118 protein-coding genes, 4 tRNA genes and 1 pseudogene are annotated in these 111,176 nt (G+C 70.7%); 101 read left to right on the top strand and 22 right to left on the bottom strand.

The features are described from left to right. Positions 1 to 256 precede the first annotated feature (256 nt). The 14 genes from ACFYS8_RS24600 to ACFYS8_RS24665 all read left to right on the top strand — a co-directional run bounded on the left by ACFYS8_RS24600 (position 257) and on the right by ACFYS8_RS24665 (position 13,609). The gene (locus ACFYS8_RS24600; protein WP_387644311.1) at positions 257 to 571 is read left to right on the top strand and encodes a hypothetical protein; all 315 of its coding nucleotides are present in this window, start codon (positions 257 to 259) and stop codon (positions 569 to 571) included. After that, positions 568 to 1,527 (top strand): NADH-quinone oxidoreductase subunit NuoH, encoded by a 960-nt coding sequence (gene nuoH, locus ACFYS8_RS24605; protein ID WP_387644314.1) that lies wholly within the window; start codon positions 568 to 570, stop codon positions 1,525 to 1,527. The genes ACFYS8_RS24600 and nuoH overlap by 4 nt, the downstream gene beginning before the upstream one ends. After that, positions 1,527 to 2,096, top strand: a complete 570-nt coding sequence (locus ACFYS8_RS24610; protein ID WP_387644317.1) for a NuoI/complex I 23 kDa subunit family protein — start codon at positions 1,527 to 1,529, stop codon at positions 2,094 to 2,096. The genes nuoH and ACFYS8_RS24610 overlap by 1 nt, the downstream gene beginning before the upstream one ends. Next, positions 2,093 to 2,710 (top strand): NADH-quinone oxidoreductase subunit J, encoded by a 618-nt coding sequence (locus tag ACFYS8_RS24615; protein WP_387644319.1) that lies wholly within the window; start codon positions 2,093 to 2,095, stop codon positions 2,708 to 2,710. The genes ACFYS8_RS24610 and ACFYS8_RS24615 overlap by 4 nt, the downstream gene beginning before the upstream one ends. Positions 2,711 to 2,712: 2 nt before the next feature. After that, positions 2,713 to 3,081, top strand: a complete 369-nt coding sequence (gene nuoK / locus ACFYS8_RS24620) for an NADH-quinone oxidoreductase subunit NuoK (protein WP_387644322.1) — start codon at positions 2,713 to 2,715, stop codon at positions 3,079 to 3,081. Continuing rightward, a complete protein-coding gene (locus tag ACFYS8_RS24625) occupies positions 3,078 to 5,042 on the top strand; it encodes an NADH-quinone oxidoreductase subunit L (protein WP_387644324.1) in 1,965 nt (654 codons plus the stop codon). The genes nuoK and ACFYS8_RS24625 overlap by 4 nt, the downstream gene beginning before the upstream one ends. Positions 5,043 to 5,085: 43 nt before the next feature. Further along, positions 5,086 to 6,612, top strand: a complete 1,527-nt coding sequence (locus tag ACFYS8_RS24630; protein WP_387644327.1) for a NuoM family protein — start codon at positions 5,086 to 5,088, stop codon at positions 6,610 to 6,612. 32 nt (positions 6,613 to 6,644) lie between these two features. Beyond that, positions 6,645 to 8,147 carry an NADH-quinone oxidoreductase subunit N gene (locus ACFYS8_RS24635; protein WP_387644987.1) on the top strand — a complete coding sequence of 501 codons (1,503 nt, stop codon included), beginning with the start codon at positions 6,645 to 6,647 and terminating at the stop codon, positions 8,145 to 8,147. Between the two features lie 105 nt (positions 8,148 to 8,252). Then, positions 8,253 to 9,110, top strand: a complete 858-nt coding sequence (gene htpX, locus ACFYS8_RS24640) for a zinc metalloprotease HtpX (RefSeq protein WP_387644330.1) — start codon at positions 8,253 to 8,255, stop codon at positions 9,108 to 9,110. A 127-nt stretch (positions 9,111 to 9,237) separates the two neighbouring features. Beyond that, the gene (gene ctaD / locus ACFYS8_RS24645; RefSeq protein WP_387644990.1) at positions 9,238 to 10,953 is read left to right on the top strand and encodes a cytochrome c oxidase subunit I; all 1,716 of its coding nucleotides are present in this window, start codon (positions 9,238 to 9,240) and stop codon (positions 10,951 to 10,953) included. A gap of 105 nt (positions 10,954 to 11,058) precedes the next feature. Further along, on the top strand, positions 11,059 to 11,475 hold the full coding sequence (locus ACFYS8_RS24650) for an SHOCT domain-containing protein (protein ID WP_387644333.1): 417 nt from the start codon (positions 11,059 to 11,061) through the stop codon (positions 11,473 to 11,475). Between the two features lie 365 nt (positions 11,476 to 11,840). Next, the gene (locus ACFYS8_RS24655; RefSeq protein WP_387644336.1) at positions 11,841 to 12,029 is read left to right on the top strand and encodes a hypothetical protein; all 189 of its coding nucleotides are present in this window, start codon (positions 11,841 to 11,843) and stop codon (positions 12,027 to 12,029) included. Between the two features lie 131 nt (positions 12,030 to 12,160). Next, positions 12,161 to 12,619 (top strand): hypothetical protein, encoded by a 459-nt coding sequence (locus tag ACFYS8_RS24660; protein ID WP_387644339.1) that lies wholly within the window; start codon positions 12,161 to 12,163, stop codon positions 12,617 to 12,619. A gap of 180 nt (positions 12,620 to 12,799) precedes the next feature. Continuing rightward, the gene (locus tag ACFYS8_RS24665) at positions 12,800 to 13,609 is read left to right on the top strand and encodes an SAM-dependent methyltransferase (protein ID WP_387644342.1); all 810 of its coding nucleotides are present in this window, start codon (positions 12,800 to 12,802) and stop codon (positions 13,607 to 13,609) included. Positions 13,610 to 13,618: 9 nt separating this feature from the next. Here the strand turns inward: ACFYS8_RS24665 and ACFYS8_RS24670 are convergent, their stop codons facing one another. Further along, complete coding sequence (locus ACFYS8_RS24670; RefSeq protein WP_387644345.1) at positions 13,619 to 14,590, bottom strand: Scr1 family TA system antitoxin-like transcriptional regulator; 972 nt, start codon at positions 14,588 to 14,590, stop codon at positions 13,619 to 13,621. 112 nt (positions 14,591 to 14,702) lie between these two features. Next, positions 14,703 to 14,942, bottom strand: coding sequence for a DUF397 domain-containing protein (locus ACFYS8_RS24675; RefSeq protein ID WP_387644348.1), 240 nt, complete (start codon positions 14,940 to 14,942; stop codon positions 14,703 to 14,705). 358 nt (positions 14,943 to 15,300) lie between these two features. Here ACFYS8_RS24675 and ACFYS8_RS24680 point away from each other — a divergent pair, with 358 nt between their 5' ends. Together ACFYS8_RS24680 and ACFYS8_RS24685 are read left to right on the top strand one after the other, a co-directional pair. Continuing rightward, entirely contained in the window at positions 15,301 to 15,702 is a 402-nt protein-coding gene (locus ACFYS8_RS24680; RefSeq protein WP_387644351.1) for a YccF domain-containing protein, read from the top strand. A 77-nt stretch (positions 15,703 to 15,779) separates the two neighbouring features. Beyond that, positions 15,780 to 16,550 (top strand): phosphotransferase, encoded by a 771-nt coding sequence (locus tag ACFYS8_RS24685; protein WP_387644354.1) that lies wholly within the window; start codon positions 15,780 to 15,782, stop codon positions 16,548 to 16,550. Here ACFYS8_RS24685 and mug read toward each other — a convergent pair. After that, a complete protein-coding gene (gene mug, locus ACFYS8_RS24690; RefSeq protein WP_387644356.1) occupies positions 16,536 to 17,108 on the bottom strand; it encodes a G/U mismatch-specific DNA glycosylase in 573 nt (190 codons plus the stop codon). The two genes, ACFYS8_RS24685 and mug, sit on opposite strands and share 15 nt — an antisense overlap. A 127-nt stretch (positions 17,109 to 17,235) precedes the next feature. On the opposite strand from mug, the gene ACFYS8_RS24695 reads away from it, so the two are divergent. Next, complete coding sequence (locus ACFYS8_RS24695) at positions 17,236 to 17,691, top strand: hypothetical protein (protein ID WP_387644359.1); 456 nt, start codon at positions 17,236 to 17,238, stop codon at positions 17,689 to 17,691. Positions 17,692 to 17,794: 103 nt separating this feature from the next. Further along, entirely contained in the window at positions 17,795 to 20,998 is a 3,204-nt protein-coding gene (locus ACFYS8_RS24700) for a BTAD domain-containing putative transcriptional regulator (RefSeq protein WP_387644362.1), read from the top strand. Positions 20,999 to 21,084: 86 nt separating this feature from the next. Here the strand turns inward: ACFYS8_RS24700 and ACFYS8_RS24705 are convergent, their stop codons facing one another. Then, a complete protein-coding gene (locus tag ACFYS8_RS24705) occupies positions 21,085 to 22,626 on the bottom strand; it encodes an alpha/beta hydrolase (protein WP_387644365.1) in 1,542 nt (513 codons plus the stop codon). Positions 22,627 to 22,872: 246 nt separating this feature from the next. Continuing rightward, positions 22,873 to 23,361, bottom strand: a complete 489-nt coding sequence (locus ACFYS8_RS24710) for a YajQ family cyclic di-GMP-binding protein (RefSeq protein WP_387644368.1) — start codon at positions 23,359 to 23,361, stop codon at positions 22,873 to 22,875. Positions 23,362 to 23,576: 215 nt separating this feature from the next. Between ACFYS8_RS24710 and ACFYS8_RS24715 the strand changes: the two genes are divergently transcribed. Further along, a tRNA-Tyr gene (locus tag ACFYS8_RS24715) sits at positions 23,577 to 23,657 on the top strand. Between the two features lie 92 nt (positions 23,658 to 23,749). Next, the gene (locus tag ACFYS8_RS24720) at positions 23,750 to 23,935 is read left to right on the top strand and encodes a hypothetical protein (RefSeq protein WP_387644371.1); all 186 of its coding nucleotides are present in this window, start codon (positions 23,750 to 23,752) and stop codon (positions 23,933 to 23,935) included. Here the strand turns inward: ACFYS8_RS24720 and ACFYS8_RS24725 are convergent. Next, on the bottom strand, positions 23,932 to 25,185 hold the full coding sequence (locus tag ACFYS8_RS24725; RefSeq protein ID WP_387644374.1) for a hydrolase: 1,254 nt from the start codon (positions 25,183 to 25,185) through the stop codon (positions 23,932 to 23,934). The two genes, ACFYS8_RS24720 and ACFYS8_RS24725, sit on opposite strands and share 4 nt — an antisense overlap. A 305-nt stretch (positions 25,186 to 25,490) precedes the next feature. Here ACFYS8_RS24725 and ACFYS8_RS24730 point away from each other — a divergent pair. From ACFYS8_RS24730 to ACFYS8_RS24760, 7 genes and pseudogenes are all read left to right on the top strand, one after another. After that, positions 25,491 to 25,563 (top strand) — tRNA-Thr (locus ACFYS8_RS24730). A gap of 42 nt (positions 25,564 to 25,605) precedes the next feature. Next, positions 25,606 to 25,678, top strand: a tRNA-Met gene (locus ACFYS8_RS24735). Between the two features lie 84 nt (positions 25,679 to 25,762). Continuing rightward, positions 25,763 to 25,927 carry a 50S ribosomal protein L33 gene (rpmG, locus tag ACFYS8_RS24740; protein WP_006604855.1) on the top strand — a complete coding sequence of 55 codons (165 nt, stop codon included), beginning with the start codon at positions 25,763 to 25,765 and terminating at the stop codon, positions 25,925 to 25,927. Between the two features lie 110 nt (positions 25,928 to 26,037). Further along, a complete protein-coding gene (locus ACFYS8_RS24745; RefSeq protein WP_387644376.1) occupies positions 26,038 to 26,499 on the top strand; it encodes a MaoC family dehydratase N-terminal domain-containing protein in 462 nt (153 codons plus the stop codon). Continuing rightward, on the top strand, positions 26,496 to 26,924 hold the full coding sequence (locus ACFYS8_RS24750; RefSeq protein WP_387644379.1) for a MaoC family dehydratase: 429 nt from the start codon (positions 26,496 to 26,498) through the stop codon (positions 26,922 to 26,924). The genes ACFYS8_RS24745 and ACFYS8_RS24750 overlap by 4 nt, the downstream gene beginning before the upstream one ends. Positions 26,925 to 26,969: 45 nt before the next feature. Beyond that, positions 26,970 to 27,326: pseudogene (locus tag ACFYS8_RS24755) on the top strand (MFS transporter); the annotation flags it as partial. Between the two features lie 33 nt (positions 27,327 to 27,359). After that, complete coding sequence (locus tag ACFYS8_RS24760; protein WP_387644381.1) at positions 27,360 to 28,400, top strand: UDP-N-acetylmuramate dehydrogenase; 1,041 nt, start codon at positions 27,360 to 27,362, stop codon at positions 28,398 to 28,400. Here ACFYS8_RS24760 and ACFYS8_RS24765 read toward each other — a convergent pair. Continuing rightward, a complete protein-coding gene (locus ACFYS8_RS24765; RefSeq protein WP_387644383.1) occupies positions 28,397 to 29,452 on the bottom strand; it encodes an adenosine deaminase in 1,056 nt (351 codons plus the stop codon). The genes ACFYS8_RS24760 and ACFYS8_RS24765 overlap by 4 nt on opposite strands. A gap of 96 nt (positions 29,453 to 29,548) precedes the next feature. Beyond that, positions 29,549 to 30,787, bottom strand: a complete 1,239-nt coding sequence (locus ACFYS8_RS24770) for a pyridoxal phosphate-dependent aminotransferase (protein ID WP_387644386.1) — start codon at positions 30,785 to 30,787, stop codon at positions 29,549 to 29,551. 281 nt (positions 30,788 to 31,068) lie between these two features. Here ACFYS8_RS24770 and ACFYS8_RS24775 point away from each other — a divergent pair. The 19 genes from ACFYS8_RS24775 to ACFYS8_RS24865 all read left to right on the top strand — a co-directional run bounded on the left by ACFYS8_RS24775 (position 31,069) and on the right by ACFYS8_RS24865 (position 53,685). After that, positions 31,069 to 31,141: transfer RNA gene (locus tag ACFYS8_RS24775), tRNA-Trp, on the top strand. Positions 31,142 to 31,283: 142 nt separating this feature from the next. Continuing rightward, positions 31,284 to 31,640: a preprotein translocase subunit SecE gene (gene secE / locus ACFYS8_RS24780; protein ID WP_387644389.1), complete on the top strand. Its 357-nt coding sequence runs from the start codon at positions 31,284 to 31,286 to the stop codon at positions 31,638 to 31,640. A gap of 179 nt (positions 31,641 to 31,819) precedes the next feature. Further along, complete coding sequence (nusG, locus tag ACFYS8_RS24785; protein ID WP_387644392.1) at positions 31,820 to 32,686, top strand: transcription termination/antitermination protein NusG; 867 nt, start codon at positions 31,820 to 31,822, stop codon at positions 32,684 to 32,686. Positions 32,687 to 32,853: 167 nt separating this feature from the next. After that, positions 32,854 to 33,288, top strand: a complete 435-nt coding sequence (gene rplK, locus ACFYS8_RS24790) for a 50S ribosomal protein L11 (protein ID WP_387644395.1) — start codon at positions 32,854 to 32,856, stop codon at positions 33,286 to 33,288. A gap of 77 nt (positions 33,289 to 33,365) precedes the next feature. Next, a complete protein-coding gene (gene rplA, locus ACFYS8_RS24795; RefSeq protein ID WP_043914633.1) occupies positions 33,366 to 34,088 on the top strand; it encodes a 50S ribosomal protein L1 in 723 nt (240 codons plus the stop codon). Positions 34,089 to 34,243: 155 nt separating this feature from the next. Further along, complete coding sequence (locus ACFYS8_RS24800) at positions 34,244 to 35,077, top strand: hypothetical protein (protein WP_387644397.1); 834 nt, start codon at positions 34,244 to 34,246, stop codon at positions 35,075 to 35,077. Positions 35,078 to 35,172: 95 nt separating this feature from the next. Beyond that, positions 35,173 to 35,976: a hypothetical protein gene (locus ACFYS8_RS24805; RefSeq protein ID WP_387644400.1), complete on the top strand. Its 804-nt coding sequence runs from the start codon at positions 35,173 to 35,175 to the stop codon at positions 35,974 to 35,976. Positions 35,977 to 36,288: 312 nt separating this feature from the next. Beyond that, positions 36,289 to 36,843, top strand: a complete 555-nt coding sequence (gene rplJ, locus ACFYS8_RS24810) for a 50S ribosomal protein L10 (RefSeq protein WP_073807895.1) — start codon at positions 36,289 to 36,291, stop codon at positions 36,841 to 36,843. A gap of 84 nt (positions 36,844 to 36,927) precedes the next feature. Next, positions 36,928 to 37,308, top strand: coding sequence for a 50S ribosomal protein L7/L12 (rplL, locus tag ACFYS8_RS24815; protein ID WP_387644403.1), 381 nt, complete (start codon positions 36,928 to 36,930; stop codon positions 37,306 to 37,308). Between the two features lie 600 nt (positions 37,309 to 37,908). Beyond that, positions 37,909 to 41,382 (top strand): DNA-directed RNA polymerase subunit beta, encoded by a 3,474-nt coding sequence (gene rpoB / locus ACFYS8_RS24820; protein ID WP_043914627.1) that lies wholly within the window; start codon positions 37,909 to 37,911, stop codon positions 41,380 to 41,382. A gap of 115 nt (positions 41,383 to 41,497) precedes the next feature. After that, a complete protein-coding gene (locus ACFYS8_RS24825; RefSeq protein WP_387644405.1) occupies positions 41,498 to 45,391 on the top strand; it encodes a DNA-directed RNA polymerase subunit beta' in 3,894 nt (1,297 codons plus the stop codon). A gap of 189 nt (positions 45,392 to 45,580) precedes the next feature. After that, positions 45,581 to 46,252, top strand: coding sequence for a DUF4097 family beta strand repeat-containing protein (locus ACFYS8_RS24830; protein WP_387644408.1), 672 nt, complete (start codon positions 45,581 to 45,583; stop codon positions 46,250 to 46,252). A 107-nt stretch (positions 46,253 to 46,359) separates the two neighbouring features. Then, positions 46,360 to 47,811 (top strand): WGR domain-containing protein, encoded by a 1,452-nt coding sequence (locus ACFYS8_RS24835; protein ID WP_387644410.1) that lies wholly within the window; start codon positions 46,360 to 46,362, stop codon positions 47,809 to 47,811. A gap of 103 nt (positions 47,812 to 47,914) precedes the next feature. Then, positions 47,915 to 49,075, top strand: coding sequence for a sensor histidine kinase (locus ACFYS8_RS24840; RefSeq protein WP_387644413.1), 1,161 nt, complete (start codon positions 47,915 to 47,917; stop codon positions 49,073 to 49,075). Between the two features lie 22 nt (positions 49,076 to 49,097). Beyond that, positions 49,098 to 49,772 (top strand): response regulator, encoded by a 675-nt coding sequence (locus ACFYS8_RS24845; RefSeq protein ID WP_387644415.1) that lies wholly within the window; start codon positions 49,098 to 49,100, stop codon positions 49,770 to 49,772. A gap of 305 nt (positions 49,773 to 50,077) precedes the next feature. After that, entirely contained in the window at positions 50,078 to 50,659 is a 582-nt protein-coding gene (locus ACFYS8_RS24850) for a hypothetical protein (RefSeq protein WP_387644417.1), read from the top strand. Continuing rightward, complete coding sequence (locus ACFYS8_RS24855; RefSeq protein WP_387644419.1) at positions 50,656 to 51,405, top strand: NAD-dependent deacetylase; 750 nt, start codon at positions 50,656 to 50,658, stop codon at positions 51,403 to 51,405. Before ACFYS8_RS24850 ends, ACFYS8_RS24855 begins: the two co-directional genes overlap by 4 nt. 60 nt (positions 51,406 to 51,465) lie before the next feature. Beyond that, the gene (locus ACFYS8_RS24860) at positions 51,466 to 52,677 is read left to right on the top strand and encodes a cytochrome P450 (protein WP_387644421.1); all 1,212 of its coding nucleotides are present in this window, start codon (positions 51,466 to 51,468) and stop codon (positions 52,675 to 52,677) included. 33 nt (positions 52,678 to 52,710) lie between these two features. After that, the gene (locus ACFYS8_RS24865; protein ID WP_387644424.1) at positions 52,711 to 53,685 is read left to right on the top strand and encodes an ADP-ribosylglycohydrolase family protein; all 975 of its coding nucleotides are present in this window, start codon (positions 52,711 to 52,713) and stop codon (positions 53,683 to 53,685) included. 19 nt (positions 53,686 to 53,704) lie between these two features. Here ACFYS8_RS24865 and ACFYS8_RS24870 read toward each other — a convergent pair whose 3' ends face one another. The 7 genes from ACFYS8_RS24870 to ACFYS8_RS24900 all read right to left on the bottom strand — a co-directional run bounded on the left by ACFYS8_RS24870 (position 53,705) and on the right by ACFYS8_RS24900 (position 61,625). Next, a complete protein-coding gene (locus ACFYS8_RS24870; protein WP_387644427.1) occupies positions 53,705 to 53,905 on the bottom strand; it encodes a hypothetical protein in 201 nt (66 codons plus the stop codon). 70 nt (positions 53,906 to 53,975) lie between these two features. Then, positions 53,976 to 54,698 (bottom strand): VWA domain-containing protein, encoded by a 723-nt coding sequence (locus ACFYS8_RS24875; RefSeq protein WP_387644430.1) that lies wholly within the window; start codon positions 54,696 to 54,698, stop codon positions 53,976 to 53,978. 4 nt (positions 54,699 to 54,702) lie between these two features. Beyond that, the gene (locus ACFYS8_RS24880; protein WP_387644432.1) at positions 54,703 to 55,728 is read right to left on the bottom strand and encodes an ADP-ribosylglycohydrolase family protein; all 1,026 of its coding nucleotides are present in this window, start codon (positions 55,726 to 55,728) and stop codon (positions 54,703 to 54,705) included. 37 nt (positions 55,729 to 55,765) lie between these two features. Next, positions 55,766 to 57,064, bottom strand: coding sequence for a DUF2786 domain-containing protein (locus ACFYS8_RS24885; RefSeq protein ID WP_387644435.1), 1,299 nt, complete (start codon positions 57,062 to 57,064; stop codon positions 55,766 to 55,768). Between the two features lie 74 nt (positions 57,065 to 57,138). Further along, a complete protein-coding gene (locus ACFYS8_RS24890; protein WP_387644437.1) occupies positions 57,139 to 59,121 on the bottom strand; it encodes a serine/threonine-protein kinase in 1,983 nt (660 codons plus the stop codon). Between the two features lie 81 nt (positions 59,122 to 59,202). Beyond that, complete coding sequence (locus ACFYS8_RS24895; protein ID WP_387644440.1) at positions 59,203 to 60,849, bottom strand: transporter; 1,647 nt, start codon at positions 60,847 to 60,849, stop codon at positions 59,203 to 59,205. After that, the gene (locus tag ACFYS8_RS24900; protein WP_387644442.1) at positions 60,846 to 61,625 is read right to left on the bottom strand and encodes an ABC transporter ATP-binding protein; all 780 of its coding nucleotides are present in this window, start codon (positions 61,623 to 61,625) and stop codon (positions 60,846 to 60,848) included. Before ACFYS8_RS24900 ends, ACFYS8_RS24895 begins: the two co-directional genes overlap by 4 nt. Positions 61,626 to 61,903: 278 nt before the next feature. Between ACFYS8_RS24900 and ACFYS8_RS24905 the strand changes: the two genes are divergently transcribed. From ACFYS8_RS24905 to ACFYS8_RS25115, 43 genes are all read left to right on the top strand, one after another. Continuing rightward, the gene (locus ACFYS8_RS24905) at positions 61,904 to 62,389 is read left to right on the top strand and encodes a DUF1707 and DUF4190 domain-containing protein (RefSeq protein WP_387644992.1); all 486 of its coding nucleotides are present in this window, start codon (positions 61,904 to 61,906) and stop codon (positions 62,387 to 62,389) included. A 313-nt stretch (positions 62,390 to 62,702) separates the two neighbouring features. Beyond that, on the top strand, positions 62,703 to 63,074 hold the full coding sequence (gene rpsL, locus ACFYS8_RS24910) for a 30S ribosomal protein S12 (protein ID WP_014144289.1): 372 nt from the start codon (positions 62,703 to 62,705) through the stop codon (positions 63,072 to 63,074). Positions 63,075 to 63,076: 2 nt separating this feature from the next. Next, positions 63,077 to 63,547 carry a 30S ribosomal protein S7 gene (gene rpsG / locus ACFYS8_RS24915; protein ID WP_030457432.1) on the top strand — a complete coding sequence of 157 codons (471 nt, stop codon included), beginning with the start codon at positions 63,077 to 63,079 and terminating at the stop codon, positions 63,545 to 63,547. 39 nt (positions 63,548 to 63,586) lie between these two features. Continuing rightward, complete coding sequence (fusA, locus tag ACFYS8_RS24920; RefSeq protein WP_387644446.1) at positions 63,587 to 65,692, top strand: elongation factor G; 2,106 nt, start codon at positions 63,587 to 63,589, stop codon at positions 65,690 to 65,692. A gap of 199 nt (positions 65,693 to 65,891) precedes the next feature. Continuing rightward, complete coding sequence (gene tuf, locus ACFYS8_RS24925) at positions 65,892 to 67,085, top strand: elongation factor Tu (protein WP_030457430.1); 1,194 nt, start codon at positions 65,892 to 65,894, stop codon at positions 67,083 to 67,085. A gap of 506 nt (positions 67,086 to 67,591) precedes the next feature. Next, entirely contained in the window at positions 67,592 to 67,900 is a 309-nt protein-coding gene (gene rpsJ / locus ACFYS8_RS24930) for a 30S ribosomal protein S10 (protein WP_012785157.1), read from the top strand. A 14-nt stretch (positions 67,901 to 67,914) separates the two neighbouring features. Continuing rightward, positions 67,915 to 68,562 carry a 50S ribosomal protein L3 gene (gene rplC, locus ACFYS8_RS24935; protein WP_100587175.1) on the top strand — a complete coding sequence of 216 codons (648 nt, stop codon included), beginning with the start codon at positions 67,915 to 67,917 and terminating at the stop codon, positions 68,560 to 68,562. Positions 68,563 to 68,567: 5 nt separating this feature from the next. Then, positions 68,568 to 69,245 carry a 50S ribosomal protein L4 gene (rplD, locus tag ACFYS8_RS24940; protein ID WP_387644451.1) on the top strand — a complete coding sequence of 226 codons (678 nt, stop codon included), beginning with the start codon at positions 68,568 to 68,570 and terminating at the stop codon, positions 69,243 to 69,245. After that, positions 69,245 to 69,562, top strand: a complete 318-nt coding sequence (gene rplW / locus ACFYS8_RS24945) for a 50S ribosomal protein L23 (protein ID WP_100587177.1) — start codon at positions 69,245 to 69,247, stop codon at positions 69,560 to 69,562. Before rplD ends, rplW begins: the two co-directional genes overlap by 1 nt. 44 nt (positions 69,563 to 69,606) lie before the next feature. Next, complete coding sequence (gene rplB, locus ACFYS8_RS24950; RefSeq protein ID WP_043914588.1) at positions 69,607 to 70,443, top strand: 50S ribosomal protein L2; 837 nt, start codon at positions 69,607 to 69,609, stop codon at positions 70,441 to 70,443. Between the two features lie 11 nt (positions 70,444 to 70,454). Beyond that, positions 70,455 to 70,736, top strand: coding sequence for a 30S ribosomal protein S19 (gene rpsS / locus ACFYS8_RS24955; protein WP_043914586.1), 282 nt, complete (start codon positions 70,455 to 70,457; stop codon positions 70,734 to 70,736). A 59-nt stretch (positions 70,737 to 70,795) separates the two neighbouring features. Further along, positions 70,796 to 71,143, top strand: coding sequence for a 50S ribosomal protein L22 (gene rplV / locus ACFYS8_RS24960; protein WP_014136282.1), 348 nt, complete (start codon positions 70,796 to 70,798; stop codon positions 71,141 to 71,143). Then, positions 71,143 to 71,976: a 30S ribosomal protein S3 gene (rpsC, locus tag ACFYS8_RS24965; RefSeq protein ID WP_387644456.1), complete on the top strand. Its 834-nt coding sequence runs from the start codon at positions 71,143 to 71,145 to the stop codon at positions 71,974 to 71,976. The genes rplV and rpsC overlap by 1 nt, the downstream gene beginning before the upstream one ends. Before the next feature lie 5 nt (positions 71,977 to 71,981). After that, a complete protein-coding gene (gene rplP, locus ACFYS8_RS24970; protein ID WP_030457415.1) occupies positions 71,982 to 72,401 on the top strand; it encodes a 50S ribosomal protein L16 in 420 nt (139 codons plus the stop codon). Then, a complete protein-coding gene (gene rpmC / locus ACFYS8_RS24975) occupies positions 72,401 to 72,625 on the top strand; it encodes a 50S ribosomal protein L29 (protein WP_030457414.1) in 225 nt (74 codons plus the stop codon). Before rplP ends, rpmC begins: the two co-directional genes overlap by 1 nt. Beyond that, a complete protein-coding gene (gene rpsQ / locus ACFYS8_RS24980) occupies positions 72,625 to 72,897 on the top strand; it encodes a 30S ribosomal protein S17 (protein WP_014136278.1) in 273 nt (90 codons plus the stop codon). The genes rpmC and rpsQ overlap by 1 nt, the downstream gene beginning before the upstream one ends. Positions 72,898 to 72,999: 102 nt before the next feature. Further along, positions 73,000 to 73,371, top strand: a complete 372-nt coding sequence (rplN, locus tag ACFYS8_RS24985) for a 50S ribosomal protein L14 (RefSeq protein WP_030300391.1) — start codon at positions 73,000 to 73,002, stop codon at positions 73,369 to 73,371. A 15-nt stretch (positions 73,372 to 73,386) separates the two neighbouring features. Then, on the top strand, positions 73,387 to 73,698 hold the full coding sequence (gene rplX, locus ACFYS8_RS24990; protein WP_035872243.1) for a 50S ribosomal protein L24: 312 nt from the start codon (positions 73,387 to 73,389) through the stop codon (positions 73,696 to 73,698). Next, positions 73,698 to 74,267: a 50S ribosomal protein L5 gene (gene rplE, locus ACFYS8_RS24995; RefSeq protein ID WP_387644459.1), complete on the top strand. Its 570-nt coding sequence runs from the start codon at positions 73,698 to 73,700 to the stop codon at positions 74,265 to 74,267. The genes rplX and rplE overlap by 1 nt, the downstream gene beginning before the upstream one ends. A gap of 3 nt (positions 74,268 to 74,270) precedes the next feature. After that, positions 74,271 to 74,456, top strand: a complete 186-nt coding sequence (locus ACFYS8_RS25000) for a type Z 30S ribosomal protein S14 (RefSeq protein ID WP_008747480.1) — start codon at positions 74,271 to 74,273, stop codon at positions 74,454 to 74,456. Positions 74,457 to 74,725: 269 nt separating this feature from the next. Beyond that, on the top strand, positions 74,726 to 75,133 hold the full coding sequence (gene rpsH, locus ACFYS8_RS25005; protein WP_043914570.1) for a 30S ribosomal protein S8: 408 nt from the start codon (positions 74,726 to 74,728) through the stop codon (positions 75,131 to 75,133). A gap of 22 nt (positions 75,134 to 75,155) precedes the next feature. Continuing rightward, a complete protein-coding gene (gene rplF, locus ACFYS8_RS25010; RefSeq protein ID WP_387644464.1) occupies positions 75,156 to 75,695 on the top strand; it encodes a 50S ribosomal protein L6 in 540 nt (179 codons plus the stop codon). 3 nt (positions 75,696 to 75,698) lie between these two features. After that, positions 75,699 to 76,082 carry a 50S ribosomal protein L18 gene (gene rplR / locus ACFYS8_RS25015; protein ID WP_387644467.1) on the top strand — a complete coding sequence of 128 codons (384 nt, stop codon included), beginning with the start codon at positions 75,699 to 75,701 and terminating at the stop codon, positions 76,080 to 76,082. Positions 76,083 to 76,130: 48 nt separating this feature from the next. After that, the gene (gene rpsE / locus ACFYS8_RS25020; protein ID WP_043914567.1) at positions 76,131 to 76,751 is read left to right on the top strand and encodes a 30S ribosomal protein S5; all 621 of its coding nucleotides are present in this window, start codon (positions 76,131 to 76,133) and stop codon (positions 76,749 to 76,751) included. Next, a complete protein-coding gene (gene rpmD / locus ACFYS8_RS25025) occupies positions 76,751 to 76,933 on the top strand; it encodes a 50S ribosomal protein L30 (protein WP_014136270.1) in 183 nt (60 codons plus the stop codon). Before rpsE ends, rpmD begins: the two co-directional genes overlap by 1 nt. Position 76,934: 1 nt before the next feature. Further along, positions 76,935 to 77,390, top strand: coding sequence for a 50S ribosomal protein L15 (gene rplO / locus ACFYS8_RS25030; RefSeq protein WP_387644470.1), 456 nt, complete (start codon positions 76,935 to 76,937; stop codon positions 77,388 to 77,390). Between the two features lie 261 nt (positions 77,391 to 77,651). Further along, on the top strand, positions 77,652 to 78,959 hold the full coding sequence (secY, locus tag ACFYS8_RS25035) for a preprotein translocase subunit SecY (RefSeq protein ID WP_387644473.1): 1,308 nt from the start codon (positions 77,652 to 77,654) through the stop codon (positions 78,957 to 78,959). Next, positions 78,959 to 79,618: an adenylate kinase gene (locus ACFYS8_RS25040; RefSeq protein ID WP_387644474.1), complete on the top strand. Its 660-nt coding sequence runs from the start codon at positions 78,959 to 78,961 to the stop codon at positions 79,616 to 79,618. Before secY ends, ACFYS8_RS25040 begins: the two co-directional genes overlap by 1 nt. A 109-nt stretch (positions 79,619 to 79,727) precedes the next feature. Further along, positions 79,728 to 80,564 (top strand): type I methionyl aminopeptidase, encoded by an 837-nt coding sequence (map, locus tag ACFYS8_RS25045; protein ID WP_387644476.1) that lies wholly within the window; start codon positions 79,728 to 79,730, stop codon positions 80,562 to 80,564. Between the two features lie 144 nt (positions 80,565 to 80,708). Then, on the top strand, positions 80,709 to 81,143 hold the full coding sequence (mscL, locus tag ACFYS8_RS25050) for a large conductance mechanosensitive channel protein MscL (RefSeq protein WP_387644479.1): 435 nt from the start codon (positions 80,709 to 80,711) through the stop codon (positions 81,141 to 81,143). A gap of 168 nt (positions 81,144 to 81,311) precedes the next feature. Continuing rightward, entirely contained in the window at positions 81,312 to 81,533 is a 222-nt protein-coding gene (infA, locus tag ACFYS8_RS25055) for a translation initiation factor IF-1 (protein WP_003956442.1), read from the top strand. Positions 81,534 to 81,592: 59 nt separating this feature from the next. Further along, positions 81,593 to 81,706, top strand: a complete 114-nt coding sequence (gene rpmJ, locus ACFYS8_RS25060; RefSeq protein WP_003956441.1) for a 50S ribosomal protein L36 — start codon at positions 81,593 to 81,595, stop codon at positions 81,704 to 81,706. 177 nt (positions 81,707 to 81,883) lie between these two features. Next, a complete protein-coding gene (rpsM, locus tag ACFYS8_RS25065) occupies positions 81,884 to 82,264 on the top strand; it encodes a 30S ribosomal protein S13 (RefSeq protein ID WP_387644481.1) in 381 nt (126 codons plus the stop codon). Positions 82,265 to 82,337: 73 nt separating this feature from the next. Continuing rightward, positions 82,338 to 82,745: a 30S ribosomal protein S11 gene (gene rpsK / locus ACFYS8_RS25070; protein ID WP_014136257.1), complete on the top strand. Its 408-nt coding sequence runs from the start codon at positions 82,338 to 82,340 to the stop codon at positions 82,743 to 82,745. Between the two features lie 129 nt (positions 82,746 to 82,874). Then, entirely contained in the window at positions 82,875 to 83,897 is a 1,023-nt protein-coding gene (locus tag ACFYS8_RS25075) for a DNA-directed RNA polymerase subunit alpha (RefSeq protein ID WP_030457404.1), read from the top strand. A gap of 126 nt (positions 83,898 to 84,023) precedes the next feature. Then, positions 84,024 to 84,494, top strand: coding sequence for a 50S ribosomal protein L17 (rplQ, locus tag ACFYS8_RS25080; RefSeq protein WP_387644484.1), 471 nt, complete (start codon positions 84,024 to 84,026; stop codon positions 84,492 to 84,494). A 118-nt stretch (positions 84,495 to 84,612) separates the two neighbouring features. Then, positions 84,613 to 85,521 (top strand): tRNA pseudouridine(38-40) synthase TruA, encoded by a 909-nt coding sequence (gene truA, locus ACFYS8_RS25085; RefSeq protein WP_387644995.1) that lies wholly within the window; start codon positions 84,613 to 84,615, stop codon positions 85,519 to 85,521. Positions 85,522 to 85,634: 113 nt separating this feature from the next. Continuing rightward, entirely contained in the window at positions 85,635 to 87,293 is a 1,659-nt protein-coding gene (locus ACFYS8_RS25090; protein WP_387644487.1) for an ABC-F family ATP-binding cassette domain-containing protein, read from the top strand. Between the two features lie 235 nt (positions 87,294 to 87,528). Then, a complete protein-coding gene (rplM, locus tag ACFYS8_RS25095; protein WP_035863497.1) occupies positions 87,529 to 87,972 on the top strand; it encodes a 50S ribosomal protein L13 in 444 nt (147 codons plus the stop codon). Positions 87,973 to 88,019: 47 nt separating this feature from the next. Then, positions 88,020 to 88,526: a 30S ribosomal protein S9 gene (rpsI, locus tag ACFYS8_RS25100; RefSeq protein ID WP_387644491.1), complete on the top strand. Its 507-nt coding sequence runs from the start codon at positions 88,020 to 88,022 to the stop codon at positions 88,524 to 88,526. Positions 88,527 to 88,661: 135 nt separating this feature from the next. Then, positions 88,662 to 90,026 (top strand): phosphoglucosamine mutase, encoded by a 1,365-nt coding sequence (gene glmM, locus ACFYS8_RS25105; RefSeq protein ID WP_387644493.1) that lies wholly within the window; start codon positions 88,662 to 88,664, stop codon positions 90,024 to 90,026. Between the two features lie 135 nt (positions 90,027 to 90,161). Further along, positions 90,162 to 91,346 (top strand): hypothetical protein, encoded by a 1,185-nt coding sequence (locus ACFYS8_RS25110; protein ID WP_387644495.1) that lies wholly within the window; start codon positions 90,162 to 90,164, stop codon positions 91,344 to 91,346. A 19-nt stretch (positions 91,347 to 91,365) separates the two neighbouring features. Then, positions 91,366 to 92,490 (top strand): glycoside hydrolase family 26 protein, encoded by a 1,125-nt coding sequence (locus ACFYS8_RS25115; RefSeq protein ID WP_387644498.1) that lies wholly within the window; start codon positions 91,366 to 91,368, stop codon positions 92,488 to 92,490. 19 nt (positions 92,491 to 92,509) lie between these two features. On the opposite strand, the gene ACFYS8_RS25120 is transcribed toward ACFYS8_RS25115, so the two are convergent. The 4 genes from ACFYS8_RS25120 to coaA all read right to left on the bottom strand — a co-directional run bounded on the left by ACFYS8_RS25120 (position 92,510) and on the right by coaA (position 97,759). Then, positions 92,510 to 94,114 carry a hypothetical protein gene (locus ACFYS8_RS25120; protein ID WP_387644501.1) on the bottom strand — a complete coding sequence of 535 codons (1,605 nt, stop codon included), beginning with the start codon at positions 94,112 to 94,114 and terminating at the stop codon, positions 92,510 to 92,512. Between the two features lie 13 nt (positions 94,115 to 94,127). After that, complete coding sequence (locus tag ACFYS8_RS25125; RefSeq protein WP_387644504.1) at positions 94,128 to 95,264, bottom strand: glycoside hydrolase family 26 protein; 1,137 nt, start codon at positions 95,262 to 95,264, stop codon at positions 94,128 to 94,130. Further along, entirely contained in the window at positions 95,257 to 96,576 is a 1,320-nt protein-coding gene (locus ACFYS8_RS25130) for a glycosyltransferase family 2 protein (RefSeq protein ID WP_387644507.1), read from the bottom strand. Before ACFYS8_RS25130 ends, ACFYS8_RS25125 begins: the two co-directional genes overlap by 8 nt. A gap of 190 nt (positions 96,577 to 96,766) precedes the next feature. Further along, on the bottom strand, positions 96,767 to 97,759 hold the full coding sequence (gene coaA, locus ACFYS8_RS25135) for a type I pantothenate kinase (RefSeq protein WP_387644509.1): 993 nt from the start codon (positions 97,757 to 97,759) through the stop codon (positions 96,767 to 96,769). Positions 97,760 to 97,858: 99 nt separating this feature from the next. On the opposite strand from coaA, the gene glmS reads away from it, so the two are divergent. From glmS to ACFYS8_RS25170, 7 genes are all read left to right on the top strand, one after another. After that, a complete protein-coding gene (gene glmS / locus ACFYS8_RS25140) occupies positions 97,859 to 99,715 on the top strand; it encodes a glutamine--fructose-6-phosphate transaminase (isomerizing) (RefSeq protein WP_387644512.1) in 1,857 nt (618 codons plus the stop codon). 38 nt (positions 99,716 to 99,753) lie between these two features. After that, positions 99,754 to 100,140, top strand: coding sequence for a holo-ACP synthase (locus ACFYS8_RS25145; RefSeq protein WP_387644515.1), 387 nt, complete (start codon positions 99,754 to 99,756; stop codon positions 100,138 to 100,140). Between the two features lie 101 nt (positions 100,141 to 100,241). Then, positions 100,242 to 101,681, top strand: a complete 1,440-nt coding sequence (locus ACFYS8_RS25150; protein WP_387644517.1) for an NAD(P)H-hydrate dehydratase — start codon at positions 100,242 to 100,244, stop codon at positions 101,679 to 101,681. A gap of 207 nt (positions 101,682 to 101,888) precedes the next feature. After that, entirely contained in the window at positions 101,889 to 103,070 is a 1,182-nt protein-coding gene (gene alr / locus ACFYS8_RS25155; RefSeq protein WP_387644519.1) for an alanine racemase, read from the top strand. A gap of 168 nt (positions 103,071 to 103,238) precedes the next feature. Then, a complete protein-coding gene (locus tag ACFYS8_RS25160; protein WP_387644522.1) occupies positions 103,239 to 104,381 on the top strand; it encodes an alpha/beta fold hydrolase in 1,143 nt (380 codons plus the stop codon). Between the two features lie 56 nt (positions 104,382 to 104,437). Then, positions 104,438 to 104,947, top strand: coding sequence for a tRNA (adenosine(37)-N6)-threonylcarbamoyltransferase complex ATPase subunit type 1 TsaE (gene tsaE, locus ACFYS8_RS25165; RefSeq protein WP_387644524.1), 510 nt, complete (start codon positions 104,438 to 104,440; stop codon positions 104,945 to 104,947). 102 nt (positions 104,948 to 105,049) lie between these two features. Continuing rightward, positions 105,050 to 105,235: a hypothetical protein gene (locus ACFYS8_RS25170; protein ID WP_387644527.1), complete on the top strand. Its 186-nt coding sequence runs from the start codon at positions 105,050 to 105,052 to the stop codon at positions 105,233 to 105,235. 15 nt (positions 105,236 to 105,250) lie between these two features. On the opposite strand, the gene ACFYS8_RS25175 is transcribed toward ACFYS8_RS25170, so the two are convergent. Then, positions 105,251 to 105,826 carry a L,D-transpeptidase gene (locus ACFYS8_RS25175; protein WP_387644530.1) on the bottom strand — a complete coding sequence of 192 codons (576 nt, stop codon included), beginning with the start codon at positions 105,824 to 105,826 and terminating at the stop codon, positions 105,251 to 105,253. Between the two features lie 132 nt (positions 105,827 to 105,958). Here ACFYS8_RS25175 and tsaB point away from each other — a divergent pair, with 132 nt between their 5' ends. From tsaB to ACFYS8_RS25200, 5 genes are all read left to right on the top strand, one after another. Continuing rightward, on the top strand, positions 105,959 to 106,606 hold the full coding sequence (gene tsaB, locus ACFYS8_RS25180; protein ID WP_387644532.1) for a tRNA (adenosine(37)-N6)-threonylcarbamoyltransferase complex dimerization subunit type 1 TsaB: 648 nt from the start codon (positions 105,959 to 105,961) through the stop codon (positions 106,604 to 106,606). A gap of 45 nt (positions 106,607 to 106,651) precedes the next feature. Continuing rightward, a complete protein-coding gene (rimI, locus tag ACFYS8_RS25185) occupies positions 106,652 to 107,131 on the top strand; it encodes a ribosomal protein S18-alanine N-acetyltransferase (RefSeq protein ID WP_387644998.1) in 480 nt (159 codons plus the stop codon). After that, positions 107,124 to 108,203: a tRNA (adenosine(37)-N6)-threonylcarbamoyltransferase complex transferase subunit TsaD gene (gene tsaD, locus ACFYS8_RS25190; protein ID WP_387644535.1), complete on the top strand. Its 1,080-nt coding sequence runs from the start codon at positions 107,124 to 107,126 to the stop codon at positions 108,201 to 108,203. Before rimI ends, tsaD begins: the two co-directional genes overlap by 8 nt. Positions 108,204 to 108,214: 11 nt before the next feature. After that, positions 108,215 to 108,460, top strand: a complete 246-nt coding sequence (locus ACFYS8_RS25195) for a hypothetical protein (RefSeq protein ID WP_387644537.1) — start codon at positions 108,215 to 108,217, stop codon at positions 108,458 to 108,460. Positions 108,461 to 108,530: 70 nt separating this feature from the next. Then, positions 108,531 to 109,409, top strand: coding sequence for a polysaccharide deacetylase family protein (locus ACFYS8_RS25200; protein WP_387644540.1), 879 nt, complete (start codon positions 108,531 to 108,533; stop codon positions 109,407 to 109,409). On the opposite strand, the gene ACFYS8_RS25205 is transcribed toward ACFYS8_RS25200, so the two are convergent. Beyond that, positions 109,385 to 110,563, bottom strand: coding sequence for a methyltransferase domain-containing protein (locus tag ACFYS8_RS25205; RefSeq protein ID WP_387644543.1), 1,179 nt, complete (start codon positions 110,561 to 110,563; stop codon positions 109,385 to 109,387). The two genes, ACFYS8_RS25200 and ACFYS8_RS25205, sit on opposite strands and share 25 nt — an antisense overlap. Positions 110,564 to 110,738: 175 nt before the next feature. Then, positions 110,739 to 111,074, bottom strand: coding sequence for a hypothetical protein (locus ACFYS8_RS25210; protein ID WP_387644546.1), 336 nt, complete (start codon positions 111,072 to 111,074; stop codon positions 110,739 to 110,741). Positions 111,075 to 111,176: the final 102 nt, after the last annotated feature.

Consider the following 111,176-nt stretch of genomic DNA (forward strand, 5'->3'; position numbering starts at 1 on the left):
CGGGCCCGCGAGGTCCGCCGACGCGAAGCCTGAGCCCGCGAAGGCCGCCGAGGCACAGCCGGAGGCCGTGCAGGCCGAGCCTGCGGCCGCTGAGCCTGCGAAGCCTGGGGCCGTGCAGCCCGGGCCCGCGAGGTCCGCCGACGCGAAGCCTGAGCCCGCGAAGGCCGCCGAGGCACAGCCGGAGGCCGTGCAGGCCGAGCCTGCGGCCGCTGAGCCCGCGAAGCCTGCGGCCGCTGAGCCCGCGAAGCCTGCGGCCGTGGAGTCCGGGGGCGAGGAGGCGAAGCCCGTGCAGGCCGAGCCTGCGGCGACCGGGCCCGCGAAGCCTGGGGCCGTGCGGCCCGGGCCCGCGAGGTCCGCCGACGCGAAGCCTGAGCCCGCGAAGGCCGCCGAGCCACAGCCCGAGCCCGCGCAGCCCGAGCCCGCGAAGCCTGAGCCTGCGAAGGCCGCCGAGGTGCAGCCGGAGGCCGGGCACCCCGAGCCCCCCGCGCAGCCCGAGCCCGGGCCCGAGTCCGAGCAGTCCGAATCCGACCAGCAACCCGAACAGCCCGAGCAGAACGGAGACGGCGCGTGAACCTCCTCGACACGCTGCTGCGCTGCGTCGGCACGCTGGTGGTGTTCCTGGTGCTGCCGCTGGTGGTCGGTCAGGCCGAGCACAAGGTGATGGCGCACATGCAGGGCCGGCTCGGCCCGATGTACGCGGGTGGGTTCCACGGCTGGGCGCAGCTGGTCGCCGACGGCGTGAAGTTCGCGCAGAAGGAGGACATCGTCCCGGCCGACGCGGACCGGCGGATCTTCCGGCTGGCGCCGGCGGTCGCGCTGCTGCCGTACCTGCTGGTGCTGCTGGTGATCCCGATCGGCCCGAACGGGCTGGTCGGGGAGGCGGTGGACGCGGGCATCTTCTTCGTGCTGGCGGTCATGGGCATCGGCGTGCTGGGTTCGCTGATGGGCGGCTGGGCGTCGGCGAACAAGTTCTCGCTGCTGGGTGCGTTGCGTACGGCCGCGCAGCTGATGTCGTACGAGCTGCCGATGCTGCTCGCGGCGGCGTCGGTGGCGATGGCGGCGGGCACCGTGTCGCTGCCGGGGATCGTGGACGCCTTCCACTGGTGGTGGGTGCCGTGGCAGCTGATCGGTGCGTTCGTGTTCTTCACGGCGGGCCTGGCGGAGCTTCAGCGTCCGCCGTTCGACATGCCGGTGGCCGATTCGGAGATCATCTTCGGCGCGTACACCGAGTACACCGGTCTGCGTTTCGCGCTGTTCCTGCTCTCCGAGTACGCGGGCATCGTGGTGCTCTGCGGACTGACCACGGTGCTGTTCTTCGGTGGTTGGCACGGCCCGTTCTCCGACAGCCTGGGCTGGCTGTGGACGCTGGTGAAGACCTTCGCGCTGGCGTTCGTGGTGCTCTGGCTGCGGGTCACCTACCCGCGGCTGCGCGAGGACCAGCTGATGCGCTTCGCGTGGACGGTGCTGATCCCGCTGGCCCTGGCCCAGCTCGCCCTCACCGGCATCGTCAAGGTGGCGATCTCCTGATGAAGTTTCCCGGCTCCGGCCTGGCCAAGGGCCTGGCCGTCACCATGCGCACGATGACGCGCAGGACCGTCACGGCGCAGTACCCCGACGTGCAGCCCGATCTGCCGCCGCGTTCGCGCGGGGTTATCGCACTGCTGGAGGAGAACTGCACGGTCTGCATGCTGTGCGCCCGCGAGTGCCCGGACTGGTGCATCTACATCGACTCCCACAAGGAGACGCTGCCCGCCGCCGACCCGAACGCCCGCGCCCGCACCCGCAACGTGCTGGACCGCTTCGCCATCGACTTCTCGCTCTGCATGTACTGCGGTATCTGCATCGAGGTGTGCCCGTTCGACGCGCTGTTCTGGTCCCCGGAGTTCGAGTACGCGGAGACCGACATCCGTGAGCTCACCCACGAGCGCGACCGGCTGCGCGAGTGGATGTGGACCGTCCCGCCGCCGCCCGCGCACGACGCCGCGGCGGAGGAGCCCAAGGAGATCGCCATGGCCCGCAAGGCCGCCGACAAGCTGGCCGCGGCCGCTGCCGCCGCCGAAGCCGCTGCCGCCGCCGAGGAGGGTGAGCAGAGTTGAGCACCCTGCTGGCCGCGGCGGGCTCGCTGGAGCCCGCCGCGCGCTCGTACCTCTCGCCGACCGGGCAGGAAATAGTCTTCCTGCTGGTCGGTGTGCTGGTGCTCGGCGCGGCCGTCGTCTCGGTGACCACCCGCCAGCTGGTGCACGCCGCGCTGTGGCTGGTGGTCGCGCTGGGCGGGCTGGCGGTCGAGTTCCTGCTGCTGACGGCCGAGTTCGTGGCCTGGGTGCAGGTGCTGGTGTACCTGGGCTCGGTGGTCGTGCTGGTGCTGTTCGGCCTGATGCTGACCCGCGCCCCGATCGGCCGCTCCCCGGACGCCGACTCCGGCAACCGCCCGGCGGCGCTGGCCGTCGGCGTGGCCTCCGCCGCGACCCTGGTGACGCTGGTGGTGGACGCGTTCCGCTCGTCCTGGATCGAGCTGTCGGGACCGGTCGGCACCACCCGGCTCACCGGCGAGTTCCTGTTCTCGCACTGGGTGCTGCCGTTCGAGGCGCTGTCGGTGCTGCTGCTGGCCGCCCTGGTCGGCGCGATCGTGCTGTCCCGCGGCAAGGGCGACCGGCCGAAGCCGCGGCCCGGGAACCTGCGCACCGCCCTGACGAAGACGAAGGAGCGCTGAGCGTGCACCTCGCCTACCCGGCCGTCCTCGCCGTGCTGCTGTTCAGCGTCGGCGTGTACGGCGTGCTCGCCCGGCGCAACGTCGTCCTGGTGCTGATGTCGGTCGAGCTGATGCTCAACGCCGTCAACCTCAACCTGGTCGCCTTCGACGTCTGGCTGCGCGACACCCTGCACGCCGGCCAGGCGCTCACCCTGTTCACCATCACCGTCGCCGCCGCCGAGATCGGCCTCGGCCTGGCCATCGTGCTGCTGGTGTACCGCACCCGCGGCACCGCCGCCGTCGACCGGGTCACCGCGCTCGGCGACCGCCACGAGGCGGACGCCCTGGCCGACGATACGGCCGACGACGCGAAGGAGCAGGCCGCCGCATGAACCTCGCGCTGCCGATTCTCGTCCCCGTCCTGCCCGCGCTCGGCGCCGCCGCCGGCCTGGCCACCGGACGCCGCTACCCCGCCCTGGCCCGCCCGCTCGCGGTGCTGCCGGTCGCGGTGTCCGCCGTGCTCGCCCTGGTGGTGGCCCTCCAGCTGGGCACCGGCGCCACCCTGGACGCCGCCACCCGGCTCGCCCCCACCGGCGGCCCGGAGATCTCGCTGGCCCTGCACCTGGACGGCTTCAGCTCGCTGATCTCGGTGCTGGTCGGCCTGGTCGCCACTTGCGTGCAGATCTACTCCACCGCCTACCTGAAGGACGACCCGCGCTACCCGTCGTACGCGGCGCTGGTCTCGCTGTTCACCGCGGCGATGTTCCTGGTCGTCTACTCGGGCGACCTGATCGTGCTGCTGGTCGGCTGGGAAGTGATGGGCATCTGCTCGTACTTCCTGATCGGCCACCACTGGGAGACCGCCGACGCCCGGGCCGCCTCGCTGAAGGCCTTCCTGGTCACCAAGCTCGGCGACGTGCCGTTCCTGTTCGGCCTGTTCCTGCTCGGCGCGGACGCCGGGAGCTTCCGGATCAGCGAGGTGCTGAAGGCCGCCGGCAGCGGACAGCTGCACCACCCCACGCTGATCGCGCTGCTGCTGCTGGCCGGCGTGGCCGGCAAGAGCGCCCAGTTCCCGCTGCACACCTGGCTCCCGGACGCGATGGCCGGCCCGACGCCGGTGTCCGCGCTGATCCACGCCGCCACCATGGTCGCGGCCGGCGTCTACCTGGTGGCCCGGCTGCTGCCGGTGTTCCTGCAGTCCTCCGCCGCGCTGGTGGTGCTGGCCGTGATGGCCGCCGTCACCATGATCGGCTCCGCGCTGTGCGCACTCGCCCAGGACGACCTGAAGCGCGTGCTCGCCTACTCGACGGTCGGCCAGCTCGGCTACATGACCGGCGCGCTGGCCTCCGGCGACCGGCAGGCCGCGGTGTTCCACCTGGTCTCGCACGGCGCGTTCAAGGCCCTGCTGTTCCTGGGCGCCGGCGTGGTCATCCACGCCGCGCACACCAACTCGCTCAGCGCGATGGCCCGGATGGACGGCCTGCGCCACCGCATCCCCGACGCCTGGTGGACCATGGGCATCGGCCTGGTCGCCCTGGTCGGCCTGCCGCCGTTCGCCGGCTTCTTCTCCAAGGAGTCGGTGCTCACCGCCGCCGAGCACGCCGCCCACGGCGAGGCCCTCACCGGCAACCTCGGCCCCGCGTCCGCCGTACCCACCGCCGTCGGCTGGACGGTGCTGGTGGCCGGCCTGCTCACCGCGCTGCTCACCGCCGCCTACGCCGCCCGGCTGTGGCTGGCCGTCTTCTACGGCCGCTCGACGGACGGCACGAGCCTCGCCCCCCAGCCCGGCGCCCCGTACTCCCCGGAGGTCGACGAGGCCGACCCGGCGCACGCCGAACCGGCCGCGATGCGCCTGGTCCTGTGGGTCCTGGCGGTGCCCGCGCTGGCCTTCGGCGTGACCGGGCTGCGCACCGACTGGCTGCCCGCGCTGCTCGACGGCGAATCGCTGCGCCCGTCCCTCGCCACCGGCGTGCTCGGCACCGGCATCGCCGTCGCGGGCCTGCTGATCGGCTGGGCCGCCTGGCGCACCGTCACCGCCCGCACCGCCGCCGGACAGCCCGCCGGCGACCCCGGACGCCTGCTGCTCGGCCCGCTGTACCGGCCTGCTCAGCACGGCTTTGGCGTCGACCGGCTGTACAGCACGCTGTTCGTCCGGCCCACCGAGGCCGCCGCCAAGCTGGTCCGGTTCCTGGACCGTGCCGTCGTGGAGACCTACGTCCGCGGCGCGGGCGCCGCGCCCGGCTGGCTCGGCCGCGCCGTGCGCTTCACCCAGACCGGCAACGCCCAGGGATACCTGAGCGCGCTGCTCGCCGGGGTCGTCCTGCTCGTCGTCCTGGTGGCGGTGGGATCGTGACGCACCCCCAGTCCTTCAATACGGCACGTCCTAGGAGCCACCGATGAACGCGGTCCTCATCGCCCTCCTGGTGCTGCCGCTGCTCGGCGCCGCCCTGATGCTCGCCCCGATCGGCGACAAGCGGGCACTGCGCCTGGGCACCACCCTCACCGGTGCCACGCTGCTGCTGGCGATCGCCCTCGCCGCCGGCTTCGACCACGGCGCGCCGAGCCGGATGCAGGCCGTCACCGACGTCGCCTGGATCCCCGCGCTGGACGTGCGCCTGCACCTCGGCGTGGACGGCATCTCGCTGCCGCTGCTGGTGCTCACCGCGCTGCTCACCTTCCTGTGCGCCGTGTACTCGGTGAAGAAGCTCCCCGCCGGCCCCGGCGGCCGCGCCTTCACCGGGCTGCTGCTCCTGCTGGAGACCGGCATGCTGGCCACCTTCGCGGTGCTCGACCTGGTGCTGTTCTTCCTGGCCTTCGAGATCGTGCTGATCCCGATGTACTTCCTGATCTCCCGCTGGGGCAGCGGGCAGAAGGTCCGGGCCGCCAACCGGTTCATCCTCTACACCCTGCTCGGCTCCGCCGTGATGCTGCTCGGCTTCCTGCTGATCGGCGTCAAGGCCGGCACCTTCGACATGGTGAAGCTCGCCGACGCGCACGGCGCCGGCCTGTCCCACACCACCCAGCTGATCGCCGCGCTGGCGATCCTGGTCGGCCTGGCCGTGAAGGCCCCCGCCTGGCCGCTGCACTCCTGGCTGCCCGACGCGCACACCGCCGCGCCGACCGCCGGCTCGGTGCTGCTGGCCGGCGTGCTGCTGAAGATGGGCACCTACGGCATGGTCCGGGTGCTGCTGCCGATCGTCCCCGACGGCACCGCCACCTACGCCCCGTACCTGGGCGCGTTCGCCGCCGTCGGCATCGTCTACGGTTCGCTGGCCTGCCTGGCGCTGTCCCGGACCGGAGCCAAGGGCGACCTGAAGCGGCTGATCGCGTACTCCTCGGTCGGCCACATGGGATTCGTGCTGCTCGGCATCGCCTCGCTCACCCCGACCGGCGTGAACGGCGCGCTGTTCGCCAACATCGCGCACGGCCTGATCACCGGCCTGCTGTTCTTCCTGGTCGGCGCCGTCAAGGACCGCTACGGCACCGCCGACCTGGACACCCTCGCCGGGGCCACCGGCGCCGCGCTGTACGGCCGCGCCCCCCGGATCGGCGGGCTGCTGGCGTTCGCCGCCGTCGCCAGCCTCGGCCTGCCCGGCCTGGCCGGCTTCTGGGGCGAACTGCTCGCCATGTACGGCGCGTTCGACCCGGCCGCGGGCCTGTCGCGGCCCGCCTTCGTCACCTACATGGTGCTGGCCGGCCTCGGCACCCTGCTGACCGCCGCCTACCTGCTGGTCGTGGTCCGGCGGGTCTGCATGGGCGACCCGAAGCAGCCCGCCCCGGTCGCCGACCTGCCCGACCTGCAGGGCTACGAGGCTGCCAGCTGGACGCCGCTCGCCGTGCTCACCCTGGTGGCGGGCCTGTGGCCGGCGCTGCTGCTCGGCCTCTCCGACCCGGCCGTCAAGCACCTCCTCGGGAGCGGCTGATGACCACCACTCACGACCTGGGGCAGCCCGTCATGACTCCGCTCGCCGTCGCCGACCCGGGCGGCCTGATCCAGTCCGTCGACTGGGTGGCCGTCGCGCCGCCGCTGATCGCCGCGCTCGCCGCCCTCGCCGTGCTGGTCACCGACCTGTTCCTGCCCCCGGCCCGCAAGCGCCTGCTCGGGTGGCTGAGCGCCGCCGGTCTGCTCGCCGCGCTGGCCATGCTGCTGCCGCTGGTGCTCGGCGACACCCGCTCCACCTTCTGCTTCACCAGCGGTGGCTGCTCCTACACCGCCGACCACTTCGCGCTGGCCTTCCAGCTGCTGGTCCTCGGCGGCGCGCTGCTCACGGTGCTGCTCTCCCTGCACACCGTCGACGAGGAGAAGCTCCCCGGCGGCGAGTACTGGTTCCTGCTCCTCTCCTCCGCCTGCGGCGCCGCGCTGCTGCCCGCCGCCCGCGACCTCGCCACCCTGGTGATCGCCCTGGAGGTCGCCACCCTGCCCGCGTTCGCCCTGGTCGCGCTGCGCCGGGACGGCCGGGGCGCGGAGAGCGCGCTCAAGTTCTTCCTCTCCTCCGTCACCGCGACCGCCGTGATGCTGCTCGGCGTCAGCTTCGTCTACGCGGCTGCCGGAACGATCCAGCTCCAGGGCATCGCCGACGGCCTGGCGCACGCCCCCGGCCAGCTGAAGCCGCTGGCCGAGGCCGGCGCGGTGCTCACCCTGGTCGGCTTCGCGTTCAAGACCGCCGCCGTCCCGTTCCACTTCTGGGTCCCGGACACCTACGTCGGCGCGCCGCTCCCGGTGGCCGGCTACCTGTCGGTGGTCGGCAAGGCCGCGGGCCTCTCCGGCCTGGCGCTGGTGACGACGCTGGCGTTCCGCCCGTACGGCCACACCTGGGGCCTGGTGCTGGCGGTGCTGGCCGCGCTGACCATGACGGTCGGCAACGCGGCGGCGCTGCGCCAGCGCGCCGACACCCCGTACGGCTCGGTGCGGCTGCTCGCCTGGTCCTCGGTCGGTCAGGCCGGCTACCTGCTGGTGCCGCTGGCCGCCGCCGGGTACGCGGACTCCGCCGAGCCGCTGGGTGCGACGGTGGCGTACGCGCTGATCTACGGCCTGGTGAACCTGGGCGCGTTCGGTGTGGTCGCGCTGGTCGGCGGCTCGGGCCGGCTGGAGTCGTTCCGCGGTCTGGCCGAACGCAACCGCTGGGCGGCGTTCGCGATGGCGTTCTTCCTGCTCTGCCTGGCCGGTCTGCCGCCGGGCGTGGTCGGCCTGTTCGGCAAGGTCGTGGTGTTCCGGTCGGCCGTGGACGCGGGCCTGGGCTGGCTGGCCGTGGTGATGGCGGTGAACGTGGTGATCGCGCTCGCCTACTACCTGAAGTGGACCGCCCTGCTGTTCGCCCCGTCCACCGAGCAGGTCGTCGCGCCGCGCCGCGTTCCGGCCTCGCTGGCCACCGCGCTCGGCCTCGCGGCGAGCGCCGCCGTGGTGCTGTCGGTGGCCCCGCAACTGGTGCTTCAGGTGGTGTCGGGCAGCCTGTTCTGACCTGTGGTCGAATGCCGAAGGGAACGATCGGGCCAGCTCGGCGCGTTGATCCCGGCAGAAGGAAGCTGCTCCACCCGCTTCCCCGGCACCACAGGAGGGCCCGCAGTGCACCGCCACCACAACGGATTGCGGACGGCCGTCCTGCTCGGCGGCCTGTCCGCACTGATCCTGATCATCGGCAGTTTCTTCGGCCGCACCGGCCTGCTGGTGGCGCTGCTGATCGCGCTCGGCACCAACGCCTACGCGTACTGGAACAGCGACAAGCTGGCGCTGCGCGCGATGCGGGCCCGGCCGGTCAGCGAGATCGAGGCCCCGCAGCTGTACCGGATCGTCCGTGAACTCTCCACCGCCGCCCGGCAGCCGATGCCCCGGCTGTACATCTCGCCCACGCCGGCGCCGAATGCTTTCGCCACCGGCCGCAACCCGCGCAACGCGGCGGTCTGCTGCACCGACGGCATCCTCCAGCTGCTGGACGAGCGCGAGCTGCGCGGGGTGCTCGGCCACGAGCTCAGCCACGTCTACAACCGGGACATCCTGATCTCCTCGGTAGCCGGCGCGCTGGCCTCGGTGGTGATGTTCCTGGTCAACTTCGCCTGGCTGATCCCGTTCGGCCGCTCCGACGACGACGAGGGCCCGGGCCTGTTCGGCATGCTGCTGATCATGATCCTGGGGCCGATCGCGGCGAGCCTGATCCAACTGGCCGTCAGCCGCTCCCGCGAGTACCAGGCGGACGCCGACGGAGCCCGGATCACCGGCGACCCGCTCGCCCTGGCCAGCGCGCTGCGCAAGCTGGACGCCGGCACCCAGCGCCTCCCGCTGCCGCCCGAGCCGCAGTTGCAGACCGCCAGCCACATGATGATCGCCAACCCGTTCCGGCCCGGGGAGGTCGGCGCGAAGCTGTTCTCCACCCACCCGCCGATGCGCGAGCGGATCGACCGCCTGGAGCGGATGGCCGGGCGCTGACGAGGCCGGGTTCCCGCGGCTGACTCCTTCGGGCGACGGCCCGGCGAGCGTCCGTCCGGGCGATCGGCCCCGCTGGTAGTGCTGGACGCACTCCCAGACCCGAGGCCGGAGGTGCGGTGCGGTGACGATGCTGCCGAGCGATACCGAACTGGGCGTGACCGGCCCACCCGTCGAGCGGGCACCGCGCCGCCGCTTCGGCCGGGCCACCCGTCCGCACCGGGGCCGCCGGTTGGTGACGTGGCTGACCACCACCGACCACAAGCAGATCGGCACCCTCTACCTGGTCACCTCGTTCGCGTTCTTCCTGGTCGGCGGGGTGATGGCGCTGCTGATGCGGGCCGAGCTGGCCCGGCCGGGGACGCAGTTCCTTTCGAACGAGCAGTTCAACCAGCTGTTCACCATCCACGGCACGATCATGCTGCTGATGTTCGCCACCCCGCTGTTCGCGGGCTTCGCGAACTGGTTCATGCCGATCCAGATCGGCGCCCCCGACGTCGCCTTCCCCCGGCTGAACGCCTTCGCGTACTGGCTGTACCTGTTCGGCTCGCTGATCGTGATGGCCGGGTTCGTCACCCCGGGCGGTGCGGCGGACTTCGGCTGGTTCGCCTACGCGCCGCTGAACTCCGCGGTGCACTCGCCGAACATCGGCGCCGACATGTGGATCATGGGCCTGGCGTTCTCCGGCTTCGGCACCATTCTCGGCTCGGTCAACTTCATCGCCACGATCGCCTGCCTGCGGGCGCCGGGGATGACCATGTTCCGGATGCCGATCCTGGTCTGGAACGTGCTGCTGACCGCCGTGCTGGTCCTGATGGCCTTTCCGGTGCTGGCCGCCGCGCTGCTCTGCCTGGAGGCCGACCGCAAGTTCGGCGCGCACGTCTTCGACCCGGCGAACGGCGGGGCGATCCTCTGGCAGCACCTGTTCTGGTTCTTCGGCCATCCCGAGGTGTACATCATCGCGCTGCCGTTCTTCGGCATCGTTTCGGAGATCATCCCGGTGTTCAGCCGCAAGCCGATGTTCGGATATTCGGGCCTGATCGCCGCCACCATCGCGATCGCCGGCCTGTCGATCACCGTCTGGGCGCACCACATGTTCGTGACCGGGCAGGTGCTGCTGCCGTTCTTCTCCTTCATGACCCTGCTGATCGCCGTCCCGACCGGAGTGAAGTTCTTCAACTGGATCGGCACCATGTGGCGCGGCTCGCTGTCCTTCGAGACGCCGATGCTCTGGTCGATCGGCTTCCTGGTGACCTTCCTGTTCGGCGGCCTGACCGGCGTGCTGCTGGCCTCCCCGCCGATCGACTTCCACGTCTCCGACAGCTACTTCGTCGTCGCGCACTTCCACTACGTGGTGTTCGGCACGGTGGTGTTCGCGATGTTCGCGGGCTTCTACTTCTGGTGGCCGAAGATGACCGGCCGGATGCTCGACGAACGGCTCGGGAAGATCCACTTCTGGACGCTGTTCGTCGGCTTCCACACCACCTTCCTGGTCCAGCACTGGCTCGGCGCCGAGGGCATGCCGCGCCGCTACGCCGACTACCTGGCCTCGGACGGGTTCACCACCCTGAACACCGTCTCCACCATCGGCTCGTTCCTGCTCGGCCTGTCCACCCTGCCGTTCCTGTACAACGTATGGCGGACGGCCGGGCACGCGCCGCGAGTGGCCACGGACGACCCGTGGGGCTACGGCCGCTCGCTGGAGTGGACCACCCCCTGCCCGCCGCCGCGCCACAACTTCGTCACCCTGCCGCGGGTCCGCTCCGAATCCCCGGCGTTCGATCTCCACCACCCCGACATCGCCGAGCTCGATCGCCTGCAGAACAACCCGGACCGGGTCCCCTGACGCCCGACATGCGATGCCCGTTTCGCGGTGGTACGAATCGTTTCGTCCCTGTGCCGCGCGAGGCGCGGGGGCGTTCCGTCTGACTGTGCGCGGGATCGGAGCGTCATGGACTATCCGTTGCTCAACATCTTCTGGACGATGCTGGAGCTGTTCCTCTGGATCCTCTGGTTCTTCCTGCTGTTCAAGATCATCGGGGACATCTTCCGCAGCCAGGACATGGGCGGCGGCGCCAAGGCCGGCTGGACGGTGCTGGTGATCCTGCTGCCCTTCCTCGGCGTCCTGATCTACCTGATCGTCCGCGGCGGCTCCATGCACGAACGCGACCTCGCCCAGGCCCAACAGGCCGACGCCGCCTTCCAGGACTACATTCGCCGCGCCGCCGGCACCGCCCCGGCCTCCGGCACTGCCGAGGGCGGCTCGAAGGGGCACGTGGACGACCTCCAGAGGCTGGCCGACCTCAAGAACACCGGCGCGATCACCGACGAGGAGTACCAGCGGGCCAAGGACAAACTGCTCGCCTGACACCCCGGCCCGTGCAGGAAGGCCCGTCCCCCCGGGGCGGGCCCGAGGGTTGTACGGAGGCTGTGGGCGGTTCGGTCATCGGTGATCGAAGGAGAGCGCGCAACGACCGATCCCGATCGCTCGCCGTTCGATGCCCAACCGGGGGATTTCGCAGCTCAGTTGGCGCCAAATCGGCTGCTCGCGGCCGGTAGATTCTGTTGCACGGCCACCCCCGGAGCAGGGGTGCCCCGCCCGGTGCTGCAACACCGGACGAGGCGGTGCGGGCCGATCAGAGAGGTGGCTCACCTGTGAATGACCGACCCTCCCGGGAACGCGCAAGGCTTCCCGAAGTGGTGCCCCACGCTAGCAGGGCCGACGGCCCGGGCGTGGGATTGCGCAGAGTTCGCGCCGTCCGTGGTGCGGCCCGGCTGCAGGCGCTGCTGGTGGTCCCGCTGCTGGTCTGGGCGGTGACCGCCGCCGGCCCGATCGAGTGGGAGCGCACCGTGCTGGTGCTCGGCCTGCTGAGACTCTGCCGGGACTCCTATGTCGAGTGGTTCCGGGCCGAGTTGAGCTGACTCGACCCGCGCACTCCCCGGGCCGCCCGGGGCGTGCGCCACTGCTCGTTCCACCCCGCCAGGCCCCAGCGCGCCCTGCCGTGCCCTGTCGCGCCCATGTCCGACCCTGGCCGACGTCGAAGGAGTCATGGGTGTCCCGTTCGCGCAAGCCCGCGATAGCCGACTCCGGCTATGCCGCGTTCGTCCAACTCCACTGCCGGAGCTATCGGGCGTACGCCCGGGCGCGGCTCGGGGACGGCGCGTTGGCCGGCCTGGTGGTCGAACAGGTGCTGCGGTGCGCCGAGTTGAGCTGGACGCAGGCGCTGAACGACGACCCGGCCGCGTTCACCTGGCGCGTGCTGCGCGACAGCGTCACGCTCGCCAGCCGCCAGGCCTGCGACCTCCGGCTGGACCGGCTGCACCGGGCGCTGCCGGACCGGGCCGCCGATGCTGCGCTGCTGCACGAGCGGCTCGGCATGGCGCCGCGCGCGGCGGCCGAGCTGATGGGCCTCAACGAGCCGCAGCTGCATGTCCAGTTGATGGCGGCCAGGAGACTGCTGGCCGGTGGCACGGGGTCGCCGCACGGCGGGACGGAGGGTGCCGAGGACTGAGATCGGGCGGATGGCGGGCGGCCCCGTAGCGGACGGCAGGGGCGCATTCGCCATGGTTCGCCATACTCGCAAGGGGTTTCACTCTTGCGAGTTGTTTCGGGTGCCCGCACACGGCTCAGAACATGACGTGACATCAGAATCGTTGTGGCGAAGCGGAGTTCGAGCATGGGGGCCGGTGGCGTGACCGAGGGCGCAGGGTCGTTTCCGCAGTTCGACCCGGACAGGCCCAGCGCGGCACGGATGCACGACTGGCTGCTCGGCGGCCGGAACAACTACGACTCCGACCGGCTCGCCGGCGAGGAGCTACTGCGGATTGCGCCCGGTGCTCGCGAACTGGCCCACAGCAACCGGGCGTTCCTGATCCGGGCGGTCCGGCACATCGCCACCCGGTACGGCATCCGGCAGTTCCTCGACCACGGATCGGGCCTGCCGACCCGGACGAACGTGCACCAGGTCGTCCAGGCCGTGCACGAGGACTGCAAGGTCGTCTACATCGACAACGACCCGATGGTGCTCGCCTACGGGCGCGCCCTGCTGGACGAGAACCCGAACGTGACGATCCTGCCTGCCGACCTGGTGGATACCGAGGACATTCGGGCGGGCGTGCAGGGCCGCATCGACTTCTCGCTGCCGGTCGCCGCGCTGTTCGTCTCCGTGCTGCACTGCCTTCCGGACAGCAAGGAACCGCGTGCGGTGATCGAGCGAACTGTGCGTCAACTGGCGAAAGGCAGCGTGGTGGTGGCCTGCCAACTGGTCAGTCACAGCGGCCGGATCCGCCAGCAGGTGACCGACCTGATGGCGGAGCGGACCGGGAGTGGGTGGGGGAAGGTGCGGACGGAGGAGGAGGTCCGGCGGTTCTTCGACGTCGAGCGGCTGACCGTGCAGGAGCCCGGCCTGCTGGACGTCGCGGACTGGATGCCCGACGTGCCGTATGTCCGCCAGGCCACCGACGAGTGGTTCCAGTTCGGTGGGCTGGCCGTCGTGGAGTGAGCGGGTCGGTCACATGTGCGAGCGGTGGGCCTTCAGTGCCTTGGTGATCAGCAGGCGGCTCTCGTCCCGGCCCGGGGCCAGGCGCACGGCGTCGTCGATCACGCGTCGGAAGTCCGTGAAGTCGTCGGAGGAGGCCTCGCCGTCCAGCGGGCCCCGGTAGTACTCGCCCCGCCCGGCCCACTCGTTGTAGATCACCGACGGCACCGCGAAGAGCTGCCCTTCGAAGTCCAGCCGGGTCACCGAGGAGACCTGCAGGGCCAGCTGCAGATCCATCGGGATGATGCGTACGCCGATCTGCGGCGTCTCGACGAAGTGCAGCAGTCGCTCCAACTGCTCCACCATCAGGCCGCGCGAGCCGATCACCTGGCGCAGCACGTTCTCCCGGAGGAAGAACACCGAGCGCGGCGGCGGCTCCGCGGCGAAGAACCGGCGGGTCCGTTCGGCGCGCAGGTTGACCACCTGTTGCGCCAGGGGCAGCTGGCTGGGCCGCAAGGTCCGCTCGGTGACCGCCGTGCGATAGGCGTCGCTCTGCAGCAGGCCCGGGACGAATCCGGTCTCCACCGAGTACAGATGGCTGGCCCGGCTCTCCAGCTCGCTCAGCCGCACCATCGCCTCCGGCACCGCATCCCGGTAGGCGCTCCGGAACGAGGACGCCCAGCCGGGCACGGAAGCGTCCCGCGCCAGGCCCATCAGCTGGTCGAACTCCGGACCGGCCGGCACCCCCAGCTTCTTGAGGATCAGCGCGATCCCCTCCGGCTTGTCGATCCGGGTCGCACCCGCTTCGATCCGGGAGTACAGCGTGGCGGAGTAGCCGGTGTTCTCGATCAGAGTCTTCTGGTGCTGGAGGCCGCGGAGCGTCTTCAGCCGGGCGCCGAGCAGCAGGGCAGGCAGCGGCCAGGACTCGCCCTCGGCCACCACGGGCTGCGGGCGCCGGAGCGGAAGAACGTTCCCGTTGTCCCCATCACGTCCGGTTGTCAACATGAAATCCCCCCTCGCGTCAATCAATCCAACCATTGCGGGATGGAGAATATACCGACGCGAAGGGGGTATGGCGACAAGCCCATGAAATGGGAAATCCCGCCAGCTAGTGCGATTAGATGGCCATGTGATCGAATTCGCCGTTGCGTGCCCCATCAAGGTATGCGGCGATCTCGTGGACGCTGAAGATCAGCGCCGGTCCCGACGGGTCCAGGCTGTGCCGGACGGCCACCCGGCCGTCGTCCATCTTGCGCATCTCCACGCACTGGCCGACGTTCGAGCTGCGCCTGGCCTTGACCCAGGGCGCCGCTGCCTCGATCAGGTCTGCCGCCATGCCGCTGGTGTACTCGCTCATACCAAGCACCTCCTGTTGATGGGGCCGCCGTCGGAGCCCCCGGCTGTCCGGCCGGGGGCTCCGGTGAGCGGCCTGCGCAATCCCGCGCGAAATTGCGCGGCTCGGGCGAAAGAAATGATTCACGCCGGGTGGCGCGGCGCGCCATTCCCTGATGGGGTGAATTGTGGCGAGATCTGAACACTTGTTATCAGAGCCTGATCGAATCAGCTGCGCAATGCCGGGGGTAGTCGGTCGAACAGCGACCGAAAGCGGGAAACGGTGGACATTGGCCGCAGACGGGCGGCCGCATCGTCACACCCCTGCCACAACGGCGCCGCACCGGCTCCCCAGTCGGGCCAGGGCGTGGCACGCTGGAGGCATGAAGCTGATCAACTTCCTGCTCAACGTCATCTGGCTGCTGTTCTGCGGCCTGTGGATGGCGATCGGGTACGCCCTCGCCGGGGTCATCTGCTTCGTCCTGATCGTCACCATCCCGTTCGGCATCGCGTCCTTCCGGCTGGCCGGCTTCATGCTGTGGCCGTTCGGCCGGACCACCGTGGTGCGGCCCGACGTCGGCGCGCCGTCCTGCGTGGGGAACGTGATCTGGCTGGTGTTCGCCGGGTGGTGGCTGGCGCTCGGTCACATCGTCACCTCGATCCCGCTGTTCCTGTCGGTCATCGGCATCCCGTTCGGCTGGGCGAACCTCAAGATGGTGCCGATCTCGCTCACCCCGCTCGGCCGCGAGGTGGTCAGCTCCGACCACGGGTTCGGCGCGCGCTGACCGGAAATGCGGTTGGCGGCCGCCCGGGGCCGGGGTAGAAACGTCCGGTCCTTGACGGCTGACGGAGGAGCGGGCGCGTGGCGGACAGCGAGATCCTGGCCGGTGGCGTCAACCAGGTGGAGCGGATCGGGGAGCGGGTGCTGCGGCCGACCGGGCCGTGGTCGCCGGCCGTGCACGGGCTGCTCGGGCACCTGCGGGCGAACGGGTTCACCGCGGCGCCCCGGTTCCACGGGCTGACGGCGGACGGGCGGGAGATCCTCGACTTCCTGCCCGGCGAGGTCTCCGACTATCCGGCCACACCCGCCGCCGCCTCCCGCACCGCGCTGCTCACCGCGGCCCGGGTGCTGCGCGCCTACCACGACGCCACCGCCGGCTACGCGGCCGACGGCTGGATGCTGCCCGCCCGCGAGCCCGCCGAGGTGATCTGCCACGGCGACTACGCCCCGCACAACTGCGTGCTGGGCGGCGAACGGGTGGTCGGCGTCATCGACTTCGACACCGCGCATCCCGGCCCCCGGCTGTGGGACGTCGCGTACGCGGTCTACCGCTGGGCCCCCACCACCGCGCCCGGGAACGCCGACGGTTTCGGCACGCCCGACGAACAGGCCGCCCGGGCCCGGGAGTTCTGCGACGCGTACGGGCTGGACGCGGCCGGGCGGGCTGGGCTGGTGGACGCCGTCGAGGCCCGGCTGCACGCGCTGGTCGGCCACATGCGGGCCGAGGCCGCCGCCGGCAGCGCCGCGTTCGCCTCGCACCTGGCCGACGGGCACCACCTGATGTACCTGTCGGACGCCGCGTACGTGGTGCGTGAACGCGAGCGCTTCGAGCGGGCGCTACTGGGCGGTTGACGCCTCCAGGTGCTCGCGCAGGGTGCGGAACTCGGCGGCGATCCCGTCCAGCGTGTAGTGCGCGTTCAGCCCGCTCGGGTTCGGCAGCAGCCAGACCTCGGTGTCGCCGATGGTCTCCGGCTGCCGGCCGACCGCCGCCTTCGGCCGTCCGAACGCGGCGCGGTACGCGCCGATGCCGAGCACCGCCAGCGCGCGCGGCCGCAGGCGGAGCACCCGGGCGGCCAGCGCCTCGCCGCCCGCCCGGTACTCCTCGGGGGTCAGTTCGGCGGCCTTCGCGGTGGTCCGGGCCACCACGTTGGTGATGCCCAGCCCGAGCGCGAGCAGTTCGTCCTGTTCCTCGGGCCCCAACTGCCGCGGGGTGAAGCCGGACCGGTGCAGGGCCGGCCAGAAACGGTTGCCGGGGCGGGCGAAGTGGTGGCCGGTGGCGCCCGACCACAGGCCCGGGTTGATGCCGCAGAACAGCACCCTCAGGCCGGGCGCGGCGACGTCGGGGATGGTGGTGTCCTGGGCGGCGGCGAGCTGTTCGGCGGTCGGGCGGGGCGGGGGAGTGCGGGTCACCCGGACCACTCTGCCGCACCCCGTCGGCGGGTGGGGGTACTTGATCGGTGCATGTCCGGTATATCCGATGGATAGCCAGTTCGATTGTTTTCCAGACCTGATGACTTTTCGGGCGGAGAATGGGGAGGTGCCATACGAACTGAACGCCCTGATCGCCACCGATGAGCTGATCACCGTCGTGGCGGCCGAGCTCCCGATCGCGCGGGTCGCCCGCCTGCCCCACGGGCTGGCGCTCATCCCGATGACGGACGAACTCCACCACGCGCTCCAGCAGCCGTCCACCGCGCCCGACTACGACTTCAAGCGATTCCCCTCCGGATTCGCGATGCGGATCGCGGGCTGGTCCAAGGCCGCGCCGATCGCCTTCGCCGAGATCGACGCCGAACACCCCACCGGCCGGCGCGCCGCCCTCTGGTACGACGGCCGCATCACCCTCGGCCCGCTCACCCCCGCCGACGGCGCCCCGCTCGCCCGCATCCTCCACGACCTCGGCGCACCCGCCACCGGCCTGCGGGAGCTCGCCGACGCCCTCGACGCCCTCTGCCGCGCCACGCCCGAGAACCCCGCCCCGCCCGGGAACTGACCCGGCGTCCGACCCCTGCCCCGCCGTGCGGCGCCCGACCGGACGGCGCGAGAATGATCACCGGCGATCGGACGGACGGGGAGCTGGCAAGGTGCGGATCAACGTGCTGGGACCGCTCCACGTGGTGCCCGACGACGGGCCGGCGCCGGGACTCGGCGGAACCCGGCTGCGGCTGCTGCTGATCCGGCTGTCCCTCGACCCCGGGCGGGTGGTCACCCGCGAACGGCTGGTCGACGACCTCTGGGGCGACACCCCGCCCGACGAACCGGCCGGCGCCGTGCAGTCACTGGTCTCCCGGCTGCGCCGCACCCTCGGCCCGGACCGCACCGCCATCGGCTCGCACCCCGCCGGATACCTGCTCGACCTGCCCCGCGGCCACGTCGACGCCTGGGACTTCGAACAGCGCGCCGCCACCGGTCGGGCCGCCCTCGCCGCAGGCGAACCCGCCCGCGCCGCCGACGAGTTGAGCCGCGCCCTGGAACTCTGGCGCGGCGCACCGTTCGCCGACGCCGAAGCCGCCGGATTCGCCGCCGCCCCCGCCGCCCGGCTCACCGAACTGCGGCTCGCCGCCACCGAGGACCGCGCCGACGCCCTGCTCGCCCTCGGCCGGGCCGACACCCTGCCCCGGCTGGTCGCCGAACTCACCGCGCAGCGCGTCGCCCACCCGCTGCGCGAACGGACCGCCGCCCGGCTGATCCGCGCCCTGCACGCCAACGGTCAGGGCGCCGACGCGCTGGAGGTGTTCGACCGCACCCGGCAGGCGCTGGCCGAAGAGCTCGGCACCGACCCGTCCGACGAACTGCGCGACGCCCACCTGCACGTCCTGGCAGGCACCCGGCCGCCCGCTCCGCGCCCCGCCCCGGCGGGCCGCCCCGCGCTGCCCGGCCCGCTCACCGCGCTGATCGGCCGCGACGCCGACCTGGCGGCCGTCCGGGACCGGCTGCGCCGCTCCCGCCTGGTGACCCTCACCGGACCGGGCGGCGTCGGCAAGACCCGCCTCGCCCTCGCCGTCGCCACGGGGGTCGCGCCGGACGTCCGGCTCGCCGAACTCGCCGGCGCCGAAGGCCCCGACGGGCCCGCCCGGGCCGTACTGGCCGCGCTGCGCCCCGCCGACGCCGGGGCGCTCACCGGCGGCCTCCCCACCGGCGAGCAGCCCGGCGACCCGCTGGAACGGATCGTCCGCGCGCTGGACGGCCGCGACGTCCTGCTCGTCCTCGACAACTGCGAACACCTGATCGCGGACGCCGCCCACCTCGCCCACCGCCTGCTGGCGGCCGCCCCCCGGCTCACCGTGCTCGCCACCAGCCGCGAACCCCTCGGCGTCCCCGGCGAGACACTCTGGCCGGTGCCGCCGCTCGCCGTCCCCGAACCCGGCAGCACCCCGGAGCAGGCCCTCGCCCACCCCGCCGTCGCCCTGTTCGCCGAACGAGCGGCCGCCGCCCGGCCCGGATTCGCCCTCGACCAGGACACCGTCGAACCGGTGGTCCGGATCTGCCGGGAACTCGACGGCCTCCCGCTGGCCCTCGAACTCGCCGCCGCCCGGCTCCGCGCCCTCACCCCCGACCGGATCGCGGCCCGCCTGCACGACCGCCTCCGCCTGCTCGACCGCGGCCCGCGCACCGCCCCCGATCGGCACCGCACCCTGCGCGCCGTCATCGACTGGAGCTGGGACCTGCTCGACCCCGACGAACGCGTCCTGCTGCGCCGGCTCTCCGTCTTCGCCGCCGGAGCCGTCCTCCGCGACGCCCACACCGTCTGCGCCGCGCACTGGCCCACCGGACCGGACCCCGACCCCACTGCCGTCGAGGACCTGCTGACCGCACTCGCCGACAAGTCCCTGCTGGTGAGCGCCGGTTCGGAGACCGGGCCGCCGCGCTACCGCCTGCTGGAGACCGTCCGCGCCTACGCCGCCGAACGTCTCGCCGAGGCCGGCGAACACGACCGCACCGCCGCCGCCCACCTGCGCTGCTTCCTCGACCTCGCCGAACACGCCGAACCCCTGCTGCGGACCGACCGCCAACTCGACCGACTCGCCCGGCTCGACACCGAACAGGACAACCTCGACGCCGCACTCCGCCGCGCCGTCGCCGCCGGCCCGCCCGACCACGCCCTCCGGCTGGCGGCCGCCCGCGCCTGGCCCTGGCTGATGCGCGGCCGCGCCCACGAAGCCGGCGAACGGACCGTGGCCGTACTCGCCGCCCACGGCGCAACGCCGCCGCCCGGCCTGGAACAGCAGCACGCCCGGTGCGTGATCCTCGCCCAACTCACTGCCCCGCTAAGGGAATCCGGGACGCCTCCGGCGCCCGAGGCCTTCGGTGCGGCACTCGCCACCGCCCGGCACGCCGACCACCCCGTCGCCCTCGTCGCTGCCCTGCTGCACGCCCTTGCCGGGCCGCCGGACGCGCTCGCCGCAACCGCGCGGGAGTACCGCGAACACCCCGACGCGTGGACCCGGTCCACCGCCCAACTGGTGCTCGGACGCGTCGAGTTGAGCGCCGGCCGGATCGACCCCGCCGAGGCCTGCCTGCGCACCGCCGTCGACGGTTTCCGCACCCTCGGCGACCGCTGGGGCCACGCCATGGCCCTGGTCACGCTGGCCGCGCTGCTGGCGGTCACCGGCGCCGCCGAAGAAGCGCTCGGCGCACTCGACGAAGCCGCAGTCCTGGACGCCGAGACCGGCGGCCCCGGCGAAGCGCCACTGACCCTGCTGCTGTCCGGCCGCCTCCGCGCCCGCAACGGCGACCCCACCGCCGCCCGGGCCGACCTGGAACGCGCCCGCGCCGCCGCCGAACACGCCCGCGACCCGCACCTGGCAGCCGCCGCCCACTACGCACTCGGCGAACTCGCCCGCCGCACCGGCGACTTGACCACCGCCCTGACCACCCAACGAGCCACCCTGCACCGACTCGAACAACTCCCCGCGACCGGCCCCACCCACCTCCACCTGCTCGCCCTCCTGCACACCAGCCTGGCCCGCACCCACCAGCGCCTCGCCGACCCGGCCACCGCCGCCCTCATGCACCGGCGCGCACTCGAACTCGCCACCACCAGCCAGGACCGCCCCGTCCGCGCCGATGTCCTGGAAGGCTGCGCCGAACACCACCTCGCCCTCGCCGCCCCCACCCGCGCCACCACCACCCTCGCCGCCGCCTACGCCCTCCGCGGCGGCCACGACGCCGGCGACCCCGAACTCCGCACCGTCCTGGACGCCTGCGCCACCGCCCTCGGGGACACCGCCTTCCGGGCCGCCTGGGACGCCGGGCTGAACCTCACCGACCCCGAGGCGGCGGCGCTGGACGGCGACTGAGGGCGGGACGAGAGGGGCGGCCCGGCTCGGAGCGGGGCCGCCCCTCTCGTCCCGCCCTCGCCGGCCTCACTTGGGCCGACGGCCGCTCAGCCCTGCTCGAACGGCCCCCGGTTCGGCGCGCACACCGTCCCCGCCGCCGGCAGGGTGCCGTCGACCAGGTAGCGGGCCTCGTGCCGGGCCGCGCAGTCGCTCGGGTTGGCCAGCACGGTGTGGCCGAAGCCGTTCACCGTCAGCAGGGTGGCCCGGTCGAGCGAGCGGGCCAGTGCGCGCGAACCCTCGTACGGCATCGCGGGGTCGCCGGTGTTCGCCACCACCAGGACCGGCCGGGCCGTCCGACGGTTCCACGGGCCGTCGTACCGGTCGCGGTCCGGGGCAGGCCAGCCGGTGCAGCGCTCGTCCGTCCAGGCGAACCACGGGCCGAGCGCACCCGACCTGGCCCGGGCCAGCGCCGCCGTCCTCGCCGGGTCGGCGGTGGCCGACGGGGCGGCGCTGTCCGCGCACACCACCGCCAGCGCCTGGTCCGGCGACGGGTGGACAGCGGGCGGCAGCGGCCCGGTGGGCGCGTCGGTCGCCGCCCACAGCGCCTGGAGCTTCGTGCCGAGCTGCGCCCAGCCGGTGCCGGGGATGCCGGGGACGGGCGCCGCAGCGTACAAGTGGATGATCGTCGTCTCCACCGCCACGGCCTCGGTGAACGTGGTGTCGCCGAGCACCGCCGGCCGGGCGCGCAGTCGGGTCAGCAGTTCGTCGTACCGGGCCCGGGTGGCGGCGGCCGTCCCGGCGGAGAACGCGCACCCGGCGGGGCCGGCCTGGCCGCAGTCGTCGAGGAAGGCGTCCAGCACCCGGGCGGCGGCGACGTCGCTGCGATTGCGCAGCAGCGGACCCATGGTGGCGGCCTGCCCGTCGCGCCCGGTGGACCAGGCCACCGGGTCGGGGCCGCTGTCCAGCACCATGGCGCGCACCCGGTCGGGGAACAGGTTGGCGTACGTGGCACCCAGGTAGCTGCCGTACGAGGTGCCCAGGTAGCTGAGGTCCCGGTCACCCACGGCCCGGCGGAGCAGGTCCAGGTCCCGGGCGGTGTTCGCGGTCGACAGGTGCGACACCAGAGGCCGGGACGCGCACTGCCGGCCCAGCTGCCGGTACGCGTCCACCCAGGCCCGCTGCTGCTCGGGGCCCTCCGGGTAGCCGACGGCGGTGCCGGCCAGCAGCGCCTGCTCGTCCGCCGGGTTGTCGAAGCACTGGACGGGCGCGCTGCCGCCGCTGCCGCGCGGGTCGAAGCTGACGATGTCGAAGCGCTCCCGCACCTCCTCCGGGAACCGGTCGAGCACCAGCGGCAGCGCCATCGTGCCGGGCACGGCCGGTCCGCCCGGGTTGTAGAACAGCGACCCGATCCGGTGTGCCGGATCGCCCGCCGGATGCCGGATGACGGCCAGGTCGAGCCCGGCCCCGCGCGGATCCCGGTAGTCCACCGGCACCCGGGCGGTCGCGCACTCGAAACCCTCCGCGCACGCCGCCCACGCCAACCGCGGCACCGTCGCCGCCACCGCCTCGGCCGGAGCCGTCGCCCCCAACAGCGCGGCCACCGCGGCCCCCGCCCCCAACCGCCACGCAACACGCCCACGACGAGCCATCCGAACGTCCTCCCTCCACCGACCGGCCGGTCGCCCACGCCCCTCGGTCGCAGCATCCCGCCCAGCACCCGGAACACTCCCGCACCCCGCTGCCGAACCACTGGCAGATCGCTGGCACGCCCGCCCGCCCAGCCGAGCCGGACCGCGGCAATCCGGTCCCGGGGCAGATCGGCCCCGGAACGCCGAAGGGCGCACCGTTCCCGGTGCGCCCTCCCGTGCCGGAGTGCCGGCCCTACCGCCGTTGCGTCAGCGGTAGTTGACGAACTGCAGCGCGAACTCCAGGTCCTTGCCCTTCAGCAGGGTCTGCACGGCCTGCAGGTCGTCGCGCGACTTCGAGGTGACCCGCAGCTCGTCGCCCTGGACCTGGGCCTTGACGCCCTTGGGGCCCTCGTCGCGGATGATCTTCGCCACCTTCTTGGCATCCTCGGTGGTGATGCCCTCCTTGATGTCGGCGAAGATCTTGTACTCCTTGCCGGACAGGTGCGGCTCCGCCGCGTCCAGCGCCTTCAGCGACAGTCCGCGCTTCACGAACTTGGTCTGCAGCACGTCCAGGATCGCCCGGACCCGCTCCTCGCCGTTGGCCTTCATCTCGATCTTCTCGCCGGTCCGCTTGATCTCGGCGCCCACGTTCTTGAAGTCGAAGCGGGTGGCGATCTCGCGGGAGGTCTGGTTGATCGCGTTGTCGACCTCCTGCCACTCGACCTTCGAGACGATGTCGAAACTGGAGTCGGCCATGGGTGTTGGTCTCCTTGAACTACTGGCTGCACGGTCTGCGCCACCCGCCACTGGCGGGCGACGCCCCAGCCTATCCAGCCCCCCGCGCGCCCGCCCGCAACAGCTCGCGTCCTGACCTTGATCATCATGTGACGAAACGAGTGGCAGACCACCCCCCAACATCGGGTATCGTTTACGACGTCGAACGGGGCAGTGCTCCGCGAGACACCATCCCTGGCTGGTTGCCCGAGCGGCCAAAGGGAGCAGACTGTAAATCTGTCGCGCAAGCTACGCAGGTTCGAACCCTGCACCAGCCACTGGATAGTGAAACAGCCCCCGATCTGCGGAAACGCAGGCCGGGGGCTGTTTCGTTGGCGGGGGTGGGGCCGGGCCCGGGAGCATGGGCGGCATGGAATTTCTTGAGTACCGGCCGGTCACGCCGCGGATGCTGTTGGTCCGGCGGATCGGCTGGTTCTGGTTGGAGCGCCCGGTGTTCATCCCGGCGGGCTGCAAGTTCTGGACGAAGCCGGATGCCCTGGTGGTCGAGCATCCGTCGGGGGAGCAGCGGCGGTATCCGGGGTACGTCCTCCGTTAGCCCGGGTGGTTCTGGCGGGGCAGGGCGAGGGCCACGGTGTCGGCGAACTCGCGGACGGCGCTGGTGCGGGAGACCACCCGGCCGCAGTGGACGACCAGGCGGGAGTGGCCGCCGGCGAAGGCGCCGACCAGGCTGTCGCCGCGGACGGCGAGGAGTTCGGCGGGGAAGCCGGCGTCGACCCGGACGGGGAGCAGGCCGAGGGTGGCGCGGGCCTGAGTGGAGACGGCGTCGTAGGCGGCTTCGGGGGAGAGTGCGCCGCCCGCGGCGAGGAGTCGGGCGGTTTCGAGCGGGTCGGCCCGGCCGACGGGGTTGGCGGCGTCGCGCAGGCTGCCGGCGCCGGCAGTGAGGGCGACCCGGGCGTGGGCCAATTCGCGCAGCAGGGAGGGGTGCAGGCCGGTCGGGGGGGCTTCGAGGCCGGTGCAGCCGCCGTTCTGCGGGAGGCAGGCGACCCGCATGCCGGAGTTGGCGAGCACGGTGGAGCCGCCGGGTGGCAGCGCGCTGCACGGGCCGAGGGTGACCCGGGGCCGGTGCGGGGCCAGGGCGGCGACGAGGCGGGCGAGCTGGGTGCGGTCGGCGGCGTCGGTGTGCAGGTCGACGGGGCAGTCGGCCTCGGTGGCGGCGGACAGCAGGACCTGGACGTAGCCGATCGGGTCGGGGTCGAGGTCGGGGCAGCCGCCGGCCGCGTCCGCGCCGAGTTTGAGCGCCTCGCGCAGTTGGGCCCGGCCGTCGGCGCCGGCCAGGCCGGTGAGCAGCCGGGGCATGGCGACGGCCTGGAGTTCGGCGAGTCCGCGCAGTGACTGCCGGGCGGTGAGGACGGCCTCCAGCCGTCCGAGTCCGTGCACGTCGCCGATCCGGACGTGGGTGCGCTGGGCGGTGGCCCCGTAGCCGAGCGAGGTGAGTGCGGCCTCGGTGACGCGGCGGACCAGGTCGGCGGGCGCGTCCGGGGGAGGGGCGGGCAGGGCGGCGGAGAACGCGTCGTCGTAGTGGCTGTGCGGTTCGGCGGGGGCGGGCAGCAGCAGGTAGCCGGAGAGGTCGATGCGGGCGCCGGTGGTGACGGTGGGCCGGCCGGGCATCGCGGGCAGCGGTCCGAGGCTGCCGACGGTGCCGACGGCCTGGATCCGGTCCCCGCTGATCCGGACGTCCACCACCCGCCCGTCGATCAGCCGGGCCCCGGTGAGCAGCAGTACCGGCCCGTGTCCGAGCGGGTTGGCGGCCGGCGGCGGCTGGGCGCCCTCGCTGCGTTCGCTCATCGGCCCGCTCCTCCAGTCCGGTTGACCGCCCGGCGGCCCGGGGGCCCGGTTGCGGGGCCGGTCTGCGGCGCACCCGCGAGAGGTCACTGACGGTCGAGCCTAGGCGGCGCCCGGCCGGGACGCTCGGATGCGGGCCGCCGCCCGTGTCGTGGGAGGGGGCGGTCGCGGAGGGCCGGTTCCGGTTGCGGCGGGCTCGAACGGGTGTCGGGCGACGGGCCGTCAGTGCGGCCCCTTCGACCTGCGGAGATCGGCTGCGGATACGGATTTCACCTCTGGCCCGGAACCGTGTAATCTCTTCCTCGTTCGCCCCTATAGCTCAGTCGGTAGAGCGTCTCCATGGTAAGGAGAAGGTCTGCGGTTCGATTCCGCATGGGGGCTCTGGTGAAAGGCTCCTCGCCTCGGTGAGGTTTCGTTCATCAAAGCGGTGTAGCTCAGTTGGTAGAGCAAGCGGCTCATAATCGCTGTGTCACCGGTTCAAGTCCGGTCACCGCTACCCCGCGTAGTCGATCGGGGGGTTCAACTCCCGATCGGCTACTCTTGTCTGTGTTCTTATTCGTTGTCCCAGGAAGGCACTCCCGTGGCTGCCACTGACGTCCGCCCGAAGATCACGCTGGCCTGCGTGGAGTGCAAGGAGCGGAACTACATCACCAAGAAGAACCGGCGCAACGACCCGGACCGTCTTGAGATGAAGAAGCACTGCCCGCGTTGCAACTCGCACACGGCGCACCGCGAGACCCGCTGACTTTGCCTCGACTCCAGGCCGCACCCCGTTACGGGGCGCGGCCTGGAGTCATTTCTGCATAGCGAACCTGACGGCCTGACCGCCCTGACGGACCACCAGAGGAGTTGCCCATGCCGCTCGACCCCTCGTTCATCGGGCGGACCTACCCGCCCACCCCGCCGTACGAGCTCGGCCGGGAGAAGATCCGCGAGTTCGCCGCCGCGATCGGCGACGCGAACCCGGCGTACACGGACGCCGAGGCGGCCAAGTCGCTCGGCCATCCGGACGTGATCGCCCCGCCGACCTTCCCGTTCATGCTGTCCTTCCAGGCCGCGGCGCAGGTGGTGAACGACCCGGAGCTGGGTCTGGACTACAGCCGGGTGGTGCACGGCGACCAGAAGTTCGTGTACTCCCGCCCGGCCCGGGCCGGTGACCGGCTCTCGGTGACGATCTCCATCGACGCGATCAAGTCGCTGGCGGGCAACGACGTGCTGACGGTCCGCGGCGAGGTGCACGACGCCAGTGGCGAGCACGTGGTGACGTCGATCATGACGCTGGTGGCCCGTGCCGCCGACGAAGCCGGGGAGGAGTGACCGTGGCGGTCCGCTTTGACGAGGTCCAGGTCGGCACCGAGCTGCCGGCCCAGTCGTTCCCGGTGACCCGGGCCACGCTGGTCCAGTACGCGGGGGCGTCGGGGGACTTCAACCCGATCCACTGGAACGAGAAGTTCGCCCGCGAGGTCGGCCTGCCGGACGTGATCGCGCACGGCATGTTCACCATGGCCGAGGCCGTCCGGGTGGTCACCGACTGGGTCGGCGACCCGGCCGCGGTGGTCGAGTACGGCGTCCGCTTCACCAAGCCGGTGGTCGTCCCGAACGACGGCGTGGGCGCGGTGATCGAGGTCACCGGCAAGGTCGCGGTGCTGCTGGACGACAACCGGGTGCGGGTGGACCTGGTGGCGACCAGCGAGGGCCAGAAGGTCCTGGGCATGGCCCGGGCCGTGGTCCGGCTGGGCTGAGGCTCGACCCCCCGGGTGCCGGGGCGCCCGGGGCCTCCGGGCCCCTTGCCTGGGGTCTGCGGCATCGGCATGTCGCTGTACTTCGCGCCCACCGCGGGCCTGGTGATGGCAAGCGTCCGCCCCGCCGAGCAGGGCATCGCCTCCGGCGCCAACAACGCGATGCGCGAGGTCGGCGGGGCGCTCGGGGTGGCCGTGCTGTCCGCCGTGTTCTCCGCGCAGGGCGGCTACGGCAGCGCCGCCGCCTTCACCGACGGCGTGGTCCCCGCGCTGATGGTCGGCGCCGCCGTGGTCGCCGCCGGATCGGTGGCCGCGTCCTTCGTTCCGCGCCGGCACGGCATGCGCGCCGCCGCCCCGGCCGGGGCCGGCGACCTTCCGCCGCTGGCCGCCGCCGGCCGCTCCTGATCCCCTCGGGCGGGTGGCGGTTACGCTGGGGCGGTGATTGAGCAGATGGACGCACCGCTGGCCCCGCTGACGACGCTGCGCCTCGGCGGCCCCGCCCGCCGGCTGGTGACGGCCGAGACGGACGCCGAGGTGGTCGCCGCGGTCCGCGCGGCCGACCGGGCCGGGGAGCCGCTGCTGGTGATCGGTGGCGGCTCCAACCTGGTGATCTCCGACGCCGGCTTCCCCGGCACCGTCCTGCGGATCGCCACCACCGGCTTCACGCTGGACGGCACGCTGCTGGAACTCGCGGCCGGCGAGGTCTGGTCGGACGCGGTGGCCCGCACCGTCGACGCCGGACTGGCCGGCATCGAGTTCCTGGCCGGCATCCCCGGCTCCGCGGGCGCGACCCCGGTGCAGAACGTCGGCGCGTACGGCCAGGAGGTCGCCGAGACCATCACCGAGGTGGTCGCCTACGACCGCCTGCTCGGCGAAACGGTGACGCTGGCGGGCGCCGACTGCGCCTTCTCCTACCGGCACAGCCGCTTCAAGGCCGACCCGGACCGGTACGTGGTGCTGCGGGTCCGCTTCCGGCTCGCCGACGAGGGCGGGCTGTCCTCCCCGGTGAAGTACGCGGAGGTGGCCCGCTCGCTCGGCGTCGAGGCCGGGCAGCGGGTGAAGCTCGCCGAGGCGCACACCGAGGTGCTGCGGCTGCGGGCCGGCAAGGGCATGGTGCTCGACCCCGCCGACCACGACACCTGGTCGGCGGGCTCCTTCTTCACCAACCCGATCCTGACGGACACTCAGTTCGCCGACTTCACCGCCCGATTGGGTGAACTTCGGGCCCCCAACTACCCGGCCGGTGACGGCCGCACCAAGACCTCGGCGGCCTGGCTGATCGACAACGCGGGCTTCCGCAAGGGCCACGGCACCGGCCCGGCCACGCTCTCCACCAAGCACACCCTGGCCCTCACCAACCGCGGCTCGGCCACCACCGAGGACCTGCTCGCACTCGCCCGCGAGGTGCGGGACGGCGTGCGGGCGGCCTTCGGGGTGGACCTGGTCAACGAACCGGTGATGGTCGGCGTCAGCCTCTAGAGCGAAACCGGAACCGCCTCGGCGGGGGCCGGCTCCTCGACCAGCCAGGCGTCGACGTCCGCCAGCAGCTCCTTGGCGATGTGCTCGGGGGCCCGCGACGACCGGATCGACTGCCGGGCCAGCTCGGCCAGTTCGGCGTCGGTGAACTCGTGCGACTCACGGGCCAGGGTGTACTGGTCGGCCAGCCGGGAACCGAACAGCAGCGGGTCGTCGGCGCCCAGCGCCAGCGGCACCCCGGCATCGAACAGGGTGCGCAGTGGGACGTCCTCGGGTCGCTCGTAGACGCCGAGCGCGACGTTCGACGCCGGGCAGACCTCGCAGGTGACCTGCCGGTCGGCGAGCCGCTGCAGCAGCCGCGGGTCCTCGGCGGCCCGCACGCCGTGGCCGATCCGGCCGGCGCCCAGGTCGTCCAGGCAGTCGCGGACCGAACCCGGCCCGGCCAGCTCCCCGCCGTGCGGCGCGGCCAGCAGCCCGCCGCTCCGGGCGATCGCGAACGCGCGGTCGAAGTCCCGTGCCAGGCCCCGCCGTTCGTCGTTCGACAGGCCGAAGCCGATGACGCCCTGGTCGGTGTACCGGACGGCCAGCCGGGCCAGCGTGCGGGCGTCCATCGGCGACTTCATCCGGTTCGCTGCGACCAGCACCCGGATGCCCACCCCGGTGGCCTCGGAGGCCTCCCGGACGGCGTCCAGGATCAGCTCCAGGGTGGGGGTCAGCCCGCCCAGCAGCGGCGCGTACGAGGTCGGGTCGACCTGGATCTCCAGCCAGCGGGAGCCGTCGGCGCGCTCGTCCTCGGCGGTCTCCCGGACCAGCCGGCGGATGTCGGACTCGTCGCGCAGGCAGGAGCGCGCGGTGTCGTACAGGCGCTGGAACCGGAACCAGCCGCGTTCGTCGGTCGCCCGCAGTTTCGGCGGATGGCCCGAACTGAGCGCCTCGGGCAGCCGAACGCCGTGCTTGTCGGCGAGTTCGAGCAGCGTCGCGGGGCGCATCGAACCGGTGAAGTGCAGGTGGAGATGAGCCTTCGGGAGGCTCCGGACATCACGCAGGCGATCCATTCACCGATCCTGCCGCATAACCCGCCGAAACCGGAACCGCCCCCCGCACGTCGCCCGAACGGGTGAGGTGCGAGGGGCGGTCGAAGCCCGGACGGGTCAGGCGCGGGCCTCGGCCAGCAGCTTCTGCATCCGGCTGACGCCCTCGACCAGGTCGGCGTCGCCCAGCGCGTAGGACAGCCGCAGGTAGCCCGGGGTGCCGAAGGCCTCGCCGGGGACGACCGCGACCTCGGCCTCCTCCAGGATCAGCGTGGCCAGCTCGGCGGAGGTCTGCGGGCGCTTGCCGCGGATCTCCTTGCCCAGCAGCGACTTGACCGACGGGTAGGCGTAGAACGCGCCCTCGGGTTCGGGGCAGTACACGCCCTCGATCTCGTTCAGCATCGCCACGATGGTGCGGCGGCGGCGGTCGAACGCGGTCTTCATCTCGTCCACCGCGGACAGGTCGCCGGACACGGCCGCCAGCGCGGCGCGCTGCGCCACGTTGGAGACGTTGGAGGTGGCGTGCGACTGCAGGTTGGAGGCGGCGGCCACCACGTCCTTGGGAGCGATCAGCCAGCCCACCCGCCAGCCGGTCATCGCGTAGGTCTTCGCCACGCCGTTGACCACGATGCACTTGTCGGCCAGCTCGGGCAGCAGGGCCGGCAGCGAGGTGAACTTCGCGTCGCCGTACACCAGGTGCTCGTAGATCTCGTCGGTGAGCACCCACAGGCCGTGCTCCAGCGCCCAGCGGCCGATCGCCTCGGCCTCGGCCTCGGTGTACACCGCGCCGGTCGGGTTGGACGGCGAGACGAACAGCACCACCTTGGTGTTCGCGGTGCGGGCGGCCTCCAGCTGCGCCACCGAGACCTTGTAGCCGGTGGTCTCGTCCGCGACGACCTCGACCGGGGTGCCGCCGGCCAGCTTCACGGCCTCCGGGTAGGTGGTCCAGTACGGGGCCGGGATGATCACCTCGTCGCCCGGGTCGAGGATCGCGGCGAAGGCGTTGTAGATCGCCTGCTTGCCGCCGTTGGTCACCAGCACCTGCGAGGCGTCCACCTGGTAGCCGGAGTCGCGCAGCGTCTTGGCGGCGATCGCGGCCTTCAGCTCCGGCAGGCCGCCGGCCGGGGTGTAGCGGTGGTTGGCCGGGTCCTGGCAGGCAGCGACGGCCGCGTCCACGATGTAGCCGGGGGTCGGGAAGTCGGGCTCGCCGGCGCCGAAGCCGATCACCGGACGGCCGGCCGCCTTGAGGGCCTTGGCCTTGGCGTCGACCGCGAGGGTGGCCGACTCGGCGATGGCGCCGACCCGGGCGGAGACCCGGCGGCTCGCGGGGGGGACGTTCTCGGGGGTGGGTGCGCTCATGTCTTGCATGGTCCCAGACCGCACAGGCCTCGGGCATCGCGGTTCCACCATGCGTACCGGCGCGTTCCAGCATCCGTACGCTGCCGCCGATCGGGTGACGCCGTGAGGCCGACCGGGTGACGCCGCCGCGCGGGCCGCGGTGAATGAGGTTCGACCAATCGGCGAAGAACCCGTACACTCACTGCTCGACGGCTCCCAAGTGCGGATCCTTCGGCCGGGTACACCACACGGCCGGGTGGATACGGTAGGTTGGGGGCCACGACGGAGCCGCAGGGTTCCGAAGGGCACTAGCTCAATTGGTAGAGCACCGGTCTCCAAAACCGGCGGTTGGGGGTTCGAGTCCCTCGTGCCCTGCAGCTCGACTCGTGCCAAGCCCGTTCGCTCCGAAGAGCGAGCGGGCTTGATGCGGAGAAGGCCCCGCCCAGCACTGCTTTCGCCGGATCGCCCGTGCAACAGGCACGGTAGCTCCGCAGGACCCGGATTCAGGTGAGGACGAGTGACGGAGACCACGGGCTCCACCGCAACGCCTGAGAGCGGCAACCCCGAGGGGGCCGACGCGGCGGACGAGACCACCGCGGACGGCAAGCTGTCGCGGCGTGAGCGTCGGCGTGCCAACAAGGCCGGCGGCGAGGGTGGCAAGAAGTCCGGCAAGCGGGCCAAGAAGGGCCTGTTCGCGCGGATGGGCATCTTCTACCGCCAGATCATCGCCGAACTGCGCAAGGTCGTCTGGCCCACCCGCAGCCAGCTGATCCAGTACACCACCGTCGTGGTGACCTTCGTGATCGTGCTGATGCTGCTGGTCGCCGGTCTCGACTGGGTCTTCGCCAAGGGAGCCTTCTGGCTCTTCGGCTGACGCCCGATCAGTCCGACCCGAAACCGGGATCCCCGCGGATTCCGCACCGATACTTCACCCCGACCCGGGCCGAATCCCTCGGCCCGGGTCGAGCTGTCGGCGCGAACGCTCACGGGCGACTACCGTTGAGTCGGTACTGTTGAGGTATCCGTTCCACAACCAGGAAAGAAGCAGCGACCGTGTCTGAGTCCCCCCTGTACGACGCCGACGAGACCGTCCGCGAGGCGGATGTCGCCGCCGAGCTGGACGCGGCCGAGGCTGCTGCCGAAGCCGAGTCCGCTGAGGAGATCGTTGACGGCGTGGACGGCGACGAGGACGAGGTCGAGGCCGCCGACGCCGAGGCGGGCGAGCCGGCCGAGGTCGAGGCCGTGCACGAGGTGGACGACGAGGCCGCCGACGAGGCCGCCGACGAAGAGGCTCTGGTCGTCGAGGAGGTCGAGTCCGACCCCGTCGCCGAGTTCCGCGAGCAGCTGCGCCGCGCCCCGGGCGAGTGGTACGTCATCCACACCTACGCCGGCTACGAGAACCGGGTGAAGCAGAACCTGGAGCAGCGCTCCGTCTCGCTGAACGTCGAGGACTACATCTTCGAGTCCCAGGTTCCGCAGGAGGAGGTCGTCCAGATCAAGAACGGCGACCGCAAGACCATCCGGCAGAACAAGCTCCCCGGCTACGTGCTGGTGCGCATGGACCTCACCCCCGAGTCCTGGGGCGTCGTGCGCAACACCCCCGGTGTCACCGGCTTCGTCGGCAACGCCTACGACCCGTACCCGCTGACCCTGGACGAGGTCGTCAAGATGCTCGCCCCCGACGTGGAGCGCGCCGCCGCCAAGGAAGCCGGCAAGGCTTCGCCGGTGCGCCCGGTCGAGGTCCAGGTGCTGGACTTCGAGGTCGGCGACTCGGTCACCGTCACCGACGGTCCGTTCGCCACCCTGCAGGCGACCATCAACGAGATCAACCCCGACTCGAAGAAGGTCAAGGGCCTGGTGGAGATCTTCGGCCGGGAGACCCCGGTCGAGCTCTCCTTCGACCAGATCCAGAAGAACTGACCCACAGGTCACCGGTGCCGGGGCGGGGCGGAAGCCTCCGCCCCGGCACCGTTTTGGTCCAGCGCCGCATCAGCGGTTAGCCTGGTCCGATGTGTGTCCTGGCATCCGGGTTTCGCCCCGGTGCCGGGTACCACCAGCACTCACCTCTCGGAAGGACCCGGAGAGACATGCCTCCCAAGAAGAAGAAGGTCACGGGGCTTATCAAGCTCCAGATCAACGCCGGCGCGGCCAACCCGGCGCCGCCGGTCGGCCCCGCGCTGGGTCAGCACGGCGTCAACATCATGGAATTCTGCAAGGCGTACAACGCGGCCACCGAGTCGCAGCGCGGCATGATCGTGCCGGTGGAGATCACGGTCTACGACGACCGTTCCTTCACCTTCGTCACGAAGACCCCGCCGGCTGCGCGCCTCATCCTGAAGGCCGCGGGCATCGACAAGGGCTCCAAGGAGCCGCACAAGACCAAGGTCGCCAAGCTGACCTCGGCCCAGGTGCGCGAGATCGCCACCACCAAGATGCCCGACCTGAACGCCAACGACCTGGACGCCGCGGAGAAGATCATCGCCGGCACCGCCCGGTCGATGGGCGTCACCGTCGAGGGCTGATCAGCCCGTACGTCCACCGTGGTAGGGCCAGCGCGGCCCGTGAATACCACGAACTCCATTAGTTACTAGGAGCAGCAGTGAAGCGCAGCAAGGCCCTCAAGGCCGCGGACGCCCAGGTCGACCGCACCCGGATCTACGCCCCGCTCGAGGCCGTCCGCCTCGCCAAGGCGACCTCCACCACCAAGTTCGACGGCACCGTCGAGGTTGCCATGCGCCTGGGTGTCGACCCGCGCAAGGCCGACCAGATGGTCCGCAGCACCGTCATCCTCCCGCACGGCACCGGTAAGACCGCCCGGGTCCTGGTCTTCGCGAACGGTGAGCGTGCCGAGGCCGCGCGTGCCGCGGGTGCCGACATCGTCGGCTCGGACGAGCTGATCGACGAGGTGGCCAAGGGTCGTCTGGACTTCGACGCCGTCGTCGCCACCCCGGACCTCATGGGCAAGGTCGGCCGCCTGGGCCGCGTGCTCGGTCCCCGTGGCCTGATGCCGAACCCGAAGACCGGCACCGTGACCCCGGACGTCGCCAAGGCCGTCAACGAGATCAAGGGCGGCAAGATCGAGTTCCGCGTCGACAAGCACTCGAACCTGCACCTGATCATCGGCAAGTCCTCGTTCTCGGACGAGCAGCTGGTCGAGAACTACGCCGCGGCGCTGGACGAGGTCCTCCGGGCCAAGCCGTCCGCCGCCAAGGGCCGCTACATCAAGAAGATCGCCTTCTCCACCACCATGGGCCCCGGCATCCAGGTGGACCCGAACCGCACCCGTAACCTCCTCGTCGAGGAGGACCCGGCGGCGGTCTGACCTCAGGTCAGTTCCCCACGCGGTCAACTCACCGGGCCCGCACCCCTCTTCGGGGGTGCGGGCCCGGTGCCGTTAATTGGTCGCGCGCGCCCGAAAGGCCATCGGATAGAGTCCGATGGCCTTTTGAATGAGAATCAGATTAGAGGGGGACTCTCGTGCGCGCACTGCGTACCGTTGCCGTGACCTGCCTGGCCGCAGGTCTGCTGACCGCCTGTGGCAGCTCCGGGTCGGGCAGCAGCACCGCCGACGCCAAGCCGGGTTCGACCGCCTCCGACGGTGCAGCGGCCGGCAAGGGTGCGGACGGTGGCGCGAACCTCGGTGCCAAGGAGACGCTGCTCGCCTCGGCTGCGGTGATGGAGAAGGCCGGTAGCGCCAAGCTGGCCGTCACCGGCGAGGCCGCAGGCACCGGCGAGTTCGTCTGGAAGGCGCCGAAGTCCTTCCTGCTCAACACCAAGAGCGAGGGCCAGGACACCAAGGTCCTTTTCGTCGGTGACGTGATGTACGTCGGGGCCGGGGCAAGCCTCGCCCAGCTGGCCGGCGGCAAGACCTGGATGAAGATCGACCCGAAGGACGACGCCCAGGGCGCGCCGGGCGGGGGTGACGCCGTCGGCAAGGCCTCCAGCCTGGAGCTGATGGACCCGGCCGTGCAGCTGGCCGTTGCCGCGCCGACCGCGGTCGAGTCCGGCACCGAGACGGTGGAGGGTCAGTTCTGCAAGCACTACCGCAGCGACATCCCGGTGGACGCCCTGGTCGAGAAGCTGCAGCTGAAGCCGGAGCTGAAGACCAAGGTGCTGGACGAGCTGAAGAAGAAGGGCTCGACGATCACCGTCGAGTTCTGGATCAACGCCAAGAACGAGCTCGTCCAGCAGTCCGGCACCGGCCAGGCGACCGGCTTCTCCAAGATCACCTACAGCGACCTCGGCAGCGTCCAGCCGACCAAGGCCCCGGCCGACTCCGAGGTCTTCTCGCTGGAGGATGTGCTGAAGTAGCGATCCCGGTCCCGTCCGGCCCGGGGTCGCCGCCGGGCCGGACGGGACGCGTGACAAGGTGGGGGAGCGGAACGGACGGCCGGAAGGAGGGACCGATGACGGCACGCGTGCGGACGACCGCGGCCCTGCTCGGGGCCGCCCTGCTGCTGGCCGCGGTGAGCGGCTGCACCGGCTCGAGCCCGGGCGACAGCTCCGCGCGGCCCGCCACCCCGTCCCAGAGCAGCGCCCAGGCCACCCCCACCGACCGCTCCCCGCACGGGGTGCTGCTCTCCGCCCAGCTGGCGCTGCGCGAGGCCCGGCGGGGCGAGTTCCGGGCCGTCCTGGGGGAGGCGCACGCCAAGGGCGCGGTGTTCTGGGCGCCGAAGACGGTGCTGCAGTACCGGGGCGACGGGGACGCCCGGCGGCTGATTGTGCTGGACACCTCCGCCTACGTCGGCGGCGACCCGCAGACCGCCGCCAGGCTCGGCGGCCCGCACTGGGAGAAGTACTCGGGCGGCACCCACTGCCCCTACTCCGCGCTGATCGACCGGATCAGCCCGGTGGTCGCCACCACCGCCGCGGCCGCCGCCGACAGCCCGGTGCTGCTCGGCGAGGAGAAGCTGCTGGAGACCACCGTCCAGCACTACCGGGTCACCCTGACCGCCGCCCAGTACGCCGCCGCGCAGACCCAGCTCGACCAGGACCGGCGACAGGCCCTGGAGACCGCGCTCGGCCCCGGCGAGGTGGTGCTCGACCTGTGGCTCAACGACCACGACCAAGTGGTCCAGCTGCGCCGCGCCGCCGCCGAGGTGGACACCATCGGCTACAGCGAGTACGGCAGCTCCGCGATCTCGGTGCAGGGCCCCGCCGAGGCGGACATCGCCCCGGAGTCCGGCGCCGGCCTGCCGCTGTTCCCGTAGGGCAGACCGGCGGTTTGCCGGATTTGGGGATTCGCGGATCGTCCCGTTAAGCTGGGCGAGCCAAAGACCGCTGGTTGTTGCCGTCTGCCCGAGAGGGTGGCCGGTGCCGAAGGATCCGCCTCGTGCGGGTCGCCCGCGCAGGTTATGGAGCAGACAAGATCTCCGAACCGTTCCACGGTTCGTCGAGGTTGTGACAAGCCCCGTGCGCCTGCGCGCCGGGGCTTTTTCGTTGTCCCGGGCGTCCGCGGCGTTGAATGGTCGACTTCTCGAAGGTCGGCCCGACTTCGACATCACGGAAGGAGGCGTAAGCCTATGGCCAGGCCCGACAAGGCTGCCGACGTCGCCGAGATCACGGACAAGTTCCGTGCTTCCAGCGCCGCCGTTCTGACCGAGTACCGCGGTCTCACGGTGAAGCAGCTCAAGACGCTGCGTCGCTCGCTCACCGGCAACGCCGATTACGCCGTGGTGAAGAACACGCTGACCAAGATCGCGGCCAATGAGGCCGGGATCTCCGAGCTGGACGACCTGTTCGCCGGCCCGACGGCTGTCGCCTTCGTCACCGGTGACCCGGTGGAGTCGGCGAAGGCTCTGCGTGACTTCGCCAAGGAGAACCCTGCTCTCATCATCAAGGGCGGTGTCCTTGACGGTAAGGCGCTGTCCGCCGATGAGATCAAGAAGCTCGCGGACCTCGAGTCCCGCGAGGTGCTGCTCGCCAAGCTGGCGGGTGCGATGAAGGCCAAGCCGTCCCAGGCTGCTGCGGTCTTCCAGGCGCTCCCGTCCAAGCTCGTTCGCACCGTGGAAGCGCTGCGCGAGAAGGTCGAGCAGGGCGGTGCCGGTACTCCGGCTCCCGCCGAGGACGCGGAGTAACTACTCCCCGTCCCAGCGGGCCCGCAAGTACGCCCGCCAATCCGTACATCCGGCACCTGCCGAATTAGTGGAAGGACGCCAATCATGGCGAAGCTCAGCACCGACGAACTGCTTGCCGAGTTCGAGGGCATGACCCTGATCGAGCTCTCCGAGTTCGTCAAGGCGTTCGAGGACAAGTTCGACGTCACCGCCGCCGCCCCGGTCGCCGTTGCCGCCGCCGGTGGCCCGGTTGCCGCTGAGGCCGTCGAGGAGCAGGACGAGTTCGACGTCATCCTCGATGGTGCCGGCGACAAGAAGATCCAGGTCATCAAGGAGGTGCGCGCCCTGACCTCCCTCGGCCTGAAGGAGGCCAAGGACCTCGTTGACACCGCTGGTGCCAAGGTCCTGGAGAAGGTTGCCAAGGACGTCGCCGAGAAGGCGAAGGCTCAGCTCGAGGGCGCTGGCGCCAAGGTCACCGTCAAGTGACTTTCTCCTCTCTCTGAGAGGTGCTCTTCCGGCCGGGCCGGCCACCCTTCGGGGTGGCCGGCCCGGCCTGCTTTTTTCCGCCCCGGCCCGGCCGGTTCGGCCCTCGGCGGACTCGGATCCTGTCGGTCCCCGGGGGTAGGGTGATCGCTGTCGTCACCGACCCCGTCACGGGCCGTGTGTAACGCCCGGAGTGGCTGTGACGATGGGCATTGCGAGGTCCGCACCCTGGTGGGGGCCTTGACGAACAGCACGCGGCGCGCGATTCTCGAGGCGCGTGCCCAAGCGGAACCGCCTCCGATGCATATTCGGCGGTGGCACTGGGAAGGTTCCCGGTGACGCAGGAGTGGGTGCGACGGCCCGGCCGGTGAGGGATCACTGCCCGGGTTGTCGGTTGTACGGGAGGAGCGTCCGATTCGGTCTCCGAATCAGGGCTTGCTAGCAGTGTCGCCATTGGCTACACTGTCCCTTTGCGCTGCCTGTTAGCTGCTCTGTGACTCGTCGCCCGGAGTGGCCCCTGTCCTGACCTGGGGTTTTCCGCCTCGGCCATGGCGCGGACGGTATGCGCGTAGTGAGCTCCGAGCCCTCGGAAGGACCCCCCTCTTGGCCGCGCCGCGCAACGCCTCGAACAATTCCGCATCCACCGCCCCGCTCCGCGTCTCGTTCGCGAAGATCAAGGAGCCCCTCGAGGTCCCCAACCTCCTCGCCCTGCAGACCGAGAGCTTTGACTGGCTGCTCGGCAACGCGGCCTGGAAGTCCCGGGTCGAGGCTGCCCTGGAGAGCGGTCAGGACGTCCCCACCAAGTCCGGTCTGGAGGAGATCTTCGAGGAGATCTCCCCGATCGAGGACTTCAGCGGGTCGATGTCCCTGACCTTCCGGGACCACCGTTTCGAGCCGCCGAAGAACTCCATCGACGAGTGCAAGGACCGCGACTTCACCTTCGCGGCCCCGCTCTTCGTCACTGCGGAGTTCACCAACAACGAGACCGGTGAGATCAAGTCCCAGACCGTGTTCATGGGCGACTTCCCGCTCATGACCAACAAGGGCACGTTCATCATCAACGGCACCGAGCGTGTCGTCGTGTCCCAGCTGGTGCGTTCCCCCGGTGTCTACTTCGACTCCACCCTGGACAAGGTGTCCGACAAGGACATCTTCTCCGCGAAGATCATCCCCTCCCGCGGTGCCTGGCTGGAGATGGAGATCGACAAGCGCGACATGGTCGGTGTCCGCATCGACCGCAAGCGCAAGCAGTCGGTCACCGTGCTGCTGAAGGCCCTCGGCTGGACCAACGAGATGATTCTCGAAGAGTTCGGCGAGTACGAGTCGATGCGCGCCACCCTGGAGAAGGACCACACCCAGGGCCAGGACGACGCGCTCCTCGACATCTACCGCAAGCTGCGCCCGGGCGAACCGCCCACGCGTGAGGCCGCGCAGACGCTGCTGGAGAACCTGTACTTCAACCCGAAGCGCTACGACCTGGCGAAGGTCGGCCGCTACAAGGTGAACCGCAAGCTCGGCAACGCCGAGTCGCTGGACTCCGGTGTGCTCACCGAGCCCGACATCATCAACACGATCAAGTACCTGGTCAAGCTGCACGCCGGCGAGACCGAGTGGCGTGATGACGAGGGCCGCGACATTGTCATCGAGGTCGACGACATCGACCACTTCGGCAACCGTCGCCTGCGCAACGTCGGCGAGCTGATCCAGAACCAGGTCCGCACCGGCCTCGCCCGCATGGAGCGAGTGGTCCGCGAGCGCATGACCACCCAGGACGTCGAGGCGATCACGCCGCAGACCCTGATCAACATCCGGCCGGTCGTCGCCTCCATCAAGGAGTTCTTCGGCACCAGCCAGCTGTCGCAGTTCATGGACCAGACGAACCCGCTGTCGGGCCTGACCCACAAGCGTCGTCTGTCCGCGCTCGGCCCCGGTGGTCTGTCCCGTGAGCGGGCCGGCTTCGAGGTCCGTGACGTGCACCCCTCGCACTACGGCCGCATGTGTCCGATCGAGACCCCCGAAGGCCCGAACATCGGTCTGATCGGCTCGCTGGCCTCGTACGGCCGGGTCAACGCGTTCGGTTTCATCGAGACCCCGTACCGCAAGGTCGTCGACGGTGTCGTCACCGAGGCCGTGGACTACCTGACCGCCGACGAGGAGGACCGCTTCGTCATCGCGCAGGCCAACGCCCCGCTGACCGCGGAGCTGACCTTCGCCGAGCCGCGTGTCCTGGTCCGCCGCCGTGGCGGCGAGATCGACTACATCCCCGGCACCGAGATCGACTACATGGACGTCTCGCCGCGCCAGATGGTGTCGGTCGCGACCGCCATGATCCCCTTCCTCGAGCACGACGACGCCAACCGCGCGCTGATGGGCTCGAACATGATGCGCCAGGCCGTCCCGCTGCTCCGCAGCGAGGCGCCGCTGGTCGGCACCGGCATGGAGTACCGCTGCGCCGTCGACGCCGCGGACGTCATCACCGCCGACAAGGCCGGTGTGGTGCAGGAGGTCTCGGCCGACTACGTCACCGTGGCCAACGACGACGGCACGTACAACACGTACCGCGCCGCCAAGTTCACCCGCTCCAACCAGGGCACCGCCTTCAACCAGAAGGTGCTCGTGGACGAGGGCGCCCGGGTGGAGGCCGGCCAGGTGCTGGCCGACGGCCCGTGCACCGACGAGGGCGAGATGGCCCTCGGCAAGAACCTCCTCGTGGCGTTCATGTCGTGGGAAGGCCACAACTACGAGGACGCGATCATCCTGTCGCAGCGCCTCGTCCAGGACGACGTCCTCTCCTCGATCCACATCGAGGAGCACGAGGTCGACGCCCGTGACACCAAGCTGGGCCCCGAGGAGATCACCCGGGACATCCCGAACGTCTCCGAGGAGGTCCTCGCCGACCTCGACGAGCGCGGCATCATCCGGATCGGCGCCGACGTCGTCACCGGCGACATCCTGGTCGGCAAGGTCACCCCGAAGGGTGAGACCGAGCTGACCCCGGAGGAGCGCCTGCTCCGCGCGATCTTCGGTGAGAAGGCCCGTGAGGTCCGCGACACCTCGCTGAAGGTGCCGCACGGTGAGTCCGGCAAGGTCATCGGCGTCCGCGTCTTCGACCGCGAGGAGGGCGACGAGCTTCCCCCCGGCGTGAACCAGCTGGTCCGCGTCTACGTCGCCCAGAAGCGCAAGATCACCAACGGTGACAAGCTCGCCGGCCGTCACGGCAACAAGGGTGTTATCTCCAAGATCCTGCCGGTCGAGGACATGCCGTTCCTGGAGGACGGCACCCCGGTCGACATCATCCTGAACCCGCTGGGTGTTCCGTCCCGAATGAACCCGGGACAGGTCCTGGAGATTCACCTCGGCTGGCTCGCCAAGCAGGGCTGGGACGTCTCCGGCCTCGCCGACGAGTGGGCCAAGCGCCTGCAGGCGATCGGCGCGGACACCGTCGAGGGTGGCACCAACCTCGCCACCCCGGTGTTCGACGGCGCCCGCGAGGACGAGATCACCGGCCTGCTGGACAACACCACCCTCACCCGTGACGGTGAGCGCCTGGTGAACTCCACCGGCAAGGCCCGGCTGTTCGACGGCCGCTCCGGCGAGCCGTTCCCGATGCCGGTCTCGGTCGGCTACATGTACATCCTCAAGCTGCACCACCTGGTCGACGACAAGCTGCACGCCCGTTCGACCGGTCCGTACTCGATGATCACCCAGCAGCCGCTCGGTGGTAAGGCGCAGTTCGGTGGTCAGCGCTTCGGTGAGATGGAGGTGTGGGCCCTTGAGGCATACGGCGCCGCGTACGCGCTGCAGGAACTGCTCACCATCAAGTCCGACGACGTCCTCGGCCGTGTGAAGGTCTACGAGGCCATCGTCAAGGGCGAGAACATCCCCGAGCCCGGCATTCCCGAGTCCTTCAAGGTCCTCATCAAGGAAATGCAGTCGCTCTGCCTCAACGTGGAGGTGCTGTCCTCGGACGGCCAGTCCATCGAGATGCGGGACAGCGACGAGGACGTGTTCCGCGCCGCCGAGGAGCTCGGCATTGACCTGTCCCGGCGCGAGCCGAGCAGCGTCGAAGAGGTCTGACGGAGGTCGGGCCGGCCGGCTGCTTCTAAATTGACGCAGCCCGGTCGGCCCGCCCCCAGGCCCCCCTCAGACCAACAGACAGACTCTCGAATCACGAAAGAGGGCTTGACGACCAGTGCTTGACGTCAACTTCTTCGACGAGCTCCGCATCGGACTGGCCACCGCCGACGACATCCGCCAGTGGTCGCACGGCGAGGTGAAGAAGCCGGAGACCATCAACTACCGCACGCTGAAGCCGGAAAAGGACGGCCTTTTCTGCGAGAAGATCTTCGGTCCCACCCGGGACTGGGAGTGCTACTGCGGTAAGTACAAGCGCGTCCGCTTCAAGGGCATCATCTGTGAGCGCTGCGGCGTCGAGGTGACCCGCGCCAAGGTGCGCCGTGAGCGGATGGGCCACATCGAGCTGGCCGCCCCGGTCACCCACATCTGGTACTTCAAGGGTGTCCCGTCGCGTCTGGGCTACCTGCTCGACCTCGCGCCGAAGGACCTCGAGAAGGTCATCTACTTCGCCGCCTACATGATCACCTGGGTGGACGACGAGCGCCGTCAGCGCGACCTCCCCTCCCTGGAGGCGCACGTCTCGGTCGAGCGCCAGCAGATCGAGAACCGCCGTGACTCCGACCTGGAGGCCCGGGCCAAGAAGGCCGAGTCCGACCTGGCCGAGCTGGAGGCCGAGGGCGCCAAGGCCGACGTCCGCCGCAAGGTGCGTGAGGGCGCCGAGCGCGAGATGAAGCAGCTCCGCGACCGCACCCAGCGCGAGATCGACCGCCTGGACGAGGTGTGGGCCCGCTTCAAGAACCTCAAGGTCCAGGACCTCGAGGGCGACGAGCTGCTCTACCGCGAGCTGCGTGACCGCTTCGGCACCTACTTCTCCGGCTCGATGGGCGCGGCGGCCCTCAAGGACCGCCTCGAGTCCTTCGACCTGGGCGAGGAGGCCGAGCGCCTCCGCGAGATCATCCGTACCGGCAAGGGCCAGAAGAAGACCCGTGCGCTCAAGCGCCTCAAGGTCGTCTCCGCCTTCCTGCAGACCAGCAACAAGCCCAAGGGCATGGTTCTGGACTGCGTCCCGGTGATCCCGCCGGACCTGCGTCCGATGGTCCAGCTCGACGGTGGCCGCTTCGCCACCTCCGACCTGAACGACCTGTACCGCCGCGTCATCAACCGCAACAACCGCCTGAAGCGGCTTCTCGACCTCGGCGCGCCCGAGATCATCGTGAACAACGAGAAGCGCATGCTGCAGGAGGCCGTCGACGCGCTGTTCGACAACGGCCGTCGTGGCCGTCCGGTCACCGGTCCGGGCAACCGCCCGCTGAAGTCCCTCAGCGACATGCTGAAGGGCAAGCAGGGTCGTTTCCGTCAGAACCTGCTCGGCAAGCGAGTCGACTACTCGGCCCGTTCGGTCATCGTCGTCGGCCCGCAGCTCAAGCTGCACCAGTGCGGTCTGCCGAAGGCCATGGCGCTGGAGCTCTTCAAGCCGTTCGTGATGAAGCGCCTGGTCGACCTGAACCACGCGCAGAACATCAAGTCGGCCAAGCGCATGGTCGAGCGCGCCCGCCCCGTGGTGTGGGACGTCCTCGAAGAGGTCATCGCCGAGCACCCGGTTCTGCTGAACCGTGCGCCCACCCTGCACCGCCTCGGCATCCAGGCCTTCGAGCCGCAGCTGGTCGAGGGCAAGGCCATCCAGATCCACCCGCTCGTCTGCACCGCGTTCAACGCGGACTTCGACGGTGACCAGATGGCCGTGCACCTGCCGCTGTCCGCGGAGGCGCAGGCCGAGGCCCGCATCCTGATGCTGTCCTCGAACAACATCCTGAAGCCGGCCGACGGTCGCCCCGTCACCATGCCGACCCAGGACATGGTGCTGGGCCTGTTCTTCCTCACCTCGGACCGCGAGGAGGTCAAGGGCAAGGGCCGTTCCTTCTCCTCGACCGCCGAGGCGATCATGGCCTTCGACGCCCGCGAGCTGGACGTCCAGGCCACCATCGACCTGCGCATGGCCGCCGGCACCGTCCCGCCGCGCGGCTGGACCCCGCCGGTGGACGAGGACGGGCAGCCGACCTGGCACGAGGGTGAGCCGTTCCGGATCACCACCACGCTGGGCCGGGCGCTCTTCAACGAGCTGCTGCCCGAGGACTACCCGTTCGTCGACTACGAGATCGGCAAGAAGCAGCTCTCGGCGATCGTCAACGACCTCGCCGAGCGTTACCCGAAGGTCGTCGTCGCCGCGGCGCTCGACAACCTGAAGGCGGCCGGCTTCCACTGGTCGACCCGTTCCGGTGTCACCGTCTCGATCTCGGACGTCATCGTCCCGCCGAGCAAGCCCGCCATCCTGGAGGGCTACGAGGCGCAGGCGGAGAAGGTCCAGCGCCAGTACGAGCGCGGTCTGATCACGGACAACGAGCGCAAGTCCGAGCTCATCGGCATTTGGACCCGCGCGACCAACGAGGTCGCCGACGCGATGGCCGCGAACTTCCCGAAGACGAACCCCATCTTCATGATGGTCGACTCGGGTGCTCGAGGAAACATGATGCAGATGCGTCAGATCGCCGGTATGCGTGGTCTGGTGTCGAACGCGAAGAACGAGACCATCGCGCGTCCCATCAAGGCCTCGTTCCGTGAGGGCCTGTCCGTGCTGGAGTACTTCATCTCCACCCACGGTGCCCGTAAGGGTCTGGCCGACACCGCGCTGCGTACCGCTGACTCGGGTTACCTGACCCGTCGTCTGGTGGACGTCTCGCAGGACGTGATCATCCGCGAGGAGGACTGCGGCACCGAGCGCGGCCTCAAGCTGGAGATCGGCCAGGTCGGCGCGGACGGTGTGCTGCGCAAGGCCGACGACGTCGAGACCAGCGTGTACGCCCGCATGCTCGCCGAGGACATCACTGTCGACGGCAAGCTGATCGCGACCGCCAACACCGACCTCGGCGACGTCCTGATGGACGAGCTGATCCGGCACGGCGTCAGCGCGGTCAAGGTCCGCTCGATCCTGACCTGTGAGTCGGCGGTCGGCACCTGTGCCTTCTGCTACGGCCGCTCGCTGGCCACCGGCAAGCTGGTCGACATCGGTGAGGCGGTCGGCATCATCGCCGCCCAGTCCATCGGTGAGCCCGGTACCCAGCTGACCATGCGTACCTTCCACACCGGTGGTGTGGCCGGTGACGACATCACCCAGGGTCTGCCGCGTGTCGTCGAGCTCTTCGAGGCGCGTACCCCGAAGGGTGTCGCCCCGATCTCGGAGGCGCAGGGTCGGGTCCGCATCGAGGACACCGAGAAGACCCGCAAGGTCGTCGTCACGCCGGACGACGGCACGGACGAGATCGCTTACCCGGTCTCCAAGCGCGTCAAGCTGCTCGTCAGCGAAGGCGAGGCGGTCGAGGTCGGCCAGAAGCTGACCGTCGGTGCCACCAACCCGCACGACGTGCTGCGGATCATGGGCCAGCGTGCCGTCCAGATCCACCTGGTCGCCGAAGTCCAGAAGGTCTACAACTCGCAGGGCGTGTCGATCCACGACAAGCACATCGAGATCATCATCCGGCAGATGCTCCGCCGCGTGACGATCATCGAGTCGGGCGACGCCGAGCTGCTGCCGGGCGAGCTGGTCGAGCGCGGCCGCTTCGAGCAGGAGAACCGCCGCGTGGTGTCCGAGGGCGGCCACCCCGCCTCCGGCCGTCCGCAGCTGATGGGTATCACCAAGGCCTCGCTGGCCACCGAGTCCTGGCTGTCGGCCGCCTCCTTCCAGGAGACTACCCGGGTGCTGACCGACGCGGCGATCCACGCCAAGTCGGACCCGCTGCTGGGCCTCAAGGAGAACGTCATCCTCGGTAAGCTCATCCCGGCCGGTACGGGTCTGCCCCGCTACCGCAACATCCGGGTCGAGCCGACCGAAGAGGCCAAGGCCGCGATGTACTCGGCCGTCGGCTACGACGACTACGACCTGTCGCCGTTCGGCGCGGGCTCCGGTCAGGCCGTCCCGCTGGACGACTACGACTACGGTCCGTACACCGGCTGATCCTTCGGCTGATCTTTCGGTTGAACCGCAGGGCGGTCACCCCACTCGGGGTGGCCGCCCTGCGGCGTTTCCGGCCCTCGCTTCACCTAGGGGATCCCCCTGGGGACGGAGGCGGTCGAACCACTCCGTGGAGGGAGGCGGAGGGTCCCCGGGGCACGGGAGACTTGGGGAAGTCGAAAGGAGGCCGCGGTGAAGCGGATCATGGGGGCGGCGGCGGTCGTGGGACTGCTGGTGGTCGGGGCAGTGGGCTGCGGGCCGTGGGGCAACCAGCAGCGCAAGACGGTGTCGTACGAGGTGCCCGGGCAGGTCGATCAGCTGGTGGTCGACGGGACCAGTGGCGGGATCGACGTCCGGGTCGGCGACGGGCCGGTGCGGGTGGTGGAGAAGCGCGCCTGGAGTGACGAGGAGCCGCAGGGCGTCCACGAGCTCAAGGACGGGGTGCTGAAGCTGACGTACTCCTGCGACAACTGCGGGATCGGCTACGAGGTGCACGTCCCGGCGGGGACGAAGCTGACGCTCAAGCAGACCAGCGGCGGCATCCAGCTGCACGACGTGGCGGGCGACGTGGACGCCAAGGTGAGCTCCGGCGGGATCGACGCCTTCGGGCTGAAGTCCAAGAACGTGAAGATGTCCGTGGAGTCCGGCGGCGTGAACGCCCGGTTCGCCGAGGCGCCGGCCCGGGCGGAGATGACCACCGAGTCCGGCGGCGTGCAGGTGAAGGTGCCGTCGGGGGAGCAGTACCAGGTGGACGCGCGCGCCGACAGCGGCGGCACCGAGGTGAAGGTGCCCTCGACCCCCGGCGCGCCGCACGTCGTGATCGCCCGCGCCGACAGCGGCGGTGTGCAGGTGTACAACAGCTGACCGGCCGTCGGGGCTGTCGGTGGCAGGGCCTAGATTGAGGTGTGTCGGCAGGCGGCGAAGGCCCCGCCGGCACCCCCCGAACTCTGTGCCCGAAAGGGGCGTCGGCCATGTCTGCCACCGTTTCCGCAGACCCGCAGGTGACCTACCTGGAACTCTCCGAGGACCAGGGCAGTGCCCACAAGTTCTACGAAGTCACGGTCAAGGGCGCGGAGTTGACGATCCGCTACGGCCGGATCGGCGAGCCGGGGACGACCAAGACCACGGTGTGCCCGAGCACGGAGAAGGCCGCCGCGACGGCCGCCAAGAAGATCGGCGAGAAGGTCCGCAAGGGCTACGCGCCGGCCGTCCAGGGCGTGCGCCAGCGCCGGGCGGTGACCCGCCGGGAGATCACCTCGACCCGCTCCACCGCCCGCCAGGCGCCGCTGCTGTGGCGCTTCCGCTCCGGCTCGCCCGCGTTCGGGGTGTACGTCGGCGAGGACCACGCCTGGGTCGGCAACGAGAGCGGCGACGTCTACACGCTGACCCGGGACGGCGAGGTCACCGGCCGGTTCGGCCTCCCCGACGGCGTCAAGTGCATCGTCGCCGACGACTGGTGGATCTACGCGGGCTGCGACGACGGCAAGGTGTACGACCTGGGCGGCAAGGTGCCGCGGGTGGCGTACGAGATCGCCCAGGACGTCGACATCTACTGGCTGGACATCCACGACGGCGTGCTCGGCGTCGCCGACGCGCGCGGCGGGCTGACCACCGTCGACCACGAGGACGAGTTCCAGTGGCGGCGGAAGGCCGACGGCAGCGCCGGCTGGATGGTGCGCTGCGACGCCGACTCCGTCTACCACGGCTACTCGGCGGGCGTCAGCCGGTACGCGAAGCGCGGCGGCGACCAGCAGTGGCACACCCGCACCAAGGGCCAGGTGCTGTTCGGCTGGCAGGAACGGGACGAGGTGTTCGCCGGCACCTCGCAGGGCTGGGTGCACCGGCTGCGCAAGTCCGACGGCGCCGAGGTCACCGCGTACAAGTGCGACGCCGCGGTGTTCTCCTGCGCGGCCTCCCCGGACGGCGAGTACGTGTTCGCCGGTGACAACCACTCGTCGGTGTACTGCTTCGCCGCCGACGGCACCCGGCTGTGGAAGCTCGGCACCGGCTGCGGCTCCGCGTACAGCATGCAGTACCGCGACGGGCGGCTGTACGTCGTCACCACCGACGGCTCGCTGGCCTGCCTGGACGCCTCGCCGGGCGCCGTGCAGGCCGCCGAGCAGGGCACCCTGCCGGCCACCGCCGAGGTCAGCGGCCGCGGCTTCGCCCGGGTCGAGTCGTCCGCGGTGCTGGAGACCGTCAGCGTCACCGCGGCGGCCGGCAGCGGCATCGAGGTGGAGTGCGTCGCCGACGGCAGCCGGCTGCGGGTGCGGGTGGTGTCGCCCGGCTTCGACCCGTCCTGGCGGGTGCAGTTCCCCAAGGACGTCCGCGTCGCCGGGGCGCGCTACCTGGTGGCGGAGGTGCGGGAGTCCGCGTCCGGCGGGTTCTACCGGGCGCGCGGAGAGATCAAGCGGCTGCTGTGACGCCCGGTCATTGACGCATCGTCAAGGGCGCTCCCGGTCGGGGGCGCCCTTCGGCGTTCCCGGGGAGGGCGGCGGCCGTCCGACGATGCGAGAGGATGCGCGAATGGGGAAGTGGACGGAAGGCCTGCTGGCCTGGGGGAGGGTCCGGCCGTGGGCGGTGGACCTGCCGCTGGTCGCGCTGGCGGTCTGGGTCTCGGTCATGGGCGTGTGGACCGACCCGGAAGGCGCGGGCGGGAAATGGTGGGCGTACGCGCTGGCGCTCGCCGGGTCGGTGCCGCTGTGGTGGCGGCGCCGGTGGCCGTGGGCGGTGCTGCTGATCTGCTCGCTGCCCACCATGGCGCTGTCCGTGCTGGCGCACTTCGCGATGCCGCAGATCCAGGTCGCCATGGCGGTCGCCATCTACACCGCCGCCGACCGCGGCAAGGACTGGCAGCGCGCCTTGCTGCTGGCCGTCCTGGTGATCGGCAACGTGATCGGCACCCACTCCTTCGGCGGCGCGCTGTTCAGCCTGGTGGTGTCCGTCGGCAGCTTCGTGGTCGGCTCGCTGGTGCGCGAACTGCGCCGGCTGGCCGGCGTCGAGGCCGAACGCGCCCGGCAGGCCGGGCTGCGCGCCGCCAGCGACGCCGCCCGGGCCGTCGCCGAGGAACGCGGCCGGATCGCCCGCGAAATGCACGACATCCTCGCCCACGCCGTCTCCCTGATGGTCGTCCAGGCCGAAGCCGGCCCACTGGTCGTGCGCAGCAACCCCGACCGGGCGATCCGCGCCTTCGACGCCATCGCCGACTCCGGACGCGACGCGATGGTCCAGCTCCGGCGCGTACTCGGCGTACTCAAGGAGGACGGGGCGGCGCCCGCGCTCGCCCCGCAGCCCCGGCTGGCCGAACTCGCGGGGGTCCTCGACCGCGTCCGCGAATCGGGCGTCGACGTCGACGCCCGCATCGAGGAGGCCGGGCCCGCGGAGGTGCAGGCCGCGGCCTACCGGATCGTCCAGGAAGCCCTCACCAACGTGGTCAAGCACGCCGGGGCGGGCCGGGTCGTGGTGCGGGTCGCCGTTCGGGACGGTGCCGATCTGACCGTTTCGGTCGCCGACGACGGGAGGGGGCCAGCTGTTGCGGTCGGGGCCGGGATCGACGGGCGCTCCGGCGGACGCGGCCTGCTCTCCATCCGGGAACGCGCCGCCGCCTGCGGCGGCACCGTCGAAACCGGCCCCCGACCCGACGGCCCGGGCTACCTGGTGGCTGCCGTGCTGCCGCTCAACGCCTGAACGGCCGAGAAAGGAACTTGAGTTGACCATACGAGTGGTGATCGCCGACGACCAGGAACTGGTCCGCGCCGGATTCGGCATGATCCTCGACGCCCAACCCGACATCGAGGTCGTCGCCGAGGCGGGAGACGGGCAGCAGGCGATCGACGCTGTGCGCGTGCATGATCCCGATGTGCTGCTGCTGGACGTTCGCATGCCCGTGATGGACGGGCTGGAGGCTGCCCGGCGGGTATGTGCGGAGTTTCCGCGCTGCAAGGTGATCATGCTGACCACCTTTGATGTTGATGATTATGTGTTCGACGCGCTGTACGCCGGGGCGAGTGGCTTCCTGCTCAAGGACGTCCGCCGCGACGACCTCGCCCATGCCGTCCGCGTCGTCAACTCCGGCGAGGCCCTGCTCGCGCCGTCCGTCACCCGGCGGGTCATCGGCGAGGTCACCGCGCGGAAGGCGGGCGGGGCGCTGGCCGTCTCGCGGCCGCTGGGTCTGCTCCTGGGCACCCTCACTGCCCGGGAGCTGGAGACTCTGCGGCTGGTGGCGCGGGGGATGTCGAACGCCGAGATCGCGGCGGAGCTGGTGGTGAGTGAGCACACTGTCAAGACGCACGTGAGCAACCTGCTGCAGAAGCTGGGGCTGCGGGACCGGGTGCATGCGGTGGTGTTCGCGTACGAGGCGGGGGCGGTGACGGCAGGGGAATGAGGGTGCGAACGCAGGGGGTGCGAAATCAGGGGCGCGGGGAACTGCGCGACAAGCGCACACCACGTCCGTGAGGTCGCGATCAAGTGCAAGTCATTGTCCCGCGTCGCGACCTGGCTGGTGGGTGCCTTCCGCTTCGCGCAGTTCCCCGCGCCCCTGTCTTCGCGTCCACCCGCTCTCGCAGTCCACCCGCCGTCTCCTACTTGGGAGGGAGGCTGACGTTTCACCGTCGCGGGGGAGTTGCGCCGCAGGCTCTCCCGGCAGGGTTGGGGGTGTCGAAAAGGGCACTCTCGCAAAGGGGTTGGGCAATGGTTACGGGGCGTCGGGCGCTGGGATGGTCGGCGGGGCTGCTCGCGGTGTACGGGGCGGTGCGGTTGGTGCCGGGGTCGCGGGGGGTGGGGGCGGGCTGGACGGTCGGGCACCTCGCGCTGTTCGCGGGGATGGTGCTGATGGGTCTCGGCATGGTGGAGCTGTGGCGGCTCGGTGGTGAACGGGGGGTCTGGGGCCGCGTCTGGCTGGGGGCTGGTCTGGCGGGGGTGGTGGCCGGCCTGGCGCAGAGCGGCATCGACCTGTACGCGAACGCGGTCTCCGCGGACTACGCGGCGCGTTCGGACCTGTTCGAGCGGATTCAGTCGGTGCCGGGGGTGATGCCGCTGGTGTACACGGTGGTGCCGATGATGCTGTACGTGGGGCTGCTGGCGCTGCTGGTGCGGCTGACGGTGCGCGGGGTGGTGCGCTGGTGGAGCCCGGTGCTGGTGCTGGTGGGCACGGTGTTGATGGGGGCGTCGCTGGACTTCATGCCGGTCGGTGCGGCGCTGTACCTGGTGGCGTTCTGGCCGGTGATAACGGGTGGTCAGAACCGGCTGCGGGCCGTACCGTCCGGGGCATGAGCGAGAAGCGTCCGATGGTGGCGGTGTTGACGGGGGCGGGGATCTCCACGGACTCGGGGATTCCCGACTACCGCGGCCCGCAGGGGCTCTGGCAGCGCGATCCGAGCGCGCAGGAGACGGTGACGATCGGCCCGTACCTGGCGAGCACGGAGGTGCGCCGCCGGTCCTGGCTGATGCGGCGGGACGCCGGCGCGATCGGTGCCGAGCCGAACGCCGGGCACCGGGCGCTGGCGGACCTGGAACGGGCGGGCGTGCCGATGCGGGTGCTGACGCAGAACGTGGACGGCCTGCACCAGGCGGCCGGGCTGCCCGCCCGGAAAGTGATCGAGCTGCACGGCACCGCCACCGAGGTGCAGTGCGCCAGGTGCCGGGTGGTCGGTCCGATGGCGGCGGCGCTGGAGCGGGTCGCGGCGGGGGAGGACGACCCGGCGTGCGAGCAGTGCGGCGGGGTGCTGCGTCCGCGCACCGTGATGTTCGGCGAGGCCCTGGACGAGCGGGTGCTGGCGCAGGCGGACGCGGTCGCCAAGGCGTGCCAGGTCTTCCTGGCGGTGGGCAGTTCGCTGCAGGTGATGCCGGCGGCGCTGCTGCCGCGGATCGCGCTGGAGCGCGGCGCGAAGCTGATCGTCGTCAACGGCGAGCCCACGGCGTACGACGAGGCCGCGCACGAGGTGATCCGCGAGCCGATCTCGGAGGCGCTGCCGAAGCTGGTCCGGCGGCTGGTGAACGGCGACCTGGCCCGGGCCTGAGCACAAACCCGCAGGTCGGGCGGCATACGATGGCGATCTGACGAGCAGGGAGACAACTCCATGGCGCTTGATGCCTTCGACCCGTGGTCGGCCGAGTTCGTGGCCCACCCGTACCCGGCGTACGCGGTGCTGCGCGAGCAGTCGCCGGTCGTCCACTACGAACCGAGCGACCAGTGGCTGGTGTCCCGGTACGCGGACGTCAACGCGCTGCTGCGGGACCGGCGGCTGGGACGCACCTACACGCACCGGTTCAGCCACGAGGAGTTCGGGCAGGGCGCGCCGAACCCCGCGCACGAGCCGTTCCACACCCTCAACGACTTCGGCCTGCTCGACCTGGAGGGCCCCGACCACACCCGGATCCGGCGGCTGGTGGCCAAGGCGTTCACCCCGCGCATGGTGGAGTCGCTGCGCCCGACCGTGCGGCGGCTGGCCGGCGAACTGGTCGACGGGCTGCTCGCCGACGGCGGCGGCGACCTGATCGCGAAGGTCGCCGAGCCGCTGCCGGTCGCCGTGATCGCCGAGATGCTGGGCGTCCCCGAGGCGGACCGGCACCTGCTGCGGCCCTGGTCGGCCGACATCACCGGCATGTTCGAGCTCAACCCGAGCGAGGACACCGCCCGCCGGGCGGTCACCGCCAGCCTCGAATTCTCCGCCTACCTGCGGGAGTTGATCCGCCGCCGGCGCGAGGAACCCGGCACCGACCTGATCAGCGCGCTGGCCCAGGCCGTCGAGGACGGGCAGGTGCTCAGCGAGCAGGAGATGATCTCCACCTGCGTGCTGCTGCTGAACGCCGGCCACGAGGCGACCGTCAACACCACCGGCAACGGCTGGTGGGCGCTGCTCCGCAACCCCGGCGAACTCGCCCGGCTGCGCGGCGCGGTGGACGAACTGCTGCCCACCGCGATCGAAGAACTGATGCGGTACGACACCCCGCTGCAGATGTTCGAACGCTGGGTGCTGGAGGACATCGAGGTCGGCGGCGTGCGGATCCCGCGCGGCTCCGAGGTGGCGCTGCTGTTCGGCTCCGCCAACCGCGACCCCGAGCGGTTCACCGACCCCGACCGGCTCGACCTCGGCCGCACCGACAACCCGCACATCACCTTCGGCGCCGGAATTCACTTCTGTCTCGGCGCGCCCCTTGCCAGACTTGAACTCACCGAGTCCTACGGCGCACTGCTCCGCAAGGCCCCCGGGCTGACGCTGGTGCGCGAACCCGAGTGGAACCCGGGCTACGTGATCCGCGGACTCAAGGAACTGCTGGTCGAGGTCTGAGAGGGGCATGCCGTGGGGCGGGCGACAGGAGCGATGCTGGGGCTGGCGATCGGCGACGCCATCGGCAAGCGCACCGAGTTCCTGAACCTGGACGAGATCGGGCTGCTCAGCCCCGACTGGCGGCAGCTCCCGCTGCCGAAGAAGGCCCAGGTCACCGACGACACCCAGATGACGCTGGCACTCGCCCGCGCCCTGCGCACCGGCCTCGCCGAGGGCCCGCTCGTCCCGCTGCGCCTCGAACTGCCGCTGCGCGAGGAGTTCGTGGACTGGTGGCGCTCCCCGGACAACAACCGGTCCCCCGGCATGACCTGTCTGCGGTCCTGCTTCCGGCTCTCCACCGGCCGGCCCTGGCAGGACGCGTCCGACATCGGTTCCAAGGGCTGCGGCGCGAACATGCGGGTCGCCCCGCTCGGCCTGGTCCGCGAGCTGACCGACCGGCAGGTCTCCGGCGCCTCCCAGCTGCAGTCCGGCCTCACCCACGGCCACCCGACCGCGCTGGCCGCCAGCGAACTCACCGCGTTCACCGTCCGCTGGCTCGCCCAGGGCACCCACCCCTCCGAACTCCCCGCCCGCCTGCGCGCCCACGCCCACCAACAACGCACCCACTACGACGAGTTCTGGCTCGGCGACCTCGCCTCCCGGGGCCACTTCGGCTCTCCGCAGGAGTTCATCGCCCGCGGCTGGGACGAGTGCCTCCTCGCCCTCGACCGCCTCGACGCCGCCCTCGCCGCCGGAGAGGTCGACGCCGACCCCTGCGAACGGACGGGCGAAGGCTGGGTCGCCGAGGAAGCGTTCGCCACCGCCCTGCTCTGCTTCCTGCTGCTCCCCGACGACCCCGTCGCCGCCGTCCGCCGCGCCGCCGTCTCCTCCGGCGACTCCGACTCCCTGGCCTGCCTGGCCGGCGCCTTCGCCGGCGCCCGGCACGGCGAGGGCGCGTGGCCGCGGGAGTGGGTGGAGCGGATCGAGTACCGCAAGGAGCTGCTCGCGTTCGGTGCGCTCTGGGACTGACGCGAGAGCGAACGTCCCGCTACGTCAGGAGCCCGCGCGAGCGGAGGTCCGCCGCCACCGTCGCGACCAGTGCCCGGAACGCGGGGACCGGGGCGGCCTGCGCCTCGGGGGAGCCGAGCGAGCCGGCCGGGATGAAGACGACGTGGCAGCGCTGGCAGAGGTATGCGGTGCTCCACACGGCGACCCGCGAGGGGAAGACCTGCGAGTACTCGTCCGGCACTGCGGGCAGTTGATTCGGCTCCCACGTCCCCCCGACGTCGGTGATGCAGGCCGACCACGGCACAGGCCGGTCAGCCGCCGTCCAGGGTCCCGGCAGCGCGGGCCGCGGTGAGCCACTCCGGGAAGCCGGTCAGCAGGTGGTCGTACAGGTCGGCGTCGGTGTGGGCGCGCGGGTCCTGGCCGGCGGGGAAGAAGCCGGCGTTGTCGACCGGGCGGCGGGCGGGGACGGGGAGTTCGTCGAGGCGGCGGAGGAAGGCGAACTCCTGGTCGGCGGGGTCGCCGAAGCCCACGAACTGCCAGTAGATCGGGAGTTCGGCGGCCAGGCAGAGCATGTCCCGGGCGGCCGCCCGGGAGGTGGGGCCGCCGTCGGTCTGGAACACCACCAGGGCCGGGTCGGTGGCGCCGGAGAGCTGGTAGTGGCGGATCACCGCCTTCATCGCCAGGTGGTAGTTGGTCCGGCCCAGGTGCCCCAACGAGGAGTGCAGGCGGCCGATCCGGTTCAGGTGGTCGTCGAGGGAGATCTCGGCGATGCCGTCCACCCCGGTGGAGAAGAAGACCACCGGCACCCGGCCGTCGTCGTCGAGGTGCGCCGAGAGCGCCAGCACCTGCTCGGCGAAGTGCTGGACGGCCCCGGACCGGTAGTGGGGCCGCATCGAGCCGGAGCGGTCGAGCACCAGGTAGACGGCGGCCCGGGCGTGCTGGAGCCCGCGCTTGGTCAGGCTCACCCGCGCGGACTTGTACAGGTCGATCAGGCCGGGCGCGGTGGCCGACACCTTCTCCAGACTCAGGCCCACCGGATCACCCGACCGGCAGCGGGTAGCGGTCGGCGAGCGCCGCCCGGTCGCCGCGGGCGTGGGACACCAGGTCGTCGGCGACCTGCAGCAGGACGTCCCGGCCCTCGACGATCGCGCACCAGTCGGCGGGCAGCGCGGACAGGCCGTACATCGCGCCGACCAGGTTGCCGCAGACCGCGCCGGTGGAGTCGCTGTCGCCGGAGTGGTTGACCGCCAGCACCAGCGCCTCGCGGGCGTCGGCACCGACCAACGCCGCGTACACCGCGACGGCCAGGCACTCCTCGGCGATCCAGCCCAGGCCGACCCGCTCCACCGACTCCGGCGAACCCGGGCCCTCGTCGGCCACCCGCACCGCCCGGCGCAGCGCCTCGGTGGTCTCCGCGTTGGTCGGCATCGCCACCAGCCTCGCCAGCGTCGAGGCCACCGCCGCCCGCAGCGGCACCCCGGCCGACACCCGTTCGATCAGCGCGGCGAACGCACCGGCCGCCAGATATCCCGTCGGGTGACCGTGTGTCAGCTGCGCGGCCAGCGCGGCCTGCCGGAACGCCTCGTCCGCGCCCAGGCCGGCCAGTCCGAACGGCGCCGAGCGCATCACCGTGCCGCAGCCCTTCGAACCCGGGTTCACCGGGCCCTCCTGGCCGAACGGGACGGCCTCCGTGTAGTCCAGCACCACGCCCGTCATGCAGGCATTGCCCGGCGCGCGGGACGCGTACAGGAACTCCTGCCCGGCCAGCCAGCCGTCCGGGAAACGCTCGGGGCCCGGCAGCCGTTGGGTCTGGAACCAGCGCCGGTACGCGGCGTGCAGGTCCTCGCGGCGGCCGCCACGCAGCAGGCCCTCCGCGGTGAACAGGGTCATCTGAGTGTCGTCGGTGATCTGGCCGCCGCGGTCGGCGTCCGCCAGGTCGGTCAGGCCGGCCTCGCCGTGCCGCTGCCGGATGGTGTCCAGCCGCAGGAACTCGATCGGCCACCCCAGCGCGTCGCCCAGCGCACCGCCGACCAGCGAGCCGCGCACCCGCTCCGAGAACTCCATCCGCAATCCCCCCTCGTTGAGCTGCGCCGACGCCCTGTCAGCGCTCGATCCGTCCCGAACCCCGGTGCAGCGTGGCCCGGTCGGCGGCGGCCCGGCCCTCGACCCAGCCCTCGCCGTCACTCACCCGCACCCGCTGAGACACGAGCTTCGGGAACATCCTGCCCACCGCATCGTCCACGGCCTCCGCCCGGGCCGCCAGTACCGGCAGCAGCCCGCCGTCCGGGGCCGGCACCGGCAGCGAACCGCCGCCGTCCTCGACACCGCCCGGCTCGCCCGGTTCGGTGGGGCGCCCGGCCGCCGCGTCCTCGGTGGCCCGCTCGGTGGCCTCCGCCAGCCGCTCCCGGATCCGCGCAGCGTACGCCACCAGGAACGACTGCCGGAACGCCTTCGTCCGGGCCGCGCCGTCCTTGTGCTTGCGGCTGCCCGCCCGCTGCATCGCCGAAGTCGCCTGCACCAGCAGCGAGGTGTACAGCAGCTCGACGCAGTCCAGGTCGGCGTCGAACCCGATCACCGTGCAGAACCCGAACTCCTTCGCCCACACCACCCGGCACCGGTTCGCCGCCGCCACCGCGTCCAGCAGCATCGTCTTCGGGCCCTCGTACGGGTTGTCCACGCCGATCCGCAGCGCTGCCGGCTCGTCCGCCGACGGGCCGCCCGCCGACAGCAGCGCCTCGTCGATCGAGTGACGCGCCATCAACTCCTGGGCCTTCGCGGTCAGCGCCTCCGCCTCGTCCGGGAACTCCGTCGACTCGGCCTTCGCCAGCAGCGCCCGGATCCGCCCCAGCATCCGCGGCTCCCCGCTGCGCGGCGCGCTCACCCGCGGCGCGGACTGCCCCGGCGCCGGGCCCACCGGCTGGACGGGCGGCAGCAGCGCCCAGGTCCGCAGCAGCTCCAGCACCGCCGTGGCCAGCGCGAACCGGTCCAGCCGGTGCCGGTCCGCGAACGCCTGCAGGTACGCCTCGTCGGACGGCCACCAGGGCTCCGCCTCCAACTCCCGCAGCTGCTCCCGCCACCGGCGGTCCAGCGCGGCGGCGGGGTGCCGGCGGCCCTCCGCGGCGATCAGGTCCACCGCCAGGGCGACCTGCACCGGGCCCAGCTCGCGCCGTGCCACCCGCACCAGGTCGGCCGGCCGCCAGCCCGCCGCCCAGCACCGGCCCACCGCCCGGTCCGCGAAGCCCAGCAGCGCCCGGCTCACCAGCGGCCACCGGTCCGTGGACGCCGCCAGCAGCGAGGCCGCGCCGTCCACCACGAACTCCAACCCGTCCGCCGGCGCGCCCGTCACCCGGCCCACCGCCTCCGCCAGCAGCTCGTCCACGGGCTGATCGGTGCTGGTCACGGCGGTCCTGCTTCCTGGGGGCACGGGGGAGGGGCGCTCCCCATGATGCCGGAGCGCCCCTGCCGGCGAGTCCGTCAGCCGGCCAGGGCCTCCCAGCCGCGGGCGATCTGTCGCGGCGCCGGGGTGCCGTCGGCGGTGAGCAGCGCCAGCAGCGCCGCCCCGTCGGCGGGGCGGTCGGCGAGGTCCTTGGCGAGGGCGCGCTCGACGGCGTCGGCCAGCGCCGGGTCGAGCGCGCGGACGGCGGCGATCCCGGCCGGGGACGGGGCCTCGTTGACGATCCGGTGGTACACGACGTACTGGTTGGCGGTGGCGAACGGGCTCTCGCCGTACGCCGCGCAGACCAGGCAGCAGGCCCACGCCCAGACGTCCGCCGCCGGGCCGACCGGGCCCTCGGCCAGCTGCTCCGGGGCCATGAAGACGGGCGTGCCGACCATGCCGCCGGTCCGGGTCAGCCGGGTGTGGTCGGCCATCAGCGAGATGCCGAAGTCCAGCAGCTTGGGGCCGTCGCTGGTCATCATGATGTTGGACGGCTTCAGGTCACGGTGCACCAGACCGCCGCGGTGCAGGGCGTCCAGCGCGACGGCCAGCGCCACCGCGAGCGCGCGCAGCGCGGCCGGGTCGGCGAGGATGCCGCGCTCGCGCAGCAGGGCCTGCAGGGGGCGGCCGTCGAGCAGCTCCATGGCGATGAACGGGGTGCCGTCGGCGACGCCGGTGTCCAGCACCCGCGCGGTGTGCGCGGCGGGCGCCTGGGCCAGCACCTTCGCCTCGTTCTCGAACCGGCGGTGCAGTTCCTCGTCGTGCTCGGTGTCGGCGTGCAGGGTCTTCAGCGCGACCTGGGTGGCGGAGCCCTGACGTCGCGCCAGGTAGACGGTGCCGAACCCGCCGGAGCCGATCAGCCCGAGCAGCCGGTACGCGCCGATCGCGGTGGGCGCCCCGTTCGGCATCGGCTTGGCGTCGACGGTCGGCAGCCCGTCCCGGTCGCGCACCGTGCTGCCCAGCACCGTCGGCGTGGCCGCGGCGGCGGGGGAGCCGTTCACCGTGGGCTCGGCCGCGAACCGGGCCGCCGCCTCGGCCTGTTCGGCGTCCCGGGCGGCCCGCAGCGCCTCGGACTCGGCGACCACCGCCCGGGCGATCTCGGCGTCCCGGGCGGCGACCTCCGCCTCGGTCTGCGCGACGGCGGCCCGCGCGGCGGCCTCCCGCTCGCGGCGGGTGCGCTGCGCCGCGCGGGTCTCGCGGATCGACTGCAGGCGGGCGGAGGCGGCCGCACCGAGCGTGTCGACGGTGTCCCGGACCGCCCCGGCCGGCGCCTCGGCGGACGCGGCGACGCCCGTCAGCGGCGGCGCGGCGGCGGCCATCGGCAGCAGGTTCAGCCGACGGGTGGCGTACAGCGAGCACAGCTGCCACGCCACCAGCGCGATCAGCGCGCCGTTCGGCAGCACCAGCGGCATCAGCAGGAACTGGGCGGCGAGCACCGGCACCAGGTAGCGGCGCAGCCAGGAGTGCTCCCAGGTGCCGGACGGCATCCGGGTGCACAGCACCAGGAACCGGGTACGGGCCCACAGCAGCTGCCACAGCGCGGTCAGCACGAAACCGGTCAGCGCCGCGCCGAGCCCGCCCTGGCCGCCGAACAGCGCCGGCAGCGCGCGTGCCGCCAGCCACGGCGGGGTGGTGCGCACCATCACCTGGTCGGCGATATCCGTCGACTCCGTGAATTGGTAGTGGTCGGCGATCCACATCAGCACGGTGAGAGCGCCGCCGATCAGCACGGGCAGCACGAGCTCCACCGCGGAGGCGATCCACTGCGGCGGGTACGCACTGGACAGCGCCCGCAGTTCGGACCGGCGGCGGGAGGCGTCCCCGGCGAACAGGGTGCGGATCTGGGCCCGCCGCGCGCGGCTCAACAGCCGGGCCCGGTAGCCGTGCTGACTGCGGCCGAGGGCGAAGACGGTGATCAGCCGCAGCACCAGCAGCATGACGAGCACCGGCAGCACGGTCTGCTGCCAGAGCGGGCTGTCCACCCAGCCGTAGTGCGGGCCGGCCTCCGCAGCGATGCGCATCGTGTTCCCTCCCCCGTGCGCACGGGTCGGCCCCGGGCGCGCACGCATGATAGCGGCGGGCCCGGGGCCGGAAGGGGACGGTCAGCGCTCGATCACCCGGGCGAGGACCTCCGGCAGCCGCTTGATCAGCCCGCCGGACGCCACCCGGATGCCGAGCAGGGCCATCCCGGCGCCGTACAGCACGCCGACCGGCAGGATCGGCCAGGGCGACTGGTGCGAGATCAGCAGGATGCCGAGGGCGATGCCGATCGGCGCGCAGCCCAGCGAGACGCCGATCATCGAACCGAAGGCGTTGAGCATCACCACGCCGTTCTGCCCGGGCGCGGCACTGCGCATCGGGTTGCCGTCGGCGGGCACCGCGTACGGGGCGTAGACGCTCATCACGCTGCCCAGGCCGACGCTGGTGCCGAGGGCGGCGAAGGACACGCCGAGCGCGGGCGCGAGTTCCGCCCACCTGCCGGTGACGGCGGCCAGCACCGAGCCGACCAGCAGCAGCACGAGGACGCCCTGGGCGAGGATGGCGTACACCCGGCCGCGCAGTTCGTCGCGGGCGTCCCGACGGGTGATCAGGGTGGAGGCGACCATCCAGAACCCGGAGCCGTCCATGCCGAACAGGTTGCCGGACTGCAGGCCGAGCATCAGCCCGCCGATCGCGATCACGTACACCGAGCCCCAGCCCTGGACCACCGACATCGCCGCGATCACGCAGGTCATGCCGATGCCGGTGAAGATCGCCGCCTTGGCGCGGGGCTCGCGCCAGGTGTACCGCAGGTGCCGCTGGGCGACGGTGCCGGCCCGGCCGGCGGGCAGCAGCCGCCAGGCGCGGGAGCCCGAACCGGAGTGCACCGAGGAGGCCTCCACCAGGGTGGAGGCGTCGCCGGAGACCATCAGGGCCTGCAGGCTGCGCTGCCACCAGCGCAGCAGCACCGTCAGCAGGCCGGCGGCGAGCGCGAGTTGCAGCGCCGCGACCAGGTAGGAGCCCTCGCCGGCCGAGCGCACCGCGTCGATCGCGGAGACCGGCGGGATCCAGCGCAGCACCGCCGCGTACGGCTGCAGCACCGACAGGTCGAGGCCCTGGTCGGGGCTCCGGAAGGAGCTCTGCATGCCCAGGTTGCCGAGCTGGATCAGCACCGCGAACAGCAGGCCGCCGAAGATCGCGAAGTCCTTGCCGCGCCGGCTGGACAGCAGCCGGGCGTTGGCGGCGGCAACCGAGCGGCTCAGTGCGATCAGCACCAGCAGGGTGAGCGGCACCGCGAGCACCGCGACGGCGGCGGACGCGGCGCCCTGCCCGGCGGTGACGGCGGCGCCGATCAGCAGCAGCAGGCCGACCAGCGGGCCGGGTCCGACCAGGCTGCCGATCAGGGTGCCGCGCAGCAGGGCGCGCGGCCGCAGCGGCAGCATGGTGAGCCGGGTCGGGTCGGCGCTCTCGTCGCCGGCGAAGAAGAACAGCGGCATGGCGGCCCAGCTGACGGCCAGTCCGGCGGTGAGCATCACGGCGACGTCGGCGGCGCCCGCGTGCCCGCGCAGCACCACCATTCCGGCGGCCGCGGACACGCCGAACAGCAGCCCGAAGCAGGTGCCGGCCAGGTAGCCGGCGGCCCGGCCGGGGCTGCGCCGCAGGCCGTTGCGCAGCAGCCGGACCTTGAGCGAGACCAGCGTGCGGACGACGGCCCGGTCGTCGGCGGTGGGGGAGACGGTGCGGGAGGTGGTGGGGGAGGTGGTGCTCACCGGTGGCCCCCGCCGAGCCAGCCGAGCGCGTGCCCGTCGTCCTCGCGGACGCCGATCAGCCCGAGGAACGCCTGCTGCAGCGAGGTCTCGCCACGCACCTGATCGAGCGGCCCGGCGGCGACCACCCGCCCGGCGCTGACCACGGCGACCCAGTCGCACAGCGACTCGACGAGTTCCATGACGTGGCTGGAGAACACCACCGTGGAGCCGGAGGCGGCGTACCGGGTGAGCACGCCGCGGATGGTCTGCGCGGACACCGGGTCGACGCCCTCGAACGGCTCGTCCAAGAACAGCACGTCGGGGTTGTGCAGCAGCGCCGCGGCCAGGCCGATCTTCTTGCGCATGCCGGTGGAGTAGTCGGCGACCAGCTTGTCGGCGGAGCCGGTCAGGTCGAGCACGGCAAGCAGTTCCTCGGCGCGCCGGTCGGTCTCCGGGCCGGGCAGGCCGCGCAACCGCCCGTTGTACTGGAGCAGTTCGCGTCCGCTGAGGCGTTCGAACATCCGCAGGCCCTCGGGCAGGATGCCGATCCGGGACTTGACCGCGACCGGGTCCTGCCAGACGTCGGCGCCGTGTATCAGCACGGTGCCCTGGTCGGGCCGGAGCAGGCCGGTGACCATCGACAGCGTGGTGGTCTTGCCGGCGCCGTTGGGGCCGACCAGTCCGATGAACGAGCCGGCGGGCAGATCGAGGTTGAGTCCGGCGACGGCGGTCTGTGCGCCGAAGCGCTTCCACAGGTCGCGGATCGAGACAGCGGGCGGCGTGGTGGTCGCCTCCATGGCGGGTGGTCTCCTTGTCGGGGTCGGTCCCTGGCCGGTCGGTTCGACCCTATGATCATTTCTTTACCTTTCCATCCCCCATGTGGCGGTATTGCCCCTTACTGGGGCGGCAGTTCGTCGCCCCCCGGCAACTACCCGGGCAGCCCGTTCGTCCTGCATCCTGAGAAGCGCGCGCGCAGCGCGGGGAACGGGAGGTGGCCGTGATGACCGGTCAGTGGGGAACGCCGGCGCCGTACGGGCAGCAGCCCTGGCACCCGGCGCCGACGCCGCAGTCCGCGATGCGCGCCGCGCACGCCGACCGCGAGCGCACCGTGGACGTGCTGAAGGCCGCCTACGCCGAGGGCCGGATCACCGCCGACGAGTACGAGCACCGGCTGACCTCCGCCCACCAGGCCGCCACCTACGGCCAGTTGTCCGTGCTGGTCGCCGACCTGCCGTCCGGGCCGATGGTCGCCCCGTTCGGCGCTCCCGTCCCGGCGACCTTCATGCCGCTGCCCCCGCCGCTGCTCCCGCCGCCCGTCCCGCCGCGCAACGGCCTGGCGACGGCCTCGGCGATCCTCGGCAGCCTGACGCTGTTCACCGGTGGCCTCACCGGCCTGCCCGCCGTGATCACCGGCCACATCGCCCGCTCGCAGATCCGCCGCACCAAGGAGGACGGCGACGGCCTGGCGATCCTGGGGCTGGTGTTCGGCTGGCTCTCGATCGCCGGCTGGGCGCTGTTCTTCCTGCTGATGGTCATGGTGACGAGCAGCGGGCCGCACTGAGCGCGGGGCCGCCGTGCCTGGTCCGGGCGGTGCCCGGCCCGGCGCGCCCCATTTGTTTTGACCGCCGCCTGTGCGCTAGGTACGCTCTGACCTTGTGCCTGGGGTGTGCCCGGGTCCTTGTGCGTGCCAGCAGACCGGCCGCCGTAGCGGAGACTCCACCCGCTCGGCCTGTGCCGATGACGCAGCTCAGCTCGGGATTCCGTGATTCTTCCCCCGAAGAAGGCCCAACACGCCCGACCGCGTGGGTCGGAGGGTGTGGGCCACACCGCAGGTTAGTTCCACCAAGCCTTGGCACACAGAAAACGGAGAAACGGTGCCTACGATCCAGCAGCTGGTCCGAAAGGGCCGGCAGGACAAGGTCGAGAAGAACAAGACGCCCGCACTGAAGGGTTCGCCCCAGCGTCGCGGCGTCTGCACGCGTGTGTACACGACCACCCCGAAGAAGCCGAACTCGGCTCTCCGCAAGGTCGCCCGTGTGCGCCTCACCAGCGGGATCGAGGTCACCGCTTACATTCCGGGCGAGGGCCACAACCTGCAGGAGCACTCCATCGTGCTGGTCCGCGGTGGCCGTGTGAAGGACCTTCCTGGTGTCCGCTACAAGATCATCCGCGGTTCGCTCGACACCCAGGGTGTCAAGAACCGCAAGCAGGCTCGCAGCCGCTACGGCGCCAAGAAGGAGAAGTAAGAATGCCTCGTAAGGGCCCCGCCCCGAAGCGCCCGGTCATCATCGACCCGGTCTACGGCTCCCCGCTGGTGACCTCGCTGGTCAACAAGATCCTGCTGCACGGCAAGCGCTCCACCGCCGAGCGGATCGTCTACGGCGCCCTCGAGGGTGTCCGTGAGAAGACCGGCGCCGACCCGGTTGTCGCGCTGAAGCGCGCGCTGGAGAACGTCAAGCCGACCCTCGAGGTCAAGTCCCGCCGCGTCGGTGGCGCCACCTACCAGGTGCCGGTCGAGGTCCGTCCGGGCCGCGCCAACACCCTGGCGCTGCGCTGGCTGGTCGGTTACTCCCGCGCCCGTCGCGAGAAGACCATGACCGAGCGTCTGCTCAACGAGATCCTCGACGCCAGCAACGGTCTGGGCGCTTCCGTGAAGCGTCGCGAGGACACCCACAAGATGGCCGAGTCCAACAAGGCCTTCGCGCACTACCGCTGGTAGTCCGAACCCCGTCACTAGACAGAGAGAGAACGAGCCACCATGGCTGCAACCTCCCTTGACCTCGCCAAGGTCCGCAACATCGGGATCATGGCGCACATCGACGCGGGCAAGACCACCACCACCGAGCGGATCCTGTTCTACACCGGTGTGTCGTACAAGATCGGTGAGGTCCACGATGGCGCTGCCACCATGGACTGGATGGAGCAGGAGCAGGAGCGCGGCATCACCATCACGTCCGCCGCGACGACCTGCCACTGGACCCTCGACGGTGTTGAGAACACGATCAACATCATCGACACCCCGGGCCACGTCGACTTCACCGTCGAGGTGGAGCGCTCGCTGCGCGTCCTCGACGGTGGCGTGACCGTGTTCGACGGCGTCGCCGGTGTCGAGCCCCAGTCCGAGACCGTGTGGCGGCAGGCTGACCGCTACGGCGTCCCGCGCATCTGCTTCATCAACAAGCTGGACCGCACGGGCGCCAACTTCTTCTTCTGCGTGCAGACCATCGTGGACCGCCTCGGCGCCACCCCGCTGGTCATGCAGCTGCCGATCGGTGCCGAGGCCGACTTCACCGGCGTCGTCGACCTGGTGAAGATGAAGGCCCTGGTCTACTCGGCCGACGCCCCCAAGGGCGAGATGTACGACACCGTCGAGATCCCGGCCGACCTGGCCGAGCAGGCGGCGGAGTACCGCGAGGCCCTGATCGACACCGTGTCGAACATCAGCGACGAGGTGATGGAGCTCGCCCTCGAGGGCGAGGACATCCCCGAGGAGCTGCTGGTCGCCGCGATCCGCAAGGGCACCCTGGAGTCGTCCTTCACCCCGATCTTCTGCGGCTCCGCGTTCAAGAACAAGGGCGTTCAGCCCCTGCTCGACGCGGTCGTGAAGTACCTGCCGTCGCCGCTCGACATCGAGGGCATCGAGGGTACGAAGCCGGGCAACGACGAGGAGAAGATCGTCCGTCAGGCTTCTGACGACGAGCCGCTCGCCGCCCTCGCGTTCAAGATCATGTCTGACCCGCACCTGGGCAAGCTCACCTTCGTCCGCGTGTACTCCGGCCGCCTGGAGTCCGGCACCTCGGTGCTGAACTCCGTCAAGGGCAAGAAGGAGCGCATCGGCAAGATCTACCGCATGCACGCGAACAAGCGTGAGGAGATCGACTCGGTGGGCGCCGGCGACATCATCGCCGTCATGGGCCTGAAGCAGACCACCACCGGTGAGACGCTGTCCGACGAGAAGCAGCCGGTCATCCTGGAGTCCATGGACTTCCCGGCCCCGGTCATCCGCGTCGCGATCGAGCCCAAGTCCAAGGGCGACCAGGAGAAGCTGGGTGTCGCCATCCAGCGCCTGGCCGAGGAGGACCCGTCCTTCCAGGTCAACACCGACGAAGAGACCGGCCAGACCATCATCGCGGGTATGGGCGAGCTGCACCTCGAGGTGCTGGTCGACCGTATGCGCCGTGAGTTCAAGGTCGAGGCCAACGTCGGCAAGCCGCAGGTCGCGTACCGCGAGACGATCCGCAAGGCCGTCGAGCGTATCGACTACACGCACAAGAAGCAGACCGGTGGCTCCGGCCAGTTCGCGAAGATCCAGATCGCGATCGAGCCGCTCGAGTCCGGCGAGGGCTACGAGTTCCTCAACAAGGTCACCGGTGGCCGCGTCCCGCGCGAGTACATCCCGTCGGTCGACGCCGGTTGCCAGGAGGCCATGGAGTTCGGCGTTCTCGCCGGTTACCCGCTCCAGGGCGTTCGCGTGACCCTGCTCGACGGTGCGGCGCACGACGTCGACTCGTCCGAGCTCGCGTTCAAGATCGCCGGTTCCATGGCGTTCAAGGAAGGTGCCCGCAAGGCGTCGCCGGCTCTGCTCGAGCCGATGATGGCCGTCGAGGTCACCACCCCCGAGGACTACATGGGCGACGTGATCGGCGACATCAACTCCCGCCGTGGCCAGATCCGGGCCATGGAGGAGCGTCACGGTGCCCGCGTCGTCAAGGCGCTGGTGCCGCTCTCCGAGATGTTCGGCTACGTCGGTGACCTGCGCAGCAAGACCTCTGGTCGCGCAAGCTACTCGATGCAGTTCGACTCGTACGCCGAGGTTCCGCGGAACGTGGCGGACGACATCATCGCCAAGGCCAAGGGCGAGTGACGTCCCGGTAATCGGGATGAATCAGACCCTTTAGGCTAGAAGGAGGGCACCCGGGCGTCACCCGTCCGGGTTCCGCCCGGGAGCCCTCCGGCACCCCCACCCGCGGGACGGCATGGGGCGCGACCAGCGCCCCGTTCCAAACCCGATCCAGACCAACTGACGTCGTACGGCGTACAGAACTGTCCTCAGGAGGACTGCAGTGGCGAAGGCGAAGTTCGAGCGGACGAAGCCCCACGTCAACATCGGCACCATCGGTCACATCGACCACGGTAAGACCACGCTGACCGCGGCCATCACCAAGGTGCTGCACGACGCGTACCCGGACATCAACCCCTTCACGCCGTTCGACCAGATCGACAAGGCGCCGGAGGAGCGTCAGCGCGGTATCACCATCTCGATCGCGCACGTCGAGTACCAGACCGAGGCGCGTCACTACGCCCACGTCGACTGCCCGGGTCACGCGGACTACATCAAGAACATGATCACCGGTGCGGCCCAGATGGACGGTGCGATCCTCGTCGTCGCCGCCACCGACGGCCCGATGCCGCAGACCAAGGAGCACGTCCTCCTGGCCCGCCAGGTCGGCGTCCCCTACATCGTTGTCGCCCTGAACAAGGCCGACATGGTGGACGACGAGGAGATCCTGGAGCTCGTCGAGCTCGAGGTCCGTGAGCTCCTCTCCGAGTACGAGTTCCCGGGCGACGACCTGCCGGTCGTCCGCGTCTCCGCGCTGAAGGCGCTGGAGGGCGACAAGGAGTGGGGCGAGAAGCTCCTCGGCCTGATGCACGCGGTCGACGAGGCCATCCCGACCCCGGCTCGCCTCACCGACCAGCCGTTCCTGATGCCGATCGAGGACGTCTTCACGATCACCGGTCGTGGCACCGTCGTCACCGGTCGTATCGAGCGTGGCATCCTCAAGGTCAACGAGACCGTCGACATCATCGGCATCAAGACCACCAAGACCACCACCACGGTCACCGGTATCGAGATGTTCCGCAAGCTGCTCGACGAGGGCCAGGCCGGTGAGAACGTCGGTCTGCTGCTCCGTGGCATCAAGCGCGAGGATGTCGAGCGCGGCCAGGTCATCATCAAGCCGGGTTCGGTTACCCCGCACACCGACTTCGAGGCCCAGGCCTACATCCTGTCGAAGGACGAGGGTGGCCGTCACACCCCGTTCTTCAACAACTACCGCCCGCAGTTCTACTTCCGTACCACGGACGTGACCGGCGTCGTGACCCTCCCCGAGGGCACCGAGATGGTCATGCCGGGCGACAACACCGCCATGACCGTCGCGCTGATCCAGCCCGTCGCCATGGAGGAGGGCCTGAAGTTCGCCATCCGTGAGGGTGGCCGCACCGTCGGCGCCGGCCAGGTCACCAAGATCGTCAAGTAATTGCCGATCTGACCTCTGGTCAACTGCAGGGCCCGGTCCGCTCCCGCGAGGGAGGGGGCCGGGCCCTCGGCATGTCCGGGCGGCCCCGCCGGACGCACCCGGTGTGACGTGCACTGCTACGGGCGATACCGATTGGCGTATCGGCCGCAATCTGTGGCAGGATGACTGAGTTGCTCGGTTGAGTACCGATGCTGCGCGCCTCCCGTCGGGAGGACTGGAAGCGAGTCCCATGTACTCGTCGTTCCCGTGAATGGCCGTTCATGTGCCCACGTGCTGTGTGTGGGTGCAGTGGTGTGTAAGCGACACCGCGGCAGCTGCGGGGCGAAAGTACGGGAATCTTCCGGGAAGCGTACGCGGGGTATCAGCCCGGCTCACCTCTCTCCAGCAGTTTGAAGCCGACGAATCTGTTCGCCGGTTTTTTGCAGGCGCGAGTGCGACACGCCCGAGCGCGGGGGTCGGAGGTGGGTCGCGAGGCAACGTACGACACAAAGGACTACGGAGTAGCCATGGCGGGACAGAAGATCCGCATCCGGCTCAAGGCCTACGACCACGAGGTCATCGACTCCTCGGCGAAGAAGATCGTCGAGACGGTGATCCGCACTGGTGCGCAGGTCGCGGGCCCGGTGCCGCTGCCCACTGAGAAGAACGTTTACTGCGTCATCCGCTCGCCGCACAAGTACAAGGACTCGCGCGAGCACTTCGAGATGCGCACTCACAAGCGTCTGATCGACATCCTCGACCCCACGCCGAAGACGGTTGACTCGCTGATGCGTCTCGACCTGCCGGCGGGCGTCGACATCGAGATCAAGCTCTGAGAGGCGCACCGAAGATGGCTAAGCAGATGAAGGGCATCCTGGGCGAGAAGCTCGGCATGACCCAGGTCTGGGACGAGAACAACCGGGTTGTCCCGGTGACCGTCGTCAAGGCTGGGCCCAATGTCGTGACCCAGGTCCACACCGCCGACAGCCCGGCCGGCTACGACGCCGTCCAGATCGGCTTCGGCGAGATCGACCCCCGCAAGGTGAACAAGCCCCTCCAGGGCCACTTCGCCAAGGCCGGTGTCACCCCCCGCCGCCACCTGGTTGAGCTGCGTACCTCGGACGCGTCCGAGTACACCCTGGGCCAGGAGATCACCGCTGAGCTGTTCGAGGCGGGTGTCAAGGTCGACGTGACCGGCACCTCCAAGGGCAAGGGCTTCGCCGGTGTCATGAAGCGTCACAACTTCAAGGGCCTCGGCGCCGGTCACGGCACCCAGCGCAAGCACCGTTCGCCCGGCTCCATTGGTGGCTGCGCCACCCCGGGTCGTGTGTTCAAGGGCATGCGCATGGCGGGTCGGATGGGTCACGAGCGCGTGACCACCCAGAACCTGACCGTGCACGCGGTCGACGCGGAGAAGGGTCTGCTGCTCATCAAGGGCGCGATCCCGGGTCCGAACGGCGGCCTCGTCCTCGTCCGCACCGCGGCGAAGGGGCTGTGAAGGATATGAGCACCATTGACATTCTGTCGCCGGCCGGCGACAAGGCCGGCAGCGTCGAGCTGCCCGCCGAGATCTTCGACGCCAAGGTCAGCGTTCCGCTGATGCACCAGGTCGTCGTCGCGCAGCTCGCTGCGGCCCGTCAGGGCACTCACAAGGTCAAGCGTCGTGGCGAGGTCCGTGGTGGCGGCAAGAAGCCGTACCGCCAGAAGGGCACCGGTCGCGCCCGCCAGGGTTCGACCCGCGCGCCGCAGTTCGCCGGTGGTGGCGTCGTGCACGGTCCCGTGCCGCGTGACTACTCGCAGCGGACCCCGAAGAAGATGATCGCCGCCGCCCTGCGCAGCGCGCTCACCGACCGGGCCCGTCACGAGCGCATCCACGTCGTGACCGGCGTGACCGCGACCGAGGCGCCGTCGACCAAGGCCGCCAAGGCCCTGTTCGGCAAGATCTCCGAGCGCAAGAACCTCCTCCTGGTGGTCGAGCGCGAGGACGAGCTGGGCATCCTGTCCGCTCGCAACCTGGCGAACGTGCACATCCTGGACGCCGGCCAGCTGAACACCTACGACGTGCTCGTCTCCGACGATGTGGTCTTCACCCAGGCCGCCTTCGAGCGTTTCGTGGCCGGTCCGGCCGCGTCCGCCAAGGCCGTTGCTGCTGAGGGCGAGCTCGAAGGGACTGCCGCCTGATGAGCGAGATCACCTCCAAGACGTTCACGGACCCCCGTGACGTCCTGATCAAGCCGGTCATCTCGGAGAAGAGCTACTCGCTCCTCGACGAGAACAAGTACACGTTCGTCGTGGCGCCGGGTGCCAACAAGACCCAGATCAAGCAGGCCGTCGAGTCGGTCTTCTCGGTCAAGGTCGAGGCCGTGAACACGCTGAACCGCCAGGGCAAGCGCAAGCGCTCCAAGACGGGCTTCGGCAAGCGCAAGGACACCAAGCGCGCGATCGTGACGCTGGCCGAGGGCAACCGCATCGACATCTTCGGTGGTCCGGTCTCCTGACGCCACGTCAGGGACTGCGATCGTCGTAAAGGACGAGGACAGAAATGGGTATCCGCAAGTACAAGCCGACTACGCCGGGCCGTCGTGGCTCCAGCGTGGCCGACTTCGTCGAAATCACGCGGTCCACGCCGGAGAAGTCGCTGGTTCGCCCGCTGCACAGCAAGGGCGGCCGTAACAACGCCGGTCGTGTCACTGCTCGCCACCAGGGTGGCGGTCACAAGCGCGCCTACCGTCTGATCGACTTCCGTCGTCACGACAAGGACGGCGTGCCGGCCAAGGTCGCTCACATCGAGTACGACCCCAACCGCACCGCGCGCATCGCGCTCCTGCACTACGCGGACGGCGAGAAGCGCTACATCATCGCCCCCCGTGGCGTTGCGCAGGGTGACCGGATCGAGAACGGCGCTGGCGCCGACATCAAGCCGGGCAACAACCTGCCGCTCCGCAACATCCCGGTCGGTACCACCATTCACGCGGTGGAGCTCCGTCCCGGCGGTGGCGCCAAGCTGGCCCGTTCCGCGGGTTCCGGCATTCAGCTGCTCGCCCGTGAGGGTCGCATGGCGCACCTGCGCATGCCCTCCGGTGAGATCCGCCTGGTGGACGCGCGCTGCCGCGCGACCGTCGGCGAGGTCGGCAACGCCGAGCAGTCGAACATCAACTGGGGCAAGGCCGGCCGTATGCGCTGGAAGGGCGTCCGCCCGACCGTGCGTGGTGTGGCCATGAACCCGATCGACCACCCGCACGGTGGTGGTGAGGGTAAGACCTCCGGTGGTCGCCACCCGGTCTCGCCGTGGGGCAAGCCCGAGGGCCGCACCCGTCGCCCGAACAAGGCGTCGGACAAGCTCATCGTGCGCCGCCGCAAGACCAACAAGAAGCGCTAGGAGCAGGTCAGATGCCGCGCAGTCTCAAGAAGGGCCCCTTCATCGACGGCCACCTTCAGAAGAAGGTGGACGTGCAGAACGAGGCGGGCACGCAGAACGTCATCAAGACCTGGTCCCGTCGTTCCGTGATCTCCCCGGCCATGCTCGGCCACACGATCGCGGTTCACGATGGCCGCAAGCACGTCCCGGTGTTCGTCACCGAGTCGATGGTCGGCCACAAGCTCGGCGAGTTCGCTCCCACGCGCACCTTCAAGGGGCACGTGAAGGAAGACCGCAAGTCGAAGCGTCGCTAATCGCTTCCGAGCTGTAGCGCCAGAACGACAAAGTGACTTACTCCATTAAGGGGACAACCATGGAAGCCAGGGCCCAGGCGCGGTACATCCGCGTCACGCCCATGAAGGCCCGCCGCGTGGTGGACCTCATCCGTGGCCTGCCGGCCACGGAGGCCCAGGCGGTCCTGCGTTTCGCTCCGCAGGCTGCCACCGTGCCGGTCGGCAAGGTGCTCAACAGCGCCATTGCCAACGCCGCGCACAACTACAACCACTCCAACGTGGACGACCTCTACATCTCCGAGGCGTACGTTGACGAGGGTCCGACCCTGAAGCGGTTCCGTCCGCGTGCCCAGGGCCGTGCCTACCGGATCCGCAAGCGGACCAGCCACATCACCGTGGTCGTCAGCAGCAAGGAAGGGACCCGGTAATGGGCCAGAAGGTTAACCCGCACGGGTTCCGCCTCGGCATCAGCACGGACTTCAAGTCCCGCTGGTACGCCGACAAGCTGTACAAGGACTACGTCAAGGAAGACGTCGCGATCCGTCGTCTCATGACGAAGGGCATGGAGCGCGCCGGCATCTCGAAGGTTGAGATCGAGCGCACCCGTGACCGCGTCCGCGTGGACATCCACACCGCCCGTCCGGGCATCGTGATCGGCCGCCGCGGCGCGGAGGCCGACAAGATCCGGGGCAACCTGGAGAAGCTGACCGGCAAGCAGGTCCAGCTGAACATCCTCGAGGTCAAGAACCCCGAGCTGGACGCCCAGCTCGTGGCTCAGGGCGTCGCGGAGCAGCTGTCCTCCCGCGTCTCCTTCCGTCGCGCCATGCGTAAGAGCATGCAGTCGACCATGAAGGCCGGCGCCAAGGGCATCAAGGTCCAGTGCTCCGGTCGTCTCGGCGGCGCCGAGATGAGCCGTTCGGAGTTCTACCGCGAAGGCCGTGTGCCGCTGCACACCCTGCGCGCGAACGTCGACTACGGCTTCTTCGAGGCCAAGACCACCTTCGGCCGCATCGGCGTGAAGGTCTGGATCTACAAGGGCGACGTCAAGAACATCGCCGAGGTCCGCGCTGAGAACGCCGCTGCCCGCTCCGGCAACCGTCCGGCCCGTCCCGAGGGCGGTCGTCCCGCTCGCGGTGGCGAGCGCCGCGGTGGCGAGCGCGGTGGCCGTGGCCGTCGTCCCGCCGCTGCTGCTGCCGAGGCTCAGGCCCCGGCTGCCGCCGCCGAGGCTCCGGCTGCTGAGAACACCGGAACGGAGGCCTGACCCCCATGCTGATCCCCCGTCGGGTCAAGCACCGCAAGCAGCACCACCCGAAGCGCCGCGGCGCTGCCAAGGGTGGCACCGAGCTGGCGTTCGGCCAGTTCGGCATCCAGGCCGTGACCCCGGCCTACGTGACGAACCGTCAGATCGAGTCCGCTCGTATCGCGATCACCCGTCACATCCGTCGTGGCGGCAAGGTCTGGATCAACATCTACCCGGACCGCCCGCTCACCAAGAAGCCGGCCGAAACCCGCATGGGTTCCGGTAAGGGTTCGCCGGAGTGGTGGATCGCGAACGTGCACCCGGGTCGGGTCATGTTCGAACTGTCGTACCCGAACGAGAAGATTGCCCGCGAGGCGCTCACGCGTGCCGCGCACAAGCTTCCGATGAAGTGCCGGATCGTTCGGCGCGAGGACGGTGAGAGCTGATGTCGGCCGCTACCAAGGCTGCTGAGCTTCGCGAACTGGACAACGAGGCCCTCGTTGCCAAGCTCCGTGAGGCCAAGGAGGAGCTGTTCAACCTCCGCTTCCAGGCGGCGACCGGGCAGCTCGACAACCACGGACGGCTCCGGCTGGTCCGTAAGGACATCGCGCGGATCTACACCCTGATGCGCGAGCGCGAGCTGGGCATCGAGACGGTGGAGAACGCCTGATGACTGAGAACACCAACGAGACGCGCGGTTTCCGCAAGACCCGCGAGGGTCTCGTCGTCAGCGACAAGATGGACAAGACCGTCGTCGTCGCCGTCGAGGACCGCGTCAAGCACGCGCTGTACGGCAAGGTCATCCGCCGTACCAACAAGCTGAAGGCGCACGACGAGCAGAACGCGTGCGGTGTCGGCGACCGTGTCCTCCTGATGGAGACCCGGCCGCTGTCCGCGACGAAGCGCTGGCGCGTCGTCGAGATCCTCGAGAAGGCCAAGTAACAAGGTTGTTCGCGGTACGGCCGTATGTGCACCAGGTCCCCAGGGACGCGGGTGTGAGCAGCGGCCGGCCCGTCAACACTTGTTGACGATCAGGAGAAAGCTGTGATCCAGCAGGAGTCGCGACTGCGCGTCGCCGACAACACGGGTGCGAAGGAAATCCTCTGCATCCGCGTTCTCGGTGGCTCCGGTCGCCGCTACGCCGGTATCGGCGACGTCATCGTCGCCACCGTCAAGGACGCGATCCCCGGCGGTTCGGTGAAGAAGGGCGACGTCGTGAAGTGCGTCGTCGTTCGCACCGTCAAGGAGCGCCGCCGTCCGGACGGCTCGTACATCCGTTTCGACGAGAACGCCGCTGTCGTTCTCAAGAACACCGATGGCGACCCCCGCGGTACCCGCATCTTCGGCCCGGTGGGCCGCGAGCTGCGCGACAAGAAGTTCATGAAGATCATCTCGCTGGCGCCGGAGGTGCTCTGACCCATGGCGAACAGCATGAAGATCAAGAAGGGTGACCTGGTCCAGGTCATCACCGGCAAGGACAAGGGCAAGCAGGGCAAGGTCATTCAGGCCATGCCGGCTGACAACAAGGTCCTGGTCGAGGGTGTCAACCGGGTCAAGAAGCACACCAAGCCGGGCCCCGGCACGCAGGGTGGCATCGTGACCGTCGAGGCCCCGGTGCACGTCTCCAACGTCCAGCTGGTCGTGGAGAAGGACGGCAAGAAGGTCGTTACCCGCGTCGGCTACCGCTTTGACGACCAGGGCAACAAGATCCGCGTTGCCAAGCGGACCGGTGAGGACATCTGATGTCTGAGACGACTGTTGAGAAGGTGACCCCCCGCCTCAAGGAGAAGTACCTCTCCGAGGTCAAGGGTCAGCTGAACGAGCAGTTCTCGTACGAGAACGTCATGCTGATTCCCGGCCTGGTCAAGGTCGTGGTCAACATGGGTGTCGGCGAGGCCGCCCGTGACAGCAAGCTGATCGAGGGTGCCATCAAGGACCTGACCGCGATCACCGGTCAGAAGCCGGCTGTCACCAAGGCCCGCAAGTCCATCGCGCAGTTCAAGCTGCGCGAGGGCCAGCCCATCGGCTGCCACGTCACCCTCCGTGGTGACCGCATGTGGGAGTTCACGGACCGTCTGGTGTCGCTGGCTCTGCCGCGTATCCGTGACTTCCGCGGCCTCTCGCCGAAGCAGTTCGACGGCCGTGGCAACTACACCTTCGGTCTGACCGAGCAGGTTATGTTCCACGAGATCGACCAGGACAAGGTCGACCGTCAGCGCGGTATGGACATCACCGTCGTGACCACCGCTCAGACCGACGATGAGGGCCGGGCGCTGCTGCGCGCTCTGGGCTTCCCGTTCAAGGAGGCGTGAGCCATGGCGAAGAAGGCCCTGATCGCTAAGTCCGAGCGCAAGCCGAAGTTCGGCGTCCGGGCGTACACCCGGTGCCAGCGCTGCGGCCGTCCGCACTCGGTGTACCGCAAGTTCGGCCTGTGCCGTGTGTGCCTTCGTGAGATGGCGCACCGCGGCGAGCTGCCGGGCGTGACCAAGAGCTCCTGGTAATCCCTTACCAGCTGCTCTGACCAGCGAAGCAGTGTGCCCGACCCCCCGGCTTTTGGAGTCCCGCGAGGGATCCCGTAAGGTTGCGGGGTCGGGCCCCTGCCGCGGCGTCTTTTTCCGGACGTTCCGTGGCTCTCTGAGTGAGGGCTCGCGCAACCCAGTCTTACTACGACGTAGGTCCCCTGCGCTTGTGCCCCTTTCGCACTCTTTCACGAGTGCGCGGAGGGGGACCTGGTGCGGAGAAACCACGGCGAGAGAGGCCTGAGGCCACCATGACCATGACCGACCCGATCGCAGACATGCTCACTCGTCTGCGTAACGCGAACTCGGCGTACCACGACTCTGTCGTGATGCCGTCGAGCAAGATCAAGGCGCACGTCGCCGAGATCCTGCAGCAGGAGGGTTACATCTCCTCCTACAAGGTTGAGGACCCCACCGAGAACGAGGTCGGCAAGAAGCTGACCATCGAGCTCAAGTTCGGTCCGAACCGTGAGCGCTCCATCGCCGGCATCAAGCGCATCAGCAAGCCGGGTCTGCGTGTTTACGCAAAGTCCACCAACCTGCCGAAGGTTCTCGGCGGCCTGGGCGTGGCGATCATCTCCACGTCCTCCGGCCTCCTGACCGACAAGCAGGCCGCCAAGAAGGGCGTAGGCGGAGAAGTTCTCGCCTACGTCTGGTAATTCGGGAAACGGAGGTACAGCAATGTCGCGCATTGGACGGCTGCCCATCCAGGTTCCCGCTGGTGTGGACGTCACCATCGACGGCCAGACGGTCTCGGTGAAGGGTCCCAAGGGCTCGCTCACCCACGTCGTCGCCGCGCCGATCGAGATCGGCAAGGGCGAGGACGGCACTCTGGTCGTCACCCGCCCGAACGACGAGCGTCAGTCGAAGGCCCTGCACGGCCTGTCGCGCACGCTGGTGGCGAACATGATCACCGGCGTGACCGCGGGCTACCGCAAGTCGCTGGAGATCAGCGGTGTCGGTTACCGAGTCACGGCGAAGGGCTCCAACATGGAGTTCGCGCTGGGCTACAGCCACCCGATTCTGGTCGAGGCGCCGGAAGGCATCAGCTTCGTCGTCGAGACGCCCACCAAGTTCCACGTGGACGGCACCGACAAGCAGAAGGTCGGCGAGATCGCCGCGAAGATCCGCAAGCTGCGCAAGCCCGACCCGTACAAGGCCAAGGGCGTCAAGTACGCGGGCGAGGTCATCCGCCGCAAGGTCGGAAAGAGTGGTAAGTAAGCGATGAGCGTCTCTGTCAAGATCGGCAAGGGCAACGCCTACAAGAACGCCGCCCGCAAGCGCCGCGCCATTCGCGTTCGTAAGCGCGTCGTCGGCACCGAGGCGCGTCCGCGCCTCGTCGTGACGCGTTCGAACCGCCACATGGTCGCCCAGGTCATCGACGACGCCAAGGGTCACACCCTGGCGTCGGCGTCCACCCTCGACGTGTCCATCAAGGGCGCCGAGGGCGACAAGACCGAGCTGGCCAAGAAGGTCGGAAGCCTGGTCGCCGAGCGCGCCAAGGCTGCCGGCGTCGAGTCGGTCGTCTTCGACCGCGCGGGCAACCGGTACGCCGGCCGCATCGCCGCTCTGGCGGACGCGGCTCGCGAGGCCGGGCTCGACTTCTAAGCCGCTCGTCGACTCTGTCGGCGGACGTAAACGAGAGAGGTAATTCCAATGGCTGGACCCCAGCGCCGCGAAGGCGGCGCCGGTCGCGGCACGGGTGGCGAGCGGCGCGACCGTAAGCGTGACGAGCGGGGCGGCGCCCCGGTCGCCGAGAAGACTGCTTACGTCGAGCGCGTCGTCGCGATCAACCGTGTCGCCAAGGTTGTCAAGGGTGGTCGTCGTTTCAGCTTCACCGCGCTGGTCGTGGTGGGCGACGGTGACGGCACCGTCGGTGTCGGCTACGGCAAGGCGAAGGAGGTTCCGGCCGCCATCGCCAAGGGTGTTGAGGAGGCCAAGAAGAACTTCTTCAAGGTCCCCCGTATCCAGGGCACCATCCCGCACCCGATCCAGGGCGAGAAGGCCGCCGGCGTCGTGCTGCTGAAGCCGGCGTCCCCCGGTACCGGTGTTATCGCCGGTGGCCCGGTGCGTGCCGTCCTGGAGTGCGCCGGCGTTCACGACATCCTGTCGAAGTCGCTCGGCTCGGACAACGCGATCAACATCGTGCACGCCACCGTGGCTGCTCTGAAGGGCCTCGTGCGCCCCGAGGAGATCGCCGCCCGTCGTGGCCTGCCCCTGGAGGACGTGGCCCCGGCCGCGCTGCTCCGGGCCCGTGCGGCTGGGGTGAGCGCCTGATGGCTCGCCTGAAGGTCACCCAGACCAAGTCGTACATCGGTAGCAAGCAGAACCACCGTGACACCCTCCGTTCGCTCGGCCTGAAGCGGCTGAACGACACCGTGGTGAAGGAGGACCGCCCGGAGATCCGCGGCATGGTCCACACCGTTCGCCACCTGGTCACGGTCGAGGAGGTGGACTGAAATGGCGGACAACTCCCCCATCAAGATCCACAACCTGCGTCCGGCGCCCGGCGCCAAGACCGACAAGATCCGCGTCGGTCGTGGTGAGGGCTCCAAGGGTAAGACCGCAGGTCGTGGTACCAAGGGCACCAAGGCCCGCTACCAGGTTCCGCAGCGCTTCGAGGGTGGCCAGATGCCCCTCCACATGCGCCTGCCGAAGCTGAAGGGCTTCAAGAACCCGGCCCACAAGCAGTTCCAGGTCGTGAACCTGGACCGCCTGGCCGAGCTCTACCCGAACGGTGGCGAGGTCACCGTCGCCGACCTGGTCGCGAAGGGCGCCGTTCGCAAGAACGAGCTCGTCAAGGTTCTCGGCCAGGGCGACATCGCGGTTGCGCTGCAGGTGACGGTTGACGCCGTCTCCGGCTCCGCCACCGAGAAGATCACCGCCGCGGGCGGCTCGGTCACCGAGCTGCTGTGACGTCGCTGATCTGACGCACGGACAGAAACCGGGCCCCGCACTCCTCTTGAGAAAGAGGGGGCGGGGCCCGGCTTCGTTCCGGCTTGAACAGCTGTGCTGTATTTGTGTGTCAAACCCGGGCAAGCCGTACCCCATGCGTGGGGGAGCGGCAGTGCGCGCTTCTGTCGAGCACCCGGGCACTGTTAGAGTCCGTGAAGTTCCCTTACCCCACATCAGGACCGACCCTTCCGCCGACGACGCGCGGGAGGCGCAGGAGGCACCGTGCTCAGTGCGTTCGCGCGGGCGTTCCAGACGCCCGACCTGCGCAAGAAGCTGCTGTTCACGCTGGGCATCATGGTGCTGTTCCGGCTGGGCGCCCACATTCCGATGCCCGGAATCAACTTCGAGGCCGTTCACGCGTGCGTGGCAGGCCAGAAGGAGGGCCTGTTCGGGCTGGTCAATCTGTTCAGTGGCAACGCGCTGCTGCAGCTGACCATCTTCGCGCTCGGCATCATGCCGTACATCACGGCCAGCATCATCCTGCAGCTGCTCACCGTGGTCATTCCGCGACTGGAGGCCCTGAAGAAGGAGGGGCAGTCCGGCCAGGCGAAGATCACCCAGTACACCCGTTACCTGACCATCGCGCTCGCGGTGCTGCAGGGCACCGGCATTCTCGCGACCGCGTCCAGCGGCGCGCTGTTCTCCGGCTGCCCGCAGGGTCAGAACATCGTTCCGGACCAGTCGATCTTCCGGATCGCCACCATGGTGATCATCATGACCGCCGGCACCACGGTGATCATGTGGCTGGGTGAGCTGATCACCGACCGCGGTATCGGCAACGGCATGTCCATCCTGATCTTCACCTCGATCGCGGCCGGCTTCCCCGGCTCGATGTGGGCCATCAAGGGTTCCGGCAAGCTGCTGGACGGCTGGGGCGAGTTCGCCGCGGTCATCCTGGTCGGCATCATCGTGGTCTGCCTGGTCATCTTCGTCGAGCAGGCCCAGCGCCGGATCCCGGTCCAGTACGCGAAGCGGATGGTCGGCCGCCGGTCGTTCGGTGGTACGTCGACCTACATCCCGCTGAAGGTCAACCAGGCCGGTGTGATCCCGGTCATCTTCGCCTCCTCGCTGCTGTACATCCCGGCGCTGGTGGTGCAGCTGACCAACTCGCAGGCGGGCTGGGCGATTTGGATCAAGAACCACTTCATCAAGGGTGACCACCCGATCTACATGGCCACCTACTTCGTGCTGATCGTGTTCTTCGCGTTCTTCTACGTCGCCATCTCCTTCAACCCCGAAGAAGTTGCCGACAATATGAAGAAGTATGGTGGGTTCATCCCGGGCATCCGGGCCGGCCGACCGACGGCCGAGTACCTGAACTACGTGCTCACCCGCATCACGTGGCCGGGTTCGCTGTACCTGGGCCTGATCGCGTTGATCCCGATGGTCGCCCTCGTCGCCTTCGGGCAGCAGACCAACTTCCCGTTCGGCGGCACTTCCGTGCTCATCGTCGTCGGCGTCGGACTCGAAACTGTGAAGCAGATCGAGAGCCAGCTCCAGCAGCGTAATTACGAAGGGTTCCTCCGCTGATGCGTATCGTCCTCGTCGGACCCCCCGGGGCCGGGAAGGGTACTCAGGCGCACGTTCTGGCCAAGACCCTGTCCATTCCCCACATCTCCACGGGTGACCTGTTCCGTGCCAACATCAGCCAGGGCACCCCGCTGGGTGTCGAGGCGAAGGCATACATGGACGCCGGGCGCCTGGTGCCCGACGAGGTCACCATCGGGATGGCCAAGGACCGCATGCTCCAGGAGGACGCCGCCAACGGCTTCCTGCTGGACGGTTTCCCGCGCAACCTGGGTCAGGCGGAGGCGCTGGACGCCTTCCTGACCGAGCAGGGCATCGCGCTGGACGGCGTGCTGGACCTCGAGGTCCCCGAGGACGAGGTCGTCAAGCGGATCGCCGGTCGCCGGCTGTGCCGCAAGAACGGCGCCCACGTCTTCCACGTGGCGTACAACCCGCCGAAGACCGAGGGCGTCTGCGACGAGTGCGGCGGCGAGCTGTACCAGCGCTCGGACGACACCGAGGAAGCCGTGCGGGTCCGGTTGGAGGAGTACCACTCCAAGACCGAGCCGATCATCGGCTACTACCAGGAGCAGGGCCTGCTGGTCACCATCTCCGCCCTCGGCAAGGTGGACGAGGTGACCGAGCGCGCGGTCGCCGCCCTGGAGAAGAACAAGAACGCCTGAGCCACGTGCCAGTGAGACGGCCGGGTCGCCCCGAAGCGGGCGGCCCGGCCGTCTCGGCGTCGTACGGTGGAAGGCAGTCAGAAATCAGAACGTGGAAGGCGTTGACCAGATGGTGGAGATCAAGACCCCCGAGCAGATCGCCAAGATGCGGGCGGCCGGGCTGGTCGTCGCCGAGGCCCTGAAGGCGTGCCGCGAGGCGGTCGTCCCGGGGGTGACCACCGGCGAGCTGAACGACATCGCCGACCAGGTCATCGCCAAGCACGGTGCCACCTCGAACTTCCGGGCCGACCACGGCGGCCTGTGGTTCCCGGGCGTGATCTGCGCCTCGGTGAACGAGGAGGTCGTGCACGGCATCCCCGGCGACAAGGTGCTGAAGGCCGGCGACCTGATCTCGATCGACTGCGGCGCGATCCTGGACGGCTGGCACGGCGACGCGGCGATCACCGTCGCGGTCGGCGAGACCGCCGACGAGAACGTGATGCTGTCGAAGGTCACCGAGGGCTCGATGTGGGCCGGCATCGCCCAGATGAAGAAGGGCAACCGCCTGGTCGACGTCTCCCGGGCGATCGAGGGCTTCATCCGGCGCCAGCCGCTGCCGCCGAAGGGCAAGTGGGGCATCACCGAGGGCTACGGCGGCCACGGCATCGGCACCGCCATGCACATGGAGCCGCACGTGCTGAACTACGTGGCCGGCCGTGGCAAGGGCCCGAAGCTGGTGCCCGGCACGGTGCTGGCGATCGAGCCGATGGTCTCGCTCGGCACGCCGCACACGGCGATCCTGGACGACGACTGGACGGTCGTCACCACCGACGGCACCTGGGCCTCGCACTGGGAGCACTCGGTGGCCATCACCGAGCAGGGCCCGCTGGTGCTGACCGCGTTCGACGGCGGCAAGGCGGAGCTGGCCAAGCTGGGCGTCACCGCGGCGCCGGACCCGCTGGGCTGACCCCGCAGGGGCGGCACGCGCGGCAGCCGGCGGTTTGAGGGACATGTCTCAAAGTGGCGGATCGAGGCCCGGGGGTTTTGACCCCCGGGCCTCTTGTCCTATTTTCGTCAGCTGGTACCCGTAGCAGCTACCCCAGGAGAGACAGTGCTCAAGGGCTTCCGCGACTTCATGATGCGCGGCAACGTCATCGACATGGCCGTCGGTGTGGTCATCGGTGCCGCGTTCACCGGAGTCGTGACCGGCTTCGTGACCGCGTTCCTCACCCCGGTGCTCGGCGTGGTGGTCGGCGCGGCCGGCGACTTCAGCGCGTACAAGGCCACGGTGGCCGGCGTGACCTTCCCGTACGGCCAGTTCCTGAACGTGCTGATCGCGTTCGTCCTGACCGCCGCGGTGCTGTACTTCTGCGTGGTGCTGCCGGTCTCCAAGGCCACCGCCCGGTACATGCCGAAGAAGCCCGCCACGCCCAAGCGGCCGTGCCCCGAGTGCCTGACCGAGATCCCCGAGGCGGCCCGCCGCTGCTCGGCGTGCACCGCGGTGGTGGAGCCGGTGGTGCCCATCCAGGTGATGGCCAAGGGCTGAGAATTTCGCGTCGACGTGGTGCCTGGTTTACGATGGTGCGTCGGCTCTCTCGTAGCGTGTTTCGGCACGCCCTCAGCCCAGGAGGTCTCTCCCGGGTGGAGGTGAAGCCTGGTTCGCACGAGCGTTCCGCATACGGTAGCCGGACCCGAAGGGTGGATCTCGCAGTTCATGGCTAAGAAGCAAGGCGCCATTGAGATCGAGGGCACCGTGATCGAGTCTCTTCCGAACGCGATGTTCAAGGTCGAGCTGCAGAACGGTCACAAGGTCCTCGCGCACATCAGCGGCAAGATGCGCATGCACTACATCCGCATCCTTCCGGATGACCGGGTCGTGGTGGAGCTCAGCCCCTACGACCTGACCCGCGGCCGGATCGTCTACCGCTACAAGTAGGAACAACCCCTCGTCCTGACGAGGGGCTTGCCAGATCGAGACCCCGGAGAACCTGGATCATGAAGGTCAAGCCGAGCGTCAAGAAGATCTGCGACAAGTGCAAGGTGATCCGCCGTCACGGCCGGGTCATGGTGATCTGCGACAACCTGCGCCACAAGCAGCGCCAGGGCTGAGTCACCCCCCAGCATTTCTCGTAGTACCTTCGCGCGACGCGCATCAACGTCATACGCGGGCCGCCCGATCCGTCCGAACAGGACGGACTGCCACCCCCGGTCAGAGGCCGGGGCTCCCTGTCGAGAGACAGCGAGTAGGCGGCTCGTCAGACCTCTGAAGAACCACAGGAGCCATCAATGGCACGCCTCGCCGGCGTTGATCTCCCCCGCGAAAAGCGGATCGAGATCGCCCTCACCTACGTCTACGGCATCGGCCGTACCCGCGCCCAGCAGACGCTGGTCGAGACCGGTGTGAGCCCGGACGTCCGCGTCCGCGACATCACCGAGGAAGACCTCGTCAAGCTGCAGAAGTTCATCGACGCGAACTTCGAGGTCGAGGGTGACCTCCGCCGCGCCGTCGCCGCCGACATCCGCCGCAAGGTCGAGATCGGCTGCTACGAGGGTCTGCGTCACCGCCGTGGCCTGCCGGTCCGCGGTCAGCGCACCCACACCAACGCGCGTACCCGCAAGGGCCCGCGTCGCGCGATCGCCGGTAAGAAGAAGCCGGGCAAGAAGTAGTCCGTCCCGTCAACCGGACATCCCTCCGGCCCGCGGGATAGCGGACCGACCACCTCAGTAGGAGAACAGACTTATGCCCCCCAAGGGTCGTCAGGCTGCCGGCGCGAAGAAGATCCGCCGCAAGGAGAAGAAGAACGTCGCTCACGGGCACGCCCACATCAAGAGCACGTTCAACAACACCATCGTTTCGATCACCGACCCCTCGGGCAACGTGATCTCCTGGGCCTCCGCCGGTCACGTCGGTTTCAAGGGCTCGCGCAAGTCCACCCCGTTCGCCGCGCAGATGGCCGCCGAGGCCGCTGCCCGTCGCGCGCAGGAGCACGGCATGCGCAAGGTCGACGTCTTCGTCAAGGGTCCGGGCTCCGGCCGCGAGACCGCGATCCGTTCGCTCCAGGCCACCGGCCTGGAGGTCGGCTCGATCCAGGACGTCACCCCCACCCCGCACAACGGCTGCCGTCCGCCGAAGCGCCGCCGCGTTTGATCCGGTGCCTTCGGGCGCACGGATAGCGTTTTAAACCTTGTACGGGGTCCCGTTTTGTGCGGGACCCCGTACGCTTGACTCCATCGGCATCAAATAGTGGGTGCCGAAGACAACTGGAGGATCCAGAACATGCTTATCGCTCAGCGTCCTTCGCTGACCGAAGAGGTTGTCGACGAGTTCCGCTCGCGGTTCGTCATCGAGCCGCTGGAGCCGGGCTTCGGCTACACCCTCGGCAACTCGCTCCGTCGCACGCTCCTCTCCTCGATCCCGGGTGCCGCTGTCACCAGCATCCGCATCGACGGTGTCCTGCACGAGTTCACCACCGTGCCGGGCGTCAAGGAGGACGTCACCGACCTCATCCTGAACATCAAGCAGCTGGTCGTCTCCTCGGAGCACGACGAGCCGGTCGTGATGTACCTGCGCAAGCAGGGCCCGGGTGTGGTCACCGCCGCCGACATCGCGCCCCCGGCCGGTGTCGAGGTGCACAACCCCGAGCTGGTCCTCGCCACCCTGAACGGCAAGGGCAAGCTGGAGATGGAGCTGACCGTCGAGCGCGGTCGCGGCTACGTCTCCGCCGTGCAGAACAAGGCTTCCGGCCAGGAGATCGGCCGCATCCCGGTCGACTCGATCTACAGCCCCGTGCTGAAGGTCACCTACAAGGTCGAGGCCACCCGTGTCGAGCAGCGCACCGACTTCGACAAGCTGATCGTCGACGTCGAGACCAAGCCCGCCATGCGTCCGCGCGACGCGATGGCGTCGGCCGGTAAGACCCTGGTCGAGCTGTTCGGCCTGGCCCGCGAGCTGAACGTCGACGCCGAGGGCATCGACATGGGTCCGTCCCCGACGGACGCCGCCCTGGCCGCGGACCTGGCGCTGCCGATCGAGGAGCTGGAGCTCACGGTCCGCTCCTACAACTGCCTCAAGCGCGAGGGCATCCACACCGTGGGTGAGCTCGTTGCCCGCTCGGAGGCCGACCTGCTCGACATCCGCAACTTCGGTGCGAAGTCGATCGACGAGGTCAAGGCGAAGCTGGCCGGCATGGGCCTGGCCCTCAAGGACAGCCCGCCCGGATTCGACCCGACCGCTGCCGCCGACGCCTTCGGCGCCGACGACCTGGACGACCAGGGCTACGCGGAGACCGAGCAGTACTGAGTTTTGGCACCGGGGGCGGTTCCCAGTGAACCGCCCCCGGCACCATGAAAAGTCGTGCGGACGCGGTGTCCGTGCGCCCGCTGCGGTACCTGGTACGGCCGCAGTCGGAGATTCAAGGAGCTGAACATGCCCCGTCCCACCAAGGGCGCCCGCCTCGGCGGCGGCCCGCACCACGAGCCGCTGCTGCTGGCCGGCCTGGCCCGCGAGCTGTTCCAGTACGGCCGCATCACCACCACCGAGGCCAAGGCCCGTCGCCTGCGCCCGCTGGCGGAGAAGCTGATCACCAAGGCGAAGAAGGGCGACATCCACAACCGTCGCCTGGTGCGCAAGACCATCACCGACGTGTCGGTCCTGCACACCCTCTTCACCGAGATCGCCCCGCGGTTCGAGAACCGCCCCGGCGGTTACACCCGCATCACCAAGATCGGCACCCGTCGTGGCGACAACGCCCCGATGGCCGTGATCGAGCTGGTCGAGGGCGAGATCGCCACCAAGGCGACCGTCGCCGAGGCCGAGGCCGCTGCCAAGCGCGCCGTCAAGGAGGCCGACCAGGCCGCCGAGGCCAAGGCCGACGAGGCCGAGACCACCGAGGCCTGAGCCTCCTAGGTCCGTGACCGGGCCCGTTCTCCCGTCCGACGGGGGAGCGGGCCCGTTCGCATCTCAGCAGCGAGACAGGGGAGTTGGAGTGGTGAACGACTGCGCGGAGCAGCCGCCGGTGAAGGACGGCCCGGCCGACGGGCACACCCGGATCAGGCTGGATCTGGCGTACCACGGCGCGGAGTTCTCCGGCTGGGCCCGGCAGCGCGGACGGCGCACCGTGCAGGGCGAGCTCGAAGACGCACTGCGGATCGTGCTGCGGAGCGAAGAGAACTTCCCGCTGACCGTGGCCGGGCGGACCGACGCCGGGGTGCACGCGCGCGGGCAGGTCGCGCACGTCGACCTGCCGGACGAGCTGTGGGCCCAGCACGGCGAGAAGCTGCTGCGCAGGCTCGCCGGGCGGCTGCCGGCCGACGTCCGGGTGTACCGGCTCTCCGAGGCACCGCACGGGTTCGACGCGCGGTTCGCCGCGATCTGGCGGCGGTACGCGTACCGGGTCGCCGACCACCAGGGCGGGGTCGACCCGATGCTGCGCGGGCACGTGCTGTGGCACGACCGGCCGCTGGACGTGGAGAAGATGAACGCCGCCGCGAAGCTGCTCGTCGGCGAGCACGACTTCGCCGCCTACTGCAAGAAGCGCGAGGGCGCGACGACCATCCGCACCCTGCTGGAAGTCCACTGGGAGCGGGTGCCGATCGACCCGTACGCCGCCCAGGAGGGCTCGCTGGCGGTGGCGACGGTGCGGGCGGACGCGTTCTGCCACAACATGGTGCGCGCGCTGGTCGGCGCGATGCTGCTGGTCGGCGACGGGCACCGGCCGGTGGAGTTCCCGGGCGAGGTGCTGGCCGGCGGGGTGCGGAATTCGGCGGTGAACGTCATCCGGCCGCACGGGCTGACGCTGGAGGAGGTCGGGTACCCGGAGGACTCGCTGCTGGCGGAGCGGAATCGGGTTTCGCGGCGGCTTCGGACTCTGGGCGGGGATGCCGCCGAGGGTGCCACGGCATCCGCGTCGGGCGGATCCGACTGAGGGTGCCCTCCCGCTTCGCGCGGTTCCCCGCGCCCCTGGCGGGGCGCGGGTACTCGGGGGGTGACAGGTAATCCGTTTTGTCGCCCGGCGAGGGCTTGGCACAATTCCGTGGCATGGGACACGTCGAAATCTCGCACCTGGAGTACTACCTGCCGGACGGGCGGGTGCTGTTCGACGACGCGTCCTTCCGCGTCGGCGAGGGCGCGGCCGTGGCGCTGGTCGGCGCGAACGGCGCGGGGAAGACCACGCTGCTGCGCATGATCGCGGGGGATGTGCAGCCGCACGGCGGTTCGGTGACGGTGAGCGGCGGGCTGGGCGTGATGCGCCAGTTCGTCGGTACCACCGGCCGGGAGGACGCGAAGGACACCCCGGGTGCGCTGGCCGCCGACGCCTCGGTGCGGGACCTGCTGGTCTCGGTCGCGCCGAAGCGGATCGCGGACGCCGCCCGCCGGGTGGACGCCGCCGAACTGGCGATGATCGCGCAGGACGACGAGAAGTCGCAGATGGCGTACGCGCAGGCGCTCTCCGACTGGTCGGACGCCGGCGGCTACGAGTACGAGGCCGACTGGGACGTCTGCACCATGGCCGCGCTCGGCATGTCGTTCGACCGCGCGCAGTGGCGGGGTCTGAACACGCTGTCCGGCGGTGAGCAGAAGCGGCTGGTGCTGGAGGCCCTGCTGCGCGGCCCCGACGAGGTGCTGCTGCTGGACGAGCCGGACAACTACCTGGACGTACCGGGCAAGCGCTGGCTGGAAGAGGCGATCCGGGCCACCAACAAGACGGTGCTGTACATCTCGCACGACCGCGAGCTGCTCTCCCGTACCGCCGAGAAGATCATCGCGGTGGAGTCCGGCGCGGCCGGCTCCAGCGTGTGGGTGCACGGTGGCGGCTTCGACACCTTCCACGATGCGCGCAAGGCCCGGTTCGAGCGGTTCGAGGAGCTGCGCCGCCGGTGGGACGAGGAGCACGCCAAGCTGAAGAAGCTGGTGGTGACGCTGCGGCAGGCGGCGGCGGTCAGCCACGAGATGGCGTCCCGGTACGCGGCCGCGCAGACCAGGCTGAAGAAGTTCGAGGACGCTGGCCCGCCGGAGGCGCCGCCGCGCGAGCAGTCCATCAGCATGCGGCTGAAGGGCGGCCGCACCGGCGTGCGGGCGTTCACCATGCAGGGCCTGGAGCTGACCGGGCTGATGAAGCCGTTCGACCTGGAGGTCTTCTACGGCGAGCGGGTCGGCGTGCTGGGCTCGAACGGCTCCGGCAAGTCGCACTTCCTGCGGCTGCTGGCCGGCGACGAGTCGGTGAAGCACGGCGGCACCTGGAAGCTCGGCGCCCGGGTGGTGCCGGGGCACTTCCGGCAGACCCACGCGCACCCGGAGCTGCTGGGCCGCACGGTGCGGGCGATCGTCGAGGAGGAGCACGCGCTGTCCCGCGGCGCCGCGATGTCGGCGCTGCGCCGCTACGAGCTGGACCGGCAGGAGGAGCAGAAGTTCGAGTCGCTGTCCGGCGGGCAGCAGGCCCGGCTGATGATCCTCAAGCTGGAGCTGTCGGGCGTGACGGCGCTGCTGCTGGACGAGCCGACCGACAACCTGGACCTGGAGAGCGCGGAGGCGCTGCAGCAGGGCCTGGAGGCGTTCGACGGCACGGTGCTGTGCGTCACCCACGACCGCTGGTTCGCCCGGACCTTCGACCGGTTCCTGGTGTTCGGCTCGGACGGCCGGGTCTACGAGTCGCCCGAGCCGGTCTGGGACGAGGCCCGGGTCGTCCGGGACCGCTGATTCCGCGGCGGCGATGCCGGGCCGGTTTGGAGTCAGTGCCCCCGGCCCGGTATTGTTGGCTGCTGTTGTGCGTATTGGCTCGCTCTATCTCACGTGAGAGGTCGGTACGCCGGAGACACCACAGGCCGAACTCCAGTGGCCAATGCCCGAATTGCGTCCGGGACGGTTGGCTGGAGGCCCCAGGTCCTGTGTGCTCCTGTCAGGACCCACTCACTGAAAAGCGAAGGCTACGACCGTGCGTACGTACAGCCCCAAGCCCGGCGACGTCCAGCGTCAGTGGCACGTCATCGACGCGACCGACGTCGTGCTCGGCCGCCTGGCCTCCCAGGCCGCCAACCTCCTGCGGGGCAAGCACAAGGCGATCTACGCGCCGCACGTTGACACTGGTGACTTCGTCATCATCATCAACGCCGACAAGGTGCACCTCTCGGGCAACAAGAAGACCCAGAAGCTCGCCTACCGTCACAGCGGCTTCCCGGGCGGTCTCCGCTCGGTGCGCTACGACGACCTGCTGGCGAACAACCCGGAGAAGGCCGTCGAGAAGGCCATCAAGGGCATGGTTCCGAAGAACAGCCTCGGCCGTCAGATGCTCTCGAAGCTGAAGGTCTACTCGGGCGACCAGCACCCGCACGCTGCGCAGCAGCCGGTGCCGTTCGAGATCTCCCAGGTCGCGCAGTAATTCCGGCCACCCACACCCCAACTGACGTAGAAGAGCTGAGGAACACCGTGGCCGAGACTGTCACCGAGACCACCCTCGAGGTCGAATTCGACGACGAGAACGTCGACGAGTACACCACCGAGTCCGAGTACACCACCGAGTCGCTGGCCGGCCGCTTCGGCGAGGCCGTCCCCGGCGCCGGCCTCGGCCGCCGCAAGGAGGCGATCGCCCGCGTGCGCATCGTCCCCGGCACCGGCCAGTGGAAGATCAACGGTCGCACCCTGGAGAACTACTTCCCCAACAAGGTGCACCAGCAGACCGTGAACGAGCCCTTCAAGCTCCTCGAGCTGGACGGCCGTTACGACGTTGTCGCCCGCATCTCGGGTGGCGGCGTCTCCGGTCAGGCCTACGCGCTGCGCCTCGGCGTGGCCCGTGCGCTGAACGAGGCGGACGTGGACAACAACCGCGGCCCGCTGAAGAAGGCCGGCTTCCTGACCCGTGACTCTCGCGCCGTCGAGCGCAAGAAGGCCGGTCTGAAGAAGGCCCGCAAGGCGCCGCAGTACAGCAAGCGCTAATCGCACCCTGCATGCGATCCTCGCCCCGGAGCACTTCGTGCTCCGGGGCGTTGTGCCTCCCGGACTCGTGCGGGGTCCGCGGGGGCTGGTACCAACCGAGCCGCAAGGCGCTGACAGGACGGGACGAACGCGAACATGGCACGACTCTTCGGTACGGACGGGGTGCGCGGGGTGGCCAATGTGGGCCTGACCGCGGAACTGGCGCTCGGCCTGTCAGTGGCCGCCGCCCATGTGCTCGGCGACGCGAACGCGTTCGAGGGGCACCGGCCGGTCGCCGTGGTCGGCCGTGACCCCCGCGCGTCCGGAGAGTTCCTGGAGGCCGCCGTCATCGCCGGCCTGGCCAGCGCCGGCGTCGACGTGCTGCGGGTCGGCGTGCTGCCCACCCCGGCGGTCGCGTACCTGACCGGCGCGCTCGGCGCGGACTTCGGCGTGATGCTCTCCGCCAGCCACAACGCGATGCCCGACAACGGCATCAAGTTCCTCGCCCGCGGCGGCCACAAGCTGGACGACGCCATCGAGGACGCGATCGAGGCGCACTACCGCCGCTACGGCGTCGGTGACGAGACCTGGGAGCGGCCGACCGGCGCCGCGGTGGGCCGGGTCCGCCAGTACAACGAGGGCTTCGACCGGTACGTGGCGCACCTCGTCGCGGTGCTGCCGAACCGGCTGGACGGCGTGAAGGTCGTCATCGACGGCGCGCACGGCGCGGCCGCCCGGGTCGCCCCGGAGGCGTTCGCCCGGGCCGGCGCCGAGGTGGTGTACACCCTGGGCACCGAGCCGACCGGCCTGAACATCAACGACGGCGTCGGCTCCACCCACCTGGAAAAGCTGCGCGTCGCGATGAAGGAGCACAAGGCCGACCTGGGCATCGCCCTGGACGGCGACGCGGACCGCTGCCTGGCCGCCGACGCCGAGGGCAACGAGGTCGACGGCGACCAGATCCTGGCGATCCTCGCGGTCGCCATGAAGGAAGCGGGCACGCTGCGCCGCAACACCGCGGTGGCCACCGTGATGTCCAACCTCGGCTTCAAGCTGGCGATGGAACGCGAGGGCATCGCGCTGGTGCAGACCGCGGTCGGCGACCGGTACGTGCTGGAGGAGATGAAGCAGCACGGTTTCGCGCTCGGCGGTGAGCAGTCCGGCCACGTGATCCTGCTGGACCACGCCACCACCGGCGACGGCACCCTGACCGGCCTGATGCTCGGCGCCCGGCTGGCCGCCACCAAGCAGCCGCTGGCCGACCTCGCCACCGTGATGACCCGGCTGCCGCAGGTGCTGATCAACGTCAAGGGTGTCGACAAGGATCGGGTCGAGTCCTGCCTCGAACTCCAGGCCGCCGTCGCCGAGGCGGAGGCCGAGCTCGGCACCACCGGCCGGGTGCTGCTGCGCAAGTCCGGCACCGAGCCGCTGGTCAGGGTGATGGTCGAAGCGGTCGGCCACGAGCAGGCCCAGTCGGTCTGCGAGCGCCTTGCCGAATCGGTTCGCCTGCACCTGGGCTGAATCGGCGTCAAGCCCGCTGCGGCGCGCGGGAATGCGATAGGACTACTGCTTGACGGCGGCTTGGGCCGCCCATGGAATCGGACGGATTTCCGGGTAGGATCTGCACGCGTTCAGTGAAGGGTGGCGGAGAATCAGATGACCGACGCGCAGCAGCAGGGGCAGCCCGGGGGGGCGCTACCGCAGGGCCAGCCCGTGCCACCGCAGGGCCAGCCGCCGCAGCAGGGGCAGCCGATGCCTCCGCAGCAGGGCCAGCCGCCGCAGGGCTACGGCTTCCCGCCGCCGCAGCAGGGCCAGCCGGTCCCGCAGCAGCAGGGTTACGGCTTCCCGCCGCCGCAGCAGCAGGGCTACGGCTTCCCGCCGCAGCAGCAGCAGCAGCCGGCCTTCCCGGCCCAGCAGGGCTTCGGCCCGCCCGGGCCGGCGCAGACGCCGATGGCCCGCCCCGACGCGCAGGGCGGGCCGGGCTTCCCGCCCGCCGGCGTCCCGCACGGCCGCTACGGCCCGGGGACGTTCCAGAGCTCCGACCTGGACGAGCCCGACTGGGAGGCGCTGGCCCAGCAGAACGAGGCGCAGTCCCGGAGCAAGAAGCGGGTCGCGCTGATCGGCGGCGGTCTGGCAGCGGTGCTGGTCGTCGGCGGCATCGTCGGTGCGTCGATCTACCTGACCAACGGCAAGGCGCGGGTCGAGGCTCAGCCGACCACGGGGACCAGCTCCTCGGGGCAGCCCAACGGCGGCGGCGGCGACGCGAGCCCCAGCGCGAGCGCGAGCGCGAGTGGGGGCGGCAAGGGGTCCGTGACTCCGCAGAAGGCCGAGGACGCGATCTCGCAGGGAAGCACCGACAAGGCCGACGCGAGCGTCCAGACCATGTTCCCGGACGACAAGGTGACGGTTCAGGGCCGCGTGTACACGCGGGCCGCGGTGGACTTCAGCGGCGCCTGCGGCGACGTCACCACCAATGGTCTCGGGCCGGTGCTGCGCGACCAGATCTGCAAGGGCCTGTACCGGGCGACCTACTTGTCCGACAAGCAGGTGATCACGGTCGGCATCGCGGTGTTCGATGACAAGGTCCAGGCCGTCAAGGTCGACCAGGGGTTCAAGGGCAACATGCAGGTGCTGCCGGCCGACGGCGCGCCGAAGGTCTGCGGCGGTGACGCCACCGGCTGCAAGAGCGACCACAAGACGTTCGGCCGGTACACCTACATCACGATCTCCGGCAACAAGGACGGCAGCGCGGTCGGGGACGGCGACCAGGCCACCAAGGACATCCTCGGCTCGGTGAAGGCGACCCTGCTGGCGCGGGGCACCAAGGCGGCCGGCGGATGACCGCAGGCCGGAGCGCCCGGTGAACGGTGGCCTCGGCCCGGGCACCGTGGGCCCGGCAGCCCGCCGGGTCCCGGCCCGCTGGGTGGTAGGGGTCGCGGTGGTGGCCCTGGTGGCGGCGGGCGGCGCGCTGGGATTCCGCTCCGGCGGGGACTCGTCGGGTCTCCCGCCGCGGCTCGGCGGGCCCGTCACGCCGGGCGCGCCGTCCTCGCAGTCCCCGGATGCCCCGTCGCCGTCCGGCAGCCAGAACGGCACCGTGGCGACGATGGACGCGCTGCGCCGCCCGAACGGGGTGCTCTTCGGGGTGAGCACCCCGGGGTCGCCGAACAAGCCGGAGACCGACACGGTCGCCGTCGCGGCCGGGCGGCAGCCGACCGTCCAGGAGTACTACGTCAACTGGAACCAGGACTTCGCGGCCGACGACGTCTCGGAGTCCTACGACCTGGGCGCCGTCCCGCTGGTGACCTGGCAGCCGTCGGACGGGCGGGACGCCGGTGAGGACCAGCCGAAGTACTCGCTGCGGACCATCGCGGCGGGGGCCCACGACGCCTACCTGACGTCGTTCGCCGATGCGGTGAAGAAGTCCGGCCGGCCGGTGGTGCTCCGCTTCGCGCACGAGATGAACGCGACCTGGTACCCGTGGTACGAGGGCCGCAGCGGCAATCAGCAGGGCGACTACGTGAAGGCCTGGCGGCACATTCACGATCTGTTCGAAGCGCGCGGCGTCACCAACGTCATCTGGTTCTGGTGCCCGAACATCCACCGCGGCACCGAGATGCACTCGCTGTCCCGCTACTACCCGGGCGACGGGTACGTGGACTGGATCGGCATGGACGCCTACAGCGAGAGCGAGTCGGACGCGGAGACGGTGCTCGGTCCGACCTACCAGGATCTGGCGGAGCTGTCCGACAAGCCGATCTTCATCGGCGAGGTCGGCGTCAAGCCGAACATCAACAAGGCGCTGTGGATCGTCGACTTCTTCCGCTGGCTGCAGGCCCATCCGCGGGTGGTCGGCTTCTCCTGGTTCCAGCACAGCGACCAGGAGGGCGGCCGGTACGACTGGCGGTTCACCACCTCGCCCGGCGCGCTGAAGGCCTTTCAGGACGGCCTGGTGGATCAGCGCCTGGTGCAGTGGCCCATGCGCTGACCCGCCGTCACCCTCCCGCTCAGCTCTTGGAGCGGGAGGGCTGGGTGCGCTCCAGTTCGACGAGCTTCACCTTGTTCAGCTCCTGGGTCCGGACCACCTTGAACTCGTGCTCCAGCACGGCGCGCACCGGCGCGGCCATCTGACCGAACGGGTTGGGGCCGTAGGCGGTGCTGACCAGCCACACGTGGTTGGCGTAGCGGGCGCACTCGGAGGGGTCGTCGCACTCGACGCCCTGGAACTTGCCCAGGTCCTCCGGGTAGTACTTGAGCATCACGTCGAACGGCGCGGGCCGGCTGCGCAGCTCGTAGGCCAGCGCGCGGCGGGCGTTCAGCTGGCTGTTGAACACCATGGCGTCGCCGGGCTTCGCCTGGGCCGCCAGCAGGTCGGCGACGCCCCGGTAGTCGGGTTCGGCGGCGGGGTTGCTGCGGGCCGCGGCCATCGAGGGCTGGATCAGCACGGCCAGCCCGGCGGTCATCGCCACCGCCAGCACGCCCGCGCCGACCCGGCCGCCGGTGCCGCGGCACAGCGGGGTGAGCGCCCAGCCGACCGCGGCGGCGGCCAGCAGCAGGTAGGGGGCCATCGTGAAGAGCAGGTACCGCTCCAGGAACAGGTGCAGCGAGCTCGCGGTGGCGAAGGTCAGCACCGGCGGCAGCAGGATCCAGCCGAGCAGCAGCGGGGCGTGCCGGCGGGCCGGGTAGAGGCCGATCACGGCGAGCGCGATCAGCACCGCGGCGGTGGTCCAGGAGCCGAACAGTTCCTTCGGAAGGTTCGTCAGGTCGCTGCTGGTCGTGTTGATCCAGGCGATCTGCTTGCTCTGGCCGTTGCCGCGCAGGATCAGCGGGGCGATGGTGGCGACACCGGCCGCGGTGGCCGCCGCCCAGCCGGTCAGGACACGGTCGCGCTCCCGGCGCCAGTGGAACACGACGGCGAGCAGGTGGCCGCCGAGGACCAGCATCGCCACCAGGTGCGCGGCGCCGATCAGGGTGACGCTCGCCGCGTAGAACCCCCAGCGGAAGACCGAGGGCCGCTCCAGGGCGCGCAGCAGCAGCAGCGTGGACAGCGCCGCCAGGAACACCGCGAAGGCGTAGGGACGGGCCTCCTGGCCGTAGCGGGTGACGGTCGGCAGCAGGGCGAAGCCGACGCCGGCGCCGAGGCCGATCAGGGTGGCGGCGAGTCCGTCGTGCGGGCGGTCGGGCCCGGCGGCGAGGCGGCGGCCGAGCAGGGCCACGGTCGCGGCGGCGGCCGCCATCGCGACGGCCGAGGGCACCCGCAGGGCGGCGGGGGAGTCCCCGGCCACCGGTATCCAGACGCGCAGCAGCATGTAGTAGGGCGCGAGCACCGCGTCGATGTTGCTCAGCAGGGCCCGGAAGTCCTCGAACTTCAGCGTGGCCGCCCACCAGCTGGCGTGCTCGTCGCGCCACATCTGTCGGGCACCGAGGCCGTCCAGGCAGCGGGCCAGGGCCAGCAGCGCCGGCGGCAGCGCGGCGAGCAGGACGAGCAGCCGCGCGCGGCCGCCGGCCGCCTCGGGCTGTTCGGCCGGACCGGTGCCCGGGCCGGGCCGGGTGGCGGCGGGTCGGTGCGGCTCCCGGGCGGTGGTCCGCGACGACGGATGGTGCAGGCTCACGGTGATCCTTCGGTCAGTTGTGTCCGTCGGCCAGTGTGATCTGCCGAAGGCCGTTGGAGAAGGCGCGAAGGGACGGAGTGGTGTCGTCGAAGCGCCAGTTGGCTTCGGCGCCCTGGGACTTGTTGCGCTGGAACCAGATGAAACCGACCACGTCGGGCTGCTTGGCGAGCCAGGCGAAGAAGTCGGAGATCCAGACCGGCTTCAGCATCGAGTTGGGCTCGCGGCCGGTCTCGGTGATCAGGATCGGCTTGCTGCTGATGCTGCGCAGCAGGTCGAGGGTCGGCCCGAAGGTCGCGTCGGCGGTGCGTTCCTCGTTGGTGCCGTAGCCGACCATGCCGGCCCAGTCGACGTACTGGTCGCCCGGGTAGAGCTTGGTGATGTCGATGTCGGGCACCGGGCGGAGGATGTTCGGGCTCCACACCCAGATGACGTTGGTGGCGCCGGCCGCCTTGAACAGGTCGTGGACGTGCCGCCAGGCCTGGACGTAATCACCGGCGTGGTTGCCGTTGGCCTGCTCCGACCAGGGGTACCAGCTGCCGTTCATCTCGTGCGCGAACCGGATCGCCACCGGCCACTTCTGGGTGGCGACGGCCTGGGCGAAGCGGTTGATGTAGTCGTCGTGCTTGCCGCCGGTGATGGTCGACAGGGCGTAGTCGGGCTGGTCCTTGCCCAGTTCGGTGCCGGCCCACGGCTCCCAGGCCAGCACCGGCAGGGTGCCGTGGCCGTATGCGGCGGTGATCGCCTTCGGGTCGAACTCCTGGTTCCACTGCACGAAGTACTCGGTCATCGACGGGGCGGCGCCGGCGCTCTGCTGGACCGAGGTGACCTCGGCCGAGGAGAACGGCGACTCCTGGGTGCTGACGCCGAAGTACTTCTTGCCCTCCGGGTTGGCGAAGATCTCCCGCCCGGGGATGACGGGCTCCGCCTTCTTCGGCTGCAGCAGCCGGTCGAGGCCGGAGGTCTTCGCCGAGTTGCCCAGCCCGTGGTAGCCGAGGGTGCCGTCCTGCGCGCCGAGCGCGGCCAGCACACCGTACGAAAGGGTGCACAGCAGAAGGCCGTTGACGACCATCCAGACCCGGAGCCGGATGCCGGAGCCGCGGCTCCACCAGTGCAGGGTCTTGCGCCGGTTGGTGTTTCTTCGCTTAGACACTCATCATCACCGAACCGAACAGGAGGGCGCTGCCGACCAGATAGGGGATGACCACCTGCGGGCTGCGCACCCGCTCACCGGCGAAGCCGTCGGCGCGGGTGCCCCAGGACGAGTTGTGGGCCATCCGGAAGAAGCCGAGGAGCCGGACCGGCAGCAGCAGACAGGTGTTGATCACCATGAAGACCGGGAGGTACAGCATGTCCTTGGCCCGGTAGGCGAAGTGACGGCCGAACCGGACGGCGAGCGACAGTGCGGACAGCGACGCGGCGAGCAGGAAGAGGACGATCAGCGCCTTCCAGTGCTCGGCGGGCAGCGGGAGCTCCTCGTACAGGCTCGGCCCGCGCTGGTGCCAGACGGCGACCGCCCAGGCGGAGAAGCTGCCCAGCAGGACGAACGGGACCAGGATGTCCACCAGGTAGAACAGGGCGAGCATGCGGGCCTTGCGGAGCATCCAGGGCAGCATCCGGAGCGTGTTGTACTGCGAGCCGCGGGCCCACCGGTACTGCTGCTTCGCGAGCTTGCGCAGCTCCAGCGGGGCGTCGGTGTACACCAGCGAGGTCGACTGGTACACGGTGCGGAAGCCCTGCTTGAGCGTGTAGTTGGTGAGCGTGCGGTCGTCGCTCACCTCCAGGAACACGCCGAGGAACTTCTCGCTGAGGAACTCCTCCATGCAGTTGACCAGGATCTCCCGGCGGAACGCGATGGTCCGGCCGGGCAGGCAGCCGACGGTGCCGAGCACGCTCATCGCCGGCAGCGAGTACTGGCAGCGCACGCTCTCCAGCCAGTCCGCCCAGCGGGTCAGCACCGAGCGGCCCGGGTCGAGGATGCGCTGACGGGTCGTCACGCCGCCGACCTCGGGGTCGCGGAACGGCTTGACCAGTTCGGAGAGGGTGGTGGGGGTCCACACCGTGTCGGAGTCGACGAGCACCGCGATGTCGGCCGTGCAGGCCTTCAGTCCGACCTGCAGCGCGTTGCGCTTGCCCGGGATCTCGGTCCACTCCCAGTAGACGCCGAGTTCGTCGCAGACCCGCTCCAGGGCCGGGTTGCGCTTGCCGTTGATGACCACGACCAGCTCGGTGGGCTGCTGGTCGATGATCCGGTCGAGGACCGAGAAGAACAGGTCCACCGGTTCGTCGACCACCGGGATGATCACCGCGGTGGTCGTCGAATGCGGCCGCACCCAAGGGCGGTAACGGCGCGTCAGGGCCAGGCGTATCAGCCAGAGCACCCACACCACCGTCATGAAGACGGCGAACGGGTATATCGCCCGGGTGGTCCACCATTGCCGGAGCTCGAGCAGGAAGGCAAGCATCTCGAGTACGTAATCCGTTCCATCGCTCGTGGCGCGCAGTTGGGACCCCAAGATGATACGGGTGCCCGCGTCCTGCTATTTCCGGCGAACGTCCCATAGCGGGCAGGGGGTAGGGGTTTTCTCGCGGATTGGAAGGCACCCGTGATCCTGACGGACCGTCAATCTTGCGATCGGGTACAGACAAACCGGGTCAGAGCTTGCGGAGCAGCGCACGGCGGACCTTGTGGTCCGCGCCCTTCTGCAGGATCAGGGTGGCCCGGCCGCGGGTGGGCAGGACGTTCTCGAGCAGGTTCGGCCGGTTGATGGTCCGCCAGACCTGCCGGCCGTAGTCCATCGCCTCCTCCTCGGGCACCTCGGTGAAGCGCCGGAAATAGGAGTTGGGGTCCTGGAAGGCGGTCTCGCGCAGCTTGCGGAACCGGTCCAGGTACCAGGCCTCGATGTCGTCGGTGCGGGCGTCGACGTAGATCGAGAAGTCGAAGTAGTCGGCGACCGCCATCCTGGTCCGCCCGTCGGTGCCGGGCAGGGCCGGCTGGAGCACGTTCAGGCCCTCGACGATCAGGATGTCGGGGCGCTCCACCACCAGCTGCTCGTCCGGCACGATGTCGTACACCAGGTGCGAGTAGACGGGGGCGGTGACCCGCTCCTTGCCGGCCTTCACGTCCGCGACGAAGCGCATCAGCGCCCGCCGGTCGTAGGACTCCGGGAAGCCCTTGCGGGCCATCAGGCCGCGCCGGCGCAGTTCCGCGTTGGGCAGCAGGAAGCCGTCGGTGGTGACCAGCTCGACCCGCGGGTGCTCGGGCCAGCGCGCCAGCAGGGCCTTCAGCAGGCGGGCCGTGGTGGACTTGCCGACCGCCACCGACCCGGCCACGCCGATGATGAACGGGGTGCGCACCCGCTCGGTGTCGGGGGTGTCCAGGAACGTGCCCAGCGCGCCGCGCAGCTCGTGCGTGGCGTGGATGTACAGGTTCAGCAGGCGCGACAGCGGCAGGTAGACGTCGCGGACCTCGTCCAGGTCCAGCGCGGTACCGAGGCCGCGGAGGCGCTCGACCTCGTCGGCGGTGAGCGGCAGCGGCGTGCGTTCGCGCAGCGCGCTCCACTCGGCGCGGTCCAGATCCACGTACGGGGAGGGGGTGGGTGCGGCGGGCGCGCCCCTCGTACAGAGTTCGGTCAGCACAGGGTCCATTGTGAGCCGTGTCCGGGCCGCCGGGTGTTGTGGTGTCGGTCACCCGGTGTGGTCATCCGACCAGCAGGGGCTCGAACACCGGCACCTATGCTGGCGCATATGTGCGGAATTGTTGGATATACGGGCCCCCAGCAGGCCCTCGACGTAGTGATCGCAGGTCTGCGGCGGCTGGAGTACCGGGGCTACGACTCGGCCGGCGTCGCGGTGCAGACCGAAGGAGCCGACGGGCAGCGGCTCCTGGCGACCGACAAGCGGGCCGGAAAGCTCGTCAACCTGGAGAAGTCGCTGGCCGAAACCCCTCTGCCGGCCGGCACCACGGGCATCGGACACACCCGGTGGGCCACCCACGGCGCGCCGAACGACGCCAACGCCCACCCCCACCTGGACGACCACCGCAAGGTCGCCGTCGTCCACAACGGCATCATCGAGAACTTCGCCCTGCTGCGCGCCGAACTCGCCGACCGCGGCCACACGCTGCGCTCGGAGACCGACACCGAGGTGGTCGCCCACCTGCTGTCCGAGGCCTACGACGGCGACCTCGCCGAGGCCATGCGCACCGTGTGCCGGCAGCTGGACGGCGCGTTCACCCTGGTCGCGGTGCACGCCGACGCCCCCGACGTGGTGGTCGGCGCCCGCCGCAACTCGCCGCTGGTGGTCGGCGTCGGCGACGGCGAGAACTTCCTCGCCTCGGACGTCGCCGCGTTCATCGCGCACACCCGCGAGGCCATCGAGCTCGGCCAGGACCAGGTCGTCGAACTGCGCCGCGAGGGCGTGACGGTGACCAACTTCGACGGCACGCCCGCCGAGGTCCGCGAGTACCACGTCGACTGGGACGCCTCGGCCGCCGAGAAGGGCGGCTACGACTACTTCATGCTCAAGGAGATCGCCGAGCAGCCCAAGGCCGTCGCCGACACCCTGCTCGGCCGGATCGGCACCGACGGCCGGCTCACCCTCGACGAGCTGCGCATCCCCGACCAGGTGCTGCGCGAGGTCGACAAGGTGGTGATCGTCGCCTGCGGCACCGCGTTCCACGCCGGCATGATCGCCAAGTACGCGATCGAGCACTGGACCCGCATCCCGTGCGAGGTCGAGGTGGCCAGCGAGTTCCGCTACCGCGACCCGATCATGGACGACCGCACCCTGGTCATCGCCATCTCGCAGTCCGGCGAGACCATGGACACCCTGATGGCGCTGCGGCACGCCCGCGAGCAGGGCGCCAAGGTCCTGGCGATCTGCAACACCAACGGCTCGACCATCCCGCGCGAGTCCGACGCGGTGCTGTACACCCACGCCGGCCCCGAGGTCGCGGTCGCCTCCACCAAGGCGTTCCTGACCCAGCTGGTCGCCTGCTACCTGGTCGCCCTGTACCTGGGCCAGGTGCGCGGCACCAAGTGGGGCGACGAGATCTCCTCGGTGATCCGCGAACTCGGCGACGCCCCCCGGCAGGTCGAGCAGGTGCTCGGCACCATGGAGCCGGTCCGCGCGCTGGCCCGCTCGCTGGCCGACGCCCCCGCGGTGCTCTTCCTCGGCCGGCACGTCGGCCACCCGGTGGCCCTCGAAGGCGCGCTCAAGCTCAAGGAACTCGCCTACATGCACGCCGAGGGCTTCGCCGCCGGCGAGCTCAAGCACGGCCCGATCGCCCTGATCGAGCAGGACCTGCCGGTCGTCGTCGTGGTCCCCTCGCCGCGCGGTCGCTCCGTCCTGCACGACAAGATCGTCTCCAACATCCAGGAGATCCGGGCCCGCGGCGCCAAGACCATCGTGATCGCCGAGGAGGGCGACGAGGCCGTCGTCCCCTACGCCGACCACCTGATCCGCATCCCGGCCACCCCGACCCTGCTCCAGCCCCTGGTGTCCACCGTCCCGCTCCAGGTCTTCGCCTGCGAGCTGGCCACCGCCAAGGGCCACGAGGTCGACCAGCCGCGCAACCTCGCCAAGTCCGTCACGGTCGAGTAGCCCGCGTATCGTCCATGCCTGCGCGGCACTGCGCAGGCATGGACGGAGGAACAGGCGTGATCATCGGCGTCGGCATCGACGTGGCGGACATCGGACGGTTCGGGGAATCCCTGGAACGCACCCCCGGACTCGCCGAACGGCTCTTCACCGCAGGCGAGTTGACCCTCCCGTCCGGACAACGCCGGGGCACCGCCTCACTGGCCGCCCGGTTCGCCGCGAAAGAGGCACTCGCCAAGGCCCTCGGCGCACCCCCCGGCCTGCGTTGGGAGGACGCCGAAGTCCGTGTCGAGGAATCCGGCCGACCCGTCCTGCACGTCACCGGCACCGTCGAAGCCCGCGCCGCCGCCCTCGGCGTGACGGGCTGGCACGTCTCGCTCAGCCACGACGCGGGCGTCGCCTCGGCCGTGGTGATCGCCGAAGGCTGAGCCGGGGGCGCGTGGAACTGCGCGAAGCGGAAGATCCCCCTCCTTGAGATCGCGCCACGGACAATGACTTGCACGTGCTCGCGCCCCGAAGGAGCTTTCGAATGCGCCAGGCCCACCAAGTCGCCCAAGTCCGTGCAGCCGAGGCCGCGCTGATGGCCACCCTCCCCGAAGGCACCCTGATGCAGCGCGCCGCAGCCGGTCTAGCTGCGACCTGCGCCCGACTGCTGCCCAGGGTCTACGGCAGCCGCATCCTCGTCCTGGCCGGCTCCGGCGACAACGGCGGTGACGCGCTGTACGCCGCCGCCCGCCTCGCCCGCCGGGGCGCTCGCGTCGAAGCCCTGCTGCTCGACCCCGCCAAGGCGCACGCCGCCGGCCTCGCGGAGCTTCTCGCCGCCGGCGGCCGGGTCACCGACGACGCCGGCGCGTTCGGGCGCGCCGACCTGGTGCTGGACGGCATCGTCGGCATCGGCGGTCGCGGCCCGCTGCGTCCGGCCGCGGCGCCCTTCGCGACCATGGCCCGCCGCGGCCCCGTGGTCGCCGTGGACGTGCCCTCCGGCGTCGACCCCGACACCGGCGAGGTGGCAGGCCCCGCGCTGCGCGCCGACGTCACCGTCTGCTTCGGCACCTACAAGCCCGGCCTGCTGATCGACCCCGGCGCCGGCTACGCGGGCGTGGTCCACCTGGTGAAGATCGGCCTCGACCTGCCGCCCGCCCCCGTCGAGGCGCTCCAGCACGCCGACGTGGCCGCGCTGCTGCCCGTCCCCGGCGCGGAGAGCGACAAGTACCGGCGCGGCGTGGTCGGCGTCTGTGCCGGTTCCGCCCGCTACCCGGGCGCGGCGCTGCTCGCCGTCGCGGGGGCGTTGCGGGGCGGCGCGGGCGCGGTGCGCTACACCGGGCACGCTGCCGAGGAAGTGGTCCGCCGCCACCCCGAGACGCTGGTCAGTGAGACCGGTCCGGCCGGTGCCGGGCGGGTCCAGGCCTGGGTGGTCGGCCCCGGGGGCGGCGACGGCGCGGAGCACGCTCTGCGGGAGGCCCTCGACACCGACGTCCCGGTGCTCGCCGACGCCGACGCGCTCACCGAACTCGCCCGGCTCGGCCCCGGCCTGCTCGCCGACCGGTCCGCCCCGACCCTGCTCACCCCGCACGCCGGCGAGGCCGCCCGGCTGCTGGCCGGCGTCGGAGAGCACGCCGACGCCGACACGGTCGCCGCCCGCCGACTGGTGGTTGCCCGTTCGCTCGCCGCCCGCTACGGCGCGACGGTGCTGCTCAAGGGCTCCACCACCGTCGTCGCCGACCCCGACGGCACCGCCCGGGTGAACACCACCGGCACCGGCTGGCTCGGCACCGCCGGCAGCGGCGACGTCCTGTCCGGCCTGGCCGGCTCCCTGCTCGCCACCGGCCTGACCCCGCTCGACGCCGCCTCCGCCGCCGCGTACCTGCACGGCCTGGCCGGGAGGCGCGCCGCGGGAACAGGTGCCCCGATCACGGCGCTCGACCTCGCCGAGGCGCTGCACCCCGTCTGGCAGTCGCTGACCGGCTGACGCCCTGTCCGGGGCCGGGAGGCGTATCCTCGTCGGCCCGGCCCCGGCCCGGTCGACGACCGGTTGACACCCCGTTCGGAACCGGAACCCGCTCCACCGCGTGGAGACACCGGAAGGGAAAGGGCATACAGGTGGACGGGTGACCGCACCCCGGTCGGCCGCGCCCCTGATGGGGGGACCGGCGGGGGTCTGGGAGACTGATACGCGATGACGACTGCGAATACCACCGGGACACCCGCACTGACCGAGGGGGTCCGTGCCGAGGCGACCATCGACCTGGCCGCCCTGCGCGACAACCTGGCCGCCCTGCGCGCCCGCACCAACGGCCCCGAGCTGATGGCCGTGGTCAAGGCCGACGCCTACGGCCACGGAGCGCTTCAGTGCGCCCGCGAGGCGATCGCCGCCGGCGCCGGCTGGCTCGGCACCGCCACCCCGCAGGAGGCGCTCGCACTGCGCGCCGCCGGGATCCGCCCCGAGCAGGCCCGCATCCTGTGCTGGCTGTGGACGCCCGGCGGCCCCTGGGAGCAGGCGCTGCGCGAGTCCGTCGACATCTCGATCAGCGGCCAGTGGGCGCTGGACGAACTCCTCGCCGCCGTCCGAGCCACCGGCATCCCGGCCCGGATCCACCTCAAGGCCGACACCGGCCTCGGCCGCAACGGCTGCCAGCCGCACGACTGGGCCGACCTGGTCGACAACGCCGCCAAGGCACAGGCCGACGGCCTGCTGCGGGTGGTCGGCGTGTGGTCGCACTTCGCCGCCGCCGACGAGCCCGGCCACCCCTCCATCCAGGCCCAGCTGGACTCCTTCGCACAGGCGCTGTCGTCCGCCGAGCGGGCCGGCCTCGACCCCGAGGTGCGGCACCTGGCGAACTCCCCGGCCACCCTGCTGCTCCCGCAGTCGCACTACGACCTGGTCCGGCCCGGCCTCGCCATGTACGGCCTGTCGCCGGTGCCCGAGGTCGGCACGCCCGCCGATTACGGCCTGCGGCCGGTCATGTCGCTGGCGGCCCGGCTCGCCATGGTCAAGCGTGTCCCCGGCGGCCACGGCGTCTCCTACGGCCATCACTACGTCACGCCCGGTCCCACCACGCTCGGCCTGATCCCGCTCGGCTACGCGGACGGCATTCCGCGGCACGCGAGCAACACCGGGCCGGTGCAGATCGGCTCCGGCCGCTACCGGGTGGCCGGCCGGGTCGCGATGGACCAGTTCGTGGTGGACCTCGGTGGGGACACGCCCGAGGTCGGCGAAGAAGCCCTGCTGTTCGGCGCCGGCGACCGGGGCGAGCCCACTGCCGAGGACTGGGCGAAGGCTTGCGGGACGCTTTCGTACGAGATCATCACTCGGATCGGGGGGCGGGTGCCCCGGCGGTACGTGGGTGGGGTGCGGTAGTGGCTGTCTTCGGTAGGGCGCGCTCACGTGCAACTGGCTGTCAGTGGCGCGATCTTTCCCACGTTCGCCTTCCGCTTCGCGCAGTTCTCCCCCAGCCCTTGGCGGGCTGGGAGGTGCCCCCACGCGCCCCCGTTTTCGCACCCCTCCGCGCCCGTGAGTTCACCAAGAATGGCTGAGCCGTCGGGGGTCTCCAGGGCCGGGCTGATCGGGATATCGCTCGGGGTGCTCGCCGCCGGGGCCGCTGCCGGGGTGGCGGTGGAGCGGATGACGGTGGGGCGGGCGATGCGTCGGCGGGCCCGGGAGGAGCTGGACGCGGCGGCGCCGTTCGGGTCGTTGCGGGGTGCGCCGCGGCGGGTGCGGGCCGATGACGGCACCGAGTTGTACGTGGAGGTGGACGCCGCCGACGGCCCCGGGCCGACCGTGGTGTTCTGCCACGGGTACTGCCTGAACCAGGACAGCTGGCACTTCCAGCGGGCCGCGCTGCGCGGTGCGCTGCGGGCGGTGTTCTGGGACCAGCGCAGCCACGGCCGTTCCGAGCGGTCCCGCTCGTACCTGAACGGTGAGCCCGCGTCGATCGATCAGCTCGGCGGCGACCTGCGGGCGGTGCTGGACGCGGTGGTGCCGGACGGGCCGATTGTGCTGGTCGGGCATTCGATGGGCGGCATGACGGTGATGGCGCTGGCCGCCCAGCATCCCGAGCTGTTCGGGCCGGACGGCCGGGTGGTCGGGGTGGCGCTGATCGGCACGCTGGCAGGTGGCTGGGACTCGGTGACGCTGGGCCTGCCCGCCGCCGGGGCGAGCCTGGTCAAGCGGGTCGCGCCCGGTGTGGTGCGGATGCTGGGCCGGCAGGTCGAGCTGGTGGAGGCGACCCGGCGCTGGGGTTCGGACCTGACGGCGGTGTTCTACCGGCGGTTCTCGTTCGGCGGCAAGGACGTCGACCCGGCGGTGGTGCGGTTCGCCGAGCAGCTGCTGGACGCCACTCCGATCGACGTGGTCGCGGAGTTCTACCCGGCGTTCTCGGCGCACGACAAGCTGGCCGCGCTGGCCGGGCTGGACGGCGTCCCCACGCTGGTGATGGCCGGCGCGAAGGACCTGATCACCCCGCCCGAGTACTCCGAGGCGATCGCCGCCGCGTTGCCCGGTGCCCGGCTGGTGCTGGTGGAGGACGCCGGCCACCTGGTGATGCTGGAACGCCCCGAGCTGGTGGACGGGGAACTGGTCGCCCTGCTGGAGCGGGCCGCCGACCGGGCCGGCACCGGCCCGCTGCCCGCCGCGCTGCGCGAGCCCGAGGGTGACCGGCCGGAGGGCTGAACGGGCGTCCGGGTGTGGCACCGTAGGGGTGGCCGCAACGATCGAAGAAGGACGCCATGGGTTCGCAGACCACTCTGACCGTCGCCACCGCGGAGCGGATGACCGGCCTCGGCCGGCGGCTCGCCGCCCTGCTGCGCCCGGGCGACCTGGTGCTGCTGTCGGGGGAGCTGGGCGCGGGCAAGACCACGCTGACCCGCGGCCTGGGGGAGGGCCTGGGGGTGCGCGGCGCCGTCACCTCGCCGACCTTCGTGATCGCCCGGGTGCACCCGTCGCTGACCGGTGGCCCCGCGCTGGTGCACGTGGACGCGTACCGGCTGGGCGGCGGCCTGGACGAGATGGAGGACCTCGACCTGGACGTCTCGCTGCCCGAGTCGGTGATCGTCGTCGAGTGGGGCGAGGGCAAGGTCGAGCAGCTCTCCGAGGACCGGCTGGAGGTCCGGATCGAGCGGACCCTGGGCGGTGCGGAGGCGGACGTCACCGTGGAGGCGGACGGGCGGCGGGTCACCGTGACGGGGCTGGGCGCTCGCTGGGACGACGTGGACCTCACCGTATTGGGTGACAACTGAGCCGGTTTCCCGACAGCGTGTCGGTAAATTGTTGCGGCCCGGCCGGTGGGCGTGATGGGATGGCGGCAGCAGGTTAGGTGTACCTAACTAGGGAGGCGCCTCATGGCGAGCACCACCCCCCGGACCGACCGCCGTCCCGAACCGGCCGACGCGGCACGCGTCGAGGCTTCGCGCGCCAAGGCCTCGCGCACCGACGCGCCGCAGGAGCCCGTGCCGATGCGGGTGCTGCTGGCGTCCTGCCGGGCCGCCGAGGCGGTCTCCACCCCGCCGGAGCGCCACGCCGCGTAGCGTTCCGGCTTACCGTCAGGCGACCACGACCACCCGGGTGCCGTTCGGCGCGAAGTCCCACAGCGCCTGGCCGTCCGAGCGGGACGCCCGGATGCCGCCGGTCTTGGTCTTCGGGTCCACCGACGGCGCGGCGGCGTTCTCGTCCACCAGCGCGCTGAAACCGAACACCGTGCCCTGCTGCTGGGTGAACCGCACCACATGCTCGATCTGCCGGCCGTCCGTGCCGGTGCCCGCCGCCGTGCGGCTGTAGACCGTGTACGCGCCCGGGTTCGGCAGCGCGCTGCCCGGCGTCACCTTGAACGTGCCGACCACCTGCTCCGGCTTCTTCGGGTCGACCAGCCACACCTGGCGCTCCTTGAGCGAGAACACCACTCGCAGGCCCGCCCCGGAGTCCGCCGGCAACGGGGGAGCGGTCGGCCGCTCGCTCGGCGAGCTCGCCGAGGGCGCCGCAGCCGGGGCGCTCGCCGAGGCCGGGGCGGCCGCCACCGCCCGGGACGCGGCGCCGTTCGCCTGGAACGCCAGCAGCCCGATCACCGCCATGGCGCCCAGGGTCAGCCCGCCGACCACCACACCAGGACCCAGCTTCGCCACGGTCTGCTCCTCAACGCTCCGTCTCACGTCCGAGGCCCATCGTGCCAGGTCCGCGACGCCGCTTCGGCCTCTTCCGATCGTGTGTTCCCGGCCGGTGCGGGCACCCTCGCCGGACCCTCTAACCTTGAACGCGTGCTCCTCCTCGCCTTCGACACCGCCACCCCCGCCGTCACGGCCGCCGTCCACGACGGCGAGCGCGTGCTCGCCGAGTCCTACGAGGTCGACGCCCGCCGGCACGGCGAACTGCTGCTGCCCACCATCGGCGCCGTGCTGCGCACCGCCGGTGTGGACAAGCGGCAGCTCACCGACCTCGCGGTCGGCGTCGGCCCCGGCCCCTACACCGGCCTGCGGGTCGGCCTGGTGACCGCCGCCGCGCTCGGCGACGCGCTCGGCCTGCCGGTGCACGGCGTCTGCACCCTCGACGCGATCGCCCACCAGGCCCGCACCGAGGGCCTGGACGAGGCGTTCTCGGTTGCCACCGACGCGCGCCGCAAGGAGGTCTACTGGGCCTCCTACGACGCGTCCGGCACCCGGATCTCCGGGCCCTCGGTGGACCGTCCGGCGGAGATCGAGCCCGGCGGGCGGACGGTCGGCGCGGGCGCGCTGCTGTACGGCCTGCCGGCGGCGAGCGGCCCCGAGCACGTGTCGGCCGGCGCGCTCGCCGACTTCGCGGTCCGCGAGCTGGCGGCCGGCCGCGAGCTGCTGCCGAACGCCCCGCTGTACCTGCGGCGCCCGGACGCGCAGGTGCCGGCCGGCTACAAGGCGGTGCTTCCGGCGTGACGCGCACGGGACTCTCCGGCCGTGGCTAGGTTCTCGCTGCGTCCCATGCGCTGGTGGGACATCGAGCCCGTCATGGCGCTGGAGCACCTGCTGTTCCCCGACGACGCCTGGTCGCGCGGGATGTACTGGTCCGAGCTGGCCGAGGCGCACCCGGGCGGCAGCCGGCACTACGTGGTGGCGGTCGGCGAGGACGACACGCTGGTCGGCTACGCCGGGCTGATGGTGGTCGGGGCGGACGGCGACGTGCAGACCATCGCGGTGGAGGCCGGGCACCAGGGGGCGGGCCTCGGGGCGATGCTGCTGACCGAGCTGATCGAGGAGTCGGTCCGGCGCGGCTGTGCCGAGCTGCTGCTGGAGGTGCGGGTGGACAACCTGCGCGCGCAGCAGCTGTACGAGCGGTTCGGGTTCGAGCCGGTCGGCATCCGGCGGGGCTACTACCAGCCCGCCAACGTGGACGCACTGGTGATGCGTCTGGACCACCTGGCAAGCGATGCAAGCGATCTGAAGGATCATCACAATGGCTGACGAACCGCTCGTCCTCGGAATCGAGACCTCCTGCGACGAGACCGGCGTCGGCATCGTCCGCGGCACCACGCTGCTCGCCGACGCGGTCGCGTCCTCGGTGAACGACCACGCCCGGTTCGGCGGCGTCGTCCCGGAGATCGCCAGCCGGGCGCACCTGGAGGCGATGGTCCCCACCATCCAGCGCGCGCTGGACACCGCCGGCATCAAGGCGAGCGACCTGGACGGCATCGCCGTCACCGCCGGCCCCGGCCTGGCCGGTGCGCTGCTGGTCGGCGTCAGCGCCGCCAAGGCGTACGCGTGGGCGCTGGACAAGCCGCTGTACGGCGTCAACCACCTGGCCTCGCACATCTGCGTCGACCAGCTGGAGCACGGCCGGCTGCCCGAGCCGACCATGGCGCTGCTGGTCTCCGGCGGGCACTCCTCGCTGCTGCTCAGCAGCGACATCACCTCCGACGTGCGGCCGCTCGGCGCGACCATCGACGACGCGGCCGGCGAGGCGTTCGACAAGGTCGCGCGCGTTCTCGGCCTGGGCTTCCCCGGCGGGCCGGTGGTGGACCGGATGGCCCGCGAGGGCGACGGCAAGGCGATCGCCTTCCCGCGCGGCCTGAGCAGCGCGAGCGACCCGGCGTACGACTTCTCGTTCTCCGGCCTGAAGACCGCCGTGGCGCGCTGGGTCGAGGCCAAGCGGCGGGCCGGCGAGCCGGTGCCGGTGGCGGACGTCGCCGCGTCCTTCCAGGAGGCCGTCACCGACGTGCTCACCCGCAAGGCTGTGCGGGCGTGCAAGGACAACGGCGTCGACCACCTGATGATCGGCGGCGGCGTCGCCGCGAACTCCCGGCTGCGCGAGATGGCGCAGCAGCGCTGCGACAAGGCGGGAATCGTGCTGCGGGTGCCGCGGCCGGGCCTGTGCACCGACAACGGCGCGATGGTGGCCGCGCTCGGCGCCGAGATGGTCTGGCGCGACCGCACCCCGTCGGCGTTCGACCTGTCGGCGGACTCCTCGCTGCCGGTCACCGAGACGCACGTCCCGCACACGGACTTCCACGCGCACGCGGCCGAGGCGCTGAAGTGACCCTGGCGGCCATGTGGGAGGCCCGCGCGGCCGACGGGCGGGGGAGCGAACTGCACACCTGGGCACGGGAGTTCGCGCTCCCCGCGGTGCGTGGGGCGGCCGGCCTGGAACGGGTCGAACTGTTCACCGCACCCGGCGACCGGGTGCTGATGATCGCGCTGTGGACGGGCGAGCCGCAGCCCGTCCCGGCGCCCCCGGCGGGGCTGCTGTCCCGGCCGGTGCACCACTGGACCTTCACCCGGACGGACGTCGGGTAGGCAACCGCGGGGCAGGTAGCGTTCGTCCTGAACATCGACACGCCTGTAGAGCTGAGAGCGGGGGACACCGGTGAAGAAGAGGGCCCGGATCGGGTACGGGTTGGGCGCGCTCGCCGTGCTGCTGGCGGCCAGCGGGTGCGGAAGCTCCGCGCCCGCCACGAAGTCCGCAGCCCCCGCGCAGCCCTCCGCCGCGTCCTCGGGCGGCTCGTCCGCCCCCGCGTCGGCGCCCGCGCAGGACACCGCCGGGGACGCCGCATGGGCGAAGTGGGGCCTCAAGCCGATGGCCAAGGCGCCCGCGGCGCCCGCCGACAAGCCGATCAAGCTGACCAAGACCGGCACCGTGCCGGTGTTCAGCGAAGTCCCCACCCAGGACAAGGTCGTCTTCATCACCATCGACGACGGGGCCGAGAAGGACCCCAAGTTCGTCCAGATGCTGACCGACCTGAAGGTGCCGATCACGATGTTCCTGACCAAGGACATCGTCAAGAACGACTACGCCTACTTCAAGCCGCTGCAGGCGCTCGGCAACACCATTCAGAACCACACCGTCGACCACCCGGTGATGAGCAAGATCCCGGCCGCCAAGCAGAAGTCCGAGATCTGCGACGACCAGACCGCCCTCACCGAGCAGTACGGCACCGCCCCCTACCTGTTCCGCCCGCCGTTCGGCGACGGCGCCAACACCCCGACCCTGAACACCTCGGTGCAGGAGTGCGGGCCGCGCGCCATCGTGCTGTGGCGTGAATCCATGCAGATCCACGACATGCAGTACCAGTCCGCCGACAAGAAGCTGAAGAACGGCGACATCATCCTCGCCCACTTCCGCGGCCCGTCCGAGCTCAAGGGCGAGAGCATGACCTCGATGTTCGGCGAGATGCTCGCCCGCATCCAGGAACAGGGCTTCGCGGTCGCCCGCCTCGACGACTACATCGCCAAGCCCGTCGGCTGACCCAGCATCATCACCGGGCCGGCCTCGGTACGGGCGACGATCACCGTCACCGAGTTCGGCCCGGACGGCTTCAGCTGTCGCCGCAGCTCCTCCGGCACCACCGACGCCCCGCGCTTCTTGATCACCACGGTGCCGATCCGGCGTTCCTTCACCAGCGCCTTCAACTTCTTGACGTTGTACGGCAGTACGTCGGACAGCTCGTAGGCGTGCGCGTACGGCGTCGGGTGCAGCTCGTCCGAGGTGACGTACGCGATCATCGGGTCGATCAGCCGGCCGTTCGTCAACTCGGCCACCTCGGCGACCATCCGGCCCCGGATCACCGCGCCGTCCGGCTCGTACAGGTACCGGCCCACCGCGCCCACCGGCGGGTCCGGCAGCGCGCCGCCGGCCAGCGAGTGCGGGCCCGGCAGCACCGTCGCCCGGTACGGCTCGGCGGCCCCGGTGCCGAACCACAGCACCGCCTCCTTCACCTCGCCCCGGTCCGACACCCACTCCGCCTCGGCGCCCTCCGGCACCAGCTCGTGCGGGATCCCCGGCGCCACCTTCAACGCGCCGAACGGGGTGCGCCGGGCCGCCTCCACCGCCCAGGACAGCGGCGGCGAATACGCCTCCGGATCGAATACCCGCCCGCGCGAGGTGCGCCGCGCCGGGTCGGTGAACACCGCGTCGAAGCCGTCCGTGTCGATGTCCGCGACGTCCGCGCAGCGCACCTCCACCAGCTCCGCCACGCCCAGCGCCGCCGCGTTCGCCCGCGCCACCTCGCAGGTCAGCTCGTCGCGGTCCACCGCCAGCACCGCGATCCCGGCCCGGGCCAGCGCGATCGCGTCCCCGCCGATCCCGCAGCACAGGTCCGCCAACCGCTTCACCCCGAGCGCCGCGAACCGACCCGCCCGCCACTCGGCCACACTGCGCCGGGTCGCCTGCTCCACCCCGTTCTGGGTGAAGTACATCGACCGGGCGTCCGCCCCGAACTTCGCCTCCGCCCGCTGCCGCAACCGCGCCTGCTCGAACGCGGCCCGCACCAGCTCCGCTGGGTAATCCCGCCGCAGCCGGGTCGCCAGCGCCAGCTCCTGGTCCGCCGTGAACTCCCGCAACTCCGCCAGCAGCGCCTGCCCCTGCTCGGTCAGCAGCGCCCGGAACGACTCGATCTCCACACCACCATTGTCCCCGCCCCGCTCACCCCGTGATCACCCGCAGCGCGATCGCTGCCAGCGCCGTCAACCGGAGCGCATGCCGTACATCCCGCCGTGCGGACGGTCTTCGTCATGTGCCGATGCCGAACCTGGAGTCGGCGCCGTCGCCTGAGCGCCCGTGCACAACCCGGAAGGATCAGAGGCGCAGCACCGAGTGCGCCGCCACCGCCAGCAGCGGCCCCACCGTCAGCAGCGCCAGCGGTGCGATCCGCAGTCCCCGGCGGGCCGGCAGCACCAGGCCGGTCGCCAGCACCATGAGCGCGAGCAGCAGTCCCGACGCGGCCAGCATCAGCGAGAACGCCCCGAGCACCTGCCCCAGCGGGCCGAAGACCGAAGGGTCGGCGACCCACACGTAGCTGAACCTCGCCCAGGTCAGCATGCCCGGCAGCATGGCCAGCAGCGGCACTTCCGCGGCCACCATCCACACCGCGTGGAACGCGTCCTGCCCTGCGGGGCGTCGAGTCTTCGTCATGCGCCGATCCTGGCGCCCGGGCCGGCGCCGCCGCCTGAGTACCGGCACTCAATCGGGGGGTGTGGTGCCGACATCCGACACGGCGTCATTGGCACTCTGGTT

This window comes from Kitasatospora sp. NPDC004615, assembly GCF_042873545.1.
Classification (GTDB): domain Bacteria; phylum Actinomycetota; class Actinomycetes; order Streptomycetales; family Streptomycetaceae; genus Kitasatospora.

Coding starts and splice junctions, on each gene's coding strand:
- rplP (WP_030457415.1), top strand. CDS start 71,982: ATGCTGATCCCCCGTCGGGTCAAGCACCGCAAGCAGCACCACCCGAAG.
- ACFYS8_RS24675 (WP_387644348.1), bottom strand. CDS start 14,942: ATGAGCGAGTACACCAGCGGCATGGCGGCAGACCTGATCGAGGCAGCG.
- rplK (WP_387644395.1), top strand. CDS start 32,854: ATGCCTCCCAAGAAGAAGAAGGTCACGGGGCTTATCAAGCTCCAGATC.
- ACFYS8_RS24805 (WP_387644400.1), top strand. CDS start 35,173: ATGACGGCACGCGTGCGGACGACCGCGGCCCTGCTCGGGGCCGCCCTG.
- rplJ (WP_073807895.1), top strand. CDS start 36,289: ATGGCCAGGCCCGACAAGGCTGCCGACGTCGCCGAGATCACGGACAAG.
- rpsG (WP_030457432.1), top strand. CDS start 63,077: ATGCCTCGTAAGGGCCCCGCCCCGAAGCGCCCGGTCATCATCGACCCG.
- ACFYS8_RS24680 (WP_387644351.1), top strand. CDS start 15,301: ATGAAGCTGATCAACTTCCTGCTCAACGTCATCTGGCTGCTGTTCTGC.
- rplE (WP_387644459.1), top strand. CDS start 73,698: ATGTCTGAGACGACTGTTGAGAAGGTGACCCCCCGCCTCAAGGAGAAG.
- rpsS (WP_043914586.1), top strand. CDS start 70,455: ATGCCGCGCAGTCTCAAGAAGGGCCCCTTCATCGACGGCCACCTTCAG.
- rpsM (WP_387644481.1), top strand. CDS start 81,884: ATGGCACGCCTCGCCGGCGTTGATCTCCCCCGCGAAAAGCGGATCGAG.
- ACFYS8_RS24610 (WP_387644317.1), top strand. CDS start 1,527: ATGAAGTTTCCCGGCTCCGGCCTGGCCAAGGGCCTGGCCGTCACCATG.
- ACFYS8_RS24720 (WP_387644371.1), top strand. CDS start 23,750: ATGGAATTTCTTGAGTACCGGCCGGTCACGCCGCGGATGCTGTTGGTC.
- rpsC (WP_387644456.1), top strand. CDS start 71,143: ATGGGCCAGAAGGTTAACCCGCACGGGTTCCGCCTCGGCATCAGCACG.
- ACFYS8_RS24745 (WP_387644376.1), top strand. CDS start 26,038: ATGCCGCTCGACCCCTCGTTCATCGGGCGGACCTACCCGCCCACCCCG.
- ACFYS8_RS24765 (WP_387644383.1), bottom strand. CDS start 29,452: ATGGATCGCCTGCGTGATGTCCGGAGCCTCCCGAAGGCTCATCTCCAC.
- rplD (WP_387644451.1), top strand. CDS start 68,568: ATGAGCACCATTGACATTCTGTCGCCGGCCGGCGACAAGGCCGGCAGC.
- ACFYS8_RS24860 (WP_387644421.1), top strand. CDS start 51,466: ATGGCGCTTGATGCCTTCGACCCGTGGTCGGCCGAGTTCGTGGCCCAC.
- rpsH (WP_043914570.1), top strand. CDS start 74,726: ATGACCATGACCGACCCGATCGCAGACATGCTCACTCGTCTGCGTAAC.
- alr (WP_387644519.1), top strand. CDS start 101,889: ATGACGACTGCGAATACCACCGGGACACCCGCACTGACCGAGGGGGTC.
- ACFYS8_RS25170 (WP_387644527.1), top strand. CDS start 105,050: ATGGCGAGCACCACCCCCCGGACCGACCGCCGTCCCGAACCGGCCGAC.
- ACFYS8_RS24890 (WP_387644437.1), bottom strand. CDS start 59,121: ATGCGCATCGCTGCGGAGGCCGGCCCGCACTACGGCTGGGTGGACAGC.
- ACFYS8_RS24880 (WP_387644432.1), bottom strand. CDS start 55,728: ATGGAGTTCTCGGAGCGGGTGCGCGGCTCGCTGGTCGGCGGTGCGCTG.
- rplL (WP_387644403.1), top strand. CDS start 36,928: ATGGCGAAGCTCAGCACCGACGAACTGCTTGCCGAGTTCGAGGGCATG.
- ACFYS8_RS24725 (WP_387644374.1), bottom strand. CDS start 25,185: ATGAGCGAACGCAGCGAGGGCGCCCAGCCGCCGCCGGCCGCCAACCCG.
- tsaD (WP_387644535.1), top strand. CDS start 107,124: ATGGCTGACGAACCGCTCGTCCTCGGAATCGAGACCTCCTGCGACGAG.
- ACFYS8_RS24835 (WP_387644410.1), top strand. CDS start 46,360: ATGTCTGCCACCGTTTCCGCAGACCCGCAGGTGACCTACCTGGAACTC.
- coaA (WP_387644509.1), bottom strand. CDS start 97,759: ATGGACCCTGTGCTGACCGAACTCTGTACGAGGGGCGCGCCCGCCGCA.
- ACFYS8_RS25000 (WP_008747480.1), top strand. CDS start 74,271: ATGGCGAAGAAGGCCCTGATCGCTAAGTCCGAGCGCAAGCCGAAGTTC.
- ACFYS8_RS24840 (WP_387644413.1), top strand. CDS start 47,915: ATGGGGAAGTGGACGGAAGGCCTGCTGGCCTGGGGGAGGGTCCGGCCG.
- rplB (WP_043914588.1), top strand. CDS start 69,607: ATGGGTATCCGCAAGTACAAGCCGACTACGCCGGGCCGTCGTGGCTCC.
- rplC (WP_100587175.1), top strand. CDS start 67,915: ATGGCTAAGCAGATGAAGGGCATCCTGGGCGAGAAGCTCGGCATGACC.
- ACFYS8_RS24850 (WP_387644417.1), top strand. CDS start 50,078: ATGGTTACGGGGCGTCGGGCGCTGGGATGGTCGGCGGGGCTGCTCGCG.
- rplF (WP_387644464.1), top strand. CDS start 75,156: ATGTCGCGCATTGGACGGCTGCCCATCCAGGTTCCCGCTGGTGTGGAC.
- rpsE (WP_043914567.1), top strand. CDS start 76,131: ATGGCTGGACCCCAGCGCCGCGAAGGCGGCGCCGGTCGCGGCACGGGT.
- ACFYS8_RS24905 (WP_387644992.1), top strand. CDS start 61,904: ATGCGCGCCGCGCACGCCGACCGCGAGCGCACCGTGGACGTGCTGAAG.
- map (WP_387644476.1), top strand. CDS start 79,728: ATGGTGGAGATCAAGACCCCCGAGCAGATCGCCAAGATGCGGGCGGCC.
- rplV (WP_014136282.1), top strand. CDS start 70,796: ATGGAAGCCAGGGCCCAGGCGCGGTACATCCGCGTCACGCCCATGAAG.
- glmM (WP_387644493.1), top strand. CDS start 88,662: ATGGCACGACTCTTCGGTACGGACGGGGTGCGCGGGGTGGCCAATGTG.
- ACFYS8_RS25145 (WP_387644515.1), top strand. CDS start 99,754: ATGGACGGAGGAACAGGCGTGATCATCGGCGTCGGCATCGACGTGGCG.
- rpsJ (WP_012785157.1), top strand. CDS start 67,592: ATGGCGGGACAGAAGATCCGCATCCGGCTCAAGGCCTACGACCACGAG.
- rpmJ (WP_003956441.1), top strand. CDS start 81,593: ATGAAGGTCAAGCCGAGCGTCAAGAAGATCTGCGACAAGTGCAAGGTG.
- ACFYS8_RS24710 (WP_387644368.1), bottom strand. CDS start 23,361: ATGGCCGACTCCAGTTTCGACATCGTCTCGAAGGTCGAGTGGCAGGAG.
- ACFYS8_RS24900 (WP_387644442.1), bottom strand. CDS start 61,625: ATGGAGGCGACCACCACGCCGCCCGCTGTCTCGATCCGCGACCTGTGG.
- ACFYS8_RS25210 (WP_387644546.1), bottom strand. CDS start 111,074: ATGACGAAGACTCGACGCCCCGCAGGGCAGGACGCGTTCCACGCGGTG.
- ACFYS8_RS25110 (WP_387644495.1), top strand. CDS start 90,162: ATGACCGACGCGCAGCAGCAGGGGCAGCCCGGGGGGGCGCTACCGCAG.
- ACFYS8_RS24625 (WP_387644324.1), top strand. CDS start 3,078: ATGAACCTCGCGCTGCCGATTCTCGTCCCCGTCCTGCCCGCGCTCGGC.
- ACFYS8_RS24865 (WP_387644424.1), top strand. CDS start 52,711: ATGCTGGGGCTGGCGATCGGCGACGCCATCGGCAAGCGCACCGAGTTC.
- ACFYS8_RS24705 (WP_387644365.1), bottom strand. CDS start 22,626: ATGGCTCGTCGTGGGCGTGTTGCGTGGCGGTTGGGGGCGGGGGCCGCG.
- rpsK (WP_014136257.1), top strand. CDS start 82,338: ATGCCCCCCAAGGGTCGTCAGGCTGCCGGCGCGAAGAAGATCCGCCGC.
- ACFYS8_RS24855 (WP_387644419.1), top strand. CDS start 50,656: ATGAGCGAGAAGCGTCCGATGGTGGCGGTGTTGACGGGGGCGGGGATC.
- ACFYS8_RS25075 (WP_030457404.1), top strand. CDS start 82,875: ATGCTTATCGCTCAGCGTCCTTCGCTGACCGAAGAGGTTGTCGACGAG.
- fusA (WP_387644446.1), top strand. CDS start 63,587: ATGGCTGCAACCTCCCTTGACCTCGCCAAGGTCCGCAACATCGGGATC.
- tsaE (WP_387644524.1), top strand. CDS start 104,438: ATGGGTTCGCAGACCACTCTGACCGTCGCCACCGCGGAGCGGATGACC.
- rimI (WP_387644998.1), top strand. CDS start 106,652: ATGCGCTGGTGGGACATCGAGCCCGTCATGGCGCTGGAGCACCTGCTG.
- ACFYS8_RS25160 (WP_387644522.1), top strand. CDS start 103,239: ATGGCTGAGCCGTCGGGGGTCTCCAGGGCCGGGCTGATCGGGATATCG.
- ACFYS8_RS25130 (WP_387644507.1), bottom strand. CDS start 96,576: ATGCTTGCCTTCCTGCTCGAGCTCCGGCAATGGTGGACCACCCGGGCG.
- rpmD (WP_014136270.1), top strand. CDS start 76,751: ATGGCTCGCCTGAAGGTCACCCAGACCAAGTCGTACATCGGTAGCAAG.
- ACFYS8_RS24635 (WP_387644987.1), top strand. CDS start 6,645: ATGACTCCGCTCGCCGTCGCCGACCCGGGCGGCCTGATCCAGTCCGTC.
- ACFYS8_RS24650 (WP_387644333.1), top strand. CDS start 11,059: ATGGACTATCCGTTGCTCAACATCTTCTGGACGATGCTGGAGCTGTTC.
- rpsQ (WP_014136278.1), top strand. CDS start 72,625: ATGACTGAGAACACCAACGAGACGCGCGGTTTCCGCAAGACCCGCGAG.
- ACFYS8_RS25150 (WP_387644517.1), top strand. CDS start 100,242: ATGCGCCAGGCCCACCAAGTCGCCCAAGTCCGTGCAGCCGAGGCCGCG.
- ctaD (WP_387644990.1), top strand. CDS start 9,238: ATGCTGCCGAGCGATACCGAACTGGGCGTGACCGGCCCACCCGTCGAG.
- ACFYS8_RS25090 (WP_387644487.1), top strand. CDS start 85,635: ATGGGACACGTCGAAATCTCGCACCTGGAGTACTACCTGCCGGACGGG.
- rplW (WP_100587177.1), top strand. CDS start 69,245: ATGAGCGAGATCACCTCCAAGACGTTCACGGACCCCCGTGACGTCCTG.
- ACFYS8_RS24770 (WP_387644386.1), bottom strand. CDS start 30,787: ATGAGCGCACCCACCCCCGAGAACGTCCCCCCCGCGAGCCGCCGGGTC.
- ACFYS8_RS25040 (WP_387644474.1), top strand. CDS start 78,959: ATGCGTATCGTCCTCGTCGGACCCCCCGGGGCCGGGAAGGGTACTCAG.
- rplO (WP_387644470.1), top strand. CDS start 76,935: ATGGCGGACAACTCCCCCATCAAGATCCACAACCTGCGTCCGGCGCCC.
- rplX (WP_035872243.1), top strand. CDS start 73,387: ATGAAGATCAAGAAGGGTGACCTGGTCCAGGTCATCACCGGCAAGGAC.
- rplQ (WP_387644484.1), top strand. CDS start 84,024: ATGCCCCGTCCCACCAAGGGCGCCCGCCTCGGCGGCGGCCCGCACCAC.
- rpmC (WP_030457414.1), top strand. CDS start 72,401: ATGTCGGCCGCTACCAAGGCTGCTGAGCTTCGCGAACTGGACAACGAG.
- ACFYS8_RS24670 (WP_387644345.1), bottom strand. CDS start 14,590: ATGTTGACAACCGGACGTGATGGGGACAACGGGAACGTTCTTCCGCTC.
- ACFYS8_RS25195 (WP_387644537.1), top strand. CDS start 108,215: ATGTGGGAGGCCCGCGCGGCCGACGGGCGGGGGAGCGAACTGCACACC.
- glmS (WP_387644512.1), top strand. CDS start 97,859: ATGTGCGGAATTGTTGGATATACGGGCCCCCAGCAGGCCCTCGACGTA.
- infA (WP_003956442.1), top strand. CDS start 81,312: ATGGCTAAGAAGCAAGGCGCCATTGAGATCGAGGGCACCGTGATCGAG.
- ACFYS8_RS24630 (WP_387644327.1), top strand. CDS start 5,086: ATGAACGCGGTCCTCATCGCCCTCCTGGTGCTGCCGCTGCTCGGCGCC.
- rplR (WP_387644467.1), top strand. CDS start 75,699: ATGAGCGTCTCTGTCAAGATCGGCAAGGGCAACGCCTACAAGAACGCC.